110 protein-coding genes, 1 tRNA gene and 1 riboswitch (2 of these 112 cut by a window edge) are annotated in these 111,986 nt (G+C 58.5%); of the genes, 60 read left to right on the top strand and 51 right to left on the bottom strand.

The window, feature by feature from the left end; genetic code table 11:
* The 4 genes from HEP89_RS19375 to HEP89_RS19360 form a co-directional block, all read left to right on the top strand.
* Window positions 1–648: the 3' portion of an FAD-dependent monooxygenase gene (locus tag HEP89_RS19375; RefSeq protein WP_077292647.1), read on the top strand. It extends 555 nt beyond the left edge of the window; 648 of the gene's 1,203 nt are visible here — the last part of the coding sequence; its start codon lies beyond the left edge, outside the window; the stop codon is at window positions 646–648.
* 73 nt (window positions 649–721) lie between these two features.
* Window positions 722–1,465: a competence/damage-inducible protein A gene (locus HEP89_RS19370; RefSeq protein ID WP_077292646.1), complete on the top strand. Its 744-nt coding sequence runs from the start codon at window positions 722–724 to the stop codon at window positions 1,463–1,465.
* 15 nt (window positions 1,466–1,480) lie between these two features.
* A complete protein-coding gene (gpt, locus tag HEP89_RS19365) occupies window positions 1,481–1,990 on the top strand; it encodes a xanthine phosphoribosyltransferase (protein ID WP_023001067.1) in 510 nt (169 codons plus the stop codon).
* A gap of 247 nt (window positions 1,991–2,237) precedes the next feature.
* Window positions 2,238–2,918: a L,D-transpeptidase gene (locus HEP89_RS19360; RefSeq protein WP_197923252.1), complete on the top strand. Its 681-nt coding sequence runs from the start codon at window positions 2,238–2,240 to the stop codon at window positions 2,916–2,918.
* Window positions 2,919–2,968: 50 nt separating this feature from the next.
* Here the strand turns inward: HEP89_RS19360 and sfsA are convergent, their stop codons facing one another.
* Window positions 2,969–3,673, bottom strand: coding sequence for a DNA/RNA nuclease SfsA (gene sfsA / locus HEP89_RS19355; protein ID WP_062488489.1), 705 nt, complete (start codon window positions 3,671–3,673; stop codon window positions 2,969–2,971).
* 62 nt (window positions 3,674–3,735) lie between these two features.
* A complete protein-coding gene (locus HEP89_RS19350) occupies window positions 3,736–5,160 on the bottom strand; it encodes a TrkH family potassium uptake protein (RefSeq protein WP_023001064.1) in 1,425 nt (474 codons plus the stop codon).
* Window positions 5,161–5,612: 452 nt separating this feature from the next.
* Between HEP89_RS19350 and HEP89_RS19345 the strand changes: the two genes are divergently transcribed.
* Entirely contained in the window at window positions 5,613–7,754 is a 2,142-nt protein-coding gene (locus tag HEP89_RS19345) for an EAL domain-containing protein (protein ID WP_077292645.1), read from the top strand.
* A 14-nt stretch (window positions 7,755–7,768) separates the two neighbouring features.
* Here HEP89_RS19345 and HEP89_RS19340 read toward each other — a convergent pair whose 3' ends face one another.
* Complete coding sequence (locus tag HEP89_RS19340; RefSeq protein ID WP_023001062.1) at window positions 7,769–8,245, bottom strand: MarR family transcriptional regulator; 477 nt, start codon at window positions 8,243–8,245, stop codon at window positions 7,769–7,771.
* 84 nt (window positions 8,246–8,329) lie between these two features.
* Here HEP89_RS19340 and HEP89_RS19335 point away from each other — a divergent pair, with 84 nt between their 5' ends.
* From HEP89_RS19335 to HEP89_RS19325, 3 genes are read left to right on the top strand one after another with little or no spacing between them, the layout of a single operon-like run.
* On the top strand, window positions 8,330–10,105 hold the full coding sequence (locus HEP89_RS19335) for an N-acetylglutaminylglutamine amidotransferase (RefSeq protein WP_062488487.1): 1,776 nt from the start codon (window positions 8,330–8,332) through the stop codon (window positions 10,103–10,105).
* A gap of 2 nt (window positions 10,106–10,107) precedes the next feature.
* Window positions 10,108–11,889 (top strand): N-acetylglutaminylglutamine synthetase, encoded by a 1,782-nt coding sequence (ngg, locus tag HEP89_RS19330; RefSeq protein ID WP_077292644.1) that lies wholly within the window; start codon window positions 10,108–10,110, stop codon window positions 11,887–11,889.
* On the top strand, window positions 11,886–13,058 hold the full coding sequence (locus HEP89_RS19325) for an osmoprotectant NAGGN system M42 family peptidase (protein ID WP_055654850.1): 1,173 nt from the start codon (window positions 11,886–11,888) through the stop codon (window positions 13,056–13,058). Before ngg ends, HEP89_RS19325 begins: the two co-directional genes overlap by 4 nt.
* 24 nt (window positions 13,059–13,082) lie before the next feature.
* On the opposite strand, the gene HEP89_RS19320 is transcribed toward HEP89_RS19325, so the two are convergent.
* The 4 genes from HEP89_RS19320 to HEP89_RS19305 all read right to left on the bottom strand — a co-directional run bounded on the left by HEP89_RS19320 (window position 13,083) and on the right by HEP89_RS19305 (window position 16,267).
* Window positions 13,083–13,757 carry a class I SAM-dependent methyltransferase gene (locus HEP89_RS19320; RefSeq protein WP_077292643.1) on the bottom strand — a complete coding sequence of 225 codons (675 nt, stop codon included), beginning with the start codon at window positions 13,755–13,757 and terminating at the stop codon, window positions 13,083–13,085.
* Entirely contained in the window at window positions 13,754–14,587 is an 834-nt protein-coding gene (gene phnE / locus HEP89_RS19315) for a phosphonate ABC transporter, permease protein PhnE (RefSeq protein ID WP_168692822.1), read from the bottom strand. The genes HEP89_RS19320 and phnE (HEP89_RS19315) overlap by 4 nt, the downstream gene beginning before the upstream one ends.
* Entirely contained in the window at window positions 14,580–15,332 is a 753-nt protein-coding gene (phnC, locus tag HEP89_RS19310) for a phosphonate ABC transporter ATP-binding protein (RefSeq protein ID WP_208997697.1), read from the bottom strand. The genes phnE (HEP89_RS19315) and phnC (HEP89_RS19310) overlap by 8 nt, the downstream gene beginning before the upstream one ends.
* A gap of 62 nt (window positions 15,333–15,394) precedes the next feature.
* On the bottom strand, window positions 15,395–16,267 hold the full coding sequence (locus tag HEP89_RS19305) for a PhnD/SsuA/transferrin family substrate-binding protein (RefSeq protein WP_062488482.1): 873 nt from the start codon (window positions 16,265–16,267) through the stop codon (window positions 15,395–15,397).
* 298 nt (window positions 16,268–16,565) lie between these two features.
* Here HEP89_RS19305 and phnC (HEP89_RS19300) point away from each other — a divergent pair, with 298 nt between their 5' ends.
* The 4 genes from phnC (HEP89_RS19300) to phnE (HEP89_RS19285) all read left to right on the top strand — a co-directional run bounded on the left by phnC (HEP89_RS19300) (window position 16,566) and on the right by phnE (HEP89_RS19285) (window position 20,331).
* Entirely contained in the window at window positions 16,566–17,387 is an 822-nt protein-coding gene (gene phnC, locus HEP89_RS19300) for a phosphonate ABC transporter ATP-binding protein (RefSeq protein WP_062488481.1), read from the top strand.
* Window positions 17,388–17,476: 89 nt separating this feature from the next.
* On the top strand, window positions 17,477–18,388 hold the full coding sequence (phnD, locus tag HEP89_RS19295; protein ID WP_077292640.1) for a phosphonate ABC transporter substrate-binding protein: 912 nt from the start codon (window positions 17,477–17,479) through the stop codon (window positions 18,386–18,388).
* A gap of 168 nt (window positions 18,389–18,556) precedes the next feature.
* Window positions 18,557–19,471, top strand: coding sequence for a phosphonate ABC transporter, permease protein PhnE (gene phnE / locus HEP89_RS19290; RefSeq protein WP_077292639.1), 915 nt, complete (start codon window positions 18,557–18,559; stop codon window positions 19,469–19,471).
* Between the two features lie 2 nt (window positions 19,472–19,473).
* The gene (gene phnE / locus HEP89_RS19285; protein ID WP_168692820.1) at window positions 19,474–20,331 is read left to right on the top strand and encodes a phosphonate ABC transporter, permease protein PhnE; all 858 of its coding nucleotides are present in this window, start codon (window positions 19,474–19,476) and stop codon (window positions 20,329–20,331) included.
* A gap of 218 nt (window positions 20,332–20,549) precedes the next feature.
* Here phnE (HEP89_RS19285) and HEP89_RS19280 read toward each other — a convergent pair whose 3' ends face one another.
* Entirely contained in the window at window positions 20,550–21,725 is a 1,176-nt protein-coding gene (locus HEP89_RS19280) for an alpha-D-ribose 1-methylphosphonate 5-triphosphate diphosphatase (protein WP_168692819.1), read from the bottom strand.
* A gap of 362 nt (window positions 21,726–22,087) precedes the next feature.
* Window positions 22,088–22,173 (bottom strand) — tRNA-Leu (locus HEP89_RS19275).
* Between the two features lie 220 nt (window positions 22,174–22,393).
* Between HEP89_RS19275 and map the strand changes: the two genes are divergently transcribed.
* The 3 genes from map (at window position 22,394) to HEP89_RS19260 (ending at window position 26,456) form a co-directional block, all read left to right on the top strand.
* Entirely contained in the window at window positions 22,394–23,224 is an 831-nt protein-coding gene (gene map, locus HEP89_RS19270; protein WP_168692818.1) for a type I methionyl aminopeptidase, read from the top strand.
* Window positions 23,225–23,290: 66 nt separating this feature from the next.
* Window positions 23,291–24,004: a DNA repair protein RadC gene (gene radC, locus HEP89_RS19265; RefSeq protein WP_023001048.1), complete on the top strand. Its 714-nt coding sequence runs from the start codon at window positions 23,291–23,293 to the stop codon at window positions 24,002–24,004.
* Between the two features lie 172 nt (window positions 24,005–24,176).
* A complete protein-coding gene (locus tag HEP89_RS19260) occupies window positions 24,177–26,456 on the top strand; it encodes a bifunctional diguanylate cyclase/phosphodiesterase (protein WP_168692817.1) in 2,280 nt (759 codons plus the stop codon).
* Window positions 26,457–26,532: 76 nt separating this feature from the next.
* On the opposite strand, the gene HEP89_RS19255 is transcribed toward HEP89_RS19260, so the two are convergent.
* Window positions 26,533–27,489 (bottom strand): methylmalonyl Co-A mutase-associated GTPase MeaB, encoded by a 957-nt coding sequence (locus HEP89_RS19255; RefSeq protein WP_168692816.1) that lies wholly within the window; start codon window positions 27,487–27,489, stop codon window positions 26,533–26,535.
* Between the two features lie 41 nt (window positions 27,490–27,530).
* Window positions 27,531–30,203 carry a pyruvate, phosphate dikinase gene (gene ppdK / locus HEP89_RS19250; RefSeq protein WP_168692815.1) on the bottom strand — a complete coding sequence of 891 codons (2,673 nt, stop codon included), beginning with the start codon at window positions 30,201–30,203 and terminating at the stop codon, window positions 27,531–27,533.
* Between the two features lie 326 nt (window positions 30,204–30,529).
* On the opposite strand from ppdK, the gene HEP89_RS19245 reads away from it, so the two are divergent.
* Together HEP89_RS19245 and HEP89_RS19240 are read left to right on the top strand one after the other, a co-directional pair.
* Complete coding sequence (locus HEP89_RS19245) at window positions 30,530–32,317, top strand: tetratricopeptide repeat protein (protein WP_168692814.1); 1,788 nt, start codon at window positions 30,530–30,532, stop codon at window positions 32,315–32,317.
* Window positions 32,318–32,329: 12 nt separating this feature from the next.
* Window positions 32,330–33,211, top strand: a complete 882-nt coding sequence (locus tag HEP89_RS19240) for a 4-(cytidine 5'-diphospho)-2-C-methyl-D-erythritol kinase (protein WP_168692813.1) — start codon at window positions 32,330–32,332, stop codon at window positions 33,209–33,211.
* Between the two features lie 97 nt (window positions 33,212–33,308).
* Here the strand turns inward: HEP89_RS19240 and HEP89_RS19235 are convergent, their stop codons facing one another.
* A complete protein-coding gene (locus tag HEP89_RS19235; protein ID WP_205838387.1) occupies window positions 33,309–34,244 on the bottom strand; it encodes a polyprenyl synthetase family protein in 936 nt (311 codons plus the stop codon).
* A 255-nt stretch (window positions 34,245–34,499) separates the two neighbouring features.
* Here HEP89_RS19235 and HEP89_RS19230 point away from each other — a divergent pair, with 255 nt between their 5' ends.
* Window positions 34,500–34,736, top strand: coding sequence for a DUF2007 domain-containing protein (locus tag HEP89_RS19230; protein ID WP_168692812.1), 237 nt, complete (start codon window positions 34,500–34,502; stop codon window positions 34,734–34,736).
* Window position 34,737: 1 nt separating this feature from the next.
* Complete coding sequence (locus HEP89_RS19225) at window positions 34,738–35,547, top strand: methyltransferase (RefSeq protein WP_168692811.1); 810 nt, start codon at window positions 34,738–34,740, stop codon at window positions 35,545–35,547.
* Between the two features lie 17 nt (window positions 35,548–35,564).
* Here HEP89_RS19225 and HEP89_RS19220 read toward each other — a convergent pair whose 3' ends face one another.
* Window positions 35,565–35,837 (bottom strand): Usg family protein, encoded by a 273-nt coding sequence (locus HEP89_RS19220; RefSeq protein ID WP_031269297.1) that lies wholly within the window; start codon window positions 35,835–35,837, stop codon window positions 35,565–35,567.
* 147 nt (window positions 35,838–35,984) lie between these two features.
* Window positions 35,985–36,332, bottom strand: coding sequence for a cytochrome c (locus HEP89_RS19215; protein ID WP_168692810.1), 348 nt, complete (start codon window positions 36,330–36,332; stop codon window positions 35,985–35,987).
* A 163-nt stretch (window positions 36,333–36,495) separates the two neighbouring features.
* On the opposite strand from HEP89_RS19215, the gene HEP89_RS19210 reads away from it, so the two are divergent.
* The 3 genes from HEP89_RS19210 (at window position 36,496) to HEP89_RS19200 (ending at window position 39,929) form a co-directional block, all read left to right on the top strand.
* Entirely contained in the window at window positions 36,496–37,428 is a 933-nt protein-coding gene (locus tag HEP89_RS19210) for a MoxR family ATPase (protein ID WP_023001036.1), read from the top strand.
* Window positions 37,429–37,478: 50 nt separating this feature from the next.
* The gene (locus tag HEP89_RS19205) at window positions 37,479–38,693 is read left to right on the top strand and encodes a VWA domain-containing protein (protein ID WP_168692809.1); all 1,215 of its coding nucleotides are present in this window, start codon (window positions 37,479–37,481) and stop codon (window positions 38,691–38,693) included.
* A gap of 360 nt (window positions 38,694–39,053) precedes the next feature.
* Window positions 39,054–39,929, top strand: coding sequence for a hypothetical protein (locus tag HEP89_RS19200; protein WP_077292630.1), 876 nt, complete (start codon window positions 39,054–39,056; stop codon window positions 39,927–39,929).
* A gap of 51 nt (window positions 39,930–39,980) precedes the next feature.
* Here HEP89_RS19200 and HEP89_RS19195 read toward each other — a convergent pair whose 3' ends face one another.
* Window positions 39,981–40,460, bottom strand: coding sequence for a L,D-transpeptidase (locus HEP89_RS19195; RefSeq protein ID WP_168692830.1), 480 nt, complete (start codon window positions 40,458–40,460; stop codon window positions 39,981–39,983).
* A 351-nt stretch (window positions 40,461–40,811) separates the two neighbouring features.
* Here HEP89_RS19195 and HEP89_RS19190 point away from each other — a divergent pair, with 351 nt between their 5' ends.
* Window positions 40,812–41,426, top strand: a complete 615-nt coding sequence (locus HEP89_RS19190; RefSeq protein ID WP_023001032.1) for a YceI family protein — start codon at window positions 40,812–40,814, stop codon at window positions 41,424–41,426.
* 77 nt (window positions 41,427–41,503) lie between these two features.
* Here HEP89_RS19190 and HEP89_RS19185 read toward each other — a convergent pair whose 3' ends face one another.
* The gene (locus HEP89_RS19185; protein WP_077292629.1) at window positions 41,504–42,607 is read right to left on the bottom strand and encodes a branched-chain amino acid ABC transporter substrate-binding protein; all 1,104 of its coding nucleotides are present in this window, start codon (window positions 42,605–42,607) and stop codon (window positions 41,504–41,506) included.
* A 323-nt stretch (window positions 42,608–42,930) separates the two neighbouring features.
* Between HEP89_RS19185 and HEP89_RS19180 the strand changes: the two genes are divergently transcribed.
* The 4 genes from HEP89_RS19180 (at window position 42,931) to HEP89_RS19165 (ending at window position 46,680) form a co-directional block, all read left to right on the top strand.
* Entirely contained in the window at window positions 42,931–43,458 is a 528-nt protein-coding gene (locus HEP89_RS19180) for a flavin reductase (protein WP_023001030.1), read from the top strand.
* A gap of 48 nt (window positions 43,459–43,506) precedes the next feature.
* Window positions 43,507–44,517 (top strand): P1 family peptidase, encoded by a 1,011-nt coding sequence (locus HEP89_RS19175; RefSeq protein WP_209014775.1) that lies wholly within the window; start codon window positions 43,507–43,509, stop codon window positions 44,515–44,517.
* 68 nt (window positions 44,518–44,585) lie between these two features.
* Window positions 44,586–45,104 carry a DUF3833 family protein gene (locus HEP89_RS19170; protein WP_168692807.1) on the top strand — a complete coding sequence of 173 codons (519 nt, stop codon included), beginning with the start codon at window positions 44,586–44,588 and terminating at the stop codon, window positions 45,102–45,104.
* Between the two features lie 88 nt (window positions 45,105–45,192).
* The gene (locus HEP89_RS19165; RefSeq protein ID WP_168692806.1) at window positions 45,193–46,680 is read left to right on the top strand and encodes a transporter substrate-binding domain-containing protein; all 1,488 of its coding nucleotides are present in this window, start codon (window positions 45,193–45,195) and stop codon (window positions 46,678–46,680) included.
* Between the two features lie 73 nt (window positions 46,681–46,753).
* On the opposite strand, the gene HEP89_RS19160 is transcribed toward HEP89_RS19165, so the two are convergent.
* A complete protein-coding gene (locus tag HEP89_RS19160; protein ID WP_168692805.1) occupies window positions 46,754–47,335 on the bottom strand; it encodes an NAD(P)H-dependent oxidoreductase in 582 nt (193 codons plus the stop codon).
* A 117-nt stretch (window positions 47,336–47,452) separates the two neighbouring features.
* Between HEP89_RS19160 and HEP89_RS19155 the strand changes: the two genes are divergently transcribed.
* Entirely contained in the window at window positions 47,453–48,070 is a 618-nt protein-coding gene (locus HEP89_RS19155; protein WP_075282425.1) for a TetR/AcrR family transcriptional regulator, read from the top strand.
* A 55-nt stretch (window positions 48,071–48,125) separates the two neighbouring features.
* Here the strand turns inward: HEP89_RS19155 and HEP89_RS19150 are convergent, their stop codons facing one another.
* Entirely contained in the window at window positions 48,126–48,611 is a 486-nt protein-coding gene (locus tag HEP89_RS19150; protein WP_168692804.1) for a YcgN family cysteine cluster protein, read from the bottom strand.
* A 220-nt stretch (window positions 48,612–48,831) separates the two neighbouring features.
* Here HEP89_RS19150 and HEP89_RS19145 point away from each other — a divergent pair, with 220 nt between their 5' ends.
* The 3 genes from HEP89_RS19145 to HEP89_RS19135 are packed head-to-tail and all read left to right on the top strand — an operon-like array spanning window position 48,832 to window position 52,282.
* The gene (locus HEP89_RS19145) at window positions 48,832–51,045 is read left to right on the top strand and encodes a PBP1A family penicillin-binding protein (RefSeq protein WP_168692803.1); all 2,214 of its coding nucleotides are present in this window, start codon (window positions 48,832–48,834) and stop codon (window positions 51,043–51,045) included.
* On the top strand, window positions 51,042–51,722 hold the full coding sequence (locus tag HEP89_RS19140) for a DUF1214 domain-containing protein (protein ID WP_023001022.1): 681 nt from the start codon (window positions 51,042–51,044) through the stop codon (window positions 51,720–51,722). Before HEP89_RS19145 ends, HEP89_RS19140 begins: the two co-directional genes overlap by 4 nt.
* Complete coding sequence (locus HEP89_RS19135) at window positions 51,719–52,282, top strand: hypothetical protein (protein ID WP_168692802.1); 564 nt, start codon at window positions 51,719–51,721, stop codon at window positions 52,280–52,282. The genes HEP89_RS19140 and HEP89_RS19135 overlap by 4 nt, the downstream gene beginning before the upstream one ends.
* Window positions 52,283–52,346: 64 nt before the next feature.
* Here HEP89_RS19135 and HEP89_RS19130 read toward each other — a convergent pair whose 3' ends face one another.
* The 3 genes from HEP89_RS19130 to HEP89_RS19120 all read right to left on the bottom strand — a co-directional run bounded on the left by HEP89_RS19130 (window position 52,347) and on the right by HEP89_RS19120 (window position 55,713).
* Complete coding sequence (locus HEP89_RS19130; RefSeq protein ID WP_168692801.1) at window positions 52,347–54,029, bottom strand: tetratricopeptide repeat-containing sulfotransferase family protein; 1,683 nt, start codon at window positions 54,027–54,029, stop codon at window positions 52,347–52,349.
* A gap of 548 nt (window positions 54,030–54,577) precedes the next feature.
* Complete coding sequence (locus HEP89_RS19125; RefSeq protein WP_168692800.1) at window positions 54,578–55,441, bottom strand: hypothetical protein; 864 nt, start codon at window positions 55,439–55,441, stop codon at window positions 54,578–54,580.
* Between the two features lie 62 nt (window positions 55,442–55,503).
* Window positions 55,504–55,713 carry a hypothetical protein gene (locus HEP89_RS19120; RefSeq protein WP_031269292.1) on the bottom strand — a complete coding sequence of 70 codons (210 nt, stop codon included), beginning with the start codon at window positions 55,711–55,713 and terminating at the stop codon, window positions 55,504–55,506.
* A gap of 192 nt (window positions 55,714–55,905) precedes the next feature.
* On the opposite strand from HEP89_RS19120, the gene HEP89_RS19115 reads away from it, so the two are divergent.
* The gene (locus tag HEP89_RS19115; RefSeq protein ID WP_168692799.1) at window positions 55,906–57,063 is read left to right on the top strand and encodes a DUF2336 domain-containing protein; all 1,158 of its coding nucleotides are present in this window, start codon (window positions 55,906–55,908) and stop codon (window positions 57,061–57,063) included.
* A gap of 58 nt (window positions 57,064–57,121) precedes the next feature.
* Here HEP89_RS19115 and HEP89_RS19110 read toward each other — a convergent pair whose 3' ends face one another.
* The 3 genes from HEP89_RS19110 to HEP89_RS19100 all read right to left on the bottom strand — a co-directional run bounded on the left by HEP89_RS19110 (window position 57,122) and on the right by HEP89_RS19100 (window position 60,091).
* Complete coding sequence (locus HEP89_RS19110; RefSeq protein WP_168692798.1) at window positions 57,122–57,493, bottom strand: DUF1491 family protein; 372 nt, start codon at window positions 57,491–57,493, stop codon at window positions 57,122–57,124.
* Window positions 57,494–57,593: 100 nt separating this feature from the next.
* A complete protein-coding gene (locus tag HEP89_RS19105; protein WP_209014774.1) occupies window positions 57,594–58,319 on the bottom strand; it encodes a peptidoglycan-binding domain-containing protein in 726 nt (241 codons plus the stop codon).
* 71 nt (window positions 58,320–58,390) lie between these two features.
* Complete coding sequence (locus tag HEP89_RS19100; protein WP_168692796.1) at window positions 58,391–60,091, bottom strand: HAMP domain-containing histidine kinase; 1,701 nt, start codon at window positions 60,089–60,091, stop codon at window positions 58,391–58,393.
* Window positions 60,092–60,388: 297 nt separating this feature from the next.
* On the opposite strand from HEP89_RS19100, the gene HEP89_RS19095 reads away from it, so the two are divergent.
* Together HEP89_RS19095 and HEP89_RS19090 are read left to right on the top strand one after the other, a co-directional pair.
* Window positions 60,389–60,940: a DUF5330 domain-containing protein gene (locus tag HEP89_RS19095; protein ID WP_077292617.1), complete on the top strand. Its 552-nt coding sequence runs from the start codon at window positions 60,389–60,391 to the stop codon at window positions 60,938–60,940.
* A 258-nt stretch (window positions 60,941–61,198) separates the two neighbouring features.
* On the top strand, window positions 61,199–61,630 hold the full coding sequence (locus HEP89_RS19090; protein ID WP_023001012.1) for a SufE family protein: 432 nt from the start codon (window positions 61,199–61,201) through the stop codon (window positions 61,628–61,630).
* A gap of 154 nt (window positions 61,631–61,784) precedes the next feature.
* Here HEP89_RS19090 and HEP89_RS19085 read toward each other — a convergent pair whose 3' ends face one another.
* The 8 genes from HEP89_RS19085 to HEP89_RS19050 all read right to left on the bottom strand — a co-directional run bounded on the left by HEP89_RS19085 (window position 61,785) and on the right by HEP89_RS19050 (window position 68,466).
* Window positions 61,785–62,201, bottom strand: a complete 417-nt coding sequence (locus HEP89_RS19085) for a MucR family transcriptional regulator (RefSeq protein ID WP_006939826.1) — start codon at window positions 62,199–62,201, stop codon at window positions 61,785–61,787.
* A gap of 316 nt (window positions 62,202–62,517) precedes the next feature.
* On the bottom strand, window positions 62,518–62,862 hold the full coding sequence (gene mnhG, locus HEP89_RS19080; protein ID WP_023001011.1) for a monovalent cation/H(+) antiporter subunit G: 345 nt from the start codon (window positions 62,860–62,862) through the stop codon (window positions 62,518–62,520).
* On the bottom strand, window positions 62,859–63,215 hold the full coding sequence (locus HEP89_RS19075) for a cation:proton antiporter (RefSeq protein ID WP_023001010.1): 357 nt from the start codon (window positions 63,213–63,215) through the stop codon (window positions 62,859–62,861). The genes mnhG and HEP89_RS19075 overlap by 4 nt, the downstream gene beginning before the upstream one ends.
* Window positions 63,212–63,688: a Na+/H+ antiporter subunit E gene (locus HEP89_RS19070; RefSeq protein ID WP_023001009.1), complete on the bottom strand. Its 477-nt coding sequence runs from the start codon at window positions 63,686–63,688 to the stop codon at window positions 63,212–63,214. The genes HEP89_RS19075 and HEP89_RS19070 overlap by 4 nt, the downstream gene beginning before the upstream one ends.
* Entirely contained in the window at window positions 63,685–65,274 is a 1,590-nt protein-coding gene (locus HEP89_RS19065) for a Na+/H+ antiporter subunit D (RefSeq protein ID WP_023001008.1), read from the bottom strand. The genes HEP89_RS19070 and HEP89_RS19065 overlap by 4 nt, the downstream gene beginning before the upstream one ends.
* A 5-nt stretch (window positions 65,275–65,279) precedes the next feature.
* On the bottom strand, window positions 65,280–65,657 hold the full coding sequence (locus tag HEP89_RS19060) for a Na+/H+ antiporter subunit C (RefSeq protein ID WP_023001007.1): 378 nt from the start codon (window positions 65,655–65,657) through the stop codon (window positions 65,280–65,282).
* Window positions 65,657–66,076, bottom strand: a complete 420-nt coding sequence (locus HEP89_RS19055) for a Na(+)/H(+) antiporter subunit B (RefSeq protein WP_023001006.1) — start codon at window positions 66,074–66,076, stop codon at window positions 65,657–65,659. Before HEP89_RS19055 ends, HEP89_RS19060 begins: the two co-directional genes overlap by 1 nt.
* Window positions 66,076–68,466, bottom strand: coding sequence for a putative monovalent cation/H+ antiporter subunit A (locus HEP89_RS19050; RefSeq protein WP_168692795.1), 2,391 nt, complete (start codon window positions 68,464–68,466; stop codon window positions 66,076–66,078). Before HEP89_RS19050 ends, HEP89_RS19055 begins: the two co-directional genes overlap by 1 nt.
* A gap of 417 nt (window positions 68,467–68,883) precedes the next feature.
* On the opposite strand from HEP89_RS19050, the gene HEP89_RS19045 reads away from it, so the two are divergent.
* The 3 genes from HEP89_RS19045 to HEP89_RS19035 all read left to right on the top strand — a co-directional run bounded on the left by HEP89_RS19045 (window position 68,884) and on the right by HEP89_RS19035 (window position 71,392).
* Complete coding sequence (locus HEP89_RS19045) at window positions 68,884–69,861, top strand: diguanylate cyclase (RefSeq protein ID WP_168692794.1); 978 nt, start codon at window positions 68,884–68,886, stop codon at window positions 69,859–69,861.
* A gap of 166 nt (window positions 69,862–70,027) precedes the next feature.
* Entirely contained in the window at window positions 70,028–70,477 is a 450-nt protein-coding gene (gene msrB, locus HEP89_RS19040; RefSeq protein ID WP_023001003.1) for a peptide-methionine (R)-S-oxide reductase MsrB, read from the top strand.
* A gap of 156 nt (window positions 70,478–70,633) precedes the next feature.
* Window positions 70,634–71,392: a transporter substrate-binding domain-containing protein gene (locus HEP89_RS19035; RefSeq protein WP_208984195.1), complete on the top strand. Its 759-nt coding sequence runs from the start codon at window positions 70,634–70,636 to the stop codon at window positions 71,390–71,392.
* 43 nt (window positions 71,393–71,435) lie between these two features.
* Here the strand turns inward: HEP89_RS19035 and HEP89_RS19030 are convergent, their stop codons facing one another.
* Window positions 71,436–71,870 carry a helix-turn-helix domain-containing protein gene (locus tag HEP89_RS19030; protein ID WP_023001001.1) on the bottom strand — a complete coding sequence of 145 codons (435 nt, stop codon included), beginning with the start codon at window positions 71,868–71,870 and terminating at the stop codon, window positions 71,436–71,438.
* 140 nt (window positions 71,871–72,010) lie between these two features.
* Here HEP89_RS19030 and HEP89_RS19025 point away from each other — a divergent pair, with 140 nt between their 5' ends.
* Together HEP89_RS19025 and HEP89_RS19020 are read left to right on the top strand one after the other, a co-directional pair.
* Window positions 72,011–72,868 carry an SDR family oxidoreductase gene (locus HEP89_RS19025; RefSeq protein ID WP_023001000.1) on the top strand — a complete coding sequence of 286 codons (858 nt, stop codon included), beginning with the start codon at window positions 72,011–72,013 and terminating at the stop codon, window positions 72,866–72,868.
* 151 nt (window positions 72,869–73,019) lie between these two features.
* Window positions 73,020–74,255 (top strand): MFS transporter, encoded by a 1,236-nt coding sequence (locus HEP89_RS19020; protein ID WP_168692793.1) that lies wholly within the window; start codon window positions 73,020–73,022, stop codon window positions 74,253–74,255.
* 35 nt (window positions 74,256–74,290) lie between these two features.
* Here HEP89_RS19020 and HEP89_RS19015 read toward each other — a convergent pair whose 3' ends face one another.
* The 6 genes from HEP89_RS19015 to HEP89_RS18990 form a co-directional block, all read right to left on the bottom strand.
* Complete coding sequence (locus HEP89_RS19015) at window positions 74,291–74,881, bottom strand: hypothetical protein (protein WP_023000998.1); 591 nt, start codon at window positions 74,879–74,881, stop codon at window positions 74,291–74,293.
* Between the two features lie 153 nt (window positions 74,882–75,034).
* Window positions 75,035–76,096, bottom strand: coding sequence for an iron ABC transporter permease (locus HEP89_RS19010; RefSeq protein WP_168692792.1), 1,062 nt, complete (start codon window positions 76,094–76,096; stop codon window positions 75,035–75,037).
* 53 nt (window positions 76,097–76,149) lie between these two features.
* Window positions 76,150–77,085 (bottom strand): ABC transporter substrate-binding protein, encoded by a 936-nt coding sequence (locus HEP89_RS19005; protein ID WP_168692791.1) that lies wholly within the window; start codon window positions 77,083–77,085, stop codon window positions 76,150–76,152.
* 17 nt (window positions 77,086–77,102) lie between these two features.
* Window positions 77,103–77,876, bottom strand: coding sequence for an ABC transporter ATP-binding protein (locus HEP89_RS19000; protein ID WP_168692790.1), 774 nt, complete (start codon window positions 77,874–77,876; stop codon window positions 77,103–77,105).
* Window positions 77,873–78,277, bottom strand: a complete 405-nt coding sequence (locus HEP89_RS18995) for a DUF1636 family protein (RefSeq protein ID WP_168692789.1) — start codon at window positions 78,275–78,277, stop codon at window positions 77,873–77,875. The genes HEP89_RS19000 and HEP89_RS18995 overlap by 4 nt, the downstream gene beginning before the upstream one ends.
* Entirely contained in the window at window positions 78,267–78,545 is a 279-nt protein-coding gene (locus tag HEP89_RS18990) for a hypothetical protein (protein ID WP_156912473.1), read from the bottom strand. Before HEP89_RS18990 ends, HEP89_RS18995 begins: the two co-directional genes overlap by 11 nt.
* A 106-nt stretch (window positions 78,546–78,651) precedes the next feature.
* Window positions 78,652–78,865: riboswitch (cobalamin riboswitch) on the bottom strand.
* Between the two features lie 143 nt (window positions 78,866–79,008).
* Between HEP89_RS18990 and HEP89_RS18985 the strand changes: the two genes are divergently transcribed.
* Together HEP89_RS18985 and HEP89_RS18980 are read left to right on the top strand one after the other, a co-directional pair.
* Window positions 79,009–81,093, top strand: coding sequence for a S9 family peptidase (locus HEP89_RS18985; RefSeq protein WP_168692788.1), 2,085 nt, complete (start codon window positions 79,009–79,011; stop codon window positions 81,091–81,093).
* 204 nt (window positions 81,094–81,297) lie between these two features.
* Complete coding sequence (locus HEP89_RS18980; protein ID WP_077292608.1) at window positions 81,298–81,696, top strand: hypothetical protein; 399 nt, start codon at window positions 81,298–81,300, stop codon at window positions 81,694–81,696.
* 4 nt (window positions 81,697–81,700) lie between these two features.
* Here the strand turns inward: HEP89_RS18980 and HEP89_RS18975 are convergent, their stop codons facing one another.
* On the bottom strand, window positions 81,701–82,627 hold the full coding sequence (locus HEP89_RS18975; protein ID WP_168692787.1) for a LysR family transcriptional regulator: 927 nt from the start codon (window positions 82,625–82,627) through the stop codon (window positions 81,701–81,703).
* A 99-nt stretch (window positions 82,628–82,726) separates the two neighbouring features.
* On the opposite strand from HEP89_RS18975, the gene HEP89_RS18970 reads away from it, so the two are divergent.
* The 3 genes from HEP89_RS18970 to HEP89_RS18960 are packed head-to-tail and all read left to right on the top strand — an operon-like array spanning window position 82,727 to window position 83,652.
* Window positions 82,727–83,035, top strand: a complete 309-nt coding sequence (locus HEP89_RS18970; protein WP_023000990.1) for a putative quinol monooxygenase — start codon at window positions 82,727–82,729, stop codon at window positions 83,033–83,035.
* Window positions 83,036–83,041: 6 nt separating this feature from the next.
* The gene (locus HEP89_RS18965) at window positions 83,042–83,260 is read left to right on the top strand and encodes a DUF2798 domain-containing protein (protein ID WP_055654933.1); all 219 of its coding nucleotides are present in this window, start codon (window positions 83,042–83,044) and stop codon (window positions 83,258–83,260) included.
* A 17-nt stretch (window positions 83,261–83,277) separates the two neighbouring features.
* On the top strand, window positions 83,278–83,652 hold the full coding sequence (locus tag HEP89_RS18960) for a RidA family protein (RefSeq protein ID WP_197923250.1): 375 nt from the start codon (window positions 83,278–83,280) through the stop codon (window positions 83,650–83,652).
* A gap of 195 nt (window positions 83,653–83,847) precedes the next feature.
* Here HEP89_RS18960 and HEP89_RS18955 read toward each other — a convergent pair whose 3' ends face one another.
* From HEP89_RS18955 to HEP89_RS18940, 4 genes are all read right to left on the bottom strand, one after another.
* Window positions 83,848–84,339, bottom strand: a complete 492-nt coding sequence (locus HEP89_RS18955; RefSeq protein WP_168692786.1) for a GNAT family N-acetyltransferase — start codon at window positions 84,337–84,339, stop codon at window positions 83,848–83,850.
* 28 nt (window positions 84,340–84,367) lie between these two features.
* Window positions 84,368–85,300, bottom strand: a complete 933-nt coding sequence (locus HEP89_RS18950) for a cytochrome c (RefSeq protein WP_168692785.1) — start codon at window positions 85,298–85,300, stop codon at window positions 84,368–84,370.
* A gap of 143 nt (window positions 85,301–85,443) precedes the next feature.
* The gene (locus HEP89_RS18945) at window positions 85,444–85,899 is read right to left on the bottom strand and encodes a cytochrome c (protein ID WP_023000985.1); all 456 of its coding nucleotides are present in this window, start codon (window positions 85,897–85,899) and stop codon (window positions 85,444–85,446) included.
* Between the two features lie 206 nt (window positions 85,900–86,105).
* Window positions 86,106–86,708, bottom strand: a complete 603-nt coding sequence (locus HEP89_RS18940; RefSeq protein WP_023000984.1) for a superoxide dismutase — start codon at window positions 86,706–86,708, stop codon at window positions 86,106–86,108.
* Window positions 86,709–87,508: 800 nt separating this feature from the next.
* On the opposite strand from HEP89_RS18940, the gene HEP89_RS18935 reads away from it, so the two are divergent.
* Window positions 87,509–88,699 (top strand): YbfB/YjiJ family MFS transporter, encoded by a 1,191-nt coding sequence (locus tag HEP89_RS18935; protein ID WP_209014772.1) that lies wholly within the window; start codon window positions 87,509–87,511, stop codon window positions 88,697–88,699.
* A 10-nt stretch (window positions 88,700–88,709) separates the two neighbouring features.
* Here HEP89_RS18935 and HEP89_RS18930 read toward each other — a convergent pair whose 3' ends face one another.
* Window positions 88,710–89,567, bottom strand: a complete 858-nt coding sequence (locus tag HEP89_RS18930) for a branched-chain amino acid aminotransferase (protein ID WP_055656627.1) — start codon at window positions 89,565–89,567, stop codon at window positions 88,710–88,712.
* Window positions 89,568–89,881: 314 nt separating this feature from the next.
* On the opposite strand from HEP89_RS18930, the gene HEP89_RS18925 reads away from it, so the two are divergent.
* The 5 genes from HEP89_RS18925 (at window position 89,882) to HEP89_RS18905 (ending at window position 95,319) form a co-directional block, all read left to right on the top strand.
* A complete protein-coding gene (locus HEP89_RS18925; RefSeq protein ID WP_168692784.1) occupies window positions 89,882–90,316 on the top strand; it encodes a VOC family protein in 435 nt (144 codons plus the stop codon).
* A 121-nt stretch (window positions 90,317–90,437) separates the two neighbouring features.
* Window positions 90,438–91,100: a haloacid dehalogenase type II gene (locus HEP89_RS18920; RefSeq protein ID WP_023000980.1), complete on the top strand. Its 663-nt coding sequence runs from the start codon at window positions 90,438–90,440 to the stop codon at window positions 91,098–91,100.
* A 322-nt stretch (window positions 91,101–91,422) separates the two neighbouring features.
* Entirely contained in the window at window positions 91,423–92,529 is a 1,107-nt protein-coding gene (dctP, locus tag HEP89_RS18915; protein WP_023000978.1) for a TRAP transporter substrate-binding protein DctP, read from the top strand.
* A 96-nt stretch (window positions 92,530–92,625) separates the two neighbouring features.
* Window positions 92,626–93,960 carry a TRAP transporter small permease subunit gene (locus HEP89_RS18910; RefSeq protein WP_023000977.1) on the top strand — a complete coding sequence of 445 codons (1,335 nt, stop codon included), beginning with the start codon at window positions 92,626–92,628 and terminating at the stop codon, window positions 93,958–93,960.
* Between the two features lie 3 nt (window positions 93,961–93,963).
* On the top strand, window positions 93,964–95,319 hold the full coding sequence (locus HEP89_RS18905; protein WP_023000976.1) for a TRAP transporter large permease subunit: 1,356 nt from the start codon (window positions 93,964–93,966) through the stop codon (window positions 95,317–95,319).
* 108 nt (window positions 95,320–95,427) lie between these two features.
* Here the strand turns inward: HEP89_RS18905 and HEP89_RS18900 are convergent, their stop codons facing one another.
* Window positions 95,428–96,183, bottom strand: coding sequence for an outer membrane beta-barrel protein (locus HEP89_RS18900; RefSeq protein WP_168692783.1), 756 nt, complete (start codon window positions 96,181–96,183; stop codon window positions 95,428–95,430).
* 180 nt (window positions 96,184–96,363) lie between these two features.
* Here HEP89_RS18900 and HEP89_RS18895 point away from each other — a divergent pair, with 180 nt between their 5' ends.
* Window positions 96,364–96,945, top strand: a complete 582-nt coding sequence (locus tag HEP89_RS18895; RefSeq protein ID WP_023000974.1) for a hypothetical protein — start codon at window positions 96,364–96,366, stop codon at window positions 96,943–96,945.
* A gap of 346 nt (window positions 96,946–97,291) precedes the next feature.
* Window positions 97,292–97,513: a helix-turn-helix transcriptional regulator gene (locus tag HEP89_RS18890; protein WP_023000973.1), complete on the top strand. Its 222-nt coding sequence runs from the start codon at window positions 97,292–97,294 to the stop codon at window positions 97,511–97,513.
* On the opposite strand, the gene HEP89_RS18885 is transcribed toward HEP89_RS18890, so the two are convergent.
* Window positions 97,510–97,896: a YkvA family protein gene (locus tag HEP89_RS18885; protein ID WP_168692782.1), complete on the bottom strand. Its 387-nt coding sequence runs from the start codon at window positions 97,894–97,896 to the stop codon at window positions 97,510–97,512. The genes HEP89_RS18890 and HEP89_RS18885 overlap by 4 nt on opposite strands.
* 202 nt (window positions 97,897–98,098) lie before the next feature.
* Between HEP89_RS18885 and HEP89_RS18880 the strand changes: the two genes are divergently transcribed.
* Window positions 98,099–98,368 carry a hypothetical protein gene (locus tag HEP89_RS18880; RefSeq protein ID WP_077292599.1) on the top strand — a complete coding sequence of 90 codons (270 nt, stop codon included), beginning with the start codon at window positions 98,099–98,101 and terminating at the stop codon, window positions 98,366–98,368.
* 18 nt (window positions 98,369–98,386) lie between these two features.
* Here HEP89_RS18880 and scpA read toward each other — a convergent pair whose 3' ends face one another.
* Both scpA and HEP89_RS18870 read right to left on the bottom strand, forming a co-directional pair.
* Window positions 98,387–100,552 carry a methylmalonyl-CoA mutase gene (scpA, locus tag HEP89_RS18875; RefSeq protein ID WP_168692781.1) on the bottom strand — a complete coding sequence of 722 codons (2,166 nt, stop codon included), beginning with the start codon at window positions 100,550–100,552 and terminating at the stop codon, window positions 98,387–98,389.
* Window positions 100,549–102,561 (bottom strand): methylmalonyl-CoA mutase subunit beta, encoded by a 2,013-nt coding sequence (locus HEP89_RS18870; RefSeq protein ID WP_168692780.1) that lies wholly within the window; start codon window positions 102,559–102,561, stop codon window positions 100,549–100,551. Before HEP89_RS18870 ends, scpA begins: the two co-directional genes overlap by 4 nt.
* 509 nt (window positions 102,562–103,070) lie before the next feature.
* Here HEP89_RS18870 and HEP89_RS29890 point away from each other — a divergent pair.
* Window positions 103,071–103,772: a helix-turn-helix domain-containing protein gene (locus HEP89_RS29890; RefSeq protein ID WP_168692779.1), complete on the top strand. Its 702-nt coding sequence runs from the start codon at window positions 103,071–103,073 to the stop codon at window positions 103,770–103,772.
* Window positions 103,773–103,972: 200 nt separating this feature from the next.
* Here the strand turns inward: HEP89_RS29890 and HEP89_RS18860 are convergent, their stop codons facing one another.
* A complete protein-coding gene (locus HEP89_RS18860; RefSeq protein ID WP_023000968.1) occupies window positions 103,973–104,380 on the bottom strand; it encodes a DUF4332 domain-containing protein in 408 nt (135 codons plus the stop codon).
* Between the two features lie 44 nt (window positions 104,381–104,424).
* Window positions 104,425–104,817, bottom strand: a complete 393-nt coding sequence (locus HEP89_RS18855; RefSeq protein WP_055656631.1) for a DUF2780 domain-containing protein — start codon at window positions 104,815–104,817, stop codon at window positions 104,425–104,427.
* Between the two features lie 220 nt (window positions 104,818–105,037).
* On the opposite strand from HEP89_RS18855, the gene HEP89_RS18850 reads away from it, so the two are divergent.
* The 6 genes from HEP89_RS18850 to HEP89_RS18825 all read left to right on the top strand — a co-directional run.
* A complete protein-coding gene (locus tag HEP89_RS18850; RefSeq protein WP_168692778.1) occupies window positions 105,038–106,597 on the top strand; it encodes a helicase HerA-like domain-containing protein in 1,560 nt (519 codons plus the stop codon).
* Between the two features lie 8 nt (window positions 106,598–106,605).
* The gene (locus tag HEP89_RS18845) at window positions 106,606–107,553 is read left to right on the top strand and encodes a cation transporter (RefSeq protein ID WP_168692777.1); all 948 of its coding nucleotides are present in this window, start codon (window positions 106,606–106,608) and stop codon (window positions 107,551–107,553) included.
* A 132-nt stretch (window positions 107,554–107,685) separates the two neighbouring features.
* The gene (locus HEP89_RS18840; RefSeq protein ID WP_209014771.1) at window positions 107,686–109,593 is read left to right on the top strand and encodes a mechanosensitive ion channel family protein; all 1,908 of its coding nucleotides are present in this window, start codon (window positions 107,686–107,688) and stop codon (window positions 109,591–109,593) included.
* Window positions 109,594–109,742: 149 nt separating this feature from the next.
* Complete coding sequence (locus HEP89_RS18835; RefSeq protein WP_168692775.1) at window positions 109,743–111,131, top strand: dipeptidase; 1,389 nt, start codon at window positions 109,743–109,745, stop codon at window positions 111,129–111,131.
* A 103-nt stretch (window positions 111,132–111,234) separates the two neighbouring features.
* Complete coding sequence (locus tag HEP89_RS18830; protein WP_055654959.1) at window positions 111,235–111,816, top strand: TIGR00730 family Rossman fold protein; 582 nt, start codon at window positions 111,235–111,237, stop codon at window positions 111,814–111,816.
* A gap of 164 nt (window positions 111,817–111,980) precedes the next feature.
* Window positions 111,981–111,986, top strand: partial view of a DUF1131 family protein gene (locus HEP89_RS18825; RefSeq protein ID WP_023000961.1) — the start only. Its footprint extends 585 nt past the window's final position; the window shows 6 of its 591 coding nt (coding positions 1–6); its start codon is at window positions 111,981–111,983; the stop codon falls past the right edge of the window.

Below are 111,986 nucleotides of genomic sequence, written 5' to 3'. Positions count from 1 at the left end.
GCTCATTACAGCGGCCAGGTCGCCTACAGGGCCACGGTCCCGATCGATGCGGTGCCCGAGCGCTGGCGCCGCGATGCCGGCCTCTGGTTCCACAAGAGCGCCCATCTGGTGCATTACCCGGTTCGTGGCGGTCGGGAACTGAACATCGTCGGGCTGGTCGAAGAGGCCTGGGAGGACGAGACCTGGTCTGCAAAGGCCAACAAGGAAACCCTTCTGAAGATTTTTCGGGATTGGCCAACCGAAGTTCGCAATCTTCTCACGATCCCTGACGCCTGGTTGAAATGGGCCCTGTGCAGTGTGGACGCTGGAGGCCCCTGGACTCATGGCAATATTGCGCTGATCGGTGATGCCGCCCATGCGATGCTGCCGTTCATGGCGCAGGGGGCGGCAATGTCTATCGAGGACGCAGCGATCCTGGCTGAGCATATGCCACAGGATGTCGAAAACATCCCCGCTGCCTTCAGGGCGTTTGAGCGGCAACGCAAACAACGGGTACAGCACATTCAGGGTATTTCTTTCAGAAATGCCCGCACATTCCACTATGGTGGCGCGATGGCCTTCGCCCGCGACACCGTTTTGCGCCTGTCGAAACCAACCAGCCTGGCTGCCAGGTTTGACGATATTTATGGCTGGACCCCCGGGCAATAGACCCGCTTTCGCTTGAGCCCGGCGTCAAGCTGGGATAAAGCCAATCCCCATCCATGTGTCAGGGAGTGTGAAGATGACCGGTCAGAGGGCAGATGACGTTGTAACCGCTGCGTTTCTGGTCATCGGGGATGAGATCCTGTCCGGCCGCACGAAGGACAAGAACATCGGCTTCCTCGCCGACTACCTGACTGCGCTTGGCATTGACCTGAAGGAAGTGCGCATTGTTCCGGACGAAAAGCCGGAAATCATCGGTGCCGTCAATGCGCTGCGGGCGCGCTACGACTACGTGTTCACGTCCGGCGGCATTGGCCCGACACACGACGACATCACGGCCGAAAGCATCGCCGACGCCTTTGGTGTTGCGCTGAACCTTGATCCGCGCGCTGTCGCAATCATGGAACCCCACTACCCGCCGGGCCAATTCACCCCGGCTCGCCAGCGGATGGCACGAATCCCCCAAGGCGCGGACCTCATCGAAAACAAGGTTTCGAAGGCACCGGGTTTCCGGATCGAGAACGTCCACGTGATGGCAGGCGTGCCGTCGATCATGCAGGCGATGATGGACGCGCTTGCGCCTTCGCTGAAGACTGGCAAGAAGATGCTGTCGGAAACCGTTGCCGCAGACATGCCTGAAAGCCGCATCGCCGAGCGCCTCGCTGCCATTCAGGACGCGCATCCGCAAACCTTGATTGGCTCTTATCCGAGAGCGACGGACGGCAAGTTCACCACACAAATCGTGATCCGCTCGCGGGACGAGGCGATACTGATGGCCGCGGTCAGGGATGTCGCGGAAGCTGTCGCCGACCTGTCGGGATAATCTGAAGGACTAGAAATGGAAAACCCAGCCCAAGACAAAGCATTCCCCGTTTCCTGGGACATGTTTCACAGAGATTCCCGCGCACTTGCCTGGCGCCTTTCTAGCGAAGGCGAATGGAAGGCGATCGTCTGCATCACCCGTGGCGGACTGGTACCGGCCGGGATCGTTGCGCGTGAGCTTGGCATCCGAACCATCGAAACCGTCTGCATTGCGTCTTATCACGACTACGACAGCCAGGGTTCGCTCAAGGTCATCAAGCCGATCGACCCGAAGGTCATCGACCTGGAAGACGGTGAAGGCAGCGGTGTTCTGGTGATCGACGATCTGGTCGACACCGGCAAGACCCTGAAAGTGGTTCGCGAAATGCTGCCGAAGGCGCACTACGCGACTGTTTACGCAAAGCCGGTTGGCGTGCCCATGGTCGATACCTTCATCACTGAAGTATCGCAGGACACCTGGATCTATTTCCCCTGGGACATGGGCTGGCAATTCCAGCCGCCGCTTTCGAAAGAAACCGCGGGCTGATCCAGACTTCGCAAACTCTTGAAGGTCCTGCCACGTTTCGGCTGGAACCCTGTTTGTAAATCGACAATCGACCGGTCAGACATGGCGTTTGGCCGGTCTTTTTGCGTCTGCCGTCAAGTCATTCCGGCCAGATCTCTCGGCTCGCCGAAACAAAAATTCGGCAAATCAGAACTTTGTCGCCTGTCATGCGTTTCCTCTCCGAAAACATGGTCGTTACACGCTACGAAAGCCTATTTCGGAAAACGGAATGCTCAACAGACGTTTGTTCCTCGCCTCCGCTGCTGCCGCTCTTGTGACCGGTTGCGTATCCAGCCAAAGAACCGGACAAATTGCAGGACCTGGCTACCCAGCCGATGGTCTGGGAAGAGCTGTGCGCATCTCGCCCGAGTACCTTCAGATGTACCGGGCAATGCCGGAAGAGCCCTACCCTATTCCGGCCGTGGATCTGTCGAAGATCGATCCGGTCTACTACCGCCAACTGGTCACCTATGCCGCTCCCGAACCAGCGGGCACGATCATCGTCGATACGCCCAACCGGTTTCTCTACCTGACCATGGAGGGCGGCCAGGCAATGCGGTATGGCGTCGGGATCGGCCGGGAAGGATTCGCCTGGGGTGGCCGTGCACGCATCGCACGCAAGGCGGCCTGGCCCAAGTGGACGCCGCCGGCTGAAATGATCGACCGTCAGCCAGAACTGGAGAAATACAGGAACGGCATGCCGCCGGGACTCGACAACCCGCTGGGTGCGCGAGCACTTTATATTTTTGAAGGCAATCGCGACACGCTCTACCGCCTGCACGGCACGTCGGAAACCTTGTCCATTGGCAAGGCCGTGTCGTCCGGCTGCGTGCGCCTGCTCCAGCAGGACATTATCGATCTTTATAACCGTGTGCCAAACGGCACGCCGATTGTCGTGCGGCAGGCGTAACAGCTGCCGCCCAATTTGGCTTGACTTGGCTTGGTTTGGCTTGGCTTCGCTCAGGCGATGATTTCGACCGGCTTGACTGCATCAATGCCGTCCAGCCGGACATCGCAGCCGATTGCAAAGGCTTCCACTCCGGCGCGTCTGGCCTCGGCAAAGGCGGCTGCATAGGCAGGGTCGATGTCGTCCGCAAGGCTCATCCGGCTGCAATCGGGCCGCTGGACCAGAAACACCATTGCCGCACGGTGTCCCTCGGCCACCATGTCGCCCAGTTCCACAAGATGCTTGGCCCCGCGGGCAGTGACACTGTCCGGAAATTCAGCAAGTCCTGCCTCACGCATCAGGTGGACGTTCTTCACTTCCACGTAGGTCTTCGCGCCGTCTGCACCTTCCAGCAGAATGTCGATACGTGAGTTCTTGCCGTATTTCACTTCACGGCGCAGCGTCTGATAGCCTGTAAGTCCGGCAATACGCCCTGCCTCCAACGCTTCTTCCACCAGCTTGTTGGGATGCGCAGTGTTGATGCCGACCAGAGCCCCGTCGGCCTCGATCACTTCCCAGGAATACTTGAGCTTGCGTTTCGGGTTGTCCGAAGCCGACAGCCAGACACGAGATCCCGGCTCCTTCAAGCCGAGCATCGAGCCCGGGTTGGCGCAATGGGCCGTGATCGCACCGCCATTGTCGTCCAGAAGAACATCGGCAAGGAAACGCTTGTAGCGCTTGACCAGACGGCCACTGACAAGGGGCGCGGAAAACTTCATGGCAGATCTCTCTCGTGCAGATCAGGGCCGGACGGCCCCGTTCGTTCAGGTGAGCTTAAAGGTCACTTTGACCAGAAATCCGGATCAAGAAGAACCAGGATTGTGAACAGCTCAAGGCGGCCGACCAGCATGGCAAAGGACAACAGCCACTTGGCGCCATCCGGCAGCGGAGCAAAATGCCCTGCCGGGCCGATGACCGGCCCCAGGCCCGGACCGACGTTGCCCACGGATGTTGCCGCGGCGGAAATGGCGGTAACCAGATCCAGATCGAAGAAGGACAAGGCAACGGTGATGATGCCCACCGACCCCATGTAGACAACAAGGAAGGCCAGAACCGAGAAGGACAGTTCAGGCGTCAATCTTGTTCCGCCGTACTCTTCCGACATGATCCGGTGCGGACGCACCATGCGGCGCAGATGCGCGCGGACGGTACCGAAGAAGACCAGGAAGCGGAAAATCTTGATGCCGCCGGTCGTTGAACCGGTACACCCCCCAACGAACATAAGCAGCAACGCGATCCCGACGACCGGCGCGCCCCATTGCGAATAGTCGCCCAGCGCATATCCGGTTCCTGTCACGATGGAAACCACGTTGAAGGTGGCCCTCAACAGCGCTTCATCGAAGGGAAAGTGCATGTTGAGGCCGAGATAGACCGTCAGCGTCAAAGCCACGACTGCTAGAAACCCCAACAATGCCCTCACCTGCGGATCTCGCCAGAGCTGCAGCGGATGACCGCGCAAGGCCTGGACGATCAGCACGAACGGCAAGGCACCGATGATCATGAAAACGATCGCAACCCAACCCGAGGCCGGATTGGTGAAATAGCCGAAGGATTGATCATGGGTGGAAAAACCGCCCGTCGCGATCGTGGTCAGGGCGTGATTGAAGGCATCGAACAGCTCAATCCCCGTGACCAGATAGGCGACGATGCACAGGAATGTCAGGAACAGGTAGGCAAGGCCGATCAACCGGATCAGTTCAACCGACCGGCTGACAATCTTCTCGGACCGGTCGGAGTTCTCGCTCTGGAAAAGCTGCATACCCCCGATCCTCAGGAACGGCAGCAGCACGATGGCCATAACGATGATACCGACGCCGCCCATCCACTGCATCAGCGAACGCCAGACCAAGAGGCCCGGCGGCAGACTGTCGATGCCGGTCAGAACGGTGGATCCCGTGGTGGTGAAACCGGATACCGCCTCGAACACCGCATCCGCGTAGCCGATGCCAAGCCACAGGAACGGCAGCGCGCCGAAGGCCGGCAACGTCGTCCAAGCAAGCGTCGTGAGAACGAAGGTCTGCCGTGTGTCCAGTCCCTCGCGCAGCGATCCGCCGACGGCAAGAGACAACAGCATGCCGATCATGCCGGTCAGAAGTGCGGAAAAGACAAAGGCCTGCCAATCGGCATTTTTCTGGGCAACGTCCACGATAGCGGGAATGAGCATGGCAGTTGCCAGGCCGACATACAGAAATCCGAGAACATTCAAAACTGGTCTGAGAGAAATCAAGTATCAGTCTTCCCGAAAAACGCTGTGTCGGTCGGCCGATCCGCGAATTGCCGCACCAACCACTCGTCCTAACGCCTTTCTGCCGATTTTCCAATGGCTTTGGCGCGCGTTCCCCGGAAGATGACGGGGATGACCATCCGGGTCTTGGTCAACAAAAGGCATGTCTCACACCGCCAATAGAGCTTGTCCTTCCATTTTGGAACCGCCTGGCGAAGTTGATTGGCATCTGTGCACGGGCACGTTACGCAGGAACAGCGCGGGAAACCGCCAATTTTTTTAGCCCTGTTCAGGATTTCGTAGCGAATAAGAATTACTTTTACGTGCTAATTGCCAATCCAGCTTCCTATACGTGAAATTGACAAGGATTTGGTGCAATAGAACGGCTCGGACTACATTCGCTTGTATTCAGGATCAGCCTCACCCTGGTGGTGATGGTGCTTTGCAGCATCGGGCTGGTCTCAGGGCTTGCCTATCTCGATTTGTCCAGAAGCACTCAGGAAAATGCCACCATCAGGCTGGACCGGGCCGCACGTACCGCTGCTTCAATGCTGCATTACGGCACGAATGAAAGCTTCAATCCGGTTTTCGCTGATAGTGGTGAGCCGATCGTCATTCGCGTTTCCGAAGCTTCTGCCAAAGAATTGCTCCAGCCGAGCGAAAAGCTGGACGGCTTGATCGAAACCATAGGCAAGACCAATCAGGGCGCGGCGAATTTGTTCAGCTGGTCGAGCGAGACCAGATCCTTCGACCGCTTCGCCACCACCGTCAGCCACCCCAAGGGTGAGCCCCCGCCGGCTTTTTCCATCAGTGAAGGACACCCCGCATTTGCCAGTCTTTCTGCAGGCCAGCCATATGCGGGCAATGTTCCGGTTCAGGGCAGGTTCCGCCTCGCCTATATGACGCCGATTGTCACTGATAGCGGTAAGCTTGTCGGTGCAATCGCAGTTGATGTCGGCTGGGCAGACGACCTGACATTGGCAGAAAACCGACTGAAGACACGCATGGCCTCTGCAGCCATTGTCATCCTGTTTGCTGTCATCCTCGTGGGTGGATTGTTCCTGCGTTTCGAATTGCGGCCACTGCGCCGCCTGGCAAAGACAGCGGATGAACTGGCCACCGGCACCCAACCAAAACGCATTCCCTTCACAGACCGGCGGGACGAGATCGGTGATCTGGCACATGGTCTGGAGAGGGTCACCGACCTGCAGGACAAACTTCACAAGCTTGCCTATACGGACCCCGTAACAACCGCAGGCAACCGTGCCAGATACTTCTCGGACCTGAGCGAAGCCTTGCAACGGGCAAGGTCCGGCACGTATTCGGCCTCACTGATCCATCTGGATTTCAATGGCTTTGCCAAGGTGAACGACACTTTCGGCCAGCAGGCAGGTAACCGGGTCCTGTTACAGGCCTACGCACGTCTTGCAAATATCTTCGGCCCGAGCGCGCAGATTGCTCGAATTTCGGCAGACGATTTCTGCATTCTCCTGCCCTTTGACAGCAAGGGCGCGATTGCAGAAGACTACGCGGTGCAGGCAATCGACATGCTGTCCGTCCCCTTCCAGCTGGAAGAAGGCGAAATCCGTGTAGAACCAAGCATCGGCATAGCCCTTTTGCCGCAAGATGCAGAGGACGCGGAAACGGCTCACCGTATGGCAGGACTTGCCTTGCGGGCAGCAAAGCGGAACGCAGGCGCACGATACGAATTCTTCTCTCCGCCCCTGAACGACCGCGTCCAGAGTGAAATGCTCACGGAGACGCTGCTGCGGGCCGCACTTCAGACCCGCCAGCTTGTCTTGCATTATCAGCCCCAGGTTTGCCCTGCCGACGGCCGTCTCATTGGCCTGGAAGCCCTGCTCCGTTGGCCACACGAAAAACGTGGCCTCATCCCGCCGGGAGAGTTCATTCCGATTGCGGAAAAGACCGGCCTTATCCTGGACCTTGGCCAATACGTTCTGGAATCGGCGTGCAAGCAGGCCGCAGAGTGGCTGCAGGCCGGTTTCGAGTTCGGCCAGGTTTCCATCAACGTATCACCGCTTCAATTCCGCCAGTCCAATTTTGCCGACACGGTTCGCCAGACCCTGAACGACTATGGCCTGCCTGCAAGCTATCTGTGTCTTGAAGTGACGGAAAACGTCTTTGTCGACACCAGGGAACAGCTGGTTCTGAACATCCTTTCAGAACTTCAGCAGATTGGCGTCCAACTTTCCCTGGACGATTTCGGCTCGGGTTACTCTTCCCTGAATTATCTGCACCGGCTGCCATTCCAGGAGCTGAAGATCGACCGAGCCTTCATTTCCGGGGCGGATACGCACCCGCAACGCGAACAGCTGTTTGAGGCGATCGTTCGGCTTGGACGCAGCCTGGGCTTGCGTGTGATAGCGGAAGGTGCCGAGACTGCAGGAGAGTTCGCGCTGACAGTGACCCATCACTGCGACGGTCTTCAGGGTTATTATTGCTCCCCGGCCGTACCGGCAAACCTCATTCAATCTCAGCTGCAGAGCTTCAGGGCGACCTTGAAAGCGTCCGGCCTCACAAGCGGTTCCGACCAGTCCTCCAAGAAACGCGCTTGAAGTTCCCCGAAGATTTAACCCGAGAGCTTTCCCGTCATCAGGATGGGTGCCGCATCCAGCTTGTGCGCGTTCATCATTTCGGCAATCTGCTCGATTGAAGAAACGAGGTGCGTCCGGTCCTCGGCATTCAGATCATCGAACTTTCGCACGAACTCTTCATGCAGAAGGCCAGGCAGGTTTGAGGCAACCTCTTTTCCACTTTTCGTCAGCTTGGCATGGACGATTCGCCGGTCCGAGACGGATCTGTACCGCTCGACAAGACCCTTTTCTTCCAGCTTGTCGAGAATGGTTACCACGGTCGCCGAGCTCAGGTCAGCGTTGTCCGAAAGGGCTTTGGTCGTCACCTCACCCAGATCTCGAATCCCTTGCAAAACAACGATTTGCGGGATCGTGAGCCCGGTCAGTCTGGACACTTCTCTGGAGCGCAAGTCAATGGCCCGGACGATCTTCCGGATAGCCTTGACCACTTGCGATGCCTGCATCGCCTGCATTATTACACCTCTATTAATTTGAACTCTAATGATTAGACCTCTATATAGTGCACGTCCAGTTACAAAACGGAGATTTTTTTCAATATGTGCGGCATTTGCGGCGAAGTGGTTTTCAATGGCAGTCAGGCAGACGTTGTCCGGGTCAGCCGGATGGCGGACGCCATGGCGGCGCGCGGCCCCGACGGTATGGGTGTAACGCAGCGCGGCCGGGTCGCCTTTGGCCACAGGCGCCTGAAGATTATTGACCTAAGCGAACGTGGTACGCAGCCAATGACCGACATGGCGCTTGGCCTGTCCCTGGTCTTCAACGGCTGCATCTACAATTATCAGGAGCTGCGATCCGACCTGATTGGCCGCGGCTATTCGTTCTTCTCCACCAGCGACACCGAGGTCATCCTCAAGGCCTGGGCCGAGTGGGGCAAGGATTGCTTTTCCAGGTTCCACGGCATGTTCGCCATCGCCATTCACGAGCACGACAGCGGCCGCATTCACCTTGCCCGCGACAGGTTCGGCATCAAGCCGCTTTACCTGAGCGAAGCGAATGGGCGTCTTGCCTTTGCCTCCTCCCTGCCTGCACTTCTGGCAGGCGGTGGCATCGACAAGTCGATCGACCGGGTGGCGCTGCATCACTACATGAGCTGGCACGCTGTCGTTCCCGCGCCGCGCACGATCCTGAACGGCGTGCGCAAGCTGCCCGCGGCCACGGTGCGGACGCTTGAAGCTGATGGCACCTCTTCCGAGTACACCTATTGGGAACCGCGTTTTGAAAAGACGGCGGAAGATCTTGCCCGCAGCGCCGACGACTGGCGCGATGAAGTCCTGGAAAGCCTGCGCACAGCCGTTCGCCGCCGCATGGTGGCCGACGTACCTGTCGGCGTTCTCCTGTCCGGCGGTGTCGATTCCAGCCTGATCGTCGGTCTGCTGGCCGAGGAAGGCCAGAAGGGTCTTGCGACCTTCTCCATCGGCTTTGAAGAAGCACATGGCGAAAAGGGCGACGAATTCCAGTATTCGGACCTGATTGCCGAACACTACGGAACAAATCACCAGCAGATCTTCATCCCTTCCTCCGAGCTTCAGGAAAACCTGCCCGGAGCGATCAAGGCGATGTCCGAGCCGATGGTCTCCTATGACAATATCGGCTTCTATCTGCTGTCACGTGAGGTTTCCAAGCACATCACCGTGGTCCAGTCCGGCCAGGGTGCCGACGAAGTCTTTGCCGGTTACCACTGGTATCCGAAGCTCAGCGGCTCAAACAGTCCGGTTTCTGATTATGCCACGGCATTCTTCGACCGGACCGAAGCACAGATGACAGAGGCTGTTTCCCCCGCCTACCACTGTGCCAGGGATGAAAGCCTTGCCTTCGTCGAAGAGCATTTCGCCCGCTCCGGCGCTGCCGATCCGGTCGACAAGGCCCTGCGGCTCGATACCAACGTCATGTTGGTGGATGATCCCGTCAAGCGTGTCGACAACCACTCCATGGCCTGGGGCCTTGAGGCGCGCGTTCCGTTCCTCGATCACGAACTGGTCGAGCTCGCCGGACGCATTCCTGCCGAGTTCAAGCTCGCACAGGAAGGCAAGGGCGTCCTGAAGGAAGCTGCGCGCAAGGTCATTCCGAGTGCCGTCATCGACCGTCCGAAGGGCTATTTCCCGGTGCCTGCGCTGAAATACATCCAGGGTGACTACCTCGACATGGTGCGCGACACGCTTTCCAGTCAGGCCGCCAGGGAACGAGGCCTCTTCAACGAGGTTTACCTGCAGAAACTGTATGCCGACCCGACCAAATACATCACGCCTTTGCGTGGTTCCGAGCTTTGGCAGGTCGCGCTTCTGGAAATGTGGCTGCAGGCACAGGAGGTCTGAACATGGCCGAGAATGAACCTTCGCGACCGAAAGGTGCGTTTGACCACCGCCTGAAGCGCATGCGCCAGCATGGGCTCAAACCGGAATACCGGCTGGACGAGACGGAAGCCCAGAAGAACCGGTTTATCGATTGTGGCTGGGGACGGCTGGTGTTTGCCAACACCTATGGCGAAACCGAGAAACTGGTCGAGGTCCTGCGCAACGAGCGACCGGACAGACGCGACATCGCGTTCTATGTGCGTGATCCGCATGTACTGGTCGGCTCGGCCCCGCAGGAGCTGTTCCTTGACCCCTCGCACACGTTCCGCCTGGATCTCGCGACCTACCGGCCGGCGCGTAATCGTCGCAAGGGCTTCACGGTACGGCGTTTGTCTTCCCGCAGTGATGCGGAGGCGATCAACGAACTTTATCTCACCCGCGGCATGGTGCCGGTGCCGCCGGAGTTCTTCTGGTCGCAACTCGATCCGCGCACCATCACGGTGCTCGTGGCGGAAGAAGACGAGACCGGTGTCATCGTCGGCACGGCAATGGGCGTCGATCACAGCCGGGCCACCAATGATGCCGATCTCGGCAGTTCGCTCTGGTGCCTTGCGGTTTCCCCGCAGGCCCGGTTTCCGGGCATAGGGGAAGCCTTGGTCCGGCGCATGGCGGAGGTCTTCAAGGGCAAGGGCGCACCGCACATGGACCTGTCGGTGCTTCACGACAACGAACTTGCCATTGGCCTTTACGACAAACTCGGCTTCGAGCGGGTTCCCTATTTCACCATCAAGCGCAAGAACACCATCAACGAGGCCCTGTTCGCCGGCCCTGCCGTTGAAGACAAGCTGAACCCTTACGCCACCATTGTCGTGAACGAGGCACGGCGGCGCGGTATCCAGGCGGAGATCATCGACGCGGAAGGCGGCTTCTTCCGCCTGTCCTATGGTGGCCGCTCGGTCGCCTGCCGGGAATCCTTGAGCGAATTCACCAGCGCCGTCGCCATGTCCATCTGCGACGACAAGGCCACCACGCGCCGGATCGTCGAAAGGGCCGGTGTAAACGTGCCTGACCAGATCCTGGCAGGATCCGCTGATGAGATCGCCGCGTTTCTGGACCAGCACGGTTCGGTTGTGGTCAAGCCTGCGCGCGGTGAACAGGGCAAGGGCATCGCCATCGGACTGACAACGACCGAAGACGTCATGGCTGCGGTGGAAGTTGCCCGTACCCACTCCAATGATGTTCTGGTGGAGGAATTCGTGACCGGTCAGGATCTGCGGCTTGTCGTGATCGACTACAAGGTAGTGGCGACCGCCCTGCGCAAACCGGCCGAGGTCACCGGAAACGGCAAGGCCACGATTGGAGAACTGATCGAAATCCAGTCCCGCCGCCGGTCTGCGGCAACAGGCGGGGAATCCAGGATCGAAGTGGACGACGAGGTTCTGCGCTGCCTCACAGCCAACGGATTTCAGCTGGAAGATATTCTGCCAGAAGGCAAGACCTTGCCGGTCCGCCGTACGGCCAACCTTCATACCGGTGGCACCATTCATGATGTGACTGGTGAAACCCATCACACCCTGATCGAAGCCGCGATCAAGGCAGCGCGCGCAATTGAAATTCCGGTGACAGGCATTGACTTGATGGTCAAAGACCCGCGACAACCGGAGTACCGCTTTATCGAGGCGAACGAGCGGCCGGGGCTCGCCAACCACGAACCTCAGCCAACCGCAGAACGCTTCGTGGACTTCCTGTTTCCCCTGTCGGTGCCTCAACCCGTCAGGACGACCTTGAACCGGGCCGGAACATGACCTTGCTGAATATCGATATTTCCTATTTGAACGATCGACTGAAGGAACTTCTGAAAATCCCCAGCCCGACGGGCTATACGGACGAAATTGTCCGGCACGTTTCCAAGGAACTGGAGGCGCTGGGGGTATTTTACGAAATTACCCGCCGTGGCGGTGTTCGGGCGAGAGTGTCCGGCAAGTCGCGCCGTCCCGCGCGGGCCTTCGTATCGCATCTCGATACGCTTGGCGCCCAGGTAAAATCGCTGAAAGACAACGGCCGACTGGAGCTGGTGTCTATCGGCCACTGGTCCGCCCGCTTCGCGGAAGGAGCCCGCACGACGATCTTTTCCGAAAGCGGCGCCTACACCGGCACCATATTGCCGCTGAAGGCGTCGGGGCACACCTACAACACCGGCGTGGATGAACTTCCGGTCGGATGGCCCTACGTCGAACTTCGCGTAGACGCCTATTCCAAGTCGGTAGACGACCTGCACCGGCTTGGTATCGACGTCGGCGATTTTGTTTCCATAGACCCGGCGCCGGAGTTCCTGGAAAACGGCTTCATCGTTTCCCGCCACCTGGACAACAAGGCAGGTGTTGCGGTGATGCTGGCGGCGATCAAGGCGCTGGTGGAATCCGACATCGAACCGACGGTCGACGTGTTCTGGCTGTTCACGATTGCAGAGGAAACCGGCCATGGCGCCCAGTCCATCCTGACGCCAGACATCGCGTCGCTGGTTGCCATCGACAACGGCACCACTGCCCCAGGGCAGAATTCGGACGAATTCGGCGTCACTATCGCCATGGCGGACCAGACCGGACCATTCGACTATCATCTCACCCGCAAGATGGTCCAACTCTGCCGGGACAACGACATCAAGTTCCAGAAGGATGTCTTCCGCTTCTATCGCTCGGATGCGGCAACCGCCATCGAGGCGGGTGCGGACGTGCGCACGGCGCTGATCACATTTGGTGTTGATGCCAGCCACGGCTATGAGCGCATCCACATGCACGCGCTGCGCTCGCTCGCCGAACTGGCGACCGGCTATGCCCTCAGCCCGGTGGAAATCCAGCGGGACGCCCGCGAATTTGCGGACCTCAAGGGCTTTACCCGTCAGCCGACCGCCGATGCCGACCAGACACTCAATCCGGAGACGGACGAACCGCTGCCGGAACCGGCGGGCGAATAACGCCCGCCGCCGAGACCGGCTCGTTCAGCGGTTGAGTTCCGCGATCATGTGCCAGTGCCACGACCCGGGCTTCGAGTGCACTTTGTCTTCCAGGTAGCTCAGCTCAAACCGGTCGAAAAGCGAAACCAGTTCACCCGCATTGCAATAGAAATGCGGGTGATCCTTGTCGTCGTCCCCTTCACGAACCCACGTGTCCGCGGCAATTTCCGTCCCGATCCCGAAGTTCGCGTTGCGCTTTGACAACATGGTTCCCTGGTAGATTCCGCCAGGTTTCAACACCCGGGCAATCTCCGAAATGGCTGTACGGACGATCGACGGATCACCGTGATAGATCACGTTGAAGGACAGGACATAGTCGAAACTGTCATCCTCAAAGGGCAGCGACGTCATCGGCGCCAGATGCGTCGCAATCTGCATGCTTTCCAGTGCCGCGCTCTTTTTCAGCTCACCCAGCCCCGCTTCGGAAAGATCCATCGCGTGGGTCTCGAACCCGGCGCGGGCAAAGGAAAGCGCATGTCGGCCAACCCCGCAGCCCAGATCCAGGGCCTTCACCGGCCCCTGCTTCTGAAGTCTTTCGATCAGACCGGCAACGTCCGCCTCCGGACGCAGCCAATCCGCGCGGCCTTCTTCTGTCTGCCAGCGCTTGTCCCACGCGAGATGGGCGGTATCGGTTTTTTCCAGAGTGTGCGTGTCGCTCATTGAGACGATCCTTCCAGTATCCGGCTGCGGGCGATTGTGCCAAGCCGCTCAACACAAAGAACCAGCACGAAGATCATCAGGATGATGGTCATAGCGAGCTGGTAGTCGAAAAAGTCCATGGCCACCTTGAGTTCGATGCCGATGCCCCCTGCCCCGACAAGACCAAGCACGACTGAGGATCGCGTGGCCTTTTCAAGCGCGAACAGCGAGGTGGTGATAAAGGAGGGCATCGCGGCAGGTACCACTGCACAGAAGATCGTGTCGAAACGCCCTGCACCGGCCGCTGTCAGCGCCTCGGTTGGTCCTTTCTCCACATCCTCCATGGCTTCAGCGAAGAAGCGTCCGCAAAAACCGATGGTGTCGACGGCAATCGCAAGCGTGCCCGCGAATGGGCCAAGTCCAACCGAAATGACAAAGACCAATGCCCAGACCAGATCCGGCACCGTCCTGAAGAGGGCGACCAGCAAGCGGGCACAGGTATAGACAGCCCGGGACAACATCGACGGCCGCGTCAGGCCTTTTGCGGCCAGGATCGCCAACGGCAGGCTGAGGACGATGCCGATAAGTGTGCCCGCGAGCGCCATCTGAAAGGTTTCCAGCAACGCCTTTGACAGTTGCGGCAACCTTTCCAGCGAAGGCGGCCAGGCCCTCGACAGGAAGTCGATCAGCGCCGGACCGCCAGAAACCAGAGCGGAAAACGACCAGCCTGCCCCCTGAAACGACCAGACAACGAAGGCCAGCAGCGCGACATAGGCGACAAAATGAAATGCACCCGGGCGTTCGAACCGATCCGGCTTGCGGGAGCGTTTCAATGTTAGGAGATCAGCCATAATGCCTCCCCAGATCTGCAACACTCAGGTTGCTGCTCTTCTCGTCCAGAACGACTTCTCCCTGCCGGATCGCAAGGACCCGATCGGAGTAGGCGAGCGCCTGTTGCACGTTGTGCGAGGTGAACAGGAGCGTGATCCCCTCCTCCCGGGTGAGTTGGCGGAAGAGGTCCATCACTTCCTGGCCGGCAACCGGATCAAGGCTGGCAACGGGTTCGTCCGCGACGATCATTCTGGGCTGCTGCATCAAGGCTCTGGCGATCGCAACCCGCTGGGACTGACCGCCCGAGAGCTGGTCCGCCCGTTTCAGTGCATGGTCCGCGAGCCCTACCCTTTCGAGGCAAGACATTGCCCGGTCACGCAAGGCCGTTTTGGCGAGAAACTGCGACCAGCCGCGCATGCCACCGGTGCGGCCCAGGTTGCCATGGATTACGTTGGTCAACGCCGAAACACGAGGCACCAGGTTGTGCTTTTGAAAGACAAAGCCGACCTCGGTGCGAACCCGCCTGAGCTGGCGCTGTCGCGCGGAGGAAATGTCTTCACCGAACAACAGAACCGAACCGGCTTCCGGCTCGATCAGACGCAGCGCGCAGCGCAATGCGGTCGATTTTCCAGCACCGTTTGAACCGATCAAGGCAACAGCTTCCTCACGGCCCACGGAGAAGGAAACTTCGCGCAGCACGCTCCGGTCCTTGCCGAAAGTCTTGCAAAGGCCTTCGACCTTCAGGTCACACGGCGTCTCCGTCACGGGCTGTCGGGCTGGGACCGCCGGCGCGATTGCGCCGGCGGACTGGAGCAGAGGCTGCGCCATTATTCGCCGATGAACTTGTCGTATTGCGGGAAACCGGCGGTGGTGTACATGGACCGCACCAGGTCATAGGCACCATCTTCGATCGCCACCAGATCCATGCCCGAATACTTGTCGTTTTCCTCGTGCTGCAGGATCGCGGCGATGATCGATTTCTTGTTGTCGAGGATCGCCTGACGCAGGCTCTGCGCTGTCGCGGGATCGACATGGGCTCCGGCCATGATCATGTCGTTCGGCAGATCGCCGGAACGGGCGATTACCCGGAAAAAGCCGTTCGGGACGCTATCATCCTTGTTGCGGGTGCCAATCCACGAATTGTGATTGATCCCGATGGCGGCAACATCACCCTTCTTCAAGGCTTCATGCGCAATGTTGCGCGAAGTATGCAGCTTCTCGATGTCCTTGACCGGATCGACGCCATAATCGGCCATCAGCTGCATCGGGCACAGCATGTTAGAAGTGGAACCGATATCACCGAAGGCCACCTTCTTGCCCTTGAGATCGGCCGGCCGCGTGAAACCGCTGTCGGCTCGTACGACGACGGCACAGAAGTAATCCGGGCGGCCAAGACCTATAAGCGGACGGGCTTCGGTCAATTTGTTGATCACGATGTACTCGGCAGGACCGGTTACGACAAAGTCGACGCGTTGGGCGCGCAAGGCTTCAGCCGCTGCGGTCCGGCTGGTAACCGGGAAAAACTCGAAGGTGTGGTCTGTTGCATTTTCAAGGGCGTTCTTGAACGGCCCCCATTCAACCTGCAGCCGCTCCAGGCCCTCCACGTCGGTAACGGCCAGTTTGAACGTGTCGGCCAGGGAAGAAGACAGGGAAACGGCAAGAACGGCAGCCGCGAGTGCGGCGGATTTCAAAAAGCGCATGACAGGAACTCCTCAGACAGCCGAAACAAAGCCGGCAAGGCAACAGGAGCGTAACGACACGCGCGCCGCGGAACGTGACCGTATTATGTAAATTTTACGAAATTTACATCAGAGAAAGATGGATCTACGAAGCAGAAAATTTCTTTAACTTCGAACTTCCAGACAAAACTTGATCTTATTTGTTTTCCGGCAAATTTTCTCGATGCTTCTGTCGTAAAACTTCATAAAAGTATAATCGTATAGACATCTGTTCTCGGCACATGTCTGCTAGTTCGCTCTCCGTTTTTCGGAGGGCCCGATGCTGGTCATTGAGCAATTATCTAAAGTCTTTGGAGACCTGACCGCGGTGGACAGTGTCTCCCTTGCCATTCCCAAGGGACAGATGGTCGGCGTGATCGGCCGGTCCGGTGCCGGCAAGTCCACGTTCCTGCGCATGATCAACCGGCTGGCCGACCCCAGCCGGGGGACGATCCTTAACGAGGGAAAGAACATCACGGCCCTGAAGGGTCGCGATCTGCGGCTTTGGCGTGCGTCCTGCGCCATGATCTTTCAGCAGTTCAATCTCGTCGAGCGCATGGATGTGCTGACCAATGTCATGGTTGGCCGCATCGCCCACACTGGGTTCCTGCGCTCCATGACACGATCCTTTACTGACGAGGACCGCGCCCGCGCCATCGAAGCCCTGGACCGGCTGGACCTTGTGCCCCAGGCGCTGCAACGCGCGGGAACCCTTTCCGGCGGGCAGCAGCAGCGCGTCGCCATCGCCAAGGCGCTGGTGCAGAACCCGCGCATCATGCTGGCCGACGAACCGATTGCTTCACTTGATCCGGCCAACGCCAGTCGTGTGATGGACGCCTTGCGCGAAATCAACCGGACGGACGGTCTTACGGTGCTGGTCAATCTGCACACGCTCGACACCGCCCGTGCCTACTGCGACCGGATCATCGCAATGAAGGACGGGCGGGTTCAGTTCGACGGCACGCCGGACGCCCTGACTAGTGAAAGGGTTCGGCAGATTTACGGATCCGACGATCTTTCCGGTGACATCAACGAAGCAGTCACCTCCACCTCCCTTTCGACAACCACTTCCCGGCCGCCGATGAAGGCTGTCGGGGCCTGACCTTCGCGAAGCGGATCATCCGCTCTCGCTCTTGAAGCGGCCTTTGCCGCGCAAATCGCCGGATCTGCCGGCACCAAAGGAGACTTGAGATGAAGGCCATTTTTGCAGCAGCCGTTTCCGCTGCCGTTCTTGCAGCCTCCCCGGCCGTGGCGGACAGCTGGAAGGACCAGTACAAGACAGTCAAGTTCGGCATTCTTTCCGGTGAAAACGAAAAAGACCGGATCGCCCGTTACACGCCTTTCGAAAAGTACCTGGAGAACGAACTCGGCGTTGATGTCGAAATCTTCACCGCCGGATCCTATGACGGCGTGATCCAGGCCATGGCGGCCGACCAGATCGAATTCGCCTTCTTCGGTTCGTCTTCCTATGCCGCTGCCTACACGGAAACCAACGGCGGTGTCGTTCCGCTTGTCTCCCGCCTGCAGAAGGACGGTTCCACCGGTTATTTCTCGGTCGTCGCCGTGCGTTGTGACAGCGGCTACAAGACCCTTGACGACCTGAAGGGCAAGACACTGGCTTTTGCCGATCCGGACAGCACGTCCGGTTATGCCGTGCCTTACTTCAACCTCAGCAAACAAGGCTACGAGCCGAAAACCTATTTCGGTGCCATTCCCTTCTCCGGGGCCCATGAAACCGGTGTGCTTGGTGTCTACAACAAGCAGTATGACGCTGCCGCTACCTACATCACCAACGAGGAAGACGGCATTCCGCAGCGCATGGTCACCAAGGGCATGATCGAGAAAGACGCGATCTGCACCATCTGGAAGTCACCGGAAATCACTTCCGGTCCGCTGGCTGCCCGCAGCAACCTGCCTAAGGGCCTGATCGATGCCATGCGCACCGCGGTCATGGAAATCCCGGAAAAGGATACGCTGGCATTCATCGAAATGACCGGCGGCGAAGACAGCACCCAGGAAGCGTGGATCGAGGTTGATCACGACCGTTACCAGTGGATCGTCGAAATGCGGGACTGGCTGAAGAAACAGCGCCGCGGCGGCTGACTTTTCAGAGCGAGGGAGGAAACCGGCCGATCCGGGTTCCTCCCGACGACCCGACCATTGTCATCCCGGGCGGCACTTCGCGTTTCCAGGGATGACGCCTGGAAAAACTTGTGGCGCAGAACGCTGCGGCGTCAGCGCCTCCTGCCCAAAATCATTGGAACTAGAGGCATGACAGCGCTCTCCCCTGCCATTGACCGGTTCGAAATCGATTATGCTGCCGCCCGCCGGTCAGCCCTCCGGGTAAACCTCGTCTCGACCACGGTCTTCGCACTCTGCTTCTTCGCAACGGCGTGGTTAGGCGGTTTCTTCGACATGACCGACGTCACCCTGCCCGATGGCGACCGTGTGTCCATGTGGAAGATCTGGGCAGGTTTGCCACGGCTTGGAGAGTATCTCTACAAGACCTTGCCGGAGCTTCACCGCGAGACAATCGGGGCGGATCTTGCCGGTTGGTTCTGGCGCTGGAAGGTCTGGCTCTGGCTGCTCCTGGAAACGATCCTGATCGCCTATATGGCAACATTGCTTGGCATCGTCGGTGCGTTTCTCCTCAGTTTCCCGGCGTCACGGAACCTCTCCCCCAACAGACTGGTCCTGAACGTCACCCGCCGGTTCCTGGAAATCATCCGGACGGTTCCGGATCTCGTCTGGGCCCTCATTTTCGTTTTCTGTTTTGGCGTCGGCCCGCTGGCCGGTGTTCTCGCCATCGGTCTTCATGCCACCGGCGCTCTCGGCAAGCTCTATTCCGAAGCCAACGAAAATGCCGACATGCGCCCGCTCGAAGGCATCAAGGCGTCGGGCGGCACCTGGTTCGACCAGATCCGCTACGGCATCGTGCCCCAGGTTGTCCCGAACATCATCAGCTACACGCTGCTGCGGTTCGAGATCAACGTTCGGTCCTCCTCCATCATCGGCTTCGTCGGCGCAGGCGGCCTGGGCCAGGAGATCCGCGTGGCAATGTCCTTGCAGGAATACACCGATCTTTCGGCCCTGTTCCTGATCGTCTTCCTCACCGTGATCGTCATCGACATGCTGAGCGAAAAGGTGCGTCATCGCATCATCGGCCTGACCGGAAAAGGCATCTGATCATGACCGCACAACGTCCAGATATCGCCCGCGCCAGAACGCTCGTACCAGGCGCCTTTTCAACACCGCTCCGGACGCGCCTGATCCGTCTCGCCGGTTGGTCGGCTTTCCTTCTTTTGACCGGCTGGTGCCTGTGGGACTTCGGCTTTGCGCCTGAAAAACTCCTTCACGGAGCGACCCGCTTTGGCGATGTGCTCGCCTTCATGTTTCCACCCCACATCTGGACAAGTTGGGCGGAATGGCAGGAAGTTCTGAAAGGTCTCGGGGAAACTGTCGCCATGGCGTTCATGGGCACGCTTCTGGGAGCGCTGGTTGCGTTTCCACTGGCATTCCTGGGCGCCAAGAACATCCTGCCACTGTCCTGGCTCCGGCTCGGTGTCAGGCGCGGTTTCGACGCCCTGCGGGCAATCGAACAGCTGATCCTCGCACTCGTCTTCATCCGCGCCTTCGGCCTCGGGCCGCTGGCCGGCATTCTGGCCATTGCGGTTTCGGAAGTCGGCACGTTTTCGAAGCTCTTTTCGGAAGCCATCGAGAACACCAGTCAAAAGCCGGTTGAAGGCGTGCGCGCTTCCGGCGGCGGCAGCCTGCAGACAATCCGCTTTGCGGTTATGCCGCAGGCCCTGCCGGTGATCCTGTCGATCATCCTCTACAATTTTGAATCCAACACCCGCACCGGCACCATCCTGGGCATTGTCGGCGCCGGAGGCATCGGCTTCCTCCTCGCCGACCGCATCCACGCCTACCGCTGGCCGGAAGCCTGGACGATCATTTTCCTGATCATCTTCATGGTCTACCTGATCGACGGCTTCTCCGGTTTCCTGCGGCGGCGGATCATCGGCCTGGAACCGGGGCGAAAGTAATTTTCACCTGGGGGAGAGGCAGCGTTTTTCTCCTCCCGCCGAGTTTCCTTTTTCCGCTGCATGCCTCCCAATCAGCAAGACCTCGGAAAATCCTGATCAACGCCTCATGCTCACCTCGGAAACGGCATGGATGCCATGGTCAAGCCATGGCATCCATGCCGTGACCTCACCACACGATCAGTCCCCAAAAAGGCAACGCACATCAAACAGTCGAATGATCAGAGCACCCGCTGTCCGTTCCGCCAGGCCTGCTTGATGAAGGGATGTCCGTTGAGGACGCCGACATGAAGCAGGTCGGCGCGTTTTCCTTCTGCGATCTCGCCTCTGTCTGACAGTCCGGCAACCTCGGCCGGGGTTTTCGAAACCATCCGGATAGCTGCCGGAAGGTCGGCGTGGAACGCATCGTCCAGCCCCACAAGAAACGCACAGTCGAGCAGCGAGCGCGGGACGTAGTCCGAAGCCAGGATGTCGACGAGATCTTCCGCCAACAGTGCGCTGACCGCGATGTTGCCCGACTGGGACCCGCCGCGAATGACGTTGGGCGCACCACCGACGACGTGCATTGCGTGGCTCTTGGCCTTGCGGGCTGCCTCCAGTGTGCAGGGAAATTCCGAAACGCTGATACCCTCGCCGAGGGCTTCGTCGATGTGCTCGAGTTCCGTATCGTCGTGACTGAGCAGCGGCAGCTTGTGTGCATGCGCCAGCGCGACCACAGTCGGACGAACCTTCGAGCTGACTTCGTCGGAGAAGTTCAACAGCTCCTGCGTCTCACGCTCGGCAACGGCACGTGTTTCGCCCGTGTCGGCCATGCGGCGGTGAATATAGGCCTCGACGTCCTTGCTCTGGCGCCGGCCTGGCAGGTGCTCCATCACCGACACCATGCGCACGATGTCCTTGCCGATGTTTTCTTCCGTCAGGCGCGTGGTCTCGCCATCGGTGATCTCGCAGCGCAGATGCACCAGATGCTCCGACTTGAGCATGCCTCCGGACTGAAGCGTTTCCAGAGCGTCGATCATTGGCGCCAGGATTTCGCGGCGCTCCGGGTTCTTGATCGTCGCCCCCACGCAGAGGCTGTCGAACACGGTGGTAATGCCGCTGCCGATGATCTGAGCATCATGGGCCATCGCAGCTCTGAGCGGATCCCAGCGCACATGTGCACGCGGAAAGACATGCTTTTCGAAGTGGTCGGTGTGAATGTCGACCAACCCCGGCAGCAGGTAATCACCCTTAAGGTCGAACCCGGCTTGCGGCGCGCTGCCCTGATCCACCGAGACGATCCCGCTTTCGGAAAAGGCAATGTGACCGCTGACGACTTCATCGGCGAGCACCAGCCGGGCGTTTTTCAGAACTGTCAGGGCGCTGCCGGAGGGCACGCGATTGTCGGCATAAGTCATGGAAACTCCTTCCGGCGAGCAGGTCGAACGAATTCAAGGATGGCCTGGTAGCGGACCGCAATGAGATATGACACCGCGAGAGCGGGAGTGAACTGGGGCCGGAAGCAAACGCGTTTCCGGTTGATCGACCGATGATCTAGCGCTCTTTCGGGCGCAAATTGTGACAGTCGTTCAACGGATCCGTGACAATCCGGAAAAATCTGCAGATTGCAGGCGAAGGCATGGATTAGCAGGGTCGGACACAAAATCTGCGCTCAACCGGCTGGAAAGGCAAGAGCACAGGGAAGAAGGACAGGCGCGAAACGAAACCTCGAACCAAGCCGCCGCTCAAGTGGGCCAAAGGCCGGTAGCGCAACAAACCATGGTGCGGGCGACGGGACTCGAACCCGTACAGCCTAGGGCCGAGGGATTTTAAGTCCCTTGTGTCTACCAATTCCACCACGCCCGCTTTTCCCTTCCCCTAGCTCTCCTGCCCGAAAAGCGCAAGAAGGCACTGCCGCTTTTCACCGCACAGGCGGGAAGTTTCCACGTCAGCCTGATTTTGCGGGAACAGAAGCTGGAAAATGGGCGCTTTGGGCGGTATGAGAACAGGTAACGGATAATTGGTGCCGAACTGGGCCTTGTGGGCTTAGAATGGCACCGGATAATTGTGAGACACGGTAAACCCCATGGTCAGCTATATCGACGCTTCGGAAGCCCCTTTGAAAAACACGGGTCAGGTACGTTTGTACGGCCCTGAAGATTTTGAAGGCATGATGCGCGCCGGACAGCTGACCGCAGCCTGTCTGGACGAACTGGCCGAAATCGTCAAACCGGGCACGACCACCCAGGAAATCGACGACTTCGTCTACCAGTACGGCATGGATCACAACGCCATTCCGGCAACGCTGAACTATCGCGGCTACACAAAGTCCTCCTGTACGTCGATCAACCATGTCGTCTGTCACGGCATTCCAAACGACAAGGCCCTGCGCGAGGGCGACATCGTCAACATCGACGTGACCTTCATTCTGGACGGATGGCACGGTGATTCCAGCCGCATGTATCCGGTCGGCCAGTTGAAGCGTGCTGCCGAGCGTCTGATCGATGTGACCTATGAATCGCTGATGCGCGGTATCGAGGCTGCCAAACCGGGCAACACCACCGGAGATATCGGTGCTGCCATCCAAACCTTTGTCGAGGCTGAACGCTGTTCGGTCGTGCGCGATTTCTGCGGGCACGGTCTTGGCCTTCTGTTCCACGACACCCCCAACATCCTGCATTACGGTCGTCCTGGCGAAGGCGTTGAACTGAAGCCGGGCATGATCTTCACCATCGAACCGATGGTCAATCTGGGCCGCCCGCACGTGAAGGTTCTCAGCGACGGCTGGACAGCCGTCACGCGGGACAGATCCCTGTCCGCCCAGTTCGAACATTCCATCGGCATCACGCCTGAAGGCTGCCAGATCTTCACCACGTCCCCCAAAGGCATCCACAAGCCGGGCCTGCAGACGGACTGATTGTTCGGCCTGAAGTCCGTTTACCGGCGATGCACCGTCATCTGACAGCGGCTGACGCAGGAGCTCATGAAAGAGACGACGACCGCCAGTGAAGCACCGGCCGCAACCGGCAGCGACCACAAGGGACACCGCCAGCGGCTGCGGGAACGATTTCGTAAAACGGGCGAGCAAGGTCTCGCCGATTATGAACTCCTGGAATTCCTGTTATTTTCCGCCCTGCCCCGCCAGGATACAAAGCCGATCGCCAAAGCACTGCTTCAGCGCTTCGGTTCCTTTCCGGCAGCCCTTGCCGCCCCCCGGGAACGGCTCAAGGAAATTCCGGGGCTGTCCGACATCAGCATAGATGCGCTTCAGGCGGTGCATGCATCGGTCATCCGCTTTCACAAGGCCGGGCTGGAAAAACGGCAGGTGCTCGACAGCTGGCAGAAGGTCATGGACTACCTGCAGGTTTCCATGGGGCTGGCGCCTGTAGAGCAGTTCAGGATCCTGTTTCTCGACAAGAAAAATGCGCTTATCGCTGATGAGGTTCAGCAGACGGGCACGGTCGATCACACCCCGGTCTATCCACGCGAAGTGATCCGGCGCGCCCTGGAGCTTTCGGCAACGGCCCTGATCCTTGTTCACAACCACCCGTCGGGCGATCCGACCCCATCACGCGCCGACATACAGATGACCAAGAAAATCGTCGATATTGCCGGCCCACTCGGGATCGAGGTGCATGACCATATCATTGTTGGTCTGCGTACAAACGTCAGCTTCCGCAGCTTACAGCTGATTTGAGCTGTTCGAGCAACGGACAGGCCAAGTCTTGGGGGCCATACAGCTAAGCTCTTTAAGACTGTTTGCAAAACAGGATCGGGAGTTTTGAGACTTTACCCTTAATTTACTTAGAATTTGCGGCATTCCTTAACCCAGATCGACAATACTCGGGCCAAAGAAATCGGGCTCGTATATGTACAATTCGTCTAAAAACTCCGGCGGACAGATAGCAAACGCGATCATTATTCCGATGGTCGTAATCGTCATGATATCCGTTGTCGGTATTTTCGGCCTGTTGCACTGGTCTGCCCGCCTGTCGGACGAAACCGCTGTCGAATCCCAGAACAAGCTCATTTCCGGCGCTTTGCAGCTGACCCAGAATTACATGGTCAAGCAGCAGAACGGCGTCGTGATCTGGGACGAAGCCTATCACCGGGTCAACCAGATCAACCCGGATGAAGGCTGGATCTACAACAACCTGATGCATTGGCTGTTCCAGAACCACGGTTTTTCCAAGTCGATCCTGATCAATCGCGATTACGGCGTGCAATATGTCTACGCCCAGAACCACACCAACCAGTGGATGACACAGGAGCTGCTTCAGGAACTGAAGCCGGCCATTGCCAAGGTGCGCGCCCGCTACATCATTTCCTTCCGCCGCACACCATCCGGGCTCTACAGTTTCATTCCGCAAAGCAGCGACGCGCGCCGGTCGATTGCCGAAACCGGCCTCGTCTCCCTGGCAGGTGAACCGTATCTCTTCAGTGCCGCCGCCATCATGCCGCAGATCCAGTCGATCTCCCGGGTCCGTTTCCCGCCGTCAGTGCTGGTAAGTCTGGTACCTTTGCGGGGTGAAAAGCTGACGGAAATCTCGGAAATGTCTCGCCTTGACGGGTTTGTTCTCGCCAACAACCAGACCCAGCGCGATGGCGTCGGCAGGTTTCAGCTGAAGTCCCCGCTTGGACAGGATGTCGGCCTGATCGCCTGGCAGACAACCGAGCCCGGCAGCCAGATGATACGCCGGATCAATCCGTTCCTGGCCTTGGCGGCATTCATGATTGCCGCCGTGGTCATCGCCGTGACCATCTTCACCCGCCAGATGACCAAACGTCTTGCACGCAGCGAAGCCAAGGCAGTCCACTCCTCGCGTCATGACGCCCTGTCCGGCCTGCCGAACCGCGCGCGGTTCCATGCACTTTTGACGGACACGCTGGACGAAAGCGTTGCCAAGGGAACGAATACCGCTGTCGTCTACATCGACCTCGACCATTTCAAGGACATCAACGATACGCTTGGCCATTCCGCCGGCGACAAGGTGATCACTGCGGTCGCCCAGAGACTGCAGCGCGTCATTCCCGAATCCGGGATCGTTGCGCGCATCAGCGGCGACGAATTCGCGATGGTCATCAAGAACTGCGAAGATGATGTCTGGCTGGAATACATCCTCGACCAGGTGCAGGACGAAATCGGCCGTCCGATCATGATCGGGCGCCGTGAGCTTCACGCCAGCCTCTCGATGGGCGCTGCCATTGCCCCGCGCGACGGCAACGATCCGGACGAGCTGCTGCGCAAGGCCGATATCGCGCTTTATGATGCCAAGGCAAATGGCCGGAACCGCCGTTCCTTCTTCGAACCGAACATGGAACATCACGTCCAGTCCAAGGACCGGCTGTCCCGCGAACTTCGGCTGGCACTCAAGAACGACGAACTGACACTTGCCTACCAACCGCAGTCCGACACATCGGCCAAGCGGATCGTCAGCGTTGAAGCTCTTGCCCGCTGGACCAAGGAAGACGGCACCGTCATTTCCCCGGCGCAGTTCATTCCGGTGGCCGAGGAAACCGGCCTGATCAACGAACTGGGCATCTGGGTGCTCAACAAGGCCTGCGCCAAGGCGCACGAATGGCCCGGCATCACCGTTTCGGTCAACGTTTCGCCAAACCAGTTCAAGCACCCGCGGTTCGTCGAAAAGGTGATGGCGATCCTTGCCGCCAACAACCTGCCGCCACAGCGCCTTGAAATTGAAGTCACCGAAAGTGTTTTCGCAGGCCGCAACGATTCGGTGCTGAAGGCCCTGCGCAGGCTGAAGAACCTGGGCGTGAAGGTTGCGCTCGATGACTTCGGTTCAGGTTATTCCAGCCTCAGCTACCTGCGCCGCTTCCCTTTCGACACACTCAAGATCGACCGGGATTTCGTTTCCGACATGAACGGCAACGCCGAAGCCGAGGCCATTCTGGTATCGATCATCCAGCTCGGCAAAGCGCTCGGCATGACCATTGTTGCCGAAGGCATCGAGACGCTGGAACAGATCCGTTTCCTGCAGGCACACGACTGCAACCGAATGCAGGGCTACTACATTTCCCGGCCGCTGACAGATACCGCCCTGACCGCGTTCCTGGACGAATTTCACCGCGTTGGTACGCCCGGTTTCGGCACAGACCTGAGCTACCAGATACGCGCGGCGGAAGCTTGACGACACTTCGTACGGGCAAATGCCTGCCAGCCGGGTCTTCGAATTTTTTCGGAACGACCTTGGATCGTTGCCAAGCTCAAAGACCCAGCAACGGACGGAGCCTGGCGGCAAACCCGTGAAAGCTCGCAAAGGGCGCTGTCTCGGCCAATGTCAGCCAGTCCTGCTCTACCCCGGCAGCCAGCTTCAGGCCAGCGTGACCGAATTCCGTACGCACCATATCCTTGAACCAGGCAACATGCTGCGCTTTGCGCTGACGGTGCAAGGCTTCACCGGACGCGATGTGCGCATGGTGGCGCGTCCAGTGGTCCACCAGATCATCAACACCGCTGAGGGTTTGCGCGGAGACTTCGCACACAGGCACCTTCCACCCTGCAGTACTGTCGGCATCGCTCAATGACAGGGCACCCGCGACATCCGAGGCAGCCCGACGGGCGAGCACCCCCATATCTGCCTTGGTGACAGCCACGATATCCGGCAGCTCCATGATGCCGGCTTTCATGAACTGCAGACTGTCGCCCGATCCGGGCTGGATACACAGAACAACCGTGTCGACAGCCTGCTTCAGATCCCCTTCCGATTGTCCGATACCAACGGTTTCAACGATCACGCAGTCACAAACGCACCGGAGAACTGCAATTGCCGCAACCGCATGATCGGAGAGGCCCCCGAGGCGATCTCGCGCCGCCATGGAGCGGACGAAGACGCCTTCGTCGGATGGATCGGTTTTCAGGCGGGTTCGGTCACCCAGAAGGGCACCACCGGTCACCGCGGAAGACGGATCGATGGCCAGCACCGCCACGGTCTGCCCCGCGGCCCGGCATGCCTTGATGAGAGCATCCGTCAGACTGGATTTGCCAACGCCGGGCGGACCGGTGAGGCCCAGCACTTTCGCGGAGGCTTCACCGGCGGCAGAATCCAGAAAAGCCGCGGTTTCGGCATCCTCCGCATGGCTTTCCAGCCGGCTGAGAACCCGCGCGAGCTGCCTCTTGCCACCCGCCCGCAAGGTGTCCAGCTTGGGGTAGGCATCGCTCACACCGCACTCCCCTTGGCCTCGACCGGAGTTTTCCGCCCCATTCAGCTTCCGGACTTGAACTTCAAGGCCGCCTGAGCTGCTGCGAGGCGGGCAATCGGCACGCGGAACGGCGAGCAAGAGACATAGTCCAGACCGACGCCTTCGCAGAAGGAGATCGAGGCCGGATCACCACCATGCTCCCCGCAAATGCCAAGCTTGATGTCGGGACGGGTCGACCGGCCGCGTTCAACGCCGATCTTGATAAGCTCACCCACGCCTTCCTGATCGAGAGAGACGAACGGATCCTGCTCCAGCAGGCCGCGCGTCTGGTAGGTCCCAAGGAAGGAAGCCGCATCATCGCGCGAGATACCGAAGGTGGTCTGCGTCAGATCGTTGGTACCGAAGGAGAAGAATTCGGCAGACAGTGCGATTTCCGCCGCTTTCAGGGCGGCGCGCGGCAGTTCCACCATGGTGCCGATCTGGTAGGTCAGTTCCGCTCCGGTTTCGCTCATCACGGCTTTTGCCATGGCCTCGATGCTCTGGCGTACGAGGTCGAGTTCTCCCTTGAGACCGACCAGCGGAACCATGATTTCCGGAACCACCGGTGCGCCGGTCTTCTTGGCAGCCTCGACAGCCGCCTCGAAGATGGCCCGGGCCTGCATTTCGGCGATTTCCGGATAGGAAACCAGCAGACGGCAGCCGCGATGGCCGAGCATCGGGTTGAATTCTTCCAGTGCCAGCGCCCGATCACGCAGCAACTCCGGATCGGCACCCATGGCTTTTGCGACGTCCGCCAGTTCCTCTTCCGATTTCGGCAGGAATTCGTGCAGTGGCGGATCCAGCAGACGGATCGTTACCGGCAGGCCGTGCATGATCTCGAAGAGATCGGTAAAGTCCTGCCGCTGCATCGGTAAGAGTTTTGCAAGTGCTGTCCGGCGCCCGGCTTCGGTCTCGGCCAGGATCATCTCACGCACGGCAATGATACGCTCGCCTTCGAAGAACATGTGCTCGGTGCGGCAAAGGCCAATACCTTCAGCGCCGAACTCCCGCGCAACCTTGGCGTCTTGCGGCGTTTCCGCGTTGGTGCGCACGCGCATGCGGCGCACCTTGTCGGCCCAGCCCATCAGTGTGCCGAAATCGCCGGAGAGCGTCGGCTGCAGCATCTCGACCTCACCAACCAGAACCTGTCCGGTGGCTCCATCGATGGTGATGATGTCACCTTCCTTCAACTGCCGTCCGGCAGCATTGATCACACCGTTGCGATAGTCGATCCGCAGCATCCCAGCCCCGGCGACACAGGGCTTGCCCATGCCGCGCGCCACCACGGCCGCGTGGCTTGTCATGCCGCCCCGGCTGGTCAGAATACCCTCGGCCGCATGCATGCCATGGATGTCTTCCGGGCTGGTTTCCACGCGAACAAGAATGACCTTGCGCCCTTCCGCCTTGGCTTTTTCCGCTTCGTCAGAGGAAAAGACGATGGCACCGGATGCAGCGCCGGGAGAGGCCGGCAGGCCCGTCGTGATCACATCGCGCTTTGCTTTCGGATCAATTGTCGGGTGCAGGAGCTGGTCGAGCGCAGCAGGCTCCACGCGGCCAATGGCCTCTTCCTCACCCAGCAGCCCTTCGGCAACCATGTCGACCGCGATCTTCAGCGCCGCCTTGGCGGTGCGCTTGCCCGACCGGGTCTGCAGCATCCAAAGCTTGCCCTTCTCGATCGTGAACTCCAGGTCCTGCATGTCCCTGTAATGGGCTTCCAGTTTGGCACAATAGGTCTGGAATTCGGCAAATGCCTCCGGCATCAGCGCTTCCAGCGACGGGCTGGAAGACCCGGCCCCGATGCGGGCCTTCTCGGTGATATCCTGCGGTGTCCGGATGCCGGCAACCACGTCCTCGCCCTGTGCATTGACCAGGAACTCGCCATAAAGGGCGTTTTCGCCTGTGGAAGGGTTCCGGGTAAAGGCGACGCCGGTCGCGGAGCTCTCGCCCATGTTGCCGAACACCATGGCCTGAACGTTGACGGCTGTTCCCCAGGAGGACGGCAGATCGTGCAGGCGGCGATACGTAACGGCACGCGGCACCATCCAGGAACTGAAGACCGCACCGATCGCGCCCCAGAGCTGTTCCTGCGGATCCTGCGGGAACGGCTTTTCCAGTTCTTCTTCCACCAGCGCCTTGAACTTCTCGATGATTCCCAGCCAGGCATCCGCATCGATTTCGGTATCGAGCGTCAGTTCATTGCGTTCCTTGTACTCTTCCAGAATTTCTTCAAACTCATGGTGGTCGAGGCCCAGCACCACGTCGGAATACATCTGGATGAAGCGGCGGTAGCTGTCGTAGGCGAAACGCCTGTCTCCCGCCTCTTGCGCGATCGCTTCGACTGTCTGGTCGTTAAGGCCGAGGTTCAGGACGGTATCCATCATGCCGGGCATGGAAACACGGGCGCCGGAGCGGACGGAAACCAGCAGCGGCCGTTTCGGGTCACCAAACTTTCGGTTGGTCGCCTCGCCGACCTTCTCCAGCGCTTCGGCAACCTGTGCCGTCAAAGCGTCCGGATAGGATTTTTCATGCTCGTAGTACCAGGTGCAGACTTCCGTGGTGATGGTGAAGCCCGGTGGCACGGGCAGACCCAGGCTGCTCATTTCGGCCAGGTTTGCGCCCTTCCCACCGAGAAGATTACGCATATTCGCTGCACCTTCTGCAGCACCATTGCCGAAACTGTAGACCCACTTGGTCATCTGATACTCTCCTCGCCTAGTTCGGTCTGCGGCGTCTCGCGCGCAGCCAACTCGCATTATCATTCCGGCAGCAATCGGGCCGCACCGGCACCAGATCTTTTTGCACCGCACATTCCTGCTACGGCAACTGCTTGTCTTCAAGCCCTTTTTCAGCGAAACCGGTTATGATTGGTCGTAAGTCTTAGCATTTCCGACGTTGAGCAAAATCAAAAGGATTTAAACCCGCAGAAAGTTATCCCGGGCGCCTTGCCGGTCAGCCTTAAAGACGCCATTGTCAAAGGTAATAAGCAGTAAACCCACCAGATTCAGGGACAGAAGTGCGAACAATGATGACAAATCCGACCGGTGCCGTTTCGACCAGGGATCGCAGTCCTCTCCGCCGGAAACTGCTTGCGCTGGTCAGCGTGCTCGCCCTTCTTCCCGCTACCGCACTTGCCGAAACGAGCACCGAACCGGAAACTCTTGGCACACCGTCCGATCTGCCGTTCACGCTGTCCGGCAGCTACCTTTCCGGCCGCCTCGCCGGTTTCCAGAAAGACTACGCCCAGGCAGCGGCGTTTTACGAAGAAACCCTGGCCGCCGACCCGAGCAATACGATGTTGCTCGAACGCACCTTCCTCCTGAAGTTGGCCAACGGCGATGTCGAACAGGCCGTTGTCTACTCCAAGGAGCTGGAAAGCGCCGGTCTGCAGAATTTCCTCGCACAGCTGACGCTCGGTGCGCAGGAAATGCTGGACGGCCGCTATGAAAAGGCCAACGAAGAACTTGAGCGGGGCCGGAACGGCCCGCTCGCGCAGCTTTCCATCGGCATCTCCCGCGCCTGGACCCTTTATGGCAGCGGCAAGATCGACGAAGCCGTCGCGATGATTGACGGACTTGAGGGACCGGACTGGTTTGAAGTGTTCAAGTCTACTCACAAGGCACATCTTCTGTTTGCCGCCGGGCGTAACCAGGAAGCACTGGAAGCCGCCGAGAGCGCCTATGCCATCGACCAGGGTGCCTTGCGCGTCGTGGACGCCTACTCCCGCCTTCTGGCCGCCAACGGACGCCAGAAGGAAGCACTTGATGCGCTCGATCAATACGATGCGCAATTCCGCGGTCACCCCAAGCTTGACCAGACCCGTGAGGCTATCAGCAGCGGTGAGATCATTCCGCCGCTCGTTACTGATCCGGCAGCTGGCATGGCGGAAATCCTCTATGGCCTTGGTGCCGTAATCGGCCGCGATGGCGGTGAAGAGCTTTCCACCTCCTATCTGCAGCTTGCGCTCTACCTCGATCCGAAGGCTGAATTTGCAGCCATTGCTCTCGGCAGTGTCTTTGAGCGGATGGAGCAGCCGGAACGGGCCATCGAAGCCCTGATGATGGTGCCCGATGACAGCGTGCTGAAGCGCGAAGCAGAAATCCAGGTTGGCATGAACTACAATGCCCTGGAGATGGTGGATGAAGCCCGCAGCCATCTGGAAGAGCTGATCAAACAGGATCCCTCGGATCTTGAAGCCGTGATCGCACTTGGCAACATCCTGCGTGCACACGAAATCTACGAGGACGCCGAGGCAACCTACACCAAGGGCATCGACACCATTTCCGAACTGCAAAGTCAGCATTGGCTGATGCTTTATTTCCGCGGTATCGCCCGGGAAAGACTGGGAAAATGGGAACTTGCCGAAGCCGACTTCCGCAAGGCGCTTGAACTCAACGAGGATCAGCCACTCGTGCTCAACTATCTCGGCTATTCCCTGGTCGACCAGGGCCTGAAGCTGGATGAAGCCCTGGGCATGATCAAGAAAGCCGTCGAACTGCGGCCAACAGACGGATACATCGTCGACAGCCTTGGCTGGGTTTATTTCCGTCTTGGTCGCTACGAAGAAGCGGTGAAGGAACTCGAGCGGGCTATCGAGCTTCGCCCGGCGGATCCGGTCATCAACGATCACCTGGGCGATGCCTACTGGATGGTCGGTCGTCGCAACGAGGCAAGGTTCCAGTGGAACCACGCCCGCGACCTGGGTCCGGACGCAGAGGAATTGCCGAAAATTCTGGAAAAGATTGCCGAAGGCCTGAAGGAGGTTCCGGGAACGGATGCCGCCAAAGCCGAGACCGGCAAAAACGGCGGCTAACCGGACACGCCCATGGCCCTCGCCTCAAAGTCTTCCCCCCGGGTGGAGCTGGCCCGGGCCAAGGTAAATCTGGCACTGCATATTACAGGTCGGCAGCCGGACGGCTATCATCTGCTGGATTCGCTCGTGGTCTTCCCCCAGATCGGCGACAGACTGGCGATAGAAGCTGCCGGTGAGCTCGACCTGCAAGTCGAAGGCCCGTTTGCGCGAGACCTGACGGGCCCGGTCGAAGACAACCTTATCCTGAAGGCCGTGCGCAGCTTCGCCGAAAAGGCCGGTATTGATGTTCCACAGGTTCGTCTGACACTGACCAAACGCCTGCCTGTCGCTTCCGGCATCGGCGGCGGCTCCAGCGATGCCGCTACCACCTTGCGCCTCCTGGAGGACTTCACCGGCACCTATCTTGCCGAGGAGGATCTGCACGCACTGGCGCTGACGCTTGGGGCGGATGTACCGGTTTGCCTGTTTCCGGAACCCCAGATCATGCGCGGCATCGGCGGCGACCTGAGTGCCGGTCCGGACCTTCCGCCTTGCGGTATCGTGCTTGTAAACCCGAGGGTCGGCGTATCCACTCCGGAAGTCTTCAAGTCCATGGAACAGCGGGACAACGCTCCCATGGATCTCATGCCGGAAAAGTTTGAAACGCTGGCCTCGCTGGTCGCCTATCTGGCAAGCTGCCGCAACGATCTGCAGGACCCGGCCAAGGGTCTGTGTCCTGAAATCGGTCAGGTTCTGTCCGAACTTGAAGCCGATACCCGCATCGACCTTGCAAGAATGTCCGGCTCCGGTGCGACCTGCTTCGGCCTGTGTGAGTTGAGTGCCGCCATGGACATCGAACGTGCATTGCGCAGCAGCCATCCCGACTGGTGGATCGCTTCCGGGCCGCTCTCCTGACAAAACTTAGAGTTGGCTTTTAAAAAACAAAGAAAAAGCCGCCATTTACGAAATGGCGGCTTTTCAATTTCGTCAGAAAAACAAATACTTGTAAGCGTTAGCTCACACGCGAGATGCAGAAGGCAACAGCATCACCCAGCGCATCGCTATGCGCACCGGACGGCAACGTGTCCAGTGCAGCAAGAGCCTTGTTGCCGTAGTCCTTCGCCCGCTCGACCGTTTCAGACAAGGCGTCGTATTTCTTCAAAAGCTCAATGGCCTGTTCCAGATCACCATCCTGGATTTCCTCGCCTTCCAGGCAACGTCGCCAGAAGTCGCGATCTGCATCAGTGCCACGGGCAACGGCCAACACCACCGGCAGTGTGATCTTGCCTTCGCGGAAATCGTCGCCGACATCCTTGCCGAGATCTGCGGAAGAGCCACCATAGTCGAGCGCGTCGTCAACTAGCTGGAACGCATAGCCGAGTTCCATGCCGTAGGTCCGCGCGGCCCGCTTCATTTCGACTGACTGCCCGGCAATCACGGGGCCGACTTCGGCAGCAGCGGCAAACAGAGCGGCGGTCTTGGCCTCGATCACCCGCAGATAGTCTGCTTCGGTCGTGGCGATGTTCTTTGCAGCGCCAAGCTGCAGCACTTCGCCTTCGGCAATGACTGCGGATGCCGTGGAGAGGATGCGCAGCGCTTCCAGCGAACCGACATCGACCATCATCTTGAAGGCCTGTCCGAGCAGATAGTCGCCGACAAGAACACTTGCCTGGTTCCCCCAGAGCTTGCGCGCTGCAAGCTTGCCTCGACGCATGTCGCTTTCGTCCACGACATCGTCATGCAACAGCGTGGCGGTATGCATGAACTCCACGCTGGCCGCCAGCGTGACATGACCATCGCCCTGGTAACCGAACATCTCGGCACAGGCCAGCGTCAGCATCGGCCGGAGCCGCTTGCCGCCTGAGGAAATCAGGTGTTTGGCGATTTCCGGGATCAATTCAACATTCGATCCTGCCTTCGACAGGATCAGATCGTTGACCTCGCCCATGCCGCCGGACACCAGATCAACGAGCGACTGAATGCTCGGACGGCGCGGCTGATCGTCTGTATAAGTTGCAACAACGGCCACTAATGGCACTCCCTGAATATTTGTGCGGACAATATGTTGCGAACGCCTTCGGGGCAAGCCGCCAATCCATTGACAAACTGTTGAAATGCCGCAATCAGCTGGTTTTGCTGTAAACGGGTCGGATGAGGCTTTCTGTTCGACCGCAGGACATGGACCGCTAACGCCGGGAATCTTATGGAAGAACTAGTCAGAACAAACGATCCCGTCCTGATTTCCTTTCTGGAAACGATTCTTGAAGATGCCGGCATCAAACATTTTGTCGCAGACGGCAATATGAGCATTCTGGAAGGTTCGCTGGCCATGATCCCGCGCCGCATACTTGTCGATTCAGACCAGATCCAGTTGGCGCGCAAGCTGGTGCGAGACGCCGGTCTGGAACATGAACTGCGTCCGGAAAGCGGCCGGGCCTGACATGACTTCGCCGACGGACAGCACCGAATGCACATCACAGGAAACGACCCATGACGCCTTTCTGGGTGGCAAGGTCTATGTGCATCAGCCCAAGCGTGGCCGGCACAGGGCGGGCCTTGACGCGGTTTATCTGGCGGCGGCCCTGCCGGATGGTACCCGGGGACATGTCATCGACCTTGGCGCGGGTGTCGGAACCGCCGGGTTTTGCGCCGCGGCGCGCTTGCCGGAAATTCAGGTAACGCTGGTTGATATAGACGACACCGTGCTTGCCCTCGCCCGTCGCGGCCTTGAAGACCCCGCCAATGGCGCGTTTTCCAGCCGTGTCTCCCTTCTGGCGGCTGATATTACGGCCAAGGGAAGTGCGCGCCACGCAGCCGGTCTTACCCCCGCAATGGCGGACCATGCCATCATGAACCCGCCCTACTATGAGGCGGACCGCTTCCGGGCATCGCCCAACAGTGCTCGTGCCGGCGCGCATATGCTCGATGACCGGGGACTGGAGCCATGGGCGAAAACAGCAACGGATATTGTCAAGGAAGGCGGCAGCCTGACCGTCATCTTTCGGGCAGACGGTCTGCAGGAACTGTTGAGCGTTCTCAAGGGCCGGTTCGGCGCAATTGAAGTCATTCCGCTTCGTCCAAGACAGGAAGCGGCAGCAACACGTGTTCTGCTGCGCGCCATTCGCGCCAGCAAGGCCCCCTTGCGGCTCATGCCGGGGTTCGTATTGCATGAGGGGGACGGATCCGAATTCACCCCTCAGTCAAAAGCCGTCATGCGTGATGGCGAAGGACTTGGCCTCAGCGCGCGCTGATTCCTGTCCCGCCTACCTCAGTGCACCACGATTTCTCCGTCCGCATAGCGGAAATCAACCGGCGAGATCAGGGTCTGGTGCGCAACGCGAACGGAATGGATGCGACCTTCTATCTCCCGTTCCCAGAACACGAGAAACCTGGTCAATTCGGGAAATTTCGGCGCCAGGTCTTCCGTTTGCCACAGGAAACTCTGCAGCAACTTCGGATGATCAGGCAGACGGTAGAGGATTTCCGCCGTCATCAGTCCATAGCCGAGAAGGCGTTTTTCAAAGTCAGAGCTGGTTTTCATGCCAATCCTTTCTTCTGTGCAAAGAAAGATTGTCACGGAAATCTGGTTAACCAAACCCGACTTTTGGATATTTACTGTTTAAAAACAGCAATTTAGCAGCACTCGTCAGGAACTGCTAACAACAGGAACCTTGGGCCGCAAATAGCATCATTTCACTTGGATGGTGGTCAGATACCCCAGAAAGGCGTCAATGTCATCCGGCTCCAGCGCAAATTCCGGCATGTTGTCATGTGCCGTCACGATGCCTTCCGCCAATGGTTCTTCCAGGCTTTCCAGCGGATACCGGCTGGAAAGATCACGAAAGGCGGGCGCACCGGCCTGTGCACTCTGGTCGTCCCTGCCGACTGCATGACACGTAGCACAATGGATTTCCGCCAGCTCCCGGCCGGTCGCAACGCTCACCGGATCCGTCGGATAAGCTCCGTCAGAAGCCAGGGCGGACGATGCTGCAAACAGGATGACGGCGACACCAAAAAACGGCTTGCTGCACGACACTCTACTTCCCTCCCTTGAATCAGTTTCGCTTTTATAGAAGGTTCGGAAACAGAAACCCATTAGGGGGAACACGGTGGCCACGAAAAATGTGCCTTCAACACCAATGTTCTCGACGCCAGTATCTCTATATAACCGGGATCACCACCCGTTCACCGGAGGAAACATGAACCAGCTGCCGGCTTCCATTGACGACACTCTCGCCCTGATGGATCAGGCGGGCTACGTGGCCGACCGGTCGCTTGCCACCGTTCTGCATCTGGCCCTGAAGATGAAACGCCCCCTGTTTCTGGAAGGCGAAGCCGGTGTCGGCAAGACGGAAATTGCCAAGGTCCTGTCATCGACCCTCGGAAGAGACCTGATCCGCCTGCAATGCTATGAAGGCCTCGACGTCGCCTCAGCGGTCTATGAGTGGAACTACCCCGCTCAGATGGTCGAAATCCGTGTCGCGGAAGCAGCCGGCGATACTGACCACTCCGAGCTTTCCAAATCGATTTTCGACGAACGCTTCCTGATCAAGCGCCCCGTGCTGCAAGCTCTCGAACCTTCGCTGGCAGGCGCGCCGGTGTTTTTGATCGACGAACTCGACCGGGCGGATGAAGCGTTCGAAGCCTTTCTTCTGGAAGTTCTGGCCGATAACCAGGTGACGATTCCCGAGCTCGGCACCGTGAAGGCAGCCGAGCCGCCCATCGTCATCATCACCACCAACCGCACGCGTGAAATTCACGATGCCCTGAAGCGCCGCTGTCTCTACCACTGGGTCGACTATCCCGATGCCGAGCGCGAACTGGAGATTGTCCGCCGCAAGGTTCCCGGCGCCGCCCAGCGCCTTGCAAGCGAAGTGGTTGCCTTCGTGCAGAAGCTGCGTGCCGATGAGGATCTTTTCAAGCAACCCGGTGTCGCCGAAACGCTGGACTGGGCGACAGCTCTTTCCGAACTCAACGAAATGGCGCTCGATCCGGACATGGCATCCGACACACTTGGCGTTCTGTTGAAATACCAGGACGACATCGAACGCGTCCGCGGCTCCAAAGTGCGCCAGATGATCGACGACATCCGCAAGGACGCTCCGCACCAGCAATCCATGCCCGCGGTTTGAACAGGTGACAAGAACACAATGGGCCCGTCGCACTCATCCGGGAGGCTGCAATGACGCCCTCTCCTGAGTTGCGATCGCGGATCACGGACAACATCGTCTATTTCGCGCGAACGCTGCGCAAGGCGGGCGTTCCCGTCGGCCCCGCCTCCGTGGTGGATGCGGTTGCGGCCGTGGAAGTCTCCGGCATCGAAAGCCGTGAGGACCTATACTGGACACTGCATGCGGTCTTCGTGCGCAAACGCGAACAGAAGGTGCTGTTCGACGAGGCTTTCCGGATCTACTGGCAAAGCCGTGGATTGATCGAGAAGATGCTGGCGATCCTGTCGCCGGTCGCGCCGCCCAGAGGTGAGCCTGAAAAACCGAAGGCCGGCCAGACACGGGTCTCGCAGGCGTTTCAGGCAGCGCAAGAGCGGGTCGCAGAGGAAACCGTTCCCCAGATCGAAATCGATGCAAAGTTCACCGTCTCCGGCAAGGAATTGCTGCAGACCAAGGACTTCGCGCAGATGACGTCGGATGAAATTACCGAAGCCAAGCTGGCGCTCAGGGCCATGACAATGCCTTTGGACAAGATCAGGCTTCGTCGCCTCAAACCGGCGTCCAGAGGAAAAGTCGATCCACGCCGAACCTTGCGCGCCTCCATGCGGGCCGGTGGTGACATAATTGACCTGAAGTTCCGCAAGCCGGCGGAAAAACGGCCGCCGCTCGTCGCCCTTTGCGATATCTCCGGAAGCATGAGCCAGTACTCCAGGCTTCTGCTGCATTTTCTGCATGGTCTGACCGTGGAACGGCGGGATGTACACACATTCCTGTTTGGCACCCGTTTGACGAACGTCACGAGACAATTGCGCATGAAGGATCCTGACGAGGCCCTGGAAGCTTGCTCGTCAGGTGTCGAGGACTGGTCGGGTGGCACCCGCATCGCCTCTGCGCTGCATGATTTCAACCGGCATTGGTCTCGCCGCGTCTTGTCGGGACAGCCGACCGTACTGCTGATCACCGACGGCTTGGAGCGCGATACGGACGAGGATCTTGAGCGGGAAATGGACCGGCTGCACCGCTCTTGCCGTCGTCTAATCTGGCTTAATCCCCTGCTGCGCTTCGAAGGCTTCGAAGCGAAGGCAAAGGGTATCCGCGCCATGCTGCCGAATGTGGACGAATTCAGAGCGGTTCATTCGCTCGACGCGGTTGCCGATCTTGTCTCTGCGTTGTCGGGTTCAGGCGGTCGCGAAAGCAGTGCCAATCCGAAGCGTTGGCTGAAATCGTAAGTTTGGTAGCCCATTGCGCAGACGTGTCCAATTGACACTCAAAAGTCTGGAAGACGGCACCTGACTGGCCTGGTTTCATGCAGGCTGGAAGCAGGTGATTTTCTGCTTCAAAATGACGGCATGAACAAAGAGACCCTGCCAGCTTCGTGTTGGGGCACTAGAAGTTGACAGGGTCATTTGAGAGGTCGTTTGCAGGCCTCGGACCCACCATATATTCAATTTCATGAAACTAAATGCGACATGCTGCCTCTGCGGCAGGGTGTGCGCTGCCGCATGAACTTGACCTCGAAAACGCGATTAAACTGCGCTACACTTTTGTGGTGTGAAACAGACGTTACCTCTTGAATTTGCTGCCGCGTTATGACCAGGAACAACAATCAGGATCTCGACAAAACAGTCTACCATCAAGTGATTGGCTGTTCGCTTCTGCTCGTCATCCTGTTTGGTCTGGGACACAACGTCTATCTTTCTTCCGGCGATCCCTTTTCCGGCCCAAAGCCGTCTACTCATCCAATCACGGCACTTGGTTTTCTCATTCTGGCCGGAGCTATCTTCTTTCGCCTGCAATGGGCGCGCTCGGTCTGGCTCAGGGGTACCCTGTGCTGCCTGATGATCCTGTTCTCGGGCCTTCGTATTGCCGAGGCTCTGTTTCCGGATCAGATCACGCTATTTGCCGACAGCTGGCTGTCCCATTCCCTGGAATCGATCAATATGTACGGCCGGTTCTCGATTGAAACGGCTCTCTTCCTGTTTTGCTGCTTCAGTTTCGAGCTGTCCCAGGAACGGCATACTGTCGTCAGGCTGCTCCTGGTATCTGTCTGCCTGGCCGTATTGTCCTTCGGCTTTGCGGAAACAGTCTATGCGTTCTTTCTGTGGGGGAACGAACTGTCGATGATCACGCAATTCGGCATGTGGCTGGTGTCGGTAGACCTCCTGGTCCAGATGCGCAATCAGGCTCCTTTCCAGAGCGTGATGCAACCAGGCAGGTCAAATTTCTACCGCCAGTTCACCGCGCTTGCTCTTTACCTGCTGCCCATGATCATCGGCACGGTCGTGCTTCATAAAATGCAGATTTCCCCCTCCGAGCAGGCGCCGTTCGAACTGTTCTTCGCGGGAACAAGCTGCCTGCTGCTGGGTGTCGTCCTGATGCTGGGAACCTATCTGGACCGAAAGAAACCCCCGGAAAATGCCTGGTCGGCACCGTCATCCGGACGCAATGGCAAGCGAGACAGGTAAGACTGATCTCCTCGCCAGTTACCGGCTAGCCAGTGAATGCACCTGGCTCGCTCACGGCAATGCCACCACAGGCGTGCGAACCGTTACCCTTTGAAACAGGTCCTCGATGTCGTGGTTGGCCATCCGGATGCAGCCATACGAAACCGCGCGCCCGATGGAGCCCGGCCGGTTGGTGCCGTGAATGGCGTAGTTTCCGTTGGACAGCGTCATGGCGGCAACGCCCATCGGGTTGTTGGGCGCGCCACCGCGAATGACCGTCGGCAAATGCGGAAAGTCTCGACGGACTTCGTCCGACGGAGCCCAGTCGGGCTTCACGTATTTAGCCGTTATGAATGCCTGTCCGGTCCAGGATTTTTGCCGTTTGCCGACTGCAACCCTGTAGCGGATCGCCCTGTTGGCGCCGAGCACCAGATAAAGCCGTTTTTCGGAATTCTTTATCACGATAGTTCCGGCGCGAAAGCGGGCATCGGAAAAGCCCACCACTTCGGCGGCATTGGCAGACTTTGGCGGAACACTGATTGCAACAAGCATCATCAAAGGAATGAAAACGCGGAACAAGGAGACCAGACGCATTACAAACTCCATGCAGTTGCGCCGAGATTACCTTGCCCCTTCCCTTGAAAGAACCGGGACAGGCCTATTTTCTTACCAAAAGGTTAATCAGCACTCCAACGTGAAGAGACAATACGGCCAGCCAACTGGTATCTGAGGGTGAGCGAATACCGGTCGAACAATCGCATCTTTGCCTGTGACGGGCGTCACCGCGTCTGACGGAGCCTCATGAGATAGTGCGTCCATGGCTCGAAGAGAGAGCCTGAGTTTAAAACTTGCGGAACATGGCCGCACCAGTTGCATCGTTGATCTTGTTCAAGGACCTGTCGAATGACCCAAACATCTGCCACGACACGCGGCTTCAAACGCCCCTTTCGAAAAACCGTCGCAACCTTCGCCTGTCTTGTCGCACTCGCCGCGGCACCTTTGCCTTCATTCGCCGGATCCCTGACTGGCACCTACCTGCTGTCACCGGCTCAACTGGCGACCGGCTTTTCTGTCCGGGTCCTCGGACGCGGCCCTGTCACGGGTGAATTCAAGACCGTATCCGGCAAGATGACACTGGACCAAAACCGCCCGGAGAAGAGCCAGGTGGTCGTGAAGGTCGACCTGAGAAGTGTTCACACGAACAACGACAAGGTTACAGGTTTTCTGAAGAGTTCGGCCATGTTTGATGTCGCCAACCACCCGGTGGCCACATTCCAGAGCACCCGGGTTCATATTACCGGCCAGAACACGGCGGAAGTCGAGGGTGTCTTGAACCTTCGCGGAAAACAGAAACGCACCAAGCTTTCGGTGAAGATTACCGACAGCAAGGCCAACGGTCAGGTCGGGTTCGAAGTGTCAGGCGGGTTTTTCCGCAGCCTCTACGGCATGGATGCCGGTTTGCCGATCTACGCCGACAAGGTCAATCTCGAGATCAGAGGCACCGGAAAACGAAGCTGACTTACACCATTTGCCTTGTATTCCTGAGAAGCACGCGTGCCTGCAAAGGCCGCGTGCTCTTGTATTATGGGGCAGATCTAGCGGGCTTCTGGCACACCATTGCGCCACTCATAGACAATGTAGTCCGGCAGATTGCTGTCACCGTTGCCGTCGAAGGTTACATCTCCGAGCACCGTGTCGAAGGTTCCGTCCTGAAGAGCAGTCGCCACGCCTTGCAACGCCGTACCACCAGCGACCTCGACAGCCTGTGCCCAGGCCTGAATTGCGGCATAGGTCGTCAATGTGAAGCGATCCGCGGAACCTCCCGCCTCTTCCAGATCAGCAACCAGTTCCTGCGCTTCGGGGCGATCCCGAGGGATCTCCGGATAGGTCAGCAAGGTTCCATTCCCCGCCTCACCTGTTACGGACCAAAAATCTTCCGTCATCAGTGCATCACCGGCCACCAGCACCGCGCTCAACCGCTGACGGTCCATCTCCAGCTTTATCAGCCCCGCTTCCGGGTGATAACCGCCCAGATAAACAACATCGACAGCCTGAAGCTTAAGTTGTGACACGAGGCTGCGGAAATCGTCACCGCCTGCGTCAAACCCCAGCGCCATGCTCTCGCTGGTTCCCAGCTCGTTCACGACCGCCTTGACCGCGTCGGCAAGACCTTTGCCGTAGGCTGTCTTGTCATGCAGAATTGCAATTCGTTTGTCACCGAATTCATTCACCAGCAACCTGCCGGCCACGTCCGCCTGCCGGTCATCCCTCGGGGCGAGACGAAAGATGCCTTCGCCTTGCCGCTCATCGGTGAATTTCGGCAAGGTTGTTGCCGGTGACATTTGAACGATCCTCGCTCCGGCATAGACTTCAGCGGCGGCAATAGAGCTGCTGAAACAAAGATGGCCAGCAACAAAGACAACGTCTCTGCCGATCAACTGGTTGGCCACGGCCACAGCCTGGTCCGCATCACAGCCATCGTCGACGGTTTCCAGCACCAGTGTCTCGCCGTTGACCCCGCCGGCCGCATTGAGATCGGCAACCGCCTTTTCCGCGCCAATACGCATTTCTTCACCGAAAGCAGCAAACTGCCCTTTCATCGGCCCGGCAACAGCGATCCGGATGTCGGCGACAGCAGGTGTCGCAACGGCGCTGTAAGCCAGGAGGCCAGCACTGGCCAGAAACTGCTGAAAGGTCATTCGTCTCCCCAAGATCCGGTGATCGCCCCCTACCCCTAGCGCGGCCCTGTCCGCAGCTCAATCCGCACTTGTGGCTTAAGTGGCAAATGCGGAACACCTGCCCCATATGAATTCATGAGCTTTTCGGCCCAAGACTTCGGTTGGATGGGTTTACGAGACCTTCCGACGCGCGTTCATAAGGTGTTGACCTTGAAATATCAGAAAAACCCGTCTGCCTCGTGTCGAGCACAGCATGGTCTAGGCATCCTTTCCGTGGCCGCCTAAACTCCCGTCCGCGTCCGACAGACGATTGATTCCCGCTGAGCCGCCCAGGAGCCGACTTGATGTCCCCAACCTCTTCAGAATCCGAAGACCAGGACAGGCTTCCTCTGGAGACCGCCATTTTCCGGGAAGCCATGAGCCGGATTGCTGCAGCCGTCCACGTGGTGACAACTGACGGCCCCGGCGGCCGCATGGGTGCAACCGTTTCGGCTGCCTGTTCGGTCAGCGACGAGCCCGCCAGCATTCTGATCTGCCTGAACAGGAAAACACGCATCCATGGCGCAGTTCTCGAAAACCGCTGCTTCTGTCTCAACACGCTCAGCGACGATCACGAGGAAATTTCCGACACCTTTGCCGGGCGAGACAAGCTGGACATGCCGCAACGGTTCGAGAAAGGCGACTGGACAAGTCTGGCCACTGGCTGCCCCGCCCTCGACAGCGCGCGTCTCAGCGTCGATTGCGAAGTCTATTCAGTCACCGAAATGGGGACGCATTCGATCATCGTCGGCACCGTGACCGACCTTCGGATGACCGATCCCGGCAAATCCCTTCTCTATGTCCGCCGCGGCTACAAAAGCCTCGACACCTGACACGCAGCCGATCACACTCCTTATCGTCCACCTTCAATCGAGGACCGTCTGCCCATGGCCGGTTTACGCAACCTGATCACCGATGTCCCGGGCCTCAAGGTCGGCAATGCTTCCGATCTTGAACTGAAATCCGGGGCGACCGTGCTCGTACCGGACGAACCCGCGGTCACCTCGGTGGCCATTCACGGCGGTGCACCTGGCACCCGTGAAATCGCGCTCTTGGAGCCGGAGCAGACCGTCGAGAAGATCGACGCCATCGTGCTGGCCGGTGGATCCGCCTTCGGTCTGGATGCCGGTGCAGGTGTCCAGGGACGCCTTGCCGAACTGGGTTACGGGTTCCAGGTCGGCCCGGTCCGCGTTCCGATCGTACCCACCGCCATCCTGTTCGACCTCCTGAACGGCGGCGACAAGAGCTGGGGACAGGCAGCGCCTTACCGGGATCTCGGCCGGTCTGCACTTGATGCAATCGGCCATGATTTTTCCCTTGGTTCCATCGGTGCCGGCACCGGAGCCACCACCGCAAATCTGAAAGGCGGCCTCGGGTCTGCCTCCCATGTACTGGAAAACGGCATCACGGTCGGCGCCATTGTCGCGGTGAACGCGCTTGGGCGAGCAACCGTGGGGGACAGCGCGCACTTCTGGGCGGCGCCGTTTGAAATCGGCGATGAGTTCGGTGGCCTGGGAATGGCGCATCCGCTGCCGCCGGACAGCATCACGGTCCGCACGAAACTTGACGGCCTCAAGGCCGGTGCCAACACCACGATCGCAGCTGTTGCGACCGATGCCATCCTGACCAAGGGCGAAGCGAAACGCCTCGCGGTCATGGCGCATGACGGGCTCGCGCGGGCTCTCTGGCCCGCCCACACACCGCTTGATGGCGATCTCGTCTTCGCCCTCTCCACGGGCCAACGCCGAATGGAAAACGGACTGGAAGACATGGTTCAGCTCGGTGCGGCAGCCGCTTCTTGCCTGGCACGTGCCATCGCCCGCGGCGTCTATAATGCAGCCCCGGCAGCCGACGATCCGGTCCCAACGTGGCGAGAGCGGTTCGGAAGCTAGTCACCAGATCCGACGCGCGCCGACCTGCGTAAACTGGGCAGATTTTCCTGAAGGAGGTTCTACCCATCATGACCCGCGTTCACCGTTTTCTGCTTCTCGCCATGTTCGCCATAGGTGTCGCTGCTTCTGTTCCGGCCGACGCCAAATCCCTGGTGCTGGAAGAATTCTTCCGCGGGAAAACGGTGGGCAAGGGCGTTTTTGAAAGCAAGATCGCCGGTGTCTACCGACCATTCACCGTCACGCTGACAGGAACCTGGAACAGCAAGACCTTTACGCTCCGGCTTCGCGAGGACTTTGTCTACGAAGACGGTGAACGTGATACCAAGACCTGGTTCTTCCAGAAGGTTGCCGAAGACCGATACATCGGCCAGAGAGCCGATGTGCTGGGTCCGGCAAACGTTCGTACTGACCAAAACGGAGACCTTCGTTTCTCCTACGTCGCAAGCCTGGAGACTGAGAACGGGCCATTGCTGCTTCGTTTTGACGACACGCTGACACAGGTCGACAGAAACACGGTCAGGAACACCGCCAAGGTCATGAAGGCCGGGATTACGGTCGGTACGGTTTCGCTGACATTTAAAAGGTAAAGCTTCCAGGGCTCAGGTACGACTTGGCGCTTGATCGGGAGTGATTTCAAGCCTTTACTCTGCGGATGAAATTGTCCGTGGGGGCTTCATGATACCGATCCGGCACTTCCTGCCACATCTCCTGAACCTGATGTTTTCAATGGCTCTTGTGGTAGCGGGCCTTGCAAGCCAGTCGACCTTGGCAAGCGCGATGGGCACGGGCCTTGCCGAAACGCTTGAAAACAAACTGCTTGAACCGTTCGACGGCGACTTCGACGCCTTGCTCAAGCGTGGCTACATTCGGGTCCTGATCCCGTTTTCAAAGACCGGTTACTTCATCGACAAGGGCGTCCAGCGCGGCAGCTCGGTTGATCTCATGACCGAGTTCGACAAATACCTGGACAAGATCCACGAGAAAAAGGCGAAGGATGCAAAGCTCGTACTTGTTCCGACCCCGAGAGATCACTTGTTTTCAGATCTTGCCGCGGGCAAGGGCGACATCGCGATCGGCAATCTGACCATTACCCGCGAACGGGAAGATCTGGTCGCCTTTTCGTCCCCTTTACTGAAGGATGTGCACGAAGTACCGGTCACCGCCGCAGGGGTTGCCGACCTTCCCTCACCTGAAGCCTTGTCAGGTCAGACCGTTCACGTCCGTGCTTCGTCTTCCTATTATCAGAGCCTCAAGGCACTTAACGACAGGCTCGGCAAAAAAGGCGCCAAGCCGGTCGACATTGTGACCGCTGACGAGCACATGGAAGACGAGGATCTTCTGGAAATGGTGTCAGCCGGCGCCATTTCCATGGTGATCGTGGACCAGCACAAGGCCGAGCTCTGGCTGGAAGTTCTGGACGGCCTGAAGATGCATCCCTCGGCAGCCGTGCGCACGGATGGAGAGATTGCCATAGCTGTTCGCAACAATGCGCCGGACCTTCTGAAGGAAGTCGATGCTTTCGCCGCCACCGTGACAAAAGGCACCCTGCTCGGCAACATCATCCTGAAGCGATATCTGAAAGAGGCCGACTACCTCCGGGACATGCGCAGCGCGGACTACAAGAACGACCTCGCCAGTCTCCAAACCATTTTTCAGAAATACGGCGACGAGTATGAAATCGACTGGCTGTTGATCGCCGCGCAAAGCTTTCAGGAATCGCGTTTCGACCAGAAAGCCCACAGCCGCGCGGGCGCTGTTGGACTGATGCAGATCAAGCCGGCTACGGCCAAGGGCGACCCGATCAACATCAGCGGAATTGATGCAGATCCGGACAAGAACGTTCAGGCAGGCGTCAAATATCTTCGGTACCTTGCCAACCAGTATTTTGCCGGTCTTCAGACACGGGATGCCAACCAGACCTTCTTTGCGCTTGCGGCCTACAACGCCGGCCCCAGCCGGTTTGCCAAACTGCGCGAAAAAGCCAAGCAACAGGGCTTTGACCCGGACAAGTGGTTTGACAACGTCGAGTGGATCGTAGCTTCCGAAATCGGCCGGGAACCTGTCGATTACGTCGGCAACATCTACCAGTATTACGTCGTTTTCTTCAACGAACAGCAGCGTCGGCAAACGGAAGCCGCCGAGAAGGCGGCAGCCGGAAACTAGGATCTCTCGCGAGCCACATGAGGACGTTCAACGAAGGCCGTTTGAACGTCCACCATGACCGATGCAAAACGCTTCAGGTAGCCTTGCGACCAAGGGCAGCGGCCCGCGCCAGCATCTTCCGCTTTGCCTCGTCGCTCGATCCGCGGATCGGCGAGAACATATGGTATCCTTTGGGCTTGAGACCGCAGAAATCGAGGATCTGCTTCTCGGTCTGCTTTTTGGCACCGGCACCGTAAATCCAGGTGAAGTACCAACCCGGTGTGTCGGAAGTCACCAGAACCTGCGCGGTGCGGCCCTTGAGCAGTTTCTCAGGCAAGGGTTTTCCTTTCACGTATTGAAAGGACATGCCCGGCAGCAGAATCCGGTCGAGCAACCCCTTCAACCTGCCCGGCAGACCGCCCCACCACAATGGGTGCGTGAGCACGAAATGTTCACACCACAGGATATCCTGCCACAGTGCTTCTAGGTCAGGCTCCAGAGGCTTCGCATCCTTGAAGGATGACACTCCGAAATCCGCGTCGAAGTCCAGGTCGGCCAGATGCCTGACCCGCACTTCGTTTCCACCCTTTTGCGCATGATTTGCATATTCTGCCGCGAGGGCGCCGCAAAACGTGTCCTTGGCCGGGTGTCCTTCCAATACCAGTACTCTTGTCATGTCCAACCTTGTGAGCTTGCAGGCGTCAAACGCCAAAATTGACCGTGGTCATTTTTTGACATTCCGCATCACATCCGTCAAGATATTTTTTGACCACGGTCATTTTAACGGAAAATCATGACACGCAAACCACAACAGCGGAGCATTGCCACAAGGGCACGGGTCCTGGCTGCCGCACGCGATCTCAGTCAAAAACACGGATTGGACCTGGTTACCGCGGAAGCGGTTGCTCAGGAGGCAGGCGTCGCAAAGGGGACCGTGTTCTCGCATTTCGGCGATATGGACGGCCTATTGTCCTACGTGCTGCTGGACCGGCTGAATGCCCTGCGTGCGGCGACGTCTGACGAAGCAGCAGAACCCGACCAATTGTCCGACCCTGTCGGACTGCTGACCCGGCGCATGATGGCCCTGATCGACGTCATCACCGACAGCCCGACAATCCTAAGGCTGTTCCTGGACAATATCGGTGTAACCAAACCCAATTGCGCTGCTGAATTTGTCGAAACTCTGGACGCCCTCGATGCGGAACTGGAGCATTTCCTGACGTTCTGGCAACAGGAGGCCAGCCTGAAGCCGGAGCTGAGGCAGGACCGGTCACCCAAGGAAATGGTCGATGGCCTGATTGCCTTCATGATCCATGGAGCCATCCTGGTCAAAAGCCATCAACTGACTGACCGGGCGGAACTGGAACACCGGCTCCGCCGCCATGTCGAGGCTTTCCTGATCAGACAATGAGAGTGATCAAATCAGGCTCGAATAGTGTGACTGCATCCTGATCGGCAGGGTTAGCTCAACCCTTCTGGTCTTCCGGCTTTTCCCCCGGCCAGAACACGACGTGGTTCTCGTAGTCTTCCAGAGCCATGCCGTCTTCGGGGATCGTCCGCCCGCGAACGGAAATGCCCGCCTGATGGACTGTTTCAGGATCTCCCGACACCAAAGGATGCCACCAGTAGAGATCCTTGCCTTCCCGCACCAGCCGATAGGCACAGGTTGGCGGCAGCCAGGTCAGTGTCCTCACCTCACCCGGTGTGAGCTGAATGCAGTCCGGCACGATGGTTGCCCTGTTGTCGTAATCCTTGCAGCGGCAGCTGGTGCCATCAAGCAACGTGCAGGCAACATCTGTCCAGACGATTTCGCCGGTGTCCCAGTCCTCAAGCTTGTTGAGACAGCAGCGTGCGCAGCCGTCGCAAAGCGATTCCCACTGGGACTGCGTCATGTCTTCCAGTTTGCGGGTTTTCCAGAACGGAAGCTCGCGTGAGGTATCGTCCACAATCATGAAGTCTTGTGCGCCTTTCTTGGGCCGGAACAATCGGCGCCTATCATGCTACAGGCTGTCGGGCAACCCGGGCGAAAAAACGGGCTGTTTTTCCTCAATGAAATTGCAAGAACTTTAGGTAAACTGTTCCAATGAAAGGGGCACGCTGGCAACCAGTTTGCACGACCTCGAAAAACGGCTAGCTTGGGCCGATCCTTTTTGATCCGGAGACCTTGTTCGCGTGACGGACAAACCGCAATCAGATGATGTCGAAACCGGCAATCCGCCGGCGCAGAAGCCGCCGAAAAAGCGCAATCGTATTCGCCGCTTTTTCCTGGCGATCGATGCCCTTATCGACACGGCCCTGTGGAAGAGCGGAACAGCTATCCGCCGGATATTCGAAGGCTATGACGCCTTCTTGCGGCGGTTCCGGGCCAAGGGAATCTGGCGCGTTCTAGCCGAGCTTTCGTCTGACGGTCTGACTTACGGCCTTGTCGGTTTCATCGTGGTACTGGCCTTCGCCCAGCCTGCCTTCGAGGCAACGCGCTATGCCGACTGGAAGACCACGGACGATTTCGCGGTGACCTTCCTGGATCGCTTCGGCAAGGAAATCGGCCGGCGCGGCATCGTTCTCAACGACAGCGTACCGCTTGAGGAAATTCCAGACTCCCTGATAAAGGCAACGCTCGCCACCGAAGATCGCCGCTTCTTCAGCCACTTCGGGATTGATTTTTTCGGCACCTTCCGGGCCATGGTCGAGAACGCACGCGCAGGCGGTGTCGTCCAGGGCGGTTCGACGCTCACCCAGCAGCTGGCCAAAAACCTCTTCCTGACCAACGAGCGCAGTCTCAGCCGCAAGATCAAGGAAGCCTATCTGGCGCTGTGGCTGGAAGCGAACCTTTCCAAGCAGGAAATCCTGAAGCTCTATCTCGACCGCGCCTACATGGGCGGCGGCGTCTTCGGGGTGACGGCTGCTTCCGAATTCTATTTCAACAAGAATGTGCGTGAGCTGACGCTTGCCGAAAGTGCCATGCTGGCAGGTCTCTACAAGGCACCGACCAAATACGCACCACACATCAACCTGCCTGCAGCCCGCGCGCGCGCCAACGAAGTCCTGTCCAACATGGTACAGGCCAGTTTCCTGACCGAAGGCCAGGTGATCGGCGCGCGCCGTAATCCGGCCCTGGCTGTCGACAGGTCTCAGGAACAGTTGCCGGAATACTTCCTCGACTGGGCGCTTGAAGAGGTCAAGAAACTTGCACGCCGGTATCCGGCACTTGCCCGCGACCGCATTGTGACCGTCCGCACCACACTGGACCCGGCGCTGCAGCGCCAGGCGGATCTGGCCGTGGAAACCGTGCTTCGGGAAAACGGAAATTTGCGCGACGCTCGCGAAGCGGCGATGGTTTCCATGATCCCGGACGGGGCCGTCGTTGCCATGGTCGGTGGCAGTTCCTATGGCGAAAGCCAGTTCAATCGCGCCGTCAACGCGCTGCGCCAGCCAGGATCCTCGTTCAAGCCTTTCGTCTACATGACGGCTTTCATGAACGGCTATACTTCGGACAGCGTGGTCTCCGACCGGCCGGTCTGGATCGGTAACTGGTCGCCCAAGAACTATTCCAGAAGCTACCGGGGCGCCGTCACTCTGAAAACCGCGCTCACCAAGTCCATCAACACCATTCCGGTGATCCTTTCCCTGGATTTCGGCCGGCAAAAAATCATCGATACGGCGTATCGCATGGGCCTGACCCACGAACTGGAAAACTCCGTGTCGCTGCCTATCGGTTCATCTGAAGTCTCCGTCATCGACATGGCATCGGCCTATTCCGTTTTCGCCAATGGCGGAACCAAGGCAGCGGCCTATGCGGTTCTGGAGATCAAGAACAGCGCCGGCAAGGTTCTCTACCGGCGTGAACGCGACGAGCCGCCTGCAGTTCGTGTCCTGCCGGAGGAGAAAGTTCAGGAAATGAACGAGATCCTGGTCAATGTGGTTGAGGCCGGCACGGCCCGCCGGGCGCAGATTGACGGCGTGGTCGCAGCCGGAAAGACCGGAACCACCAACGCTTACCGTGACGCATGGTTTGTCGGCTACACCGGCAACTTTGCAACGGCCGTCTGGTTCGGCAACGACGATTTTACCTCCACGCGACGTGTCACCGGCGGCAGCCTTCCTGCCATGGCCTGGCAGAAATACAACGCCTTTGCCCACAATGGCATCGAGCTTGCCCGGATGCCCGGTGTCGATCCGGAAAGCCTGCCGCGTCTGGCCCGAACAGCTCCGGCAAGGCTGGCTACAGACACCAGCGACACTGCGCAGCCACGGGTCCTGAAACGGCGCACCCAGGATCTCCTCTTGCAGATCGGTCAGGATCTGCGCCTGCTGCTTGAACAAAAGAGCGCCGATGCCGCCCCTGCTCAAGGGCCTGCCAACACCGATGTCGCGGCGGTGCAATGAGCGATACAGGATTCCGGCCCGCACATGGCGAGGCAGACTGGTATGACGAAAGGCTTCCCCGTGCCATCCGCTCGCATCGGGGAAATCCTTTTCGCACGCTCGCCACGGTGACGCTTGTCGTCGTTCTGGCCTCCTTGCTCGGCATAAGCTCCGCCTATCTGATCATCGAGCGGGAACAACCGCTCAATGCGGTCACCATCGGCCCGTGGCACGCCTATCCGAAAGCCGGCACCTCCGAAGCCGATCCCTATTCCGTGGCGATCTACACAAGAGGCGCCGTCATTCCCCTGGCATCGGGCGAAGGGCTTGCTCTGGTCGCGCGCGAAGACAGCAACGGCCACCAGCTTGATCCGACATGTGAGTACCGTATCGCAGGCCAGACCCCGTCTGCACGGCTTTGGACCATGACCGCGGTCGATGGCCACGGCCATCTGGTCAAGACGATGTCCGGCCGGGTGAACCTTGCAAGTGACGCCTTGCTGCGAAACGCGGACGGCACTTTCGAGATCGTCGCCGCCACCCGCCCCCACTCCGGCAACTGGCTGCCCCTGGCGAGCGATGCAAGGGCCGCGGACGGTCTGCGCTTCGTGCTCAGGGTCTATGACGCTCCGGTCACGACCGGTGCAGCCCTAGATGGCGTCAGCATGCCCACCATCGACAGGTTGGGCTGCCCATGACCCTTTCTTCACGTTTTTCCCTTACGGTTGGCCTGCTGGCTACGCTGTGTCTTGCTGCCATCATTCACATCCTGGTGGTGCTGAGCATCCCCCAGAACGTTCTGCACAGTGCCTATGACAACATCGGCAACCACGGGCCGGACCGGCAATTCAATCTGCTGCCGGATGTCCACCCCGGCGAGGAGGCCCTGCCCGATCTCGATCCGGCCATGAAACACGCTGCCTGCCGGTTTCAGCTCGCCGACGGGCCGGTTCTCTTCGATGCCAGCATTCCGGTACCCTTCTGGTCCATAGGACTGTTCAACGCGGCTGGAGAGGCCGTCTACAGTCTCAACAACCGCACCGCAGGTGCCGAGCGCCTGTCAATGCTGGTGCTGACCACGGAACAGCTGTCGATCCTGCGGGAGAACCCGCCGGAAAACCTGGAAGACCTCATCGTCATTGAAACGGAAGAGCCGCTAAGCGGTTTTGCGTTGTTGCGGGCCTATGTGCCCCACCCGACCCGCGCGGACAGCATCGACCGCGCTCTCAGGGCCGCAAGCTGCGGCTCCATTCGCTAAGATACCCAGAAATCGCGAAAAAACGGTCAGGCCGGGACGCTGTCACACCCGACGCCGCAACTGGTCACGATATCGGAGAAACCGCGTTCCGCAGGTGAGAAATGTCGTTGTCGGGCATACCGGTTGCAATCGTCTGTTGCTGACCGTAGCTGGAACTATTGCCGACCGGTGCAGCCTCATTGAGCGGTGACAGCGGACCGAGCGCCTCGAACAGATCTCCCAAAAGATCCTTGTGACGCTTCCACCGACCGATCGATGATCTGAACATCGGCTTTCGTACCTGGAGATTGGAGAACGTCGTCACGGGACTGTCGCCGTTATAGAACTCCAGGCATTGTTCTTCCCAGTCCATGCCTGTGCACGCCAGCAGCGCCTTGCTTTCCTTTTCCTGGTTATGAACCAGGTCTTCGTAGGAAAGTGTGTGGATGCGAACAGGCAGAACCTTTTCCCAATGTTTCATCAGACCGTCGTAGGCGACGAAATAGCTGCCCAGTGACTTCTGCGTCATGGCGTAGTTATGCGCGGGCGAAAGCGAATGCGACAGGAGCGAAACGCATGTGTCCGCAGGACAGCGAACGCAATGGATGAAAGCCGCTTTCGGAAACAGAAGGCTCATAAGCCAGAGTACTTCGAAATTATGCGGCATCTTGTCGGTGACACGGTCTGCCCGCCGATCGATTGCACTCAGTTCTGCAAGGTACTGCCGTGCAAACTGCTTGAACTCACGCGGCCCAAGGCTCTTCAACCGGTTTTCCAGGACAGCACTTGGCGTCCCCCGCAAACCCAGGTCCTGCTGCAGCAAGCGGAAATACGGAATTTCCGCACCGCTGGCGATGCGCGAGTGCCGGCTCACGATCTGCTCGGCCAGGGTCGTGCCTGATCGCGGCATGCCGAAAATGAACACCGGCCGCTCCGAGGGATCCTCAAATTCCGTCCGTTCGGCGAAAAATGCCTCGTTGAACACCTCCTTCATAAAGGCGATGCGTTCTTCATGGGCTTGCTGATCGAACGACTGGTAACGCAACCGGCGGGCGGAGCGGTAATGCTGCGCAGCGCGCGCGGTGTCTCCCAGGTCGTAGTGGATCTTGCCGGCCGCCCAATGCAGGTGAGCGTGCTCCGGAGCAGGCAGTGCGCTTGCCTGTTTCAACAGGTCATCGATCTTGGCAAGTTCAGCCGGCTCTTCCCTGTAGGTGCGTGCCATCGTCAGGCAGTGAAGGGCCGAGGGCAGTTCCTTGCCCAATGCAATGGCTTTTTCGAACCAGGCGACAGCCTCGTCGATCTGGCCGACAGTGATATCGAGCTGGCCCATGCCGACAAGGGCATAACCATTTTCCGGATCGATCGCCAATGCACGCTGAAAGCTCTGTCGTGCCAGCACCGGCTGACGCTTGAGCGTGTAGAGGTCACCAAGATGGGCGTGGAAATCAGCGGCTTTAGGCGCAAGGGCCACGGCTTTCTTTAGCGATTTCAGCGCGCCGGCCAGATCGCCAGCGTTCATGAGGGCCAGACCGAGCAACTGATGCACCTGCGGGTGCTTGCCGGCCTTGCGCTCAGCCTTCCGCAGCATCTCGATAGCAAGCCCCACGTCACCGTTCTGGTAAGCAGCAATGCCCAGCGAAAAATTTGCCTGCGGGTTCTTGGGGTCGAGCTTCAGTATCTCCTCAAACATGCTGAGCGCGATTCCAATGCGTCCGGCATGTTGATGGGAGAGCGCTTCTTTGACGAGAAGCGTGATGTTCGGACTCATTCGACCACCTTCAGGTTCCCGGGAGTGACTACCCTGTAAACTAAACGGTTTAGTTCGACGCCTGAAGAACGGCAAGCCACAAAACCCCTTCAATGACATCCTTTTGCCGGAAAAACGACGAAAATTAGGCTAAGAGCTTGTGATCACGTCTCTTTTTTCAGTGTTCACATTTTTTTGCATTGCAATAAACAAAACTTATGCGCGCATGCCTTTAAGGCAAGTCAATCTGACAAAAAGTGAAGCAGAACAAGTAAAACGAGATTTTGACTGTCGTGGTTTGGCAAAAAAATAATACCGAGCGGTATCGTTTAAAAATTTTGAATACGCTTAGCTTACGAAATAAATTCTCATCGTTTTCTTGCAAAAGAACCCATGCAGAAGTCGTATCAAAGATGTTTTTCAGACCTTGAACGGCCGCGCCTCCAGCCTGTGGAAAAGCAGTACCGCCTTTACAGCCGAAAATGTGTCCGCGCATCAGTAGATCTGACGTGGGCAGAATATAGCACTCAATAAAATGTCAGAATTCAGGCCTGAAATTCGGGAGCGGGCTATTTCACGACCGGCGCGCGTTCAGTTCCCCACCCGGTATAGATCCGGGACCTGCGAACAGGCTTGTCGTCCCCATAACGCTTGTCCGGATCGCAACCGGCTTCGGCAATGCGAACCTGGCCTTCCAGTTCCCGAATGGCGTTATTGACCTTCCAGACGCGATCGCGGGTCGGCGTTTCGATCTCCAGTCCGTCGAGCGCCTTCTTGTAGGCGATGATCCGATACCGCAGCGCCTGACCCACCCATTTGATCATCACCCGGTTTTCCCAGACGCGCGCCTTCGCGCCTTCATAGGTTTCCTCGGACTTCACCGGCTTATTCTGCAGAACTCGCAGCCGCTCGTCATCCGCGGCCTTCACGCGCAAGGCCACTTCGCAGAAAGGCATCACCAGCTCCGCATCGCCGGATGCGTCAGCGGCAATCTTGTCATAGCGGGCATCGGAAGACTGGAATTTGTCTGAGCGCAGATAGATCAGATAAAGATCGGGCGGTACACGCCCCTCAACTTCCGGAAGAACGCGTGTTCGCGACAGCTCAACCATGGTCCCGCCGATCCAGTCCTTGGTCCATGGCGGACGGATCAGCGTCCAGCCGCGGTTTCGCATCAGCTTTTCGTCGTTCGTGTAGTTGAACTTGGAAACCGGATCACCGCGCAGGCGTGCCGCTTCGTCGCCCGCCGCCGGCATCACCCTGTCATGAATGACGGAAGGCCTGGCACGATCAAAATCCCCTGTCGGGCGCGTACAGGCAGCGAGGCTGACGGCAATCAGCACGGCAGCGACGGCAATGGCGCCCTGCCCTGATCTGCAACCGCTCTCCGCAAGGGATGCGGTGGCGGATTGTTCCGCTTTGCCTTTGCCCATCGGGCGCTTCTCCAGGCCGCTAAAAAGAAACTTCTCCTGCGCGGCTGGAGTGGCTTGGACCGTCAGTCCTTGTCGGAGCCAGCAGGTCCGGCCGCTTTTCCGATGGTCGCGATTCGTGCGGCAAGATCAAGGTCATGGCGCTCGTACCGGACACCTGGGAAGAGGATAACTTCTCCAAAGGTCTCTCGGCTTGCCATACGGCGCTGATTGGAACGATAGCCCACACGTGCTGCGGGGCGTTGAGCTGATGTAAAGTCCAACAAGGTGCCCATCGTCTCCTCCTTCGGTTCCGATCTCCCCTGACGGCGTATTACCGGCGGGGAACGGTCAAACGGGCGACGCATTACTTCCTGCTCTTCATTAAGAAGCTGTCAGGGTTAACAGCATGCTAACGCTTTTCCTGCAATTTGAACGAAGCAAGTTCCTCCGGTGGTCCGGTCTTTCGTATTTTGTAGACGGGTGTCATGCGCCAAACCCAACATTTCAGTCAGTCTTTGCCGAATTCCGCTTCTCCGGACAAATCCGCGTCCACAAAGGGCGATGATCGCGGTGTCCTTCTGGCCGCAAGCGAGCTGTTTGCCGGACGTACTCGGCATGATGTTGAAGAAAAACGCATTTTTCTGGAGTTGGCGTCAAACTTCCTGCCTAAAACCTCACTGCCGGACAGGCGCCGGATCGCAAATCTACTGGCTGCGCATCCGGAAATTCCCGACGACCTCCTGACGCAGCTCGCATCCGACGAAGACGAACTGACGGCCTATCCGGCCCTTCGTTACAGTCCGAGGCTTTCTGTGGATCTCCTTTTGAAGGTTGCGGAGGCCGGTCCGGATTCCCTCCGCAAAGCGGTCGCCAACCGGCCATCCTTGCGCGAATCGGTGATCACGACATTGTGCGAACACGCCGGAGCCCCTGTAATCCGTATCCTTCTCGACCGGGAAGACGTCACCCTGACACAAGCTCATCAGGCAAAACTCAGTTGTCGTAGTGACATCGTTGCCACTCTTGGTTTAGAATTGGCAGGTCAGGACGCATTAAACCCGGATGGACTTATGGGACAATTCCTGCATTTACCAGCTCCGCTCAAATCGAAAGCGATCGCCGCGGCGGAGATGACCAGCCTGGTCAAACAGGCACAAACCCCAGGTTCCGCAACCGACAGACGCACGGACACCGCGCGCCTCAAATTGCGGGACGCACTGGTGAGCGAAGCCCTTTTCCAGCAGCGGTCCCGTTTTGCGGATCTCCTGGGCCAGGGGCTCGGACTGCCACAGACCACTTGCGATCTGCTGATGCATGACGATCAGGCCGAAGGTCTGACCGTTGCATTGAAAGCGCTTGGTATGTCGGCGTCCGAAGTCACGACCGTGATGATCCGCATGCTGGGTGAAAACCTGTCACTGGAAAGACTGCGCGGCCTGCTGCGCCTCCATCGCACGCTCAGCCAGGGCGCTGCCGAGGTGCTGGTCGGACAGTGGATCCTGCATGACCAGGTCGCTCAGCCCGTATCTGCACAGCTTGACTCGCAATATCAGGAAGGTTCGCGCCGCGATGCGGCGACAACGGACGGACAGCAGTTTGGTTTCGTTCAATCCGAAACCACTCGCAAGTCGAACCGTTCCTGAGAATACCCGCGAAAGCACTGTGTTGCGGGAGGGCTGAACGCCCATATTTAAATCTGCACTAAAAGCGGAAGAGATTTGTGTCGGGCTTCGGCTCTTCCTGCACCAATGGCAGGTCAATCCTGCCGTCGCGTGCTTCGATGTCCACCAGCCAATAGTCCGGATCCATTCGCGCTTCGCTCGCCAGCCGCGCGTCTATCGTTTCCCTGTCCGCCCGTTCGAAGACACTTTCGAACAAGCGCCCCTGTGGCAGACTGCTGAACATGGCTTGCGGCGCCGGGCCATAGAAGTCGAAGCTACCGTCAAGACGGTCCACACAGATAAAGACCGCACCCGCTTCTGGAGCCCCTTTCCTGGAAACAGCTGCAAAGCCGCCCTCGCCGAATACGCGTCGGACCAGTGCACTGACGAAAAACTCAGATGTAACCCGCATGCTGACCGCCTCTGCCGAACCCGCCGGCACTCCCGAAGATGGAGAAGGAGGCCCTGCTCTACGACAGTTGCGCTCACGCGGCAACTCGCCGTCCGGCAATCTAGCCGGACAGCGACCGGCCACTGACCATTTCCAGGCGCTCAATGACCTTGGTGCCGGGTTCGCCCGTCAACGGCAGGCCCCTGTCAAATTCAAACCGCCTGATGGCAGCGGTGGTGTTGGCTCCCATCACGCCGTCCGCCTTCAGTGGACCGTAGCCGAGTTCGGACAATGCCTGTTGGATCTTCATCAACTTCGGGTCGGACTCTACACCGGCATCGCCACTGTCGTTGGCACCGGCATCAAGAACTTCAGCGCTGTCTTGTCTTGTCGTGCCCGAGAACCCGGGCTTCGGACGGGGCACGGGACCATTCACGGACGTTACGGGGCTTTCTCCCTGCATCAGCACAAGAGCAAGCAGCGCTTCCGTTGCCTCTCCGGTCTCGATCTGTCCGGCGTGACGTTCAAAACCACGGATGGCACGCTCGGTCGCCGGGCCGTTCAGTCCGTCCAGAGGGCCTTCGTACAGGCCGATCTTGCGCAGGGAAATCTGCAGGTCGAGCACAAGGGTGGAGATCTCCTGCACCTGAAGCCCGGGACTTCTGCCATCCGGTTCCGGCAGCTGCATGGTATCCGGTCGATCTCGTGTCGTGAACAGCGGCGCCGGATGCCGGCCAGGCTGCAGGCCGACCGCATTGGCCACGATCAGGCATGCCGTCAGCCCCATCACCACTGTACCACCCGCTGCGACAGGATTGTCGAGCGCCATATGACCGGCCTTCGCCATCAGGGATTCCGACGACTTTGCTTGCTGCGCCTTGGTCTGCTTTGTCGTTTTCTTTGCTCTTGCCATTGCGCCTATGCCGATTTTGCCAATTGCTCGACACGGAGTACCTCGCCGGTCCGCCCGGCGCTCTGCTGCGCTTGCGTCCGAAGCGGCAGGGTCACAGTCACGCTTTCCCCCTGTCCCAGAATGGTCTGAACAGTCAGGCTGCCGCCCATGCGCTCCAGAAGGGCCCTTGAAACGCCCAGCACGGTTGCCGCGGCCTCGGCGCTCCAGCAAAGGCTGGACTGGCGGTTCTTCACCGAAAACACATAGTCGGTGTAGCCTGTACCGAGATCGACACCAACGCTCACCACGGCGCCAGCCTCGGAAGTTTCCACCATATCCACCAGCAGGAAACACAGTGCCTGCCGCAGCAATTTTCTGTCGGCAGCAACCAGCGGACTGTCCTGGCCGGGCTCCATTTCCAGAGCAACACCGCGACGCTCGGCCACCCTTGCGACCATGTCAATGCATTGAACGAGACAGGTTTCCACATCAACGCCGGTAATCTCCGGTTCGCCGGGAGACCTGTCAGTCGGAACCAGTTCCAGAGCCGCTGTGAGCGAGGCCAGGCCCCGTTCGCCGTTTTGGCGCAGGGACTGTACCGCCAACTTGAGCACAGGATCAGAGGTATCACGCCCAAGGCGCTCAAGCCGTTCGGATTGCGCCAGAATGTCCGACAGCGCCTGCGAAGCTTCAACGCCCGCCGTTTCAAGCATGTCCCGCGAAATTCGGTCCGCGCGTGCGCTTCCGTCTGTGGCGGATCCCGTGGTCTTGCCTGCAGACGGCTCGATGGGTTCAAGAGGACGAAGCGTCAGCAGAAGTGCCGCACCGTTTGCAGAAGCCAGACTGTTCTGCCGGCTGGCCCGCAGCTGCACTTCCAGACGCCGGTAGTCGGCCTGCCCTGCTTCACCCGGACGATTTGCGCCAACCCTCAAACGTGCCTCGAAGGTTCTTGTGGCGCCACTCAAACGGGCTTCGGAAAGACAGGTCAGATAAAGCGGCCGGTCTGCAACGTGAAGGCGCGGAAACAGCCAGTCCTCCCCGCTTTCCACCGGCAGGTGCCCAAGCACATCCTTCACCGGGCCGCCAATGACCTTGAGGCCACTGTCAGGCCCGAGTTCACAATAGATGTCGGAGACACTCTGACTGATCTGGAGGCGTCTTTCCTCCGTTGCCCTCACAACTTTTTGCGCAAGAGACCGGTCAAGCGCGATGCGGAGCGACAGCAAACCGACATAAAGCAGAGCCGCCAGGGTCGCAAACGGCGTCGCCAGCCCTGGAAATCCGGAAGCCGGAAGGACAGGCAGCGGAACAAACATCAGGGCAAGGACCAGGGCACCGCAAAGCCCCGTCACGGCGAGTGCCGTCCGCCGGCTTGCTGCGAGCGCAGCCTCCATCGGCGGCACCAGCAACCAAGCCAGCGCAAAGGACAGCGCACCGCCGGTAACCGCGCAGACGCCGGCAACAAACACCGCGAACAGGGAAGCAGAAAGACCGGCAGCCTTGGACAGCGCCCCTGACTGGGACAGATAAAGTGCCAGAGGCCATTGGCTCAGCATCCAGGCGAGCGCGAGAAGAGTGGCTGCCTGAGGCGGTCCGGCCAGCGCCAGATGCAGTGGCAGTACCACCAGAGCCGCAGCGCCGCTGACGAAACAGCTGAGCAGAAACGAACGATGCAACGGTGCAAGAAAAGGATCGGAAGCAGCTTCGGGATGAATCATTCCATCCACGCGAGCCACCCAATGCCCCCAGATATTTTGCATGTTTTTCAGAAGGTTACGCAATCTACTCTACCACACAACAATCGCGGAAACATCCGCTCGCACCTTTTGTACGGCCATTGTCGGTTGCAGCACTTAAGGAACGATAAAGGATGAATCCAAATTGCGTTTTTTTCCGAAAAACCCATTGGCCTCAATATCTTGACCGGAATTAGCTAAAATTTGAATCAATATTTCAGAAAATACGATTTAAATACCTGATTTATTTTATGAAAATTGGCTTTTCCCGCTCAACCGGGGATTCTCATGTCGCTGGTAATGTGCCCTCATAACAAGCGTGCCAACGGCACAAAGGCACGCAAGACAGAACAGACTATGGGTAGCGATATGTTCTTTCTCTTGAGGACGGCCTTTTGGCTCACCTTGGTGCTCGTCCTGATTCCCCTCGGGTCAGATCAGGAAGACACTTCGACGGAAAACATCGATCCGGTGTCGGCCTTCCTGGCGGCACAGGCAACGATGTCGGACATCGGCGGCTTTTGCGGACGTAATCCGCAGGCCTGCGAAACGGGAGGCGACGCACTGACGGCAATCGGCAGCCGCGCACGCGACGGCGCTCGGATTGTCTATGAGTTTCTCGACACGCAGATTGCCGAGAAATCGGGAAGCGAACAGCTGGTAACCGGCTCGACGCCCGTACAGACTGCTGGCACGACGTCCGCCCAGCCTTCAGGCCAGGAACCTCAGGTTTTCGCCGGCACACCATCCTGGCAGCCGGTCTTTGATAACGTCTCTTCCAAAGAGGCAGTGCTTGGGCCGGTGCCACGGCCCAAACCACGCTCAGGCCAAAAGACCTGAGCACACTGGTCGTTCAAGATCCTACGACCTCCTGGATCTGAAAACGGCCGATTGCGCCCCCGCTGGAGCGCTGCTGCACGGCAGCAACGCAAAGACGGCTTCACTTCAGCGGATTGTTCCGCTGCGCCGCAGATGGAAAGCTGCCCATTTCATCTGCGGCGTATCTTTATTCTCCCCCCTCTCGCGCACCTGTCGGCATTTGCACTTTGCCGCTCACGAGTTATATGAAGGCGGACAAGACCTTCAAAGACCGGTGCCATGACCACAACCTTGAGCGAAATCCTTGAGACGTTTGATTTTCTCGACGACTGGGAAGATCGCTACAAATACCTCATCGACCTTGGCAAGGAGATGCCTGATCTTGCCGACGCCGAAAAGACCGATGCCAACAAGGTGCGCGGTTGTGTGTCGCAGGTCTGGCTGATCACCTCCATCGACAAGACGGGCGACGGCACACCTGTGCTCAGTTTCCGGGGCGACAGCGATGCGCTTATCGTGCAAGGGCTCGTAGCCATCGTCACCTCTTTGTTCAGTGGCAAGACCGCGCAGGACATTCTTGACACCGATGTCGAAGGTATTTTTGCCAAACTGGGTCTGCAGGAGCACCTGACGCCACAGCGCTCCAACGGTCTCAAATCGATGGTCGGACGGATCCGCAGCGACGCGCAAGGAGCTCTGGCAGCAGCCTGAGAACCCTTCAGTTTGATCACTCTGCTCTTTCGGCAAGTGCTTCAGTTGCGCTCACACCCAGCGTCATCCGCAATTAACTGAAGATCTCCATCACAAAACAAAAAAAGAGCTGCCCATGGGCAGCTCTTTTGTACTTCGACCTGGGCCGAAGGATTTACTTGGAGCGCTTGCGCTGCTGGCCGAGGCCCATCTTCTTGGCCAGTTCCGAACGGGCAGCCGCATAGTTCGGTGCAACCATCGGGTAATCGGCACCCAGATCCCACTTCTCGCGGTACTCTTCCGGGGTCATGTTGTAGTGCGTGCGCAGGTGGCGCTTCAGCGACTTGAACTTCTTGCCGTCTTCCAGGCAGATGATGTAGTCCGGCATGACCGACTTCTTCACCGGCACAGCGGGCTTCAGCGGCTCCGGCTCCGGCTCGGTGGAAGTGCTGGCAGTTCTCTGCAGCGCGCCGTAAACTTCGTTGATCAGGCCTGGCAGATCTGTTGACGCAACGGTGTTGTTGCTCACATAGGCTGAGACGATGTCTGCCGTAAGATCAATCAGATTCGCATCCACCGGACTGTCAGTCATATTTCACCCGTTCTCTACTGATTTCAAAATTAGCTTTGTGGTTTACCTGCAAAAAATGTCTGCCGAAAGCGGAACTAGAAATTCAGTTACTTGCGGGCCCAGAAATCAAAAACGATTCTACTTTGCAGGCAATCGTCACAGCCTTATATCGCCGCTTTCGTTGAACGACAACCCCGTAATTCAAATAAAAATCGATCAGAAGCAATAAAAATCAAATTGTACAAATATTGGCTTTACCTAACGCACCTATTTCGACAATGAACCGATAGTATTGTCAGGAAATCTGTCTTTCAGGACCATTGCCACACACCATGCCTCAGCTTTTCGGCCGGACAGTTTTTGCAAGGGCATCTTCCTTGGTATCGGCACAGGGACGGTAGCCGGCTGCGTATGCAGCTTTTGCCAACAAATGAGCCGAAATTGGGGCGGTGAGCAGGAAGAATACGACTCCGGCGATTGCCCGTGTGACAACGGCCAGATCGCCAGCATGAACTGCCAGCGCAAGCAACATCACGCCCGACCCCAGAGTACCCGCCTTGGAGGCCGCATGCATTCGCATGTAAACATCTTTCAGACGAATGATGCCGATCGATGCGACCAGTGCGAAGGAAGCACCGACGACCAGCATGATACCGGTGATGATTTCAACGGCAGCATTCATTGTCCCGCCTCCCTGCGCTTAATGCTCTCTTCGACTTCGTCCATGATCGTCTTGTCGCCGGCAAGGCCGCGGTTCAGGACGAAGCGTGCGAAAGCGACGGTTGCCAGGAAGCCGACGAGGCCGAGCGTAATCGCAATGTCGATGTAAAGATAAAAGCCGGTGGAAACGCCGATGGCCGCGATAAAGCCGATCCCCACCGCGACCAACATGTCCAGGGCGACAACACGGTCCGGAAGGCTCGGTCCCTTGACCGTCCGTACGACGATGATGATGAAGGAAATCGTCAGCAGAGCCAGCGCGATCTTGACACTGATTTCCAGGAAACCGGAAGAAAAGGTCTCAAACGGTGTCATCTGAACACCTCCAGGATCTTGCGTTCAAAACCGTTCTTGATGTCGTCGATCGTGGCTTGCGGGTCAGGCACGTCGATACAGTGCACATAAAGCGTCTTCCGGTCGTCGGAGACATCAACGGACAATGTGCCCGGCGTCAGGGTGATCAGATTGGCCAGCATCGTGATTTCGAAGTCCCTGTCCACTGTCAGCGGAAACGCGATGATGCCCGGCTGCAACTTGATCTTCGGCTTGAGCACGATGATCGCAACCCGCCAGGCCGACAGCACCAGTTCATAGACGAAGAGCACAGCCAGACCGAAGCCCTTGGAGACCCGCTGGAAATAGGCGGCAGTACCGACCTGTTCCCGGATCAGGTAAAGCGCGCCGAAACTGAGCACGAAACCGAAGGCCAGATTGACTTCAGAGAAGCTGCCCGTGACAGCTCCCCAAGCCAGCATCAGAAGAATGTTGATGAGAAAGAGACTGGTCATCCCTGGCCCCCAAAGACTGAACGCAGGTAGCCGAGCGGTTCAACAATGCCGCTTGCCCCTCGCGTTGAAAGCTCCAGCATCCATTCCGGCTGCAGGCCGAAATAGACAACAAGCGCAGTCAGAATGCCGAGTGGCAACCAGACTGCGGCTCCAGAAAGTTGCGCGCCGCCCTCGCCCGTCACGGCAACTGCCTGCCCGTCAGTAGTGCCTTCAGGTCCACCACGCCAGAAGGCGAAGATCCAGACTCGGCCCATCGCCATGGTTGTCAGGAACCCGCTGACAAGAATGGCAGCACCCAACCAGGTCCGGCCGTCTGCGAAGGCCGCATCCACAAGAATGACCTTGGGCCAGAAACCGGAGAATGGTGGCAGACCCGAAACGGCAAAACCAAGTACCAGGAACACGGCTGCGAACACCGCACTCTTTTGATAGAGCCCACCCAGCTGCCTCAGGTCGTAGGAACCGCCCATCATGTTCATGATGCCCGCTGCCATATAAAGTGCCGTCATGACGATGATCGAATGGACCGCGTAGAAAATGGCACCCGAGACTGCCAGCGTCGAACCAACGGCAACACCGGCGAGCATCGACCCGATACCGGCAATGACCACATAGCCGAGCAGCCGCCGCACTTCACTCTGCGCCAGAGCTCCGATCGCCCCTGTCAGCAGGGTGGCGATGGCAACCAGCGCGATCACATCGGCCATATAGCCGCGGGAGGCCGGCAGGATCAGAACAAAGATGCGGATCAGCGCATAAACGCCAACCTTGGTCAGAAGGCCTGCAAATACCGCCGACACCACCACGTTGGGCGTGTGGTAGGACGCAGGCAACCAGAAATTGACCGGGAACGCGGCCGCTTTCATGGCAAAGGCGAGGAAATAGAGCGCGGCAACCGTTGCCAGCGTGCCGGAAGCCGGATTTTCCAGGGCGGCAACCTTCATGGCGAGGTCCGCCATGTTGAGCGTGCCGAAAATTCCGTAAAGCAGACCTGTCGCGATCAGGAAAAGGTTCGTGCCGATCAGGTTCAGGACACCGTATTTGACCGCGCCGTCAAGCTGGATCCTGTCGTTGCCGAGGACCAGAAGTCCGTAGGACGAAATCAGCAGAACTTCGAACCAGACATAGAGGTTGAAGACATCCCCGGTCAGGAACGCGCCGCAAACACCTGTCATCAGCAGTAGCAGGAATGGATAAAACCCGTATCTGCGTCCTGTGCTGTCAACGGTGGCTGCGCCGAAAACACCCGCACAGAAGGCTACGATTGAGCCGATCAGTGACAGCGTGACACCAAGCGTATCCACTGTGAAGGCAATGCCGAACGGCGGCAGCCAGCTGCCCATCACCATGGTAATGACACCATGATCGAGCACCCGGATCAGCAGGGCAAGGTTGGCCAGCACCAGCAGTGCCAGGAAACCTATGCCGACTTTCGGCTGCAGATCGGTGTTCTTGCGCAGCATCAGGCACAGCGCACCGCCCAGGATTGTGATCAGCGAAGGCGCGACCACCAGCCAGTCACCCGCCGCAACGGGCGTAGTGACCATGGCCTGGGAAAGATCGACGGAAACGGAAGAACCGGCCATGTAGCTTAGTACCCTTGCGGCGGAGTTTGGTCGTGTTCGGGTTCGGCGATGCGCATTTCGTTGACTTCATCAGTGCCAAGTTCCTGGTAGGCCCGGAAGGCCAGCACCAGCAGAAACGCAAAGAACGAAAAGGAAATGACGATAGCCGTCAGCACCAGTGCCTGCGGCAACGGATTGGCCGTCGCGGTTTCCGGAGCATAGAGATGTTCCGGAATGAGCGGCGGAACCTCGCGCGTCAGGCGCCCGTTGGTAAAGATGAGCATGTTCACGGCATTGCCCAGAATGGCGATACCCAGAAGAATGCGCACAAGCTGCTTGGACAGCATCAGGTAGACGGCCACGGTGAAGAACAGGCCAATCAGGATGACAACGCCGGTTTCCATCAGTCGGCCTCCCTTTCTTCAAGCGCCAGTGCAATGGAGCCGATGGCACCCACCACCACCAGGTAAACGCCAATGTCGAAGAACAACGGCGTCGACAAGGCGATCTCCACGCCGAAAACATGTACCTCCAGCCATTGGCTGGTCATGAAGGCCTGCGCCTTGAATATCGACGGGATGCCTGCCACAGCCGCCAGGAACAGTCCGAAACCGGATACCCCCATCGGGTGGAATACGATGGCGCGGCGAACGGAAGCAACACCGCAGGCGATACCAAAAATCGCCAACGCCGATGCGGCAATCAGGCCGCCGATAAATCCACCACCCGGCTCGTTATGGCCGCGCAGCAGCACAAAGATCGAAAACAGGACCATCAGCGCGGACAGATAGGGCGCAATGGTGCGGAAGATGATCGTACGCATCAGTGAGCCTCCCCAGTCTGGGCCGGTGTGGGCGGTGCGACCGTCTTCGGTTTCTCGATCGGTTTTTCAGGCTTCGTCCGCACCCGGATGAGCGCCAGAACACAAAGCCCGGCCAGAACCACCACGGCGATTTCACCCAGCGTATCAAAGCCGCGGAAGTCGACGATGATCACGTTGACGATATTCCGGCCATGGGCAATGGAGCGGCTGAACTGGGCGAAGAAGTCGGACAAACGGCTGTCGAAGGGCTGCTGCGTGATTGCAAGCAGCGTCAGCGTCAGGCCGAGACCGACACCGATCGCAACGATCCCGGTGACAATCGCGGCAAGACCATGCCGGTGGTCACTGGGCGACAGGTTCAGTCTGGTCATGACCAGAGCAAGGATGACGACCGACAACGTCTCCACCATGAACTGGGTGAAGGAGAGATCCGGCGCGCCGAACATCATGAAGATCAAGGCAACCGCAAAGCCCTGGATGCCGAGAGACACGATGGCTGTCAGGCGGGTGTTGGCGACAAGTACGGCGATCAACCCGAAGAAGGCGATCAGCAGGATGCCCCATTCATAGAAGCGATAGTCGGGCATCTTCGGCATTGCCGGCAGGCTGTCCGTCAGGAAGCCCGGCAACAACACGGCAGCGCCCGTGAAGATGAAGGTCAGCATCATGTAGGTCTGCATCTTGCCGGACTGCAGCAGGCGCGTGATCCGCCAGGACAATCCGACAATACCGGCCACGAACTGGTCGAACCCCTTGTCCGGTCCCCAACCGATCGTTGTCAGGACAGAGCCGATCAGCCCGCGCAGGCGGTCGATCTGAGTGAACAGAGCAATCCCGAGACCGATGGTGACCAGCGACAGCAGCAGCGGTGCGTTGATCGACGTCGGCAACAGATGAAGTTCGATTTGCGTCGTCTTGCCGAGAAGTGAAGACAGGGTCGGCCCGATGAACAGTTCACCAGTTGTATGCGCAATTAGGGCCAGCCCGAGGCCGGTCACAGACAGGAACACCGGACCGGCGAACAGCAGAACAGGTCCCTCGTGCGCATGTTTCGGCGTTTCCACTTTCGGACCAAGGAAGGGCTTGATGGCAACCGCGGCTGCAATCACCAGCATCAAGGCATTGCCGATGACAGCAGTGATGGTGATGGGCAGACCGAGTTCCAGCCAGCCCCAGGTGCCGTAATAAAGTACTTCCTTGGCAATGAAGCCAATGAAAGGCGGCAGGCCGGCCATGGAAAGCGCCGCAAGACAGGCAGCTGCAAACGTGATCGGCATCGCCGAACGCAAGCCGCCCAGCTTCGTGATGTCACGCGTACCGGCTTCGTGATCGATCGTGCCGGCAACCATGAAGAGCGCGCCCTTGAACAGGGAGTGCGCGAGAAGATAGAGGACAGCGCCTTCGAGCGCCTTTTCCTGGCTGGTCCCGGTCAACATAACAAGAAGCCCGAGCGATGCCACGGTCGTGTAGGCAAGCATCAGCTTCAGATCGGTCTGGCGCACCGCCAGGATCGTGCCCACCAGCAGTGTTATGCCACCGAACAGCGGCAGGACCGTTGTCCAGAGTTCTGTCCCCCCCAGCAGCGGATGCATGCGCATCAAAAGATAGACGCCGGCCTTCACCATGGTTGCCGAATGCAGATAGGCGGAAACAGGTGTCGGCGCTTCCATGGCGTTGGGAAGCCAGAAATGGAACGGAAACTGCGCCGACTTGGTGAAGGCGCCGCCCAGGACCAGGAAGAAGATCGGCACGTAGAGCGTGGTATCCTTGATGATGTCCGGCGAGGCCAGCAGCACCGACATCTCGATTTCGCCCGTGGCGGAGATAATCAGGATGAAACCGGCCAGCAGGGCCAGACCGCCGCCGCCCGTGACCACGAGCGCCTGCAGCGCGGCCCGGCGGGACGCGGCGCGCAGGTGATCGAAGCCGATCAGCAGGAAGGACGTGATCGACGTCAGTTCCCAGAAGATAAAAAGGGAAATCAGGTTGTTGCCGAGCACGAGGCCGAGCATCGACCCCATGAACATCAACAGGAACGAGAAGAACCGGCCCTGTTGCGGGTGGCCTTTGAGATAGCCGCCGGCATACAGGATAATGAAGGTTCCGATGCCTGAAATCAGCAAGGCGAACAACGTCGACAATCCATCGACATAGACGGAAAAGTTCACACCATAGCTGGGCGCCCAGGGCTTTGCCGCAACGAAGCTTTCCCCTTTTGACACGGGTTCGACGAACCCTGTGAAATGCAGAAAGATCAAAGCCGGCACGATAGCAAGCAGCCAGGCCGCATTGTGCTTGAACCAGCGGGTCAGAAAAGGCGCAACCACAGCCGCAGCAAAGGGCGCGAGGACGGCATAGAGAGTGGTGTCGTCGATCAAGGCTGGCGTCATGCTGATCTTTCGTCACGGTTTTTAAAGAAACGACGGAAACGGGCCTGCTCGAATCAGCCCCGATCCGCCGGATAATAACGGTCCCGATGGGTTATGACATGTCTTAGGCAGTTGAATTTACGTGTTCAAGCGTATGTCTGTCGATTTTCGGTAAATTCACCCGCGTCACATGAGCGCTTTTGTCAGGGGCAGGACTGACAAGTGGGGATCTCACAGATTTATTCTGTGCTGAAAACGTATCACGGCCGAAACTTGAGGTATCGGCGCCCGCAATACACCCGACAACATTCACACTCGGGTCAAACCACCTCCGTCTGCATCCAAGAAAGGCAGCTTGCCACTTGATTTCAAAGCGTGAATACCGTTCAGTTTCAATTCGGGAATGCGTTGCCACGGAATTCGAGCGAGGCACAGAAGATGGTGTTGGGTAGCAATAGGGATACGCCTTCGGGAACGGATCTGCTCCGCCCGTCCAACATCGACTTTGAAACGCTCGTCAAACTTGGCAATGAAGCCATTGTTCTGATCGGTCTGGACGGCACGCCCGCTTTCATCTCTCCCGCAACCGAGCGCATGTTCGGATGGAGTGCGGACAAACTGGTCGATCACCTGAGCGACCTGGTCTATCTGGCCAGCCCGAACACCGATGCAGATCTTCTGCACCGGATCCTTTCCGGCAGCGGTGATGCCAACGCCCCCCTTCCCCATGCCGATCTTCAGCTCCGTTCCGCCTTCGGCCCTATGGTCTGGGCGGAGGTGACCACGCATCTTCTGGAAGATGCCGCCGGCAAGCCTTACGCATTCGCGGTCTATTTCCGCAGCATTTCCAAACGCAAGGAGCTGGAAAGCCTGCTGGATGCGGCAACCCAGACGGATCCGCTCACCGGACTTCTCAACCGCCGTGCCTTCGAGGATGGCCTGAAACGGGAATGGGCAATCGCCTTGCGTGAAAAGACCCACACCAGTCTGATCAAGGTGTCTCTCGACCGTTTCGAAGCTCTGGTGGAGCGGTTCGGACTGAGCGCTGCCGAGGATTGCCTGACCAGGGTAGCCGATACCCTGAAGGAAACCGCGCGGCGTCCGGCAGATATCGTCGCACGAACGGCAACGGCGGAATTTTCTCTCCTCCTTCCAAGAACTCACGAAATGGGCGCCGAGACGATCAGCGCGTATCTGCACGTGGCCATTCAGGACCTTGGCATTCCCAACCCGGAAAATACCGCCGGCAATGGCGTCATGACGGCCTCCGTCGGTGCGGCTTGCGCGGTCGTGGAACAGACGGGGGTCTCGGAAAGCTCGGAATTTCTCCTCGCCGCTGCCGAAAACTGCGTTTTTCAGGCGAGACAGGAAGGCGGTAACCGGGTGAAGACGTCCTTAAGCCACCTGGCTCGCTAGCCCCGGACCTTTCACGGCGACAATCAAGAGCACCTTCCAATCCACGAACGGATGAAGCACGGCCTGGCTCCGCAGGTGACGATTGACGAAACCGTTATCTGCTCCGGCTTGCAGCAACCTGTGCACGCCCCTATTTCTGGGAAAAACATCAAATAAGGAATGCCGAATGAGCGACGAAACCACCCGCCACGAAAAAGCATCTCCCCCCATCAGGAAGACCACCGCCGAATGGATGGAGCAGCTTACACCCGAGCAGTTCTATGTGACCCGCCAATCCGGCACCGAGCGCCCTTTCACCGGTCCCTACTGGGACAACAAGCTCATCGGCCGTTACGATTGCGTGTGCTGCGAAACGCCGCTGTTCATGTCGGATACAAAATTCGATTCCGGCTGCGGTTGGCCCAGCTTTTTCGAGGCAGTCGACCCGAATGCGATCCGGGAACTTGAAGACCAGTCCCATGGCATGATCCGAACCGAAATCCGTTGCAGCAGTTGCGACGCGCATTTGGGTCACGTCTTCCCGGACGGGCCACCACCGACAGGCTTGCGCTATTGCCTCAATGGCCATGCAATGAATTTCGTTCACGGCGGCCGGCCGCCCGCCAAGTCAGAATAGACCGTTCATCTGCCCGCCTCGGCTACAGCTTCGGGGCGGGCAGATCTAATGCATGCATTAAAAAGCCCGTTTCAAGAACAGTTTCCAGTTTTAGATTTCAGTTACACACCCCTGATAATAATAGCATCACAAACTTCAAGAACATCGGGGTGGGACTTGTCTGTACTACGGAGTTTTGCTTGCACCTGCGTGCGCGCACTGGTTTTCGGCCTCGGCTTGGGACTTGCCGGCCAACCGGTCCTGTCTTCACCAGCTGCCGCAGAAGAGCTGGTCGCATTCACCGGATATTTGCCCCCTCTCTCCATCAATGAGCAGGAGAAGGGCATTGCAGTCGAGCTCATGGAGCTCGTTGCAGAAGAGGCCGGCCTGGATATCAAGATCCGCTTCGCCCCCTGGAGGCGCGCGCAGCTACTGGCTGAAAACACGCCCGGTTCACTTCTCTTCACTGCTGCCTATTCCAGGAACCGCAGTGAGAAATTCCAGTACATCGCACCCCTGCTTTATACGGAAAGCGCATTCGTAACGCTCGACCAGCCGTTGGATACCTTTGAAAAGGCTATTGAGAGCGGCAAGGTCATCGGGGTGCATCTCGGCAGCCAGCGCAGCCAGATCCTCCAGCGGTTCGGTGTTCGCAACGTTGAGGAAATACCATCAGCCGAACAGATGAGCGTCATGCTCAAGACCGGCAGGATCGATGCCTGGTACACCATGTCTGTTCGGGCCAGCTACATGTTCCGCCAGCAGGGATACGACCCGGGAAGTCTCGTCATCGGCGCTCCGGTTACCCACGGCATCCAGTGGCTGGCGGCCAACAAGGATCTCGACCCGCAGATCAGAGGCCGACTGTCGGCTGCCGTCTCCAGGGTGTGGCGCGATCCGAGATACTGGCAGATCGTCGACCGTTATACCCACTGACGGTTCATCTCCCGATCAAGGGCCGGAAAAACGCCTCAAATCCTTATTCCGCTGCCACGGCCTCCTCGTGGCCGGATTTGGCGGACAGGATCCTGGCGATATTGACCTCGATCCAGTCAGCGAATTCTCGCACTTTCTCTGCAGCCTCCCGGCCGATCGGGGACAGGCTGTAATCGACATGCGGTGGCACCACCGGGTGGGAATACCGGTTGACGAACCCGTCGGCCTCCAAAGTCTGCAGCGTTTGCGCCAGCATCTTTTCACTGACGCCGCCCACGGTGCGGCGAAGTTCTGAAAACCGCTGATCTTTTTCCAGAAGCGCAATCAGCACCAACACGCCCCAACGGCTCGTGAGATGCCGCAGGATTTCGCGTGATGGACAGTTCTGGTTGAGCAGTTCCCCCTGCTGCATCAATTCGGACAAGGGCGCGCCGCTGTTCAGCACGCACTTGGGGGTTATTTCTGCCGTGTCGCTCATCCTGTTTTCCAGTTTTTTGTCCGAGATCCGATAAATCTCAAAACTAACCTTTTTGTACGTACTAACAAAAAGTAAGTGATCCGTCTACATGGGCAGCATCCGATGCATTTTCGAACGATCAACCTTCAAGGAGAAACACAATGATCGCAGTCACGGGTGCCAATGGTCAGCTGGGCCGTCTCGTCCTCAAACATCTTGCCGGCCTCACCGCCGAGCCAGTTCGCGCGCTTGTCCGCTCACCGGAAAAAGCCGGCGATCTTGCCACGGACCAGGTTTCGGTGGTGAAGGCTGACTACGATGATAGCGCCACCCTGCCGGCTGCGTTGGAAGGTGTTGAGCGTCTTCTGCTGATCTCCGGATCGGAGGTCGGCAAGCGCGCGCCGCAACACAAGGCCGTCATCGATGCAGCCAAGGCAGCCGGCGTCCGTTTCATCGTCTACACCAGCCTTCTCAACGTTCCGCAGTCCAGCCTCCAGCTGGGTGTGGAACATGCCGAAACGGAACGGATGCTGCGCGAAAGCGGCATTGCCCATGCCGTGCTGCGCAACGGCTGGTACATCGAGAATTTCGGCGGCACTGTAGCGGCTGCCCTTGCCCATGGTGCCGTTGCGGGCGCAAGCGGTGACGGCAAGTTTTCCGCCGCTGGACGCGAAGATTACGCAGAAGCCGCAGCCCGCACCGTTGCCGGCAGCGACCTGAGCACGCGAGCACTGGAACTTGGCGGATCACCTGCGTTCAGTCTTGCCGACCTGGCAGCAGAGCTCTCCAGCCAGTCCGGCCGTGAGATACCGTTCAACAACCTGCCAGAAGCAACCTATGCCGGCATCCTGGTCCAGGCAGGTTTGCCGGAAGGCTTTGCAAATGTCCTCGCTGATTCCGACAGAGGCGCGTCTCAAGGCGAGCTCTTCACGACTTCCACGGCCCTGGAGGACCTGATCGGTCATCCGACCCGGTCGTTGAGTGATTTCATCTCCGAAAGCCTGAAAGCGAACGCCTGACGTCCGCTAAACGTCTGCTCTTGCACGAAGGCGGCCCTTTCGCCTTCGTGCAATCATTTGAATTTGTGGTCGGTTGGTTCAAGGATATTTGTTGGTTCCCCATCGGCGAACCTGTTAGGCAGATGGTTCTGCACTTTCCCGGTACCCGATCATGTCCCTTGCCAACGCATCCGATCCATACGTCCAGGACGGGCCTTACGCCTGGTTCCGGTTGGCGATTTCGATTTTGCTGAGCACCCTTGGTGGTGCCGGCATGTGGGCGGTTGTCATCGTTCTGCCCGCCGTCCAGACGGATTTCGGGATCGATCGTGCCGGAGCGTCCCTGCCCTACACCGCGACGATGTTCGGGTTTGCCGCGGGCAACTACCTGCTTGGCCGCGTCGTCGACCGTTACGGCATTGTCATACCCGTCATCGGCTCTGCTTTTTCGCTTGGCGCAGGGTTCGTCCTGGCCGCCTTTGCGCCGGATGTCTGGAGCTTCTCTCTGACGCAGGGCCTACTGATCGGTCTGGGCACCGCGGCCACATTCGGCCCGCTGATCGCCGACATCTCACACTGGTTCCTGAAACGGCGCGGTTTTGCGGTCGCCTGCGCCGCCTGCGGAAACTATCTTGCCGGTGTGCTCTGGCCATCGCTGATCCAGTGGAGCCTTGCGACCTCCGACTGGCGCCAGACCTATATCCTCATCGGCGTCATCTGCCTTGTCGCCATGGTGCCGCTGGCCCTTTTGCTGCGCCGGCCTCCTCCGGACACATCCCTGAGCACCGGTGCGGCCACGGCCCGTTTCGGTCGCCAGGACACCAGCCTGCCGCCTGCCGTCCTGCAGGCTCTTCTCGTGGTCGCGGGTCTTGCATGCTGCGTCGCCATGTCGATGCCACAGGTTCACATCGTCGCCTATTGCGTCGATCTGGGTTATGGCGTTGCCCCCGGAGCGGACATGATCGCACTGATGACCGGTGCCGGTGTCATCAGCCGGCTGGCATCCGGATATATTGCCGACAAGATCGGCGGTGTCATGACCCTGCTGATCGGTTCCGTGCTGCAATGCGCCGCGCTGTTCCTGTTCATTCCCTTCAACGGCCTGGCTTCACTCTACCTCGTGTCCCTCATCTTCGGCTTGTCGCAGGGCGGCATCGTGCCGAGCTATGCCGTGATCGTGCGAGAATACCTGCCGGCCCGCGAAGCTGGACAGCGTGTCGGCCTGGTGATCATGGCGACAATTCTCGGCATGGCCCTCGGGGGCTGGCTGTCCGGCTGGATCTATGACCTCACAGGCTCCTACCAGGCCGCGTTCCTGAACGGTATCGCCTGGAACTTCCTCAACATGGCAGTGATGATCTTCATCTTCATGCGCGGCAAGATGAGGCCGACGGGCGCAGCGGCTTAAGACTGTGGTTTCGATCAACGGCCAGAGGACGCCAGTTACTTCAGAACGCTGAAGTTGCTGGTGATCAACCAGATCTGCGACAGCAGGACAACGCTGACGAGACCGATGTGATAAGCGGACTTGCGGATCCTCGTCGCGGCCAGCACCAGCACGATCATCACGATCTGACGCACCAGATACGCGGTTCCAAGATCGTTGAAGTAATCGATCCCCTTCAGACGCGAGTCCACGATGTCGAGCACGAACATCAGGGCAAGCAAGCCGTAGATCCAGGTCTGCCTGGCGTGAAAATAATCCTTGTAGCTGGCGTATTCGCCCATCTTGTCCGGATAAAGCACGGCGGTAATAAAAAAGTAGAGTGCGGCAAAGGCGATGACGAACAGATAGCTTTCGAACGTCCAGACCTGAATGCGGCCAAGTGCGAATTCGAACCACCAGAAGTGAACGACGGACAAAAGCATGAACAACGACCACCCAAGGTGCACGCTGTAGATCTCTTCGCGTTGGGGATGCTGAACATACCGCGCGAGGCCATTGAGCAGCCGCGCAACACCCAGCCCGATCACCATGCCGATGATGATCCGGATGTGTGTGAATTCCGCAAGATTGGTGGGAAGTTTGTCCATGTGGGTCCGTTTTGGTCTCGATAAAGCAACACTATACGAATGCTGCCTGATGGAAACCGTCGAGATCTACCACAACGAACCTTGAGCCTCGCTCTGACCAGCGACCGTTCAACCAGGCCCGGTTGAACGGCCGGCAGCGGACCATGCGAGGTTCTAGTGTGCCTGACCCGTGCGGGAGCGCAGGAGGAGCACGAAGAAAATGCCGCCAATCAGCCCGGTGACAATGCCGATTGGCATATCCTCGGGGGACAGGAGCGTTCGTGCGATGATATCCGCCCAGATCAGGAAGATTGCGCCAAGCATCATTGATGCCGGCAGAACCCGGCTATAATTGCCCCCTACCAGAAAGCGGGCAATATGCGGCACCATCAGCCCGACAAAGCCGATGATGCCTGAAAAGGCGACCATCACACCGGTGATCAGAGCTCCCAGCACAAACACCGTGAGACGGAAACGGGCCACCGGAATGCCGAGCGTCGACGCTGTTTCATCGCCGATGGTCATCGCATTGAGATCGGCAGACCGCAGCAGAAAATACGGCGCCACCAGCAGCAGAATGCCAAGCGGAAACGGCAGTTGAGCCCATTGGGCAAGACCGAGACCACCCAGCATCCAGAAGACAACCGTATGCGTTGCCCTCGGATCGCCCAGGAAAATCAGGATATTGGCGATCGCCATGATGATGAAGGACACGGCCACACCGGCCAGCACCAGCCGGTCGGCACTGGTTGCAGATGCAAACCGTGTCACCCCGAGTACAAGAAAAGTTGCCGCCAATGCCCCGGCGAATGCCATCAGTGGAACGGTCATCAATCCCAGAAACAGGCCTGTATGCAACAGGGCAAGAATGGCGCCAGCCGCTGCACCGGACGAAATGCCGAGCAGATGCGGATCGGCCAGTGGATTGCGCGTGACGGATTGCAGGGCTGCGCCAACAACGGCCAGACCTGCACCGACAAACCCGGCCAGCAGCGCCCGCGGAAACCGGATCTCCCAGACGATAGCCTCCCGGCCCTTGGACCAGTCAATCGCGAACAGATCCGGCATCACACCGTTGGCCAGGATCTTGAAGACAGTGCCGCCCGGGATCGCCACCGCACCCGCACCGATGGCGGCTACAATGGAAATAGCCAGCACCAGCACACCGGCCAGAAGCAATATCCCATTCCCCCGCAACCGGCGCAGGCCAGCGCTTTTGTCCGTGAGCACGCTCATGCGGGCCCATCGTTTCTGCCTGCAACGGCAGTTCGAAGCATCTTCTGCAAGGCTCACTCTCCCCAGAACGCTTCGGTGAGCTTTCCGATGGCCTTGAGGTTCCGCGGCCCCGGGGTTGCCTCGACATAGTCCAGGACGACAAACCGGTCGTTCTTGACGGCTGCAATATTGGCCAGGGCGGGATTGTGTTTCATGAAGTCGCGTTTCTGGTCAGCCGTCACTTCGCCGTAGTTGACGATCACAACCATGTCCGGGTCTTTTTCCACCACGGTTTCCCAGTCGACGGTCGCCCAGCTCTTTTCAAAATCGTCCATCACGTTGACGCCGCCGGCTGCCTCGATAAGCGCTGTCGGCATGGCATACCGTCCGGCAGTGAAGGGCTTGTCCTCACCGCTGTCGTAGACAAAGACCCGCAGCGGCTCTTCACCAGCAGGCACCGTTGCCGCGATCCGGTCCAGCTCCAGCTTGTAGGCCGCAACAAGATCGTGGGCTGTATCTTCGACACCGAAGATCTTTCCGAGGTTGAGGAGGTCGTTATAGAGATCCTGCAGAGACGCCTTCGGCTTGTCGCCGATATGAATACAGGATTCGGTCAGCTCGTAGACCTTGATGCCGAACGGCTCCAGCGTTTCAGGCGTCACTTCACCGCCCACCTTCATGCCGTAATTCCAGCCGGCGAAGAAGAAATCGGCGTCGGCCCCGATCAGCACTTCCTTGCTCGGATATTTCGACGCGAGTTCGGGAAGTTCGGCAACGCCCTCACGCATCTCCGCGTCCAGCGTCTTCCAGCCTGAAATGCCGGTATATCCAACCATGCGGTCGCGCAGGCCAAGTACCAGCATCATCTCGGTCAGGTTGACGTCATTCGAAACAGCTGCTTTGGGCGGCGTGTCGAAGGTCACCGTGCGGTTGCAGCTTTCCACACTCGTCTGCGCAAATGCCGGAACAGACAGAAAGGTGAGCGCGAGGCCCAGGGCAAATTTTTTCATTTTAAGTCTCCAGAAATTCAAAGATGGAAGGTCAGGTAGCGTTCGCGGCTGGCAGACAGTTGCTCCAGTCGGACCTGTACCGAATAGGCTTGCTCAATGTTGCCGGGGGTCAGCACCGTCTCCGGCATTCCCTGGGCAACCAGTCGGCCCTCATGCAACAGCAAGACCTTGTCGCAGACACGGCTTGCCAGGTTGAGGTCGTGCAGGCTGGTGACAATGGTAATGTCCAGATCGGCAATCAGCTCGACGATCTCGAGCTGATGACGGATATCCAGATGGTTCGTCGGCTCATCCAGCACCAGAAGCCTTGGTTCTTGCGCCAGCGCCCGGGCCACCATCACCCGTTGCCTTTCCCCCCCGGACAATGTGCCGAAGGCTCTTTTGGCATAGGACAGCAGATCCATTTTCCCGAGACAGTCATCGACGATCTCGGCGTCCCGCTTGCCTGCGCCGGCAATACCGTTTGCATGGGGACGCCGGCCGAGTGTGACGATCTCGCGCACGGTCAAGGCAAAATCGGTCGGCTGCTCCTGAAGCACGGCGGCGATCGTTTTGGCGGCCTCTCTGGCACTGATGTGCCAGAGATCCGTGCCATCCAGAAGGATTTCACCCGTTTTCGGTTTCAGGAAACGATAGAGCAGCCGCAACAGGGTGGATTTGCCGGCACCATTGGCGCCGGCAATTCCAAGAACCTCACCGGCAGGCAGATCGAAGCTGAGCGGATGCAAAATGGTTTTGCCCTGCCCCGTCTTCCAGCTGACCTCCCGGACAAACAGATCGACCCCCGTCATGAGAACGCCGTCCCGTCTTCTTCCGAAACGATCATCGCTGCCGGAAGCCGGCCTTGCGATGCGCTCCAGCGCTTGCCGTGGCTTTCCTCGGTCACCTCGCATCCATTTTCAATCTGGCGATACCGATTGGCGTAGTCGACAAGGTCATCGATGTCCGTATCGTCCTCAATGTCCCCAAAGAGGTAGATCGCCTTGTCGGTGGCCTTGAATGCCAACGTGCAAGGTCTCGAACAGCTCTCCATGTCGGCTGTTCCACTGATTTCGAATTCGTCTCCAACCACAGGCACTGCCTGTGCCATTGCACTTTTCAGCTTGCAGATCAGCCCATATCCGGGATGGCAAGTCTGCCCATTGTGACGACAGGTCGTGCAGACAAATATCTTGTGCGGATCATTGCTCATGACGCGCCTCCACGGCTTCTGCCAGTGAACCGACAGGAGGCTGCGGAAAAGCAAAGGCATTGCTTTCCTCGTTGCACTGGGCACGGCCGGATCGGGTACGTTTGGAACAATCATCATGTAATGTTATTACATTACCTATATTCTCGCTGACAACAGATTTTTGCAGCCCATCGGGAACCATCGCGCGTGCTGCGCGCGTCGCCAGCGGATCAGCCTCGGTCAGGAGGTTAGCAAGTCTTGAGAATTCAGCAGAAAATTTCCGGTTCATATCGCCCTCCGCGATTTCGCGGGGCAGTCAGGAACCGAATGTGCAACTTTGCCGGCAGGTGCCGATTGGCCATGTCACTCACTCCTCCGGGGCACCCCGCCCGGGTTAAGGTTTAAGGTGAAATGGCAGGTCTCCTGACTTGCGGGTCATTGCTTGCCTGATCCTTCCCGGGGTCTCCCCAGTGGCGCTTTCAGGTTTGCTCACCGCTCACAGTTGCGGGGGCAGTCACGGATTTGCAGCCTTTCGGGCTCGTCGCACCGTGTTCCCTTTTAATCCCGGTCCGGAGTTCGGAGTCGGGAACCATCTCTTCCTAAGTGCGCGAACGCCTAAAAAATGTCAAAGACTTTTGCGGGTCGCTGCTCTTGTCTGAAAGCACGACAGGATTGCCTGGAAGCGGAAACACCCAGCCGCCTCGGCAGTATTGACCCTTGCCTTCAAGGCTCAAAAATCTTACCTCCGATCCATGAAACAGGACGCCCTTCCCCCGCGCGCCGCAGCGCGCCCCCTCACCCTTGAGACCCACGGCATTACCCGCCAGGACGACTTCGCCTGGCTGAGGGCGGACAACTGGCAGGAGGTCATGAAGGACCCGTCCGTGCTGGATGCCGACATCCGCAGCTATCTGGAAGCGGAAAATGCCTATCACGAAGCGCAGATGGCACCGACGAAGACTCTGCAGGAGAAGCTTTTTGCGGAGATGCGCGGCCGCATCAAGGAAGACGACAGCTCGGTTCCGGCGCCCGACGGGCCTTTCGCTTACGGCCTCAAGTATGAAACCGGCGGCCAGCAACCGGTTTTCTTTCGCACCCCGCGTGACGGCGGCGCGGAAACGGTTCTTCTCCATGGCGACAAGGAAGCAGAAGGAACGGCATATTTCCGGATCGGCGGCGTCAGCCAGTCGACGGATCACGCGCTCATCGCCTGGGCCTATGACGACAAGGGCTCGGAATATTATTCACTGAAGCTGCGCGACGCCCAGTCTGCCAAGGATTTCGACTACGCCATCGAGGACACGGGCGGCGGCGGCGTCTTCTCGGAAGACAGCCGCTATGTGTTCTACGTTCGCCTCGACGCCAACCACCGGCCCTCGAAACTCTTCCGTCACGAAGTCGGTTCCGACCCGGCGAGCGACGTTCTCGTCTACGAGGAAAAGGATGCCGGCTTCTTCATGGGCGTCGGCAAGACCCAGTCCGGCGACACCATCGTCATCGACATTCATGATCACGAGACGTCCGAAGTCTGGATGATCCCGGCCACCGACCCGACCGCCGAACCGGTGCTTGTCGCAGAGCGCGAGACCGGTATCGAGTATTCCATCGACGATCACGGCGACACACTCTACATCCTGACCAACGCAGGCGGCGCCGAGGACTTCAAGATCGTCACTGCGCCGAAAGGCAATCCCGGCCGCGAAAACTGGTCCGATCTTGTGCCCCACAAGGCAGGATGCCTGATCCTGTCGCATTGCGTCTACAAGTCCTTCATGACGCGGCTGGAGCGCGAAGACGGCTTGCCGCGCATCGTGATCCGCCGGCTTGCAGACAACATCGAGCACTCCATCGCCTTCGACGAGGAAGCCTATTCGCTCGGCCTTGGCGGCGGCTACGAGTTCGACACGAGCACGATCCGCTTCACCTATTCCTCGATGACAACGCCATCGCAGACCTTCGACTACAATGTCGAGACCCGCGAGCGTATTCTGCGCAAGGAACAGGAAGTGCCTTCCGGCCATGATGCGGACGATTATGTCACCCGCCGGTTGATGGCTCCCGCAGCCGACGGCGAAACCGTGCCGGTGTCTGTGCTCTACCGGAAGGACACCAGGCTCGATGGCTCCGCACCTCTGCTGCTTTACGGGTATGGTTCCTACGGCATCACCATTCCGGCGAGCTTCAACACCAACTGCCTGTCGCTGGTCGACCGGGGGTTCGTCTACGCCATCGCCCATATTCGCGGCGGCAAGGACAAGGGCTTCCACTGGTACAAGGATGGGCGGCGCGAGAACAAGAAGAATACCTTCACCGACTTCATAGCCGCGGCAGACCATCTTGTTGCGGAAAACTTCACATCGCACGACCGTATCGTCGCTCAGGGCGGCTCGGCCGGCGGCATGCTGATGGGTGCGATTGCCAATCTGGCACCGGAAAAATTCGGCGGCATCATTGCCGAAGTTCCGTTTGTCGACGTTCTGTCGACTATGCTGGACGATACGCTGCCGCTCACGCCGCCGGAATGGCCCGAGTGGGGCAACCCCATCACGGACAAGGCAGCCTACGATTACATCGCGTCCTACTCTCCCTATGACAACGTTGAGGCAAAGGCCTATCCGGCCATCCTGGCGGTAGGCGGATTGACCGATCCGCGCGTAACCTACTGGGAGCCGGCCAAATGGGTTGCCAAGCTGCGGGCAACCGGCACAGGTGACAAGCTGCTGATGTTGAAAACCAACATGGAAGCCGGTCATGGCGGCGCTTCCGGCCGTTTCGACCGGCTGAAGGAAGTCGCCGAAACCCAAGCCTTTGCCCTTTTGGTGACCGACAAGGCCTGACACCTCGTCAGACCCGAGGATTTTCCGGGCGTGCGGAGCAGTTCGCACGCCCGGGAACCTAAATTCCTTTCACACGCCCTTGCGGGTACCACCCGAGCGAACGTGACTTGATTTTGACCAAGTCTTCGGCTCATGTGAGAGTTGTTGCAAATCAATCAATTGAACGGTCCTGGACCGTACCGATGCTGTTCACTGGAGCCCGTGATGACCTGCTACCGCACACTTCCGCACCGCCTTGCTGATGGGCTGAAAAAGGTGTTGCGCCTGGTACCGGTCATGGCCGCCACGCTGAGCCTTGCCGCATGCCAGTCCTACGACACGACCGGCGGCAATGTGGTGGAAACGCTGCTGTTCTCCCCCACCTTCACCAAGAACCGGCAGGACATTCCCAGCACCTACAACACAGCTTATGACTGCCGCACCTTTACCGGCAGCGGCTGGAAAGGCATTGCCGGTGGCAAGGTCTTCAATTTCAGCCAGAAATACATCATTTCCCAGGCCGGTTGCTTCAAGACTCAAGGCGAATGCAACGCATGGCTTGCGGTCATGTCCAGCTACATCGATCAGCCGCGCTACATCCGCTGCAATCCCTACACTGCGTAGGACATCAAGCGGATCTTGCAGGATCACGCTGGACGACAGTCCCCTGAAACACGGGAAGCGCTGCCATGAACGGTTCCATGTAATCAAGCAGGCAGCGCGCCCGGGCATTGAGCAGCCGCCCGGTGGGCCATACCGCAAAGATATCCCGTTGCTGCCCTTGCCAGTCTGCGAGCACAGGTGTGAGGCGGCCTGAAATCAGGTCATCGGAAATCTCGCTCACAGGCAACAGAGCGAGCCCGTGACCATCGCCGGCCAGTTGCCGGGCAAGACTGATGTCATCGACAACGACACGCGCATCGACAGGCACGGTCTCGCGGCAGCCCGTTTCCCGATTTGTCAGTTGCCATTGCGGAAGCGTGGACACCCGCACCACCTTGTGCCGGCCGATCTGGTCCGGATTTTCCGGGGCACCCGCCTGTTGAAGATAAGCAGGCGCCGCAACGAGAACCGTTGCCACCACCCCGAGACGCTTCTGGTAAAGCCGCTCATCGGTCTGGGGTCCGGCTCGGAGGGCAATATCGACCCTGTGTTCCAGCAGATCCTTGTTCTCGTTGCTGAGCGTCAGCGTCAGCTGGATCTCCGGAAAGGTCTTGAGAAAATCCGACCACATGGGCTGCAGGATGCCGATGGAAATATTGGTGGGCGCCGCCACCTTCAACGCTCCCCGAAGACCGTGCAGATCGGTGCTTAGCCCGTCCAATGTCGTCTCAGCGTTTTGAACCAGGTCGGCAAAGGCCTCGAAATACGCTTCACCCGCCACCGTCAGATCGAACTTCCGCGCGGAGCGGAAGACCAACTGCGTGCCTATGGTTTCCTCCAGCTTCGCCAGGCGCCGGGTCACCGTTGCCGCAGGCAATCCGAGATGCGCAGCAGCCTTTGCCAGGCTTCGATTACGCGCGATATGAACGAACAAGGCGATGTCGTCGAGCATGATTTCATTTTCAAAATTTAAACTCTCATTATTCGATATAGATTGATATTAGAGAAATCAATAAGTCTGTCTTCGTCCTTAAACGCAACGGAGACACTCATGGGCAATTACTTCATCAGCGCTGGTATCGAACTGCAACAGGGTGCGGAGCGGACCAGGGCAGAGACGGAACTGCGCCGACTTGTGGCTGAAACCCAACACGAACCCGGCTGCAATTTCTTTGAAATCCGGCAGAACCTGCAGGATCCCGACAAGTTCACCCTCTGGGAAAGCTGGACAGACAAGGACGCCCTGGCCGCCCATTTCGAAATGCCGCACACCAAGGCCTATCTCGCGCAGAACCTGACACAGGTCAGCTACATTGAAGAACTGGGCGAAATCGGCACCAGCGAAGCGATCAAAAGGTAGGCGACCATGAAGAACCGATTGATCGCGACGTTCCTGATGTCGCTGGGTCTGTCGCTCTTGATGTCGTGCTGGGTCACATTCCTGAACCTCGGCTGGAGCGACAGGTTCTTCTGGCAATGGATGAATGCCTTTCGCCTGGCATGGCCCGCCGCTGCCGTCATCGCCTTCTTTCTTGGCCCGCCCGTGCAAAGGGCAACACTGTTCCTTTCAGCCCGCCTGCCGTAATCAGAAAAGGAAAAATAATGCCTCTTGCTCGACAGAATTTCGAGGAACTGGGCCTGCCCGCCGGCCCCTATACTCACGCCGTTCGGCATGGACAGACGGTCTATACATCCGGTTTCACAGCTTTCGGCACACCTGCTCAGGCCGATTCGGCCGGCCCGCAAATCAGGGCGGTGTTCGCTCAGCTGAACACGATCGCTGCCTACTACGGAAGATCACTGAAAGATCTGGTGAAAGTAACCGTGTTCGTCACCGGCATGACCGACTTGCCGGAAATCCGGTCAGCCCTTGCAGAACTCTATGAAAATGAGGTTCCTGCTAGCTCGCTGGTCTGTGTTGCCGCACTGTTTCACCCACAGCTGAGGGTCGAAGTTGAAGCGATCATTGCAACCTGATCGATGAACGACTTGCAACCGGATTGAGAAATACGTATTATCCCTTAGTTGAATAGCAATGGACCGGCTCTACAACTTTCTGGAGATACGCGTTCCAATTTCTCGAATAACTGTGCACGGGCAAAACGACCCAATAATAAAAAGCGAAACTTGACCACCTGCTCGCAGGTGGTTTTGTTTGAAAGCGTCAGTTGTTTACCCGTTCAGTTGCTTTCTGAAGAAAACCGTCTCCAGGATCGGCGTATCGTAATAGGCGCCAACTTGCTCAAACCCTGCGGCTTCATAGAGCTTGATGGCACCCGTCATGCTTGGCAGCGTGTCCAGCAGCATCTCCCGGTAGCCGGCGGCAACCGCCGCTGCGATTACAGCCTCCACCAGCGCACCACCAACACCCTTGCCGCGTCCGTCCGGCAGGACGTAAAGCCGCTTCATTTCACACGCACCGTCTTTTCCGAACGCCCGCAGGCCAACACAACCGAGAACCGAGCCCTCCTCATCCTTCGCCAGGAAAAGCGCCCCGGACGGCGGCGCGTATTTCCCCGGCAGACCTGCAAGCTCTTCTTCAAAGCCCTGGTAGGAAAGGTCGATGCCGAGCCAGTCGACATAGGCCCGAAACAGGTGCCGGATCGGCGCCAGGTCGCTTTCGGTTGAAACGGGTACGATCGAAATTTGCTGCGATTGAATCATGGAATGACAAAATATCCGCGTGATGTCGTCAGTTGGCTGTCGGCGCAACGGGCGGGATGGCTTTCAGGTAGGCGGCGATCGCTTCACGATCACTGGCAGGAAGCTTGGCCATGTTTTCCTGAACATGCACCATTTCACCACCGACGGAATCGTATTCAGGCGTGAAGCCGCTTTCCAGATAATAGGCAATATCGCTTGCGCTCCAACTGCCGAAACCACCATCAACCGGCGTAATGTCCGGAATACGGCCTTCTCCTGTGGGAGCCGGTGCGCCACCGAGCCATTTCGCCAGATCCAGTCCCCCTGCAAAATTTCGAGCCGTGTGGCATTCACCGCAGTGGCCGGGCCCTTCCACCAGATACCGCCCGCGGTCCCAAAGGGCAGCGTCGACTTCGTTCCCGCCTGAAGGGGCGGCTATGACGGGTGACGGATCCAGGAACAGCCGTTTCCACAGCCCCAACCCCCGACGGATATTGAACGGAAAACCGAGCTCGTGAGGTGGCGTCTTGCCGTTGACGGATGGCAGCGTTTTCATGAAGGCAAATAGATTGCCGATGTCTTCGCCAGACATGCGGGCATAGGAAGTATAAGGGAACGCCGGGTAATAGTTTCGCCCGTCCGGTGATGTGCCATGCGTCATGGCATTGGCGAAATCAGCAAGCGACCAGGCTCCGATACCGTCTGCCGTGCTGGACGAAATGTTCGGGGCAACAAACACCCCGAACGGCGTCTCCAGGCGAAGGCCTCCGCCAAGCTTCAGCTTGTCGTCTCCCGCAGCATCCTTGGCCGCATGGCAGGACGTGCAACCGCCGGCCCAGAATACAAGTTCCCCTTGCGACGCATCCCCTTCCGCAATGGCAGCAAGCTGGGCTTCGCTCAGCTTCGTCGGCGCGGACAGGAACCAACCCGCACCTGCCGCAACAACGGCAAGAACGACGAGGACGATGACAGCCTTTTTCATGAGGTCTCCCTGGGTCTTCCTGGCACCGAAACGCCAAAACAGCGGCTCTTCAACCCGGACAGGGTGAAAAGCCGCTGATCTGTCTCACAGTCTGGAGCCTGCCTGTTGCAGTCTGTGTGCGGTAGACCCCGGAATGCCGCCGGTCAGTTTTTCTTACGGTAAGTTTCGTGACACGATTTGCAAGAGCCGAACACGGGGCCCATCGCAGCCTTGAAAGCCTCGACATCCGCAGGACCGTCCTTGCCGGATGCTTCGAAGGCTTTTGAAGTCGCGTCCGCAAACTTGGCCAGCTCAGCGGAAAATCCGTCCGGATTTTCCCAAATGGCGGCAGCGGCACCGGTTTCACCCTGATCGGAACCTGCAGGGAAATAGTCTCCGAATGTCAGGGCTGCAGCATTCATCGTTGCGATGGCAGCCTTACCGGCAGCAGGAGAATAGGCGATCTCCCCTTTCATCAGGCCTCCACCGAGCCCGGCGGCCGCGCCGACCGACGACATGATAGCCTGCCGGGTCGCAATCGGATCGTCAGACGCCTGAGCAATGGAACCGGCAAGGCCAATCCCGGCCGCAAGACCCAATACAACAGCCGATTTGATCATTCGCATCGTTCTCTCCCTCTCGTGGAAATTGCCTTCGGCAATGATTCACCAGTGCGAGTACAGCCCATGTACCGCTCGGTCTGAAAATCACGGTCGCGTGAAGTGCGCCATGTTCGGTGAACACAGCGTCAACGCTGACGAAACAGCCAAACAAAAAACCCCGACCTTTTCAGGCCGGGGTTTCGCAAAACGGGATGTATCCCGAATTACTTCGTTGCAGCTTCGTACATTTCCAGCACGTAGTCCCAGTTGACCATGCTGTCGATGAAAGCTTCGAGGTACTTCGGACGCGCATTGCGATAGTCGATGTAATAGGAGTGTTCCCACACATCGCAGCCGAGAATCGGCGCTGCGCCGTGTACCAGCGGGTTTTCACCATTCGGGGTCTTCATGATTTCCAGCTTGCCGTCCTTGACTGCGAGCCAGGCCCAACCGGAGCCGAACTGGCCAACACCGGCGGCGATGAAGTCGGCGCGGAACTTGTCGAAACCACCAAGATCACTGTCGATAGCGGAAGCCAGCGCACCCGGAAGCGAGCTGCCGCCACCGTCTTTCTTCATCCACTTCCAGAAGTGAATGTGGTTGTAGTGCTGACCGGCATTATTGAACAGCGGAGCGTTCTTGCCGAAGCTTTCCTTCACGATTTCTTCCAGGGACTTGCCTTCCAGGCCGCTGCCGGCGAGCAGCTCGTTGCCTTTTGTGACATAGGCCTGGTGGTGCTTGTCGTGGTGAAACTCGAGAGTTTCAGCAGACATGTAAGGGGCCAGCGCGTCATATGCATACGGCAGGTCAGGCAATTCGAAAGACATGACAAACTCCTTAAAAGGTCGGTGACCGGCGGCGACGTTCCTGCCTCAAGAATGAATTCAGGAACGGCCGCGTCGAGCGGCAAAATAGGATTGCTGGGCCGTCACGGCAAGCGCCGATCCCCAAAATAAAGAAATTTTTTCTTTTTATTTTAGGACGTACGATCTGCCATTGACACTTCCCACGAGGGGAACGCGTCCACACGGCTGCAGTTGCACCATTCACGGGAATGTGATCAATAATTTTCGAAAGAAAAGCACCGTCATTTTTAATTAAAACACCTTAACAACATAGAATTACATAATGATATTCAGTTTATTTCAATCATTATCTAATTTATATCTAGCATGATATTAAATAACAAATAGACAATTTCACTTATTTTCTCAAGAAATATTCTCCTTGCTGCCACGATCACCTCTCAGGCCAGTCTCTGAAACGGCAGTGCTCTTGGCGAATGCTAAAAGAACTGGATTTGATAGTGTAACGACAAGACCTGCCGCTACCCGAACAGTTGCTACGGTGGAGCATGGTTCATTGCGACTATATCCATAAGGCCTGCATGACCTGGGTTCCCGGTTCCAAGGTCCAGTCGGTGCGAACCAATGCCCTGCGAAAGGCAATGCGCACCAATACTCGTCTTGTCGCCCCTGGTGTCCGCACCGGAAACTGATCGCCTTCACCCTGCCCTAGAGACCAACCCAACCGGAACTCGTTCCTGGAAATGACAAAGCAGAGCGATCGTGCAAGATAGCAACGACTGCATGTCAGTTTTCAGCTATCGCCTCACGACCGGAACCCCATGTCACCCATCTCGCGCTCTCCTGCCGCATTGGCTTTTGGTGGTCTGCTCGCCCTTGCTGCCGCGATGGGCATTGGCCGGTTCGTCTATACCCCGATACTGCCCTTCATGACCGACGGCCTGCAGTTGCCACCTGATGATGCCGGCCTGATCGCGTCCGCAAATTTTCTCGGATATCTGGCTGGAGCTCTTGCCGGCGCCTCAAGGTCCCTGCCCGGTAATCCCCGGCTGTGGTTTCTCGGTGGGCTTCTTGCCAGCGCCCTGACCAGTGCCGCCATGGCGCTGACCACTTCCCTGTCGCTGTTTCTGTTGATCCGCTTCGCCAGCGGCGTCGCAAGCGCCTTTGCGCTGGTCTTTTCAACCAGCCTGATCCTGGAGCGGCTGACGGCAGCCGGTCGCGGCGGCTTGAGCGCCCTCCACTTTGCCGGGGTCGGCTGCGGCATTTCCTTTTCCGCTGTTCTGGTTGCCCTCCTGGCGCATCTGGGGGCAGACTGGCGTGGGCTCTGGCTGGCCAGTGGCGCTGCCACGCTTTGTTTTCTTCTGGTGGCTGCATTTCTGGTGCCGTCCGAGCCGTCTCCCCAGCCGGTCACCACACCTGCGCAAAGCTCCCCCGACGAAGCCCCGGCATCTCCGCCGGCATCTCCGTTTGGCTCTGCCAGTCGCATCCGCCTCATTCTGGCCTACGGTCTGTTCGGTTTCGGCTATGTCATCACCGCGACCTTCGTCAATACGATCGCACGCGCCAATCCGGCGCTTCAATCAACCGAAGCCTTCGTCTGGTTGACAGTTGGGCTGTGCGCTGCACCTTCAATTTACGTCTGGAACAGGATTGCCGCCCGCATGGGCACTCGAAAGGGCTTCGCTCTTGCCTGCGTGCTGGAAGCGGCAGGGGTTGCCTTGACGGCGGTGAGCACAGCGCCTGCGCTCTTCCTCTTCGGAGCAGCGCTCCTCGGGGCAACCTTCATGGGTATCACCGCGCTTGGCCTGATGGAGGCACGGCGCGAAGTCAGCCGGGACGGACCGGCAGCAATCCGTCAGATGCTTGCGGTACTGACGGCAAGCTTTGGCGTCGGGCAGATGGCCGGGCCCTGGGTTGCCGGCCAGATGCACCATCTGACCGGGTCCTTTACTGCTTCATCCCTGGCAGCCGCCGCGGCGCTTGTGGTAGCCGCGGCACTGGTCGTAAAATGAAACTCCCCACTCAGGCGTGGGAAAATTCCCAGTAGAGTTCTCTTGCGCGAGCCGCGATCGGACCCGGCTGCAGGTCGCGTTCCTCGATCCGCTTGACCGGCGTTACCTTGCTGTAGTTCCCGGTCGAGAAGATCTCGTCGGCTTCCAGGAATTCGCCATAGTCCATGGTGCGCTCGAAAACGTCATAGCCAACGGACCGCAGCAGCTGAATGACGCGCTGACGGGTAATGCCGTTCAGGAAGGTGCCGTTGGGAACCGGCGTGTGTACCTTGCCTTCCTTGGCCATGAAGATATTGGCCGATGTCAGTTCAGCGACATTGCCCAGCATGTCGCGAACGACCGCGTTGTCGAAGCCACGCCCTTTGGCCTCCAGCATCGCTCTCGCATTGTTGGGATAAAGGCAGCCGGCCTTGGCGTTGACAGGCATGCATTCAACAGTCGGACGGCGGAATGGAGACAGCGTGATGCTCATCGCCGCATCCTTGGGTGCCATCGGCGCATCGAACAGGCACAGGCAGAACCGCGTGCTGTCCGGATCGCCCACGATCACCCCGGGTCCGTCACTTTCGACCCAGTACATGGGCTTGACGTAGATCTGCTGGTCACCACCGAATTTGGCGCAGCCTTCCTTGGTGAGCTCGACCATTTCACCAACCTTCATGGTCGGCTTCATGCCCAGCGCCACGGCACTGTCGTTGACGCGTTTGCAGTGTAGATCGATGTCCGGCATCACACCTTCAAAGAAGCGGGCGCCGTCAAAAACGCTGGAACCGAGCCAGGAAGCGTGTGTGCGCGGGCCCATGATCGGCGGATTGCCCTCGTGCCAAGTCCCGTCGATCCAGGTCCAGGTGTCACTCCATCCGCTCATGTCTCTTCCCTTTTCTGCGCTGCGGTTGTGCAGTCTGTCCGCCGAAACAACACCGCTCATCCCGGCAGGTCAATAGCTTACCGCGAAATTGAGGAAAGTTGCTGTCATTCTTCGCAAGATACGGTGATATCAGGATAAAAATCACCAAAACACCCACTTGAGCGACATCAATTTTTCAAGTCGGGTTCTGCAATGACAAGATGTGGATCCCCTCACCGACCCTTGGCTTGGAAACAATGCCCCCGCCCTCGGACCATTGACTCTCGCCACACAAAGTTCACTATATGTTCTTGTTGCAATTTTGGGAGTTCAGAATGGAACAGCGCATTTCCGTGACGACGCTCGTTGTCGAAGACGTTGCCGAGGCACGCCGCTTCTTCGAAGACGGCCTGGGATGGCAGGTTCATTCCTCGCCGGGCCCAGAAGTGGTCTTTTTCCAGGTTCCCGGCAGTGTATTTGCCCTCTATGGCCGCGCCTCCCTGGAAGAGGAAATCGGACGCTCTGTTACCGGCAGCCCCACCGGTGCGGTGACGCTCGCCTGGAACGGCAGGTCGGAAGCCGAGGTGGACACAAGCTTCCTGAAAGCGCTCGCCGCGGGTGCCCGATCGGTCAAGGAACCCCAGAAAGCCTTCTGGGGCGGGTATTCCTCTTACGTGGAAGTCCCCGGCGGTCACCTGCTCGAGATTGCCTATAACCCGTTCTGGCCGGTGGAAGAGGATGGCGCAATCACCCTGCCTCCAGTCCAATAGCAGGGCACAATTGTTGTATAAGTCTTGCCTGCGACCTTTGTCGCAGATAGCTGCGCTTGACGCAGGAGGCCGCAGGCTGTTCTCTTCCGCGGTTTCGTGAAAGGGCTTGGAGGTCTTGAAGATGGCGCATGCAGCTTACGTGTTCGATGCGTATGGAACCTTGTTCGATGTGCATGCCGCCGTCCGCAAACATGCGGAGAAGCTTGGACCGGATGCCCAGAGGCTGTCGTCTCTCTGGCGGGAAAAGCAGCTTGAATATTCCTGGGTGCGTGCCCTCATGGGCAAGTATCTGGACTTCTGGGAACTGACCCAGCAAGGCCTGGACACCGCATTCGCCCTGGTGCCTTCCGCTGACAAGTCGTTGCGCGAAGATCTTCTCAGCGCCTATTGGGAACTTGATTGTTACCCGGAAGTGCCGCAGGTGCTGACCAACCTCAAGGCAACCGGCGCTAAAATCGCAATCCTGTCCAACGGATCTCCGGCCATGCTCGAAGCTGCCGCCAAGGCCGCCGGATTGACGGAACTTTTCGACGAGATCTTTTCCGTCGACGCGCTTCGAACCTTCAAGACCGATCCGCAGGTCTATGAAATGGTCACGACCCATTTCCGGATCTATCCGGAAGAGGTTTCCTTCCAGTCTTCAAACCGTTGGGATATTGCCGGTGCTACCGCATTCGGGTTCCGTACCGTGTGGATGAACCGGATGGGCATGCCTGACGAATATCCGGACCTTTCTCCCAAGGCGGTTCTGGCGGATCTGACAGGGCTCGCCACACTCGGCTGACCTGACACCACTTCCCTTCAGGAAGAGGAGACAGCGTCAGCTTTGTGTTTCTCTATTTTCAAAACAGTTCCGGCCATTTTTTCCAAAAAGGAAAAGATGTTTTGAGCGTCTGGCAAGGTTGCAGGATTCTGTAAGTGTAATATCCTTCCCTTGGTTGGGAGGAAAAGAAGAGCGACAGACTTCCTCGAGGTCATCCTGAACCAGTTACAAAACAACTGCTTAAGAACACAAACAGCTGGTTTGTCTCCGCGAAGAAGAAGGGGCGTTGAAACACTCCCCGCGCGAGCGCTCATTTGCTCCCAGACCTATTTGGGAGGATACCATGAAACAACTTACGACACGCAGGCAGGCCCTGCGGACGCTCGCAGGTGCCGGCACGGTCGGAGCAGCGACACTCGCTGCGCCGCATATCGCTTCGGCACAAGGTCAGACGACGACCTGGAAAATCCAGACGTCCTGGCCAGGCGGCGCCGGTTTGCAGATCTTCAAGGACTGGTGCGCAACCATTGCCGAAAAGACAGGCGGGGAGCTCGCCTTCCAGCCATTCGGCGCCAACGACGTGGTGGGCGATTTCCAGCTGTTCGACGCTGTCAAGAATGGCGTTCTGGACGCGGTCAACCCGTTCACGATCTATGCGCAGGGCATCATCCCCGCGGCCACCTTCCTGACGAGTTATCCGCTAGGTATGCGCAACCCGCACGAATGGGACGTGTTCTACTATTCCCTTGGCGGTCTCGAAATCGCCCGTGAACTCTACGCCGCACAGAACATGATGTTTGTCGGACCGGTGCATCACGGCCCCAACATCATCCACTCCAAGGTGCCGATCCGCTCCATCGATGACTTCCGCGGCCGCAAGATGCGTCTGCCCGGCGGCATGGTCGCCGAAGTCTTCACCGAGATCGGCGCGGAAACGACGGTGCTTCCGGGGTCGGAAATTTTCCCCGCACTTGAAAAAGGCACCATCGACGTCGCCGATTATGTCGGTCCGGCGGTCAACTATGCCCTCGGCTTCAGCCAGGTCACCAAATACATCTCCATGGGCCCTCCGGGCTTCATGTCGCTGTATCAGCCGGTCGACCTTATGGACATCACCGTCGGCATGGATGCCTGGAATGCGCTCAGCCCGCAGATGCAGCAGTTCGTCGAGATGGAAACACACGTCTATTCCGACATGCACCATGCAGCCATCCAGAAGGCAGACCAGGAAGCCTGGGCGAAGTTCGAGGCCGACGGCACCGAAATCACCCGGCTCAGCCAGGACGATGTCGAACTGATGACCGAAGTCGCCGTTCCGATCTGGTTCAACTATGCGAACCGGGACAAGGACAGTGCGCGTCTCTTCAAGATTCAGCTCGACTACATGATGTCCGGTTCGCTCGGCTACGTCACGCCGGAGCAGGTCGAAGGCCTCGAACTCGACCTCTGATCCCAGACGACGTCTCGGGAAACGGACCCGCGCGGCCAGCCGCGCGGGTCCTGTTCAACTCAACAGGGGCCTATTTCCCCTGGGGAAGGGAGAGGCATGCCTCATCTGGACTTTACCCTGCCGCATTGGGCCTATTGGCTGGGGCTGATCATCTTTCCGCTGATCGCCGCTGCCCTTGCCAAGCGGCCTAAGCCGACTGAACGGCGCTACTCGCTGGTGCTCGGCTATTTCATTCTCGTCACCGGCGGCATCCTGGGCCTGCATCGGCTTTACCTGAAAAGCCTGATCGGGCTGGTCTATATCCCGGTGTTCGTGCTGATCCTCTACGCCAACGCGCAAAGCCAGGATGCGCGCGCGGTTGTCTCGGACATGGCCAACGCAGTGCGACAGGCGGAGCGCACGCTCGAGCGCGAAGGCGAAAGGGTGAAGACCGCAGAGGCCGATCTGCCTGCCTTGCGCCAAAAGCTCGCCGAGGCGGAAGCGCAGGCCGAAGAAGGCAGCTTTGCCAAGCGCCGTGCGGAACGGGATGTCCAGCGCGCCGAACAACGTGTCGAACAGGGCAAGACCCGGGTTGCCGAGGCCGAGGCAACTCTGGAGACCGCCCGCCCGGCTGCCGTAACAGCTCGCGAAACCCTCGATTTCTGGGGCAATGTTGCCAAATACGCCTTCTGGCTACTGCTTGCAGGTGTGGCGGTCGACGCACTCCTCCTGCCCCGGCTGGTTTCCAAAGCGAACGAAAACCTGCCACCGGACCCGGAACTCAGCGAGGCGGAAAAGAAGCTCAAGGAGCTGGAAGAAGCCGAGCGCAAGGACGATGCGGATCACGTCTCTTCCGGCTGGACCGGCTGGATTGACAGGCTCTCACTCTACTGTGGCGAGTTTGTCAGCTACTGGGCGGTGATCGCCGTTCTTGTCTACTACTTCGAGGTCATGAGCCGCTACGTCTTCGGCAGCCCGACCAACTGGGCTCACGAGGCGATGTACCTCATGTTCGGCATGCAGTACCTGATAGCCGGTTCCTACGCCATGCTGACGGAATCCCACGTACGGGTCGATGTCTTCTATGCGCCGCTCTCGCCGCGCCGCAAGGCAATTGTCGATCTGCTGACATCCGTCTTCTTCTTCATCTTCGCCGGCACCCTGCTGGTGACTTCGTGGATCTTCGCGTTCGATGCCATCGCGGTTCCCTCCGGCAACTCGCTGGTTTCTGACTGGGCGCGCGGTGAAATCGGCTTCAGCGATGTCGTTGCAAGCTGGAACCTGGCCCAATGGACCGATCCGAACATCCGCTGGGGCGAAATCAGCTTCAACGAATGGGAAGTGCCGCTCTGGCCAATGAAGTGGGTCATGGTGCTCGGCGGGTTGCTGCTGGTGCTCCAGGGAATCTCCAAATTCGCGCAGGACATCCGCGCAGTGATGGGCAGGGCTTGATCGATGGGACTTGAAATCGGAATCGAGTGGCTGACACTCATCATGTTCGGCTCGCTGCTGGTCCTCTTGATGGCAGGGCTGCCGCTGGCCTTCGTTACGGGAGGGCTCGCCTGTGTGTTCCTGTTCGTCCTGGGTGACGAGCGGGCGCTCAACATCGTGCCGTCGCGCATCTTTCCGCTGATGACCAACTACCAGCTATCGGCAATCCCGCTGTTCATATTCATGGCATCGATGCTGGAACGAGCCGGCATCATCAACGACATGTTCGATGTCATCTACAAGGTGCTTGGCGGCGTGAAGGGCGGCCTGGCGGCTGCCACCATCATCGCCTCCACCGTACTGGCGGCCATGGTGGGTGTCATCGGGGCGGCTGTTGTCACCATGGGCATCATCGCCCTGCCCGCCATGCTGAAGCGAAACTACGATCCGAAGATCGCCATGGGCTCGATCATGGCCGGCGGAACGCTTGGCATCCTGATCCCACCGTCGATCCTGGCAATCATCTACGCCGTCGTGGCCGAACAGTCCGTTGGTGAGCTCTTCATCGGCGCGGTCATTCCCGGCCTGCTGCTGTCCGGGCTCTACATCCTTTATGTGATCGTCAGCTGCATGATCGACCCCAGAAAAGGCCCGCCGATCCCGGAGGAAGAACGTATTCCGTTCAAGGAAAAGGTCCGGCTGCTGTCGAACATGTCCGCTCCGATCGCGCTGATCGTGATCGTGCTGGGCGTGATCTTCACCGGCGTCGCAACTCCAGTGGAAGCAGCCGGCATCGGCACCTTCGGCGCCATAGTCGTGGCCGCCATCCACCGCAATCTCGATTGGCAGACACTGCGCGAAGCCTCGCTGACCACCTTGAAGGCTTCGGCCATGGTGATCTGGATCATGTTCGGCGCGACCATCTTCGTTGGTCTCTATGTACTGGAAGGCGGTCAGCAGTTCGTGCAAGGCGCGCTGGAAGCCACCGGCCTCGGCCCCTGGGGCATTCTGATCATCATGCAGATCGTGCTTGTCGTCCTGGGCATGTTCCTGGACTGGGTCGGCATCCTGCTCCTGTGCGTGCCGATCTTCGTGCCGATCATCAAGGCGCTCGGAGCGGCCTCCTTCGGGCTCGACAGCCCGGACGATCTGGTGCTGTGGTTCGGTGTTCTCTATCTGGTGAACATGCAGATGAGCTTCCTGTCACCACCGTTCGGTTACGCACTCTTCTACCTGCGAGGCGTCGCTCCGGCGGACATTCCGATGACAGACATCTTCAAGTCTGCCCTGCCCTTCCTGGCGCTTCAGGTGCTTGGACTGGCATTGTGCATGCTGTTCCCCGGACTGATCACCTGGTTGCCGAACCTGGTCTACGGATAACAGAGCCAACAAAGACAAAGGGAAACGGCTGCGCTCAGTGGGAAAAGCGCAGCCGTTCCATGCTGCCGGACAAATGTGCCCGACAGGGTTGGCTTGTCAGGAGACAGATCAGAACGAACGGGAGAGCCCGATCATGAGCCGATGGTTACCGGCCGTCCGATCTACCTTCGCACCGCCATATCCGGCCTTCTCGTCCAGGATCCCGGTCATCGAGTAGTCGGCCCTGAGATGCCACGCATCCGTTACCGCAACCTCGACACCCCCGCCGATCACCGGACCAATCGAAACGGAGTTTCTCTCCGTCCCGTTCGCCTTGAGGCTGTGTTCTGTCGCGGCAATACCGAGGCTGAGATAAGGCATGACGTTGTTGATCGGCACGCCGACCCGGGCCTTGGCATTGATCGTCCACTTGGATCCTGTCTCGATGGTGCCCAGCGTCGGATGGTTGCCTTTTTCACGGCCGCCGAGATAGGCCGCACCGCCTTCGACACCCAAGACGAAGCGGGAGACTTCCCAGTTGTAGCCGCCGAAAAGACCGAACGATGCGTCGACCCCTGAAAAATCCTTCGATCGACCGCCTGATTTGACGTCTGTCACGGTCTGCGAAACACCTGCTTCAAAGCCGAGATAAGGCCCAGCCCAGAGCGACTGTGGCGCTTGCGAATAGACAGGAGCGTCAAAAGTCTCCAGATCGGCAGCACTCGCCCCAACGACAAGCACACCAAGAACGGCGCACAGAACCAGCGGCTCCAACAGCCAGTGGCTCCGCAGAACACGCCTGATCACACCGGGGCGTTGCCTGGAGCGACCGCGCCCGATGGCCGGCGGCGCACGAAAAACATAATTGGCAAAGGAACTTACCATCAGTGATCTCACTTCATGTATGACAATCTCATCGCCTCACAAATTTAAAAAATTAATGTAAAACGATAATTTGAAAATTGATTGCAATAATTTTTTTGTCAATAGCAATGTTTTTGAATTTGTGTTTTCCCGACAGATGAACTAGATACGATGCCGCAATGACACGATGCGGAGTAACCGATGAGCGAACTTGAATGGGCGGAACGGGAGAAGCGGCTGACGCGGATCCGGCGTGTATCCGCGTTCATGAAATGGGCCGTCACCATCATCCTGTTGATCCTGCTGGGTCTGGGCGTGGTCGTAACGATCGGTATCGCCCTGCCGAACGAGTTGATGATCGGTGCGCAAGAAACATTTGATGTCGCCGATACCGAACGCATGCTGGGTGACATTCCGCAGGTTCAGCGCATCGGAATATCCATACTGGCAGCCATTGCCTTCAGTCTGCTGCTGGCGGTGGGCTGGAACATCCGTCAGGTCTTCAAGCGGTTTCAGAAGATGGAGTTCTTCTCGCCTAAGACGCTTGCAAACGTGTTTTCCTTCGGCATCTGGCTTATCGTGTTCGCGGTCTTCGACCTGATCAGCGATCCGATCGGCTCGGTCCTCCTGACCTATGACTTTCCCCCGGGCCAGCGCACCGTCGACATCAGTCTGGACGGTGGCGAGATCTTCTTTCTCGTCCTTGGTGCCTTGATGCTGCTGTTCGGCTGGATCCTTCGCGAGGCTGCCCTGATTGCAGACGAGAACCAGCAGTTCATTTGAGGTGGACCATGGAGCGTTGCGAATGCTGAACATCAATGGCGTTACCTGTCTCCGGCAACTTGGCCTCATGCACGGTGGCACCGAGGTGGGCAGATGTCTTCAGCCCCCGCACCTTCTCTCAGCGTTTGCAAGCAACAAGGCTCCCGGTCATCCACGGCCAGTCGCGTTTGCACGCCGGAAGCTTTCACAAGAACAAAGGATTGTTGACGCCGTGGCTGATGGCAGTGAAATATCAGGCATGATTCTCGGGACACTCATGCCTTGCTCATCTCTCTCTTGCGTAAGGCCGTCCAGCTCGCAGAAGAAAATCGAAAAATAAGCAAGCGACAGCGCCGGGGGTCCCGTCATGCCCATCATCATTGAACTGGACGTAATGCTCGCCCGCAGGAAGATGCGGTCCAAGGAGCTTGCCGAACGCATTGGCATCACCGAGCAGAATGTTTCGCTGCTCAAGTCCGGAAAAGTGAAGGGTGTCCGTTTCGAGACCCTGGAAAAGATCTGCGACGTGCTCGACTGCCAACCCGGTGACATTCTGATTTACGAGCCCGAAAAAACTCCGGAAGATTAGACAGAAACACGCCGCCAGAACCACAAAAGTGCAGCCAACGCCGCACCGATCCAGAGCAGTAGAACCAGTACTGCCGCCATTTTGCTGGCAGGCAGCTTTTCCGATCTCCTGTCAGCTTCCACCCGACAGTCCTCCATCACCTGCGGTGGAATGAGCTTCACCACCAGGTAGATGCCGAGAGGCACGAGAAGCAGATCGTCGAGATATCCGATCACCGGAATGAAATCCGGTATCAGGTCGATGGGTGACAGAGCATAGGCTGCGGTTGCGATGGCCAGGGCCTTCACATACCAGGGTACCCTCGGATCCCTTCCAGCCAGATAAAGGGCATGGAGATCTCGCTTGATGCGCTTTGCCCAGGTCTTGATGGTGTCCTTCAGCATGTCAGCCCGCGTGAATTGGAAACAGTCCCTGCGACACGGCAGGCCCTGGGCAGTGTCGGCCGGAAGGTCATCGGGCCCGAAACACCTTCCAGTCCTGCGCAAGCTACGCTGCCTAGAACATCCTCCGTAATTTCAACAGGTCCGACGGAGCGAGCGGTCTTTAGCCATGACGCGATCAAATTCCCCCCTTGAAGGCAGGCCGGTGCCTGCAACAAGAGCGCGGCTGCGATCAGGCAAGCTGCTCAATCTGGACAGCACGCACTTGAGCGAATGCACGCTTTACGACCTTGAGAACGGCGACATCGGCATCGTCGTTCAGGACCCGGACCTGCCGGTGCCGGACCGGGTGCTGATCGATGACGACAAGGAACTGACCCGGGTCTTTACGGAAATCCGTTGGCGCATGGGTCCTTACCTCTTCGGCATGTACCTGGAACCACCGGTCCCGGTGAGCAAGTTCCAGGATACCTGACGACTGCCGACACGGGCCTTATTCAGCTGCTTCAGCGGAGCCATATCCCAATTGCTCGTTGAGTTTGCCGATCAAGCCGATGGCCGCTTCCGCAATCACGGTTCCCGGTGGGAAGATCGCCGCCGCCCCGGACTTGTAGAGTTCGTCATAATCCTGTGGAGGCACGACACCGCCAACGACGATCATGATGTCTTCCCGGCCTTCTTCCGCCAGCGCCCGCCTCAGAGCCGGCACCAGTGTCAGATGGCCCGCCGCCAGAGATGACACGCCGACCACGTGAACATCGTTTTCGACCGCCTGGCGAGCAGCCTCTTCCGGGGTCTGGAACAAGGGCCCGATATCAACGTCGAAACCGAGATCGGCAAACGCCGAGGCAATCACCTTCTGACCGCGGTCGTGTCCGTCCTGCCCCATCTTGGCGACCAGGATACGCGGTCGGCGGCCATCGTTGTCTTCAAAGGCTTCCACCAGCTTCTGGACTTTCTCGATGGTTCCGGACATGGCTCCGGCCTCCCGTTTGTAGACACCGGCAATCGACTTGATCTCCGCCTTGTGCCGGTCAAACACTTTCTCCATTGCCAGGGAGATTTCACCCACGGTTGCTTTGGCCCGTGCGGCCTTTACCGAAAGGTCCAGCAGATTGCCGTCACCGGATGCGGCACATTGGGTCAACGCTTCCAGGGCGGCCTGGGTCTCAGCCTCGTTGCGCTCTTCACGCAGGCGCTTGAGCTTGTCGATCTGGGCGGCGCGCACCTGGGCGTTGTCGACCTTCAGGACGTCGATCGCCTGTTCGCTTTCCGGCTTGAACTTGTTGACGCCGACTACGGTTTGCGCACCGCTGTCGATGCGCGCCTGTGTCTTGGCGGCTGCTTCCTCGATCCGCAGCTTCGGAATGCCCTTCTCGATGGCCTTCGCCATGCCGCCAAGCTCTTCCACTTCGCGGATGTGCGCCATGGCCTTCTCGGCAAGGTCTGCCGTCAGCTTCTCGACGTAATAGGAACCGCCCCAGGGATCGATCACCTGCGTCGTGCCGCTTTCCTGCTGCAGAAACAACTGCGTGTTGCGGGCGATACGTGCGGAGAAATCGGTCGGCAGAGCCAGCGCCTCGTCCAGCGCATTCGTGTGCAGCGACTGCGTATGCCCCTGCGTTGCAGCCATGGCTTCCACACAGGTTCGAATGACGTTGTTGAAGACGTCCTGTGCCGTCAGTGACCAGCCGGAGGTCTGCGAATGGGTGCGCAGTGACAGGGATTTCGGGTTCTTCGGCTGGAAGTTTTCTTCCATCAGGGTCGCCCAGATCAGGCGCGCGGCACGCAGCTTGGCCACTTCCATGAAGAAGTTCATGCCGATCGCCCAGAAGAAGGACAGCCGCGGTGCGAACTGGTCGATGTCCATGCCGGCGGCGACACCGGCGCGGGCATATTCGATGCCGTCGGCAATCGTATAGGCCAGCTCCAGATCCGCCGTCGCCCCCGCTTCCTGCATGTGGTAGCCGGAAATGGAGATCGAATTGAAGCGCGGCATGTTCTGGGACGTGTATTTGAAGATGTCCGAGATGATCCGCATGGAGTGCTTGGGCGGATAGATATAGGTGTTGCGGACCATGAACTCCTTCAGAATATCGTTCTGAATGGTGCCTGACAGGTCCTTCTGGGCAACGCCCTGCTCTTCCGCCGCCACGATGTAAAGCGCCAGCACCGGCAGCACTGCGCCGTTCATGGTCATGGAGACGCTCATCTTGTCCAGCGGAATGCCGGAAAAGAGCGTACGCATGTCATAGATGGAATCGATCGCCACCCCTGCCATGCCGACATCACCCGAAACACGCGGATGATCGCTGTCGTAGCCGCGGTGCGTGGCAAGGTCGAAGGCCACCGACAGGCCCTTCTGACCGGCGGCAAGGTTACGCCGGTAAAAGGCGTTTGAATCTTCGGCCGTTGAGAACCCGGCATACTGGCGCACTGTCCAGGGCTGCTGGACATACATCGTCGGGTAAGGACCGCGCAGAAACGGCGGCAGGCCCGGCCAGGTATCCAGATGTTTCAGTCCATCAAGATCCTGCGCCCCATAGACAGGCGGCACAACGATGTCTTCCGGCGTTTGCCAGCTCTCCTGCGAGCCGGCGTCCGCAGCCTTCACGATTTTCCGGAACGGCTTGTCAGCGAAATTCGGGATCCTGCTCATGATTGGACCTCCAGATCTTTCGGCTCGACCCCTTGTTGGGTCTCCAGCCGGTCAAATGCATCCTTCAACAGTGCAAGCAGATCGCATCCGGCAAAGACGAAAGCGTCCACACCGGCTTTGCGATAGGCATCTTCCCGGCCTCCAGGGCGCCCTGCAAGGTAGAGGTAATCCACCCCTGCCGTTTTCAGGGCTTGAGCTGCCTCTTCCGCCTGCGCCTCGTAAACATCATCCGTGGAGACGAGACAGGCAAGCATCGCCCCGCTTTGCCGGAAGGCCTCAACGAGATCTTCAAGCGAACCATAGACAGCCGGTCCGACGGGTTTCAACCCGCCCGCCGCAAAGGCGTTTGCCGTCCAGGTGGCTCTCGCCGAGAACTGGGCCAGACTGCCGAGAGACGCCAGGAATACCGCTGGTATTGTCGACGCGGCCTGCTCGAAGGCTTCTGACCTGCTACGAAGCTGCTCGAAGGGCTCCGCTATCCGGGCCGTTTCCAGCTTCGGAAGGGAATAGTCGCGCGGCAGAAGGTCAAGCCGCATGCCCAGCTCGCTCAGGGGCACTCCCTGAAGGGCAAGCTTGCGCAGGGTCGCAAAGCGCTCGCCGTCTCCCGGTTCCGGCAGGTCCTCACGCGGTGCGCTCACGCCTGCGAGATCTTCCTTGCTCGACTTCAGCACCGCAACAGGCTTTTCAGCAAGGTCCGGGAACTCGCTTACGCCGGTGATAGGACGCTTCCTGGTGGCGATGTTCTTGGCAAGACCGGCCCTGGCAGCTCCGATGCGATCATGCACGAGGCCCGTGCGCACCGCCTCGAACAGGCCACCGGCCGCCTCGATTTCCTGGAAGAGGCTCCAGGCAGCCTCGCAAACTGTATCCGTCCGGTCTTCAATGGCGCCAGAGCCGGCGGCCGGATCGGTCACCTTCGCAAGGTTGCTTTCTTCCAGAAGGATAGACTGCGTATTGCGCGCCAGCCTGCGGGCAAAGCCGTCGGGCAAACCGACAGCCAGCGTATGTGGCAGAACACAGACACTGTCTGCACCACCGACACCGGCTGCAAAGGTTGCCACGGTGTTGCGCAGCAGATTGACCCAGGGATCCCGACGGGTCAGCATTCTGTAGGAAGTCGACATATGCAACGGCAGACCTGCTTGCGGCAGTCCTGCACCGTCCAGTACCGACGCCCAGAGCGAGCGGATCGCGCGGGCCTTGGCAATGGTTCCGATCTGGTCGGCTTCCGCGATCAGGCTGAAGGAAATTCTGTCAGCCCATTGTTCGGGCGCCAGTCTCGTGCCTTCCAGCAAGCGCATGTGAGCTGTGGCGGAAGCCAGAACAAGCGCAAGCTCCTGCGCAGGCGTTGCCCCCGCTTCGTGCCATATGCGGCCATCGGCCTTCATTACCCGTGCCGGGATGCCAAAATCATGCGCTGCGACCACCAGATCGCGGAAATGCCTGTAGGCGTTTTCCATGTCGGCAAGCGCGACACCATTGACTGCCACCCAGCCATAGGGATCGATCCCGGCCGTCAGGCGAACGCTGGCCGGATCGATCTTGCGCTTTTCGAGCAATGCCAGAATGGAGGCGAAAATCTCGACATTTTCCCGCCCTGCCTCAAAGCGCAGGTCAATCAGATCCAGTTCGACGTCTTTCAGGAGGCGGTCGACACCGGATAGATCGTCTACCCGGATGCCATTGCCGTATGATGCGGCAGCACCGCGGAAAACCAGGTCAAGGCCGCTCGCGCCACCCTCCAGATCTTCCAGAATTTGTGCGTTTGCGGTGGCAGGATCGGGAATGTCGATCCGCTGGACCACGGACCAGTTGCCTGCGGCAGCCCGAAGGGCGCGCGCCGGACTGTTTGTCCTGCGCTCATAAAGCGGCGCGATATCCAGTCCATCTTCGGTTTTCCCGTAAAGCTTCTGCCGGGCACTCCCCTTCAGGGCCTTGTCGACGGCAGCCCACCAGGCCTCCGCGTCGGCAGAATAAAAACTTTCAGGTCCAGTAAAGCTGTTCGGCATCGCACGTACTCCCTGGCCCCGTTTTAGTCCCTGGGCCCGAAGCTTGGCAACTCAGCAGAATGGGTAAGGATTTGAAGTTCACAAGGTCTCGGACAGTTGAATCAGGTGAAACCGGGAGCCAGTTCCGACTTGCGATTCGCTCGTAGAATTAATTAGACGCGCAAAATAAAAATTTATCTACAAATTGCGTTTTTCGACTTACACTTACGAAGACGTTAAACACTTCTCAGAAAGACAATTTGGCCTCTTCTAAGCGCCAACTTGTCAATTTTTTGGCGGAATAAGCTAAATTTGCCAGTTTTCCCTATTGGTACGATCATCAATTGTATTGTAGCGTATAGGTGCTGACGCATGGGAAATTCTACCCTCATAAGAAATGCGCGGCGTCCGGATCCGACACTTACCTAAATAGGTTTGGCGGGAACGGGTTTCACCCATCAGCGGATGTTCCGGCTCGCGTACGGACACCCGCAAAGACGCGGCCACCCAAGCCGCAAAGGATGTGCACAATGCTTGATCAAACGGAATTGAAGAGCAAGCTGAGAGCAATCTCGGAAGCAAATGCCGCCCATCATGTTCTCGATATTTTGGAATCGAACCTTCGACGCATGGGGGCGACGCATATCCTCATTACCGGCCTGCCGATGCCGAACCGCCCGATCGACAACCTCGTTCAACGGTTCCGGTGGCCCGATCAACACAATGACGGAATTGAAAGCACTTCGCTTTCTGCAAATGACAGCGCCTTGATGCTTGGCCTCGGTTCAAACCGGGCTCGCGTCTGGACAATCTCCGCCGGTGACATGGAACATTCCGACCTTCTGGCGTCAGCCGGGGAAGGAAGTCAGGTTCTCGTGATACCAGTGACGGAACTCTATCCTTTCCAGGCATTCGTGTTTGCAAGCGGCCCTGCTCTTCAGGTCAACAAATACGATCTTTCCAATCTGGAAGCACTTGCAGCTGCCGCCTTCTCGCGTCTGCGCGAACTTGGCGTGATTTCCGGACAGCGACCGGGCGCATTGTCGACCCGTGAGCGCAAGGTTCTGGAACTGACGGCCTATGGCAAGACAGCCGGCGAAATCGCAGACGTGCTCGACATCTCCCAGCGGACTGTCCACGCTCACCTGCAGAATGCCAGTGTCAAGCTGAACGCTTCCAACAAGACCCACACCGTGGTCGAAGCGCTTCGTTACGGCCAGATCAGCGTATAAAGCTGCTTCTCCAGGCAACAGCTTCCAGGGGCTAACAACAGGCGCACTTCGGTGCGCCTTTTTTGTTCTGGCGCGGCTGCAAAACAACATGCGTCAGAGGAGACCACGCCAGGCAACAACGTCAAAATGCCAATCGCCAAAAGGAAAAGGCGCGCTTTCCGCACGCCTTTTTTGTCATTTCAATTTTCGGCTTGCCGACCTCAGTAGGTCATCATCGGCGGCAATTCCTTGGCCTGATCGACCCATTTGGTAACCTGGCTTTCACTCGGCACCTGGCGAACAAGTTTCTTGGCTTCGTTCACTTCCTGCATCTTCTCCGCCAGGTTGGCGGCATTGCGATGCTTCAGTTCCTTCACCGTGTCGACGCCGGCAGCTTCCAGGAGTTCGGAATATTCCTCACCAACGCCGCTGATGCGCATCAGATCCGCCATATTGGCCCATTTCAGGATCCGCTTGCCGTCGATGCCGGTTTCTTCTTCCAGCGCCTTGCGACCTTTCGGGTCCTTCGCACGCTCCAGATAAGCTTCCGTTGTCTTGATGCCGACTTCACCCAGCTTTGCAGCATAGGTTGGGCCGATACCTTCGATTTCATCGATGGAATAAGACATGCGCTCAGAACTCCCTAATCAACCGGCAACCGAACCTGGGACAGTCAGACGATCTGGCTCAGTCCCGGAATTTGTGAAACCACTTCATTCACAACATCGTCCCCTGCTTTTTCCTTAGCATAGGAGACGAGTTCTTTGACAACACTTTGCACGCCATCCATGTCGAGGCCCGCATTTGTCAATTCATTGAGTGCCGCCATGGCGCCCATGCCACCGCCCATCATGCTTCCAAGACCGCTCAAAAACCCGCCGCCGGAACCGGCTTCCGCACGCGCATCGACAAGATCCTTCGCTCCAGGCAAAGCGTCGAAGATGAGCTGCATCTTGTCTTCCGGACCTTCCTTGTTCAAGAAGCCCAGAATGATGCCGATGGCGTTCTTGGCGACATCTTCCTCGATGCCTGCTGCCGCCATGATCCGCTGGATGAGCTCGTCCATGAAAATCTCCTGATTAAATGACTGACGCCCTGTCATCCGGCGCCCGTTTGGCTTCTCTATACAAGTCTCGAGGTGCCCCCGTCGATGGGCAATGTCTTTTCTGCTCGACTATGCCGCATGCAGGCCGCACGCTCGTCCAATGCCGCCCGGCAACAGAATGTTTCAATCTGGCAGCGAAAGGCTCTAGGCTGCGGCAAGATGCAGGGATTCGGGGGTAATCGTGACGGTAAAAGACAGTATTTTCATCGGTGCCAGCACCAGGGAAGAAACCCTCACGCTCAAGCTCGCAAACCGCCATGGCTTGATTGCCGGAGCAACTGGCACCGGGAAGACCGTTTCACTCCAGATCCTTGCCGAAGGCTTTTCCAAGGCCGGTGTTCCCGTGTTCTGCGCCGATATCAAGGGCGACCTGTCCGGACTTGCAACCGCGGGTGTTTCCAAGGACTTTCTTGAAAAACGTGCCAGCGATGTCGGGATCGCCGACGAATACACCTACGAAGCGTTCCCAGCGGTGTTCTGGGACCTGCTCGGCGAGCAAGGCCATCCGATCCGCACCACTGTTTCCGAGATCGGGCCCCTGCTCCTCGCCAGACTGCTGGAACTCAACGATACGCAGGAAGGTGTACTGAACGTCCTGTTCGAGCTGGCCGACGATGAAGGCCTGCTGCTGCTGGATCTGAAAGACCTCAGGGCAATGCTTGCCCACGTGGCAGAACGTGCCTCCGAGCTTTCCACGATCTACGGCAACGTTTCCAAGGCGTCCGTCGGAGCCATTCAGCGCAGGCTTCTGGTGCTGGAGCGCCAGGGCGGAGAACACTTCTTCGGAGAACCGGCCCTCGACATCCGTGACTTCATCCGCACCGCACCGGACGGCCGGGGCGTCGTCAACATTCTCGCTGCCGACAAGCTCATGTCCGCCCCCCGGCTCTATGGCGTTTTCCTGCTCTGGATGCTGTCTGAACTCTTTGAGGAAATGCCCGAAGTCGGTGATCCGGAAAAGCCGAAGCTGGTGTTCTTCTTCGACGAAGCCCACCTTCTGTTTTCCGATGCTCCCAAGGCACTTATCGAGAAGGTGGAACAGGTTGTCCGGCTGATCCGCTCCAAGGGTGTCGGCGTCTATTTTGTTACACAGAACCCGCTGGACGTACCGGAGACCGTGCTTTCCCAGCTCGGCAACCGCATTCAGCACGCCCTGCGTGCCTTCACGCCGCGCGACCAGAAGGCTGTCAGGGCAGCTGCGGAAACTTTCCGTCCCAACCCGGATCTCAACACCGAACGGGTCATCACGGAACTCGGTGTCGGCGAAGCACTGGTCTCGACCCTGGAAGGCAAAGGCATTCCGTCCGTCGTTCAGCGCACGCTGATCCGTCCACCCTGTTCGCGGCTGGGTCCCGTCACTCAGGCCGAACGACGGGCCTTGATCCAGTCCAGCCCCGTCTTTGGCACTTATGAGCGCACCCGCGACCGGACGTCGGCATACGAAGTCCTGATGGGACGCGCGCAGGAAGCGCAGAGACAGGAACAGCGGCGCCAGGAAAAGGAAGGCAGCTACGCCAGGAAACATGGCGAGCCACGGCGCTCGCGATCCGGTTTTCAGCTGCCCGACTTCGGACGCGATGACAGGCCGCGTCAGGAAAGCCGGGAACGGCGCAGCAACCGCCGTGGCCAGCGTGACACGGCCCTGGAAGCCGGGCTCAAGTCCGCAGCCAGAAGTCTCGGCTCCTCGCTCGGCCGTGCGCTGGTTCGGGGCCTGCTCGGTTCGCTGAAGAGAGGCAACTAGACAAAGCGATGCCGGCAACCGCGGCCCAAAATCTGGAGACCGAGCGCAAGGCGCTTGTCATCGGCAAATGGGCCAACCTGTTCATGGCGGCCGCCGGCCTACTGACCGCCTGGGTATCACGGTCCGACGCCATGCTTGTGGACGGGCTTTATTCGGCCGTCAACTTCATCTCTGCCATTGCGGCCGCTCGTATCGGGGCAAGAGTTGGCCTGCCACCAACACGCTCCCGACCCTGGGGACACGATTTCGACGAGGTGCTCTATGTCACCTTCCGGAGTCTCATCCTCATCGGCGTGCTGGTCTTCGCAGCCTTTGTCTCCATCTCGAAAATCTGGACCTTCTTTTCCGGAGGCGTTGTCCCGGAACTGGTGTTTGGTCCGATCGCGGTCTACGCAGTCGTCATCGTCAGCATCTGCCTTGGCCTTGCATTCAACTTTCACCGTGCCTACCGGAAAACCGGCAAGCGCAGCGCCATCCTGAAGACCGAAGCCCGCGCCGCCCTAATCGACGGCGCGCTCAGCGTCGGATCGGGAGCAGCCCTTCTGTCACTGCCCTCTCTGGAAGATACGGTTCTCGGACCATTTGTCCCGATCGGTGATGCCGTCATCGTTCTGGTGTTGATCCTGGCGATCATCTGGCAGCCGCTTTCGACCTTCCGCACGACGCTGGCAGACCTTGCCGGCGTCAGCGCCCCCAGCAGCACCTATGCCAAGGTCGCCCGGGCTGCCCGGGACCTTGCCCGCGAAAAAGGCTATCGCCTGCATAGGGCAGCTGTCCTTCAGGCAGGGCGCATGCACTGGGTGGCCGTCTATCTCGACCCCGAAAAACCCGTTCGTGCCGAAGACATAGACACGTTCCGCGACATACTCTCAGCCCGGCTGGAAGATGTCATCGGGCCAGCAAGGGTGGAAATTGTCCTCACCGCAAGCGATTACACCAATCCGGTTCAGGAGTGATGCGCCCCCCATTATCCCCTGAGTAACAGGATAGTTACCCCTTCCCGTTAAGGCTGCGATCGAAACAACGGCAGACGGGGCAACATGCGTTACCGAGAAAACCGGCCACAACCGCAATACAAAGCTGAGTGCTTGCAACAGCGCCTCTTCGGTTCGCCTCTGCACTTGCTTTTCCTGCTGTCCCTGGTTGCTGTTCTCCTGACCGGAGCGCCGATGGCCGGTGCGCAGGAAGTTCGTGCACAGGAGCCCGGCGCTGCCCCCACCAGTACGGAAGAGCGGGCAGGATCACTGGATCAAAATCGGGTGACGCGCGCCCGGGAGTACCTGCGCGACAACCCGATTTCTCCACCCGACACGTCCAGTCCGCGTGCGACACTGGAAAGCTTCGTCTACATCATGAACGAAGTGAACACGCTCTGGATGTCGGTTCGGGACAGCTATGATGACAGCAACCGGTTGTTCCTGTCGGACAGCGAAGAGGAAAAACTGGTTCTGGTACGTGCGCTTCTTTCAAAAGCCTCGCAGACTTTCGACCTCAGCGGCATTCCCGTGACTTCCCGGGAAAATGCCAGCGTCGAGATTGCACTGCAGCTTCAGGAGATCCTGGACAGGATCCCGGCGCCGCTTTTCGAAGACATTCCCGGCTCGCCTGCAGGCAGCTCGCGAAAGGCCGGCAACGCGGCGGATTTGCCTGACCATTGGACCATTCCCGGCACCAGCATCAACCTGCTGCGCCAGGATGAAGGGGAACTGCGCGGGCAGTACCTGTTTTCCAGGTCCTCCGTTGAGCGCATTCCCGAAGACTATGCAGTTGTACGGGTTCTGCCCATCACCGCGGATCGCGGGGAAGACCTCTTTGAATACTACACCTACACCCCCGGCAACCTGATTGCACCGCTCTGGTATGACGTCATTGAAGCAGGGCCAGAACTGCTTCAGTATCATTTTGCCGACCAGGCGTATTGGCAATGGCTGGCACTTGCCGGACTTCTCGTCCTCTACGCGATCGTGTTCGGATATTACGTCCGCTGGCGCAGGTGGCGTGCGGTCTCCGTGAACGAAGGTACCCGCATCGTCCACGCGATCCTCAATCCGGTTGTCGTCATCCTTGCCGCAAGTCTCTTCCGCTATGTTTGCGAAGATCAGATCAACATCACAGGCATGCCTTTGGTGGCAGTCGGCACGTCGACGACAGCCATCATCTGGTCGGCGACCGCCTGGATGGTCTATCAGCTTCTGCAACTGTTCTACGTCTGGTTTTCCAGCAGTGCCGGGGCTGCAAGAGACGGACTTGACGTCAGCCTTCTGCGCACCGGCTTCCGGGTTTTCTCCCTTGCCATCGCGCTGATCGTGCTCGGGTATGGCGCAACTCAGATCGGCATTCCGATCTACGGTGTCATCGCTGGTCTTGGCGTGGGCGGTCTTGCAATTGCCCTTGCCGCCCAGCCGACAATCGAAAACCTGATCGGTGGTATCATTCTCTATGCTGACCGGATGGTGCGTGTCGGCGAATTCTGCCAGTTCGACGATCTGGCGGGCACCGTGGAATCCATCGGCATCCGTTCAACCCGTATCAGGGCGCTCGACCGAACACTCATTACCGTTGCCAATGCCGATCTCGCCAAACGAAAGATCATCAACTACAGCTATCGCGACCAGTTTCACTTCCGACACAAGCTCAAACTGCGGTATGAGACGAGCCCGGCATCGCTGAAGCGCGTTCTGGCAGCGATCCACGACTATCTCCTCGCCCACGAAAAGGTAATCGAAGATCCGCTTCGCGTGCGTCTGATCGGTTTTGACGATTACGCTGTCACGGTCGACGTCTATGCCTACGTGCAGGCAGCCACCGTCGCAGCGTTTCAGGAAATCCAGGAAGAGCTTCTCTTCGGCATAAGGGAGATCGTCGAGGCCAACGGATCAGAAATCGCCTATCCCTCCTCGACCGTCTATCTGTCGCAAGACAAGGGTCTGCAGGACGAACAGACGGCCGGTGACGCAGCACCTGCCACCGGTGAGAAAGAGATCCAGGCCGCCTGATGGATCGGCGGCCGGCGCTTTGCGGGCCGTCTTCTGCTTCCTGAATAAGCAATTGCGCAACGCGCGCCGATATGGCCTGTTAGGGCCTTCTCACATTGCCCGAGTCCATCGGGCCTGCTCCTATCTGTTCAAAAATTCAAGGATCCGTCATGAGTTCCATCGACAAGGTCTTGGCGCGCATCGATGCCAATCTCGACAACAGCCTCGACCGACTGTTCGACCTCCTCAAGATCAAGAGCATTTCCACCGACCCTGCGTTCAAGGCTCCGTGCCGTGAGGCAGCTGAATGGCTGGCAAGAGAACTGAACGACATCGGCATTGAAGCATCGGTACGCGACACGACCGGCCATCCGATGGTTGTCGGTCACCGCAAGTCCGGCAAGCCGGGACCGCATGTCCTGTTCTACGGCCACTACGACGTTCAGCCGGTCGATCCGCTGAACCTGTGGAAGCGCGATCCGTTCGACCCGGCCATCGAGACAAAGCCGGACGGCAGCAAGATCATCGTTGCCCGCGGTTCCGCCGACGACAAGGGCCAGCTGATGACCTTCGTCGAAGCGGCCCGCGCCTATCTCGAAGAAACCGGTGACCTGCCGATCGACGTGACGATCCTGTTCGAAGGTGAGGAAGAGTCTGGCTCTCCGTCGCTTCATCCGTTCCTGGAAGCCAACAAGGACGAACTGTCCTGCGATCTTGCGCTCGTGTGCGACACCGGCATGTGGGACGCTGAAACACCTGCTATTTCCATCATGCTGCGCGGCATGGTCGGCGACGAGATCATCGTCAAGGCGGCCAGCCGCGACCTGCATTCCGGCTCCTATGGTGGCTCGGCTCAAAACCCGAACCACATCGTCGCCTCGATCATTGCCGGCCTGCACGATGAAAACGGCAAGGTGACCCTGCCCGGTTTCTACGACGGCGTCATCGACATGCCGGAAGAAGTCACCAAGATGTGGGACGAGCTCGGTTTCTCGGTCGAGGAATTCCTCGGAGATGTCGGCCTGAAATATCCGCGCGGTGAAAAGGACCGCATGCCGCTTGAACACCTCTGGACCCGCCCGACCGTTGAAGTGAACGGAATGTGGGGCGGTTACCAGGGTGCCGGTTCCAAGACGGTGATCCCCGCCGAAGCACATGCCAAGTTCACCTTCCGCCTTGTCGGCGATCAGGACCCGGACAAGGTCCAGGAAGCTTTCCGCGCCTACGTGCGCTCGAAGATCCCGGCAGACTGCACGGTGGATTTCATTGCCAAGGAAGGCAGCCCTGCCCTCAGGCTCGACTTTGCGATGCCTGCGCTGGAAAAGGGCAAGACAGCCCTCAAGGCGGAATGGGGCAAGGATGCTGCGCTGACCGGCATGGGCGGTTCGATCCCGATCGTGGGTGATTTCAAGCGCATGCTGGGTATGGATTCCCTGATGATCGGCTTTGGTCTGGAAGATGACCAGATCCATTCGCCGAACGAAAAATACAACCTGACCAGCTTCCACAAGGGCATCCGTTCCTGGGCCCGGGTTCTGGACGAGTTGGCCAAAGACTGACCTTGAAGATGACACGCGGGCCCACGGGCCCGCGTGTCATGGATCGAACACGATCAAAATTCCTGAGGGCAGAGCCTGCCACCTCAGCGACCGGAGAACAGACATGAAATCCATTTGCGTCTTTTGTGGCTCCAGCTACGGCGCTCTCGAGGCATATGCGGATATTGCGCGCGAAACGGGACGCGCCATCGCCGAACAGGGCTACACACTTGTCTATGGCGGCGCCAAGGTTGGCCTGATGGGCACCGTTGCCGATGCGGCACTTGCAGCCGGTGGCAAGGTGATCGGCGTGCTGCCGCGATCTCTTCAGGACAAGGAAATCGGCCACGAGGGTTTGAGCGAACTGCATCTCGTGGATTCGATGCATGAGCGCAAGGCGATGATGGCAGACTTGTCCGACGCCTTCATAGCCCTTCCGGGCGGCGTTGGTACGCTGGAAGAGATTTTCGAAGTCTGGACCTGGGGCCAGCTCGGTTATCACAAGAAGCCCTGCGGTTTCCTCAATGCCGAAGGCTATTACGATCACCTGATCGCCTTCCTCGACCACCAGACAGAGCAGGGTTTCACCAAACAGGTGATGCGCGACATGGCGCAGATCGCCAGTTCTCCGCTGGATATGATCCGCCAGTTCGAAAACTATACGCCCCCTTCCGCTCCCAAATGGATCAACCGGGACGAGACCTGACAGGCACGCTGAAACGCAAGCCTTGATGCCCCTGCGGCAGTTGCCTGCAAGCTTCGGGAACTGTCCACAGGGGGCATCGCTCTCTTTGCAAACAAGACGTTACTTGGTAAATCCCGTATCGCTTCTGCGCACTTCGGCGCAGCCCAATCAGCCCGAGTATCATCATGCGT

This window comes from Labrenzia sp. 5N (assembly GCF_012395805.1).
Taxonomy (GTDB): domain Bacteria; phylum Pseudomonadota; class Alphaproteobacteria; order Rhizobiales; family Stappiaceae; genus Roseibium; species Roseibium algicola.
This window is presented reverse-complemented; position numbering and strand designations above follow the sequence as displayed.

Bases quoted from the DNA above. Each gene is read 5' to 3' on its own strand.
- HEP89_RS19370 (WP_077292646.1), top strand. From the start codon at position 722: ATGACCGGTCAGAGGGCAGATGACGTTGTAACCGCTGCGTTTCTGGTC.
- gpt (WP_023001067.1), top strand. From the start codon at position 1,481: ATGGAAAACCCAGCCCAAGACAAAGCATTCCCCGTTTCCTGGGACATG.
- HEP89_RS19360 (WP_197923252.1), top strand. From the start codon at position 2,238: ATGCTCAACAGACGTTTGTTCCTCGCCTCCGCTGCTGCCGCTCTTGTG.
- sfsA (WP_062488489.1), bottom strand. From the start codon at position 3,673: ATGAAGTTTTCCGCGCCCCTTGTCAGTGGCCGTCTGGTCAAGCGCTAC.
- HEP89_RS19345 (WP_077292645.1), top strand. From the start codon at position 5,613: ATGGTGCTTTGCAGCATCGGGCTGGTCTCAGGGCTTGCCTATCTCGAT.
- HEP89_RS19340 (WP_023001062.1), bottom strand. From the start codon at position 8,245: ATGCAGGCGATGCAGGCATCGCAAGTGGTCAAGGCTATCCGGAAGATC.
- HEP89_RS19335 (WP_062488487.1), top strand. From the start codon at position 8,330: ATGTGCGGCATTTGCGGCGAAGTGGTTTTCAATGGCAGTCAGGCAGAC.
- ngg (WP_077292644.1), top strand. From the start codon at position 10,108: ATGGCCGAGAATGAACCTTCGCGACCGAAAGGTGCGTTTGACCACCGC.
- HEP89_RS19325 (WP_055654850.1), top strand. From the start codon at position 11,886: ATGACCTTGCTGAATATCGATATTTCCTATTTGAACGATCGACTGAAG.
- HEP89_RS19320 (WP_077292643.1), bottom strand. From the start codon at position 13,757: ATGAGCGACACGCACACTCTGGAAAAAACCGATACCGCCCATCTCGCG.
- phnE (WP_168692822.1), bottom strand. From the start codon at position 14,587: ATGGCTGATCTCCTAACATTGAAACGCTCCCGCAAGCCGGATCGGTTC.
- HEP89_RS19305 (WP_062488482.1), bottom strand. From the start codon at position 16,267: ATGCGCTTTTTGAAATCCGCCGCACTCGCGGCTGCCGTTCTTGCCGTT.
- phnC (WP_062488481.1), top strand. From the start codon at position 16,566: ATGCTGGTCATTGAGCAATTATCTAAAGTCTTTGGAGACCTGACCGCG.
- phnD (WP_077292640.1), top strand. From the start codon at position 17,477: ATGAAGGCCATTTTTGCAGCAGCCGTTTCCGCTGCCGTTCTTGCAGCC.
- phnE (WP_077292639.1), top strand. From the start codon at position 18,557: ATGACAGCGCTCTCCCCTGCCATTGACCGGTTCGAAATCGATTATGCT.
- phnE (WP_168692820.1), top strand. From the start codon at position 19,474: ATGACCGCACAACGTCCAGATATCGCCCGCGCCAGAACGCTCGTACCA.
- HEP89_RS19280 (WP_168692819.1), bottom strand. From the start codon at position 21,725: ATGACTTATGCCGACAATCGCGTGCCCTCCGGCAGCGCCCTGACAGTT.
- map (WP_168692818.1), top strand. From the start codon at position 22,394: ATGGTCAGCTATATCGACGCTTCGGAAGCCCCTTTGAAAAACACGGGT.
- radC (WP_023001048.1), top strand. From the start codon at position 23,291: ATGAAAGAGACGACGACCGCCAGTGAAGCACCGGCCGCAACCGGCAGC.
- HEP89_RS19260 (WP_168692817.1), top strand. From the start codon at position 24,177: ATGTACAATTCGTCTAAAAACTCCGGCGGACAGATAGCAAACGCGATC.
- ppdK (WP_168692815.1), bottom strand. From the start codon at position 30,203: ATGACCAAGTGGGTCTACAGTTTCGGCAATGGTGCTGCAGAAGGTGCA.
- HEP89_RS19245 (WP_168692814.1), top strand. From the start codon at position 30,530: ATGATGACAAATCCGACCGGTGCCGTTTCGACCAGGGATCGCAGTCCT.
- HEP89_RS19240 (WP_168692813.1), top strand. From the start codon at position 32,330: ATGGCCCTCGCCTCAAAGTCTTCCCCCCGGGTGGAGCTGGCCCGGGCC.
- HEP89_RS19235 (WP_205838387.1), bottom strand. From the start codon at position 34,244: ATGGGCGAGGTCAACGATCTGATCCTGTCGAAGGCAGGATCGAATGTT.
- HEP89_RS19230 (WP_168692812.1), top strand. From the start codon at position 34,500: ATGGAAGAACTAGTCAGAACAAACGATCCCGTCCTGATTTCCTTTCTG.
- HEP89_RS19225 (WP_168692811.1), top strand. From the start codon at position 34,738: ATGACTTCGCCGACGGACAGCACCGAATGCACATCACAGGAAACGACC.
- HEP89_RS19220 (WP_031269297.1), bottom strand. From the start codon at position 35,837: ATGAAAACCAGCTCTGACTTTGAAAAACGCCTTCTCGGCTATGGACTG.
- HEP89_RS19210 (WP_023001036.1), top strand. From the start codon at position 36,496: ATGAACCAGCTGCCGGCTTCCATTGACGACACTCTCGCCCTGATGGAT.
- HEP89_RS19205 (WP_168692809.1), top strand. From the start codon at position 37,479: ATGACGCCCTCTCCTGAGTTGCGATCGCGGATCACGGACAACATCGTC.
- HEP89_RS19200 (WP_077292630.1), top strand. From the start codon at position 39,054: ATGACCAGGAACAACAATCAGGATCTCGACAAAACAGTCTACCATCAA.
- HEP89_RS19195 (WP_168692830.1), bottom strand. From the start codon at position 40,460: ATGCTTGTTGCAATCAGTGTTCCGCCAAAGTCTGCCAATGCCGCCGAA.
- HEP89_RS19190 (WP_023001032.1), top strand. From the start codon at position 40,812: ATGACCCAAACATCTGCCACGACACGCGGCTTCAAACGCCCCTTTCGA.
- HEP89_RS19185 (WP_077292629.1), bottom strand. From the start codon at position 42,607: ATGACCTTTCAGCAGTTTCTGGCCAGTGCTGGCCTCCTGGCTTACAGC.
- HEP89_RS19180 (WP_023001030.1), top strand. From the start codon at position 42,931: ATGTCCCCAACCTCTTCAGAATCCGAAGACCAGGACAGGCTTCCTCTG.
- HEP89_RS19170 (WP_168692807.1), top strand. From the start codon at position 44,586: ATGACCCGCGTTCACCGTTTTCTGCTTCTCGCCATGTTCGCCATAGGT.
- HEP89_RS19165 (WP_168692806.1), top strand. From the start codon at position 45,193: ATGATACCGATCCGGCACTTCCTGCCACATCTCCTGAACCTGATGTTT.
- HEP89_RS19160 (WP_168692805.1), bottom strand. From the start codon at position 47,335: ATGACAAGAGTACTGGTATTGGAAGGACACCCGGCCAAGGACACGTTT.
- HEP89_RS19155 (WP_075282425.1), top strand. From the start codon at position 47,453: ATGACACGCAAACCACAACAGCGGAGCATTGCCACAAGGGCACGGGTC.
- HEP89_RS19150 (WP_168692804.1), bottom strand. From the start codon at position 48,611: ATGATTGTGGACGATACCTCACGCGAGCTTCCGTTCTGGAAAACCCGC.
- HEP89_RS19140 (WP_023001022.1), top strand. From the start codon at position 51,042: ATGAGCGATACAGGATTCCGGCCCGCACATGGCGAGGCAGACTGGTAT.
- HEP89_RS19135 (WP_168692802.1), top strand. From the start codon at position 51,719: ATGACCCTTTCTTCACGTTTTTCCCTTACGGTTGGCCTGCTGGCTACG.
- HEP89_RS19130 (WP_168692801.1), bottom strand. From the start codon at position 54,029: ATGAGTCCGAACATCACGCTTCTCGTCAAAGAAGCGCTCTCCCATCAA.
- HEP89_RS19125 (WP_168692800.1), bottom strand. From the start codon at position 55,441: ATGGGCAAAGGCAAAGCGGAACAATCCGCCACCGCATCCCTTGCGGAG.
- HEP89_RS19120 (WP_031269292.1), bottom strand. From the start codon at position 55,713: ATGGGCACCTTGTTGGACTTTACATCAGCTCAACGCCCCGCAGCACGT.
- HEP89_RS19115 (WP_168692799.1), top strand. From the start codon at position 55,906: ATGCGCCAAACCCAACATTTCAGTCAGTCTTTGCCGAATTCCGCTTCT.
- HEP89_RS19110 (WP_168692798.1), bottom strand. From the start codon at position 57,493: ATGCGGGTTACATCTGAGTTTTTCGTCAGTGCACTGGTCCGACGCGTA.
- HEP89_RS19105 (WP_209014774.1), bottom strand. From the start codon at position 58,319: ATGGCGAAGGCCGGTCATATGGCGCTCGACAATCCTGTCGCAGCGGGT.
- HEP89_RS19095 (WP_077292617.1), top strand. From the start codon at position 60,389: ATGTCGCTGGTAATGTGCCCTCATAACAAGCGTGCCAACGGCACAAAG.
- HEP89_RS19090 (WP_023001012.1), top strand. From the start codon at position 61,199: ATGACCACAACCTTGAGCGAAATCCTTGAGACGTTTGATTTTCTCGAC.
- HEP89_RS19085 (WP_006939826.1), bottom strand. From the start codon at position 62,201: ATGACTGACAGTCCGGTGGATGCGAATCTGATTGATCTTACGGCAGAC.
- mnhG (WP_023001011.1), bottom strand. From the start codon at position 62,862: ATGAATGCTGCCGTTGAAATCATCACCGGTATCATGCTGGTCGTCGGT.
- HEP89_RS19075 (WP_023001010.1), bottom strand. From the start codon at position 63,215: ATGACACCGTTTGAGACCTTTTCTTCCGGTTTCCTGGAAATCAGTGTC.
- HEP89_RS19070 (WP_023001009.1), bottom strand. From the start codon at position 63,688: ATGACCAGTCTCTTTCTCATCAACATTCTTCTGATGCTGGCTTGGGGA.
- HEP89_RS19065 (WP_023001008.1), bottom strand. From the start codon at position 65,274: ATGGCCGGTTCTTCCGTTTCCGTCGATCTTTCCCAGGCCATGGTCACT.
- HEP89_RS19060 (WP_023001007.1), bottom strand. From the start codon at position 65,657: ATGGAAACCGGCGTTGTCATCCTGATTGGCCTGTTCTTCACCGTGGCC.
- HEP89_RS19055 (WP_023001006.1), bottom strand. From the start codon at position 66,076: ATGCGTACGATCATCTTCCGCACCATTGCGCCCTATCTGTCCGCGCTG.
- HEP89_RS19050 (WP_168692795.1), bottom strand. From the start codon at position 68,466: ATGACGCCAGCCTTGATCGACGACACCACTCTCTATGCCGTCCTCGCG.
- HEP89_RS19045 (WP_168692794.1), top strand. From the start codon at position 68,884: ATGGTGTTGGGTAGCAATAGGGATACGCCTTCGGGAACGGATCTGCTC.
- msrB (WP_023001003.1), top strand. From the start codon at position 70,028: ATGAGCGACGAAACCACCCGCCACGAAAAAGCATCTCCCCCCATCAGG.
- HEP89_RS19030 (WP_023001001.1), bottom strand. From the start codon at position 71,870: ATGAGCGACACGGCAGAAATAACCCCCAAGTGCGTGCTGAACAGCGGC.
- HEP89_RS19025 (WP_023001000.1), top strand. From the start codon at position 72,011: ATGATCGCAGTCACGGGTGCCAATGGTCAGCTGGGCCGTCTCGTCCTC.
- HEP89_RS19020 (WP_168692793.1), top strand. From the start codon at position 73,020: ATGTCCCTTGCCAACGCATCCGATCCATACGTCCAGGACGGGCCTTAC.
- HEP89_RS19015 (WP_023000998.1), bottom strand. From the start codon at position 74,881: ATGGACAAACTTCCCACCAATCTTGCGGAATTCACACACATCCGGATC.
- HEP89_RS19010 (WP_168692792.1), bottom strand. From the start codon at position 76,096: ATGAGCGTGCTCACGGACAAAAGCGCTGGCCTGCGCCGGTTGCGGGGG.
- HEP89_RS19005 (WP_168692791.1), bottom strand. From the start codon at position 77,085: ATGAAAAAATTTGCCCTGGGCCTCGCGCTCACCTTTCTGTCTGTTCCG.
- HEP89_RS19000 (WP_168692790.1), bottom strand. From the start codon at position 77,876: ATGACGGGGGTCGATCTGTTTGTCCGGGAGGTCAGCTGGAAGACGGGG.
- HEP89_RS18995 (WP_168692789.1), bottom strand. From the start codon at position 78,277: ATGAGCAATGATCCGCACAAGATATTTGTCTGCACGACCTGTCGTCAC.
- HEP89_RS18990 (WP_156912473.1), bottom strand. From the start codon at position 78,545: ATGAACCGGAAATTTTCTGCTGAATTCTCAAGACTTGCTAACCTCCTG.
- HEP89_RS18985 (WP_168692788.1), top strand. From the start codon at position 79,009: ATGAAACAGGACGCCCTTCCCCCGCGCGCCGCAGCGCGCCCCCTCACC.
- HEP89_RS18980 (WP_077292608.1), top strand. From the start codon at position 81,298: ATGACCTGCTACCGCACACTTCCGCACCGCCTTGCTGATGGGCTGAAA.
- HEP89_RS18975 (WP_168692787.1), bottom strand. From the start codon at position 82,627: ATGCTCGACGACATCGCCTTGTTCGTTCATATCGCGCGTAATCGAAGC.
- HEP89_RS18970 (WP_023000990.1), top strand. From the start codon at position 82,727: ATGGGCAATTACTTCATCAGCGCTGGTATCGAACTGCAACAGGGTGCG.
- HEP89_RS18965 (WP_055654933.1), top strand. From the start codon at position 83,042: ATGAAGAACCGATTGATCGCGACGTTCCTGATGTCGCTGGGTCTGTCG.
- HEP89_RS18960 (WP_197923250.1), top strand. From the start codon at position 83,278: ATGCCTCTTGCTCGACAGAATTTCGAGGAACTGGGCCTGCCCGCCGGC.
- HEP89_RS18955 (WP_168692786.1), bottom strand. From the start codon at position 84,339: ATGATTCAATCGCAGCAAATTTCGATCGTACCCGTTTCAACCGAAAGC.
- HEP89_RS18950 (WP_168692785.1), bottom strand. From the start codon at position 85,300: ATGAAAAAGGCTGTCATCGTCCTCGTCGTTCTTGCCGTTGTTGCGGCA.
- HEP89_RS18945 (WP_023000985.1), bottom strand. From the start codon at position 85,899: ATGATCAAATCGGCTGTTGTATTGGGTCTTGCGGCCGGGATTGGCCTT.
- HEP89_RS18940 (WP_023000984.1), bottom strand. From the start codon at position 86,708: ATGTCTTTCGAATTGCCTGACCTGCCGTATGCATATGACGCGCTGGCC.
- HEP89_RS18935 (WP_209014772.1), top strand. From the start codon at position 87,509: ATGTCACCCATCTCGCGCTCTCCTGCCGCATTGGCTTTTGGTGGTCTG.
- HEP89_RS18930 (WP_055656627.1), bottom strand. From the start codon at position 89,567: ATGAGCGGATGGAGTGACACCTGGACCTGGATCGACGGGACTTGGCAC.
- HEP89_RS18925 (WP_168692784.1), top strand. From the start codon at position 89,882: ATGGAACAGCGCATTTCCGTGACGACGCTCGTTGTCGAAGACGTTGCC.
- HEP89_RS18920 (WP_023000980.1), top strand. From the start codon at position 90,438: ATGGCGCATGCAGCTTACGTGTTCGATGCGTATGGAACCTTGTTCGAT.
- dctP (WP_023000978.1), top strand. From the start codon at position 91,423: ATGAAACAACTTACGACACGCAGGCAGGCCCTGCGGACGCTCGCAGGT.
- HEP89_RS18910 (WP_023000977.1), top strand. From the start codon at position 92,626: ATGCCTCATCTGGACTTTACCCTGCCGCATTGGGCCTATTGGCTGGGG.
- HEP89_RS18905 (WP_023000976.1), top strand. From the start codon at position 93,964: ATGGGACTTGAAATCGGAATCGAGTGGCTGACACTCATCATGTTCGGC.
- HEP89_RS18900 (WP_168692783.1), bottom strand. From the start codon at position 96,183: ATGGTAAGTTCCTTTGCCAATTATGTTTTTCGTGCGCCGCCGGCCATC.
- HEP89_RS18895 (WP_023000974.1), top strand. From the start codon at position 96,364: ATGAGCGAACTTGAATGGGCGGAACGGGAGAAGCGGCTGACGCGGATC.
- HEP89_RS18890 (WP_023000973.1), top strand. From the start codon at position 97,292: ATGCCCATCATCATTGAACTGGACGTAATGCTCGCCCGCAGGAAGATG.
- HEP89_RS18885 (WP_168692782.1), bottom strand. From the start codon at position 97,896: ATGCTGAAGGACACCATCAAGACCTGGGCAAAGCGCATCAAGCGAGAT.
- scpA (WP_168692781.1), bottom strand. From the start codon at position 100,552: ATGAGCAGGATCCCGAATTTCGCTGACAAGCCGTTCCGGAAAATCGTG.
- HEP89_RS18870 (WP_168692780.1), bottom strand. From the start codon at position 102,561: ATGCCGAACAGCTTTACTGGACCTGAAAGTTTTTATTCTGCCGACGCG.
- HEP89_RS29890 (WP_168692779.1), top strand. From the start codon at position 103,071: ATGCTTGATCAAACGGAATTGAAGAGCAAGCTGAGAGCAATCTCGGAA.
- HEP89_RS18860 (WP_023000968.1), bottom strand. From the start codon at position 104,380: ATGTCTTATTCCATCGATGAAATCGAAGGTATCGGCCCAACCTATGCT.
- HEP89_RS18855 (WP_055656631.1), bottom strand. From the start codon at position 104,817: ATGGACGAGCTCATCCAGCGGATCATGGCGGCAGCAGGCATCGAGGAA.
- HEP89_RS18845 (WP_168692777.1), top strand. From the start codon at position 106,606: ATGCCGGCAACCGCGGCCCAAAATCTGGAGACCGAGCGCAAGGCGCTT.
- HEP89_RS18835 (WP_168692775.1), top strand. From the start codon at position 109,743: ATGAGTTCCATCGACAAGGTCTTGGCGCGCATCGATGCCAATCTCGAC.
- HEP89_RS18830 (WP_055654959.1), top strand. From the start codon at position 111,235: ATGAAATCCATTTGCGTCTTTTGTGGCTCCAGCTACGGCGCTCTCGAG.